This window comes from Pseudomonas sp. TS_SC_3 (assembly GCF_056156225.1).
Genome location: NZ_CM149586.1, coordinates 537,672 through 653,014, shown reverse-complemented (window position 1 = coordinate 653,014; position 115,343 = coordinate 537,672). Strand labels below are relative to the sequence as shown.

At 59.6% G+C, this 115,343-nt stretch carries 104 protein-coding genes and 1 pseudogene (1 of these 105 only partly in view); 52 read left to right on the top strand and 53 right to left on the bottom strand.

From position 1 onward, the window contains the following. Positions 1-22 precede the first annotated feature (22 nt). From eno to rpsB, 21 genes are all read right to left on the bottom strand, one after another. Positions 23-1,312 carry a phosphopyruvate hydratase gene (gene eno, locus AC0J6G_RS03110; protein WP_475251187.1) on the bottom strand — a complete coding sequence of 430 codons (1,290 nt, stop codon included), beginning with the start codon at positions 1,310-1,312 and terminating at the stop codon, positions 23-25. A gap of 144 nt (positions 1,313-1,456) precedes the next feature. After that, positions 1,457-2,302: a 3-deoxy-8-phosphooctulonate synthase gene (gene kdsA / locus AC0J6G_RS03105; protein ID WP_475251185.1), complete on the bottom strand. Its 846-nt coding sequence runs from the start codon at positions 2,300-2,302 to the stop codon at positions 1,457-1,459. A gap of 3 nt (positions 2,303-2,305) precedes the next feature. Then, positions 2,306-3,937, bottom strand: a complete 1,632-nt coding sequence (locus AC0J6G_RS03100; RefSeq protein ID WP_475251183.1) for a CTP synthase — start codon at positions 3,935-3,937, stop codon at positions 2,306-2,308. 167 nt (positions 3,938-4,104) lie between these two features. Then, entirely contained in the window at positions 4,105-5,418 is a 1,314-nt protein-coding gene (gene tilS / locus AC0J6G_RS03095; protein ID WP_475251181.1) for a tRNA lysidine(34) synthetase TilS, read from the bottom strand. Beyond that, the gene (locus tag AC0J6G_RS03090) at positions 5,419-6,369 is read right to left on the bottom strand and encodes an acetyl-CoA carboxylase carboxyltransferase subunit alpha (RefSeq protein ID WP_475251179.1); all 951 of its coding nucleotides are present in this window, start codon (positions 6,367-6,369) and stop codon (positions 5,419-5,421) included. It abuts the gene before it with no gap. A gap of 167 nt (positions 6,370-6,536) precedes the next feature. After that, positions 6,537-10,058 carry a DNA polymerase III subunit alpha gene (gene dnaE / locus AC0J6G_RS03085; RefSeq protein WP_475251177.1) on the bottom strand — a complete coding sequence of 1,174 codons (3,522 nt, stop codon included), beginning with the start codon at positions 10,056-10,058 and terminating at the stop codon, positions 6,537-6,539. A 111-nt stretch (positions 10,059-10,169) separates the two neighbouring features. Then, positions 10,170-10,766 (bottom strand): ribonuclease HII, encoded by a 597-nt coding sequence (gene rnhB / locus AC0J6G_RS03080; RefSeq protein ID WP_475251175.1) that lies wholly within the window; start codon positions 10,764-10,766, stop codon positions 10,170-10,172. Then, positions 10,766-11,899, bottom strand: a complete 1,134-nt coding sequence (gene lpxB / locus AC0J6G_RS03075; protein ID WP_475251173.1) for a lipid-A-disaccharide synthase — start codon at positions 11,897-11,899, stop codon at positions 10,766-10,768. Before lpxB ends, rnhB begins: the two co-directional genes overlap by 1 nt. 3 nt (positions 11,900-11,902) lie before the next feature. Beyond that, a complete protein-coding gene (gene lpxA / locus AC0J6G_RS03070) occupies positions 11,903-12,679 on the bottom strand; it encodes an acyl-ACP--UDP-N-acetylglucosamine O-acyltransferase (protein WP_475251171.1) in 777 nt (258 codons plus the stop codon). Beyond that, positions 12,676-13,116, bottom strand: coding sequence for a 3-hydroxyacyl-ACP dehydratase FabZ (gene fabZ, locus AC0J6G_RS03065; RefSeq protein WP_475251169.1), 441 nt, complete (start codon positions 13,114-13,116; stop codon positions 12,676-12,678). Before fabZ ends, lpxA begins: the two co-directional genes overlap by 4 nt. Positions 13,117-13,164: 48 nt before the next feature. Then, on the bottom strand, positions 13,165-14,226 hold the full coding sequence (gene lpxD / locus AC0J6G_RS03060) for a UDP-3-O-(3-hydroxymyristoyl)glucosamine N-acyltransferase (protein ID WP_475253568.1): 1,062 nt from the start codon (positions 14,224-14,226) through the stop codon (positions 13,165-13,167). Continuing rightward, entirely contained in the window at positions 14,226-14,729 is a 504-nt protein-coding gene (locus AC0J6G_RS03055; protein ID WP_475251167.1) for an OmpH/Skp family outer membrane protein, read from the bottom strand. The genes lpxD and AC0J6G_RS03055 overlap by 1 nt, the downstream gene beginning before the upstream one ends. 42 nt (positions 14,730-14,771) lie before the next feature. Then, the gene (bamA, locus tag AC0J6G_RS03050; protein WP_475251165.1) at positions 14,772-17,120 is read right to left on the bottom strand and encodes an outer membrane protein assembly factor BamA; all 2,349 of its coding nucleotides are present in this window, start codon (positions 17,118-17,120) and stop codon (positions 14,772-14,774) included. Between the two features lie 88 nt (positions 17,121-17,208). Then, positions 17,209-18,561 carry a sigma E protease regulator RseP gene (rseP, locus tag AC0J6G_RS03045; protein WP_475251163.1) on the bottom strand — a complete coding sequence of 451 codons (1,353 nt, stop codon included), beginning with the start codon at positions 18,559-18,561 and terminating at the stop codon, positions 17,209-17,211. A gap of 21 nt (positions 18,562-18,582) precedes the next feature. Beyond that, complete coding sequence (gene ispC, locus AC0J6G_RS03040) at positions 18,583-19,767, bottom strand: 1-deoxy-D-xylulose-5-phosphate reductoisomerase (protein ID WP_475251161.1); 1,185 nt, start codon at positions 19,765-19,767, stop codon at positions 18,583-18,585. Next, complete coding sequence (locus AC0J6G_RS03035; protein WP_475251159.1) at positions 19,764-20,579, bottom strand: phosphatidate cytidylyltransferase; 816 nt, start codon at positions 20,577-20,579, stop codon at positions 19,764-19,766. The genes ispC and AC0J6G_RS03035 overlap by 4 nt, the downstream gene beginning before the upstream one ends. Further along, positions 20,579-21,334: a polyprenyl diphosphate synthase gene (gene uppS, locus AC0J6G_RS03030; protein ID WP_475251157.1), complete on the bottom strand. Its 756-nt coding sequence runs from the start codon at positions 21,332-21,334 to the stop codon at positions 20,579-20,581. The genes AC0J6G_RS03035 and uppS overlap by 1 nt, the downstream gene beginning before the upstream one ends. Positions 21,335-21,350: 16 nt before the next feature. After that, complete coding sequence (gene frr / locus AC0J6G_RS03025; protein ID WP_475251155.1) at positions 21,351-21,908, bottom strand: ribosome recycling factor; 558 nt, start codon at positions 21,906-21,908, stop codon at positions 21,351-21,353. Next, on the bottom strand, positions 21,898-22,647 hold the full coding sequence (gene pyrH / locus AC0J6G_RS03020; protein WP_475251153.1) for a UMP kinase: 750 nt from the start codon (positions 22,645-22,647) through the stop codon (positions 21,898-21,900). Before pyrH ends, frr begins: the two co-directional genes overlap by 11 nt. 192 nt (positions 22,648-22,839) lie before the next feature. Beyond that, on the bottom strand, positions 22,840-23,706 hold the full coding sequence (tsf, locus tag AC0J6G_RS03015; protein WP_475251151.1) for a translation elongation factor Ts: 867 nt from the start codon (positions 23,704-23,706) through the stop codon (positions 22,840-22,842). A 183-nt stretch (positions 23,707-23,889) separates the two neighbouring features. Further along, positions 23,890-24,633, bottom strand: a complete 744-nt coding sequence (rpsB, locus tag AC0J6G_RS03010; RefSeq protein ID WP_136662673.1) for a 30S ribosomal protein S2 — start codon at positions 24,631-24,633, stop codon at positions 23,890-23,892. 281 nt (positions 24,634-24,914) lie between these two features. Between rpsB and map the strand changes: the two genes are divergently transcribed. Then, positions 24,915-25,697 carry a type I methionyl aminopeptidase gene (gene map / locus AC0J6G_RS03005; protein ID WP_475251148.1) on the top strand — a complete coding sequence of 261 codons (783 nt, stop codon included), beginning with the start codon at positions 24,915-24,917 and terminating at the stop codon, positions 25,695-25,697. Between the two features lie 69 nt (positions 25,698-25,766). Beyond that, positions 25,767-28,469, top strand: coding sequence for a [protein-PII] uridylyltransferase (locus AC0J6G_RS03000; protein ID WP_475251146.1), 2,703 nt, complete (start codon positions 25,767-25,769; stop codon positions 28,467-28,469). A gap of 42 nt (positions 28,470-28,511) precedes the next feature. On the opposite strand, the gene AC0J6G_RS02995 is transcribed toward AC0J6G_RS03000, so the two are convergent. Next, complete coding sequence (locus AC0J6G_RS02995) at positions 28,512-29,276, bottom strand: methyl-accepting chemotaxis protein (RefSeq protein WP_475253566.1); 765 nt, start codon at positions 29,274-29,276, stop codon at positions 28,512-28,514. A 90-nt stretch (positions 29,277-29,366) separates the two neighbouring features. Continuing rightward, positions 29,367-30,311, bottom strand: a pseudogene (locus AC0J6G_RS02990) (HAMP domain-containing protein); the annotation flags it as partial. A gap of 371 nt (positions 30,312-30,682) precedes the next feature. Between AC0J6G_RS02990 and dapC the strand changes: the two are divergent. From dapC to AC0J6G_RS02965, 5 genes are all read left to right on the top strand, one after another. Beyond that, on the top strand, positions 30,683-31,879 hold the full coding sequence (gene dapC, locus AC0J6G_RS02985) for a succinyldiaminopimelate transaminase (RefSeq protein ID WP_475251144.1): 1,197 nt from the start codon (positions 30,683-30,685) through the stop codon (positions 31,877-31,879). Further along, positions 31,879-32,226, top strand: coding sequence for an ArsC family reductase (locus AC0J6G_RS02980; RefSeq protein WP_475251142.1), 348 nt, complete (start codon positions 31,879-31,881; stop codon positions 32,224-32,226). Before dapC ends, AC0J6G_RS02980 begins: the two co-directional genes overlap by 1 nt. A gap of 39 nt (positions 32,227-32,265) precedes the next feature. Next, positions 32,266-33,300: a 2,3,4,5-tetrahydropyridine-2,6-dicarboxylate N-succinyltransferase gene (gene dapD, locus AC0J6G_RS02975; RefSeq protein WP_475251140.1), complete on the top strand. Its 1,035-nt coding sequence runs from the start codon at positions 32,266-32,268 to the stop codon at positions 33,298-33,300. Between the two features lie 83 nt (positions 33,301-33,383). Beyond that, the gene (locus AC0J6G_RS02970) at positions 33,384-34,589 is read left to right on the top strand and encodes an aminotransferase class V-fold PLP-dependent enzyme (protein WP_475251138.1); all 1,206 of its coding nucleotides are present in this window, start codon (positions 33,384-33,386) and stop codon (positions 34,587-34,589) included. Next, on the top strand, positions 34,586-35,017 hold the full coding sequence (locus tag AC0J6G_RS02965; RefSeq protein ID WP_475251136.1) for a SufE family protein: 432 nt from the start codon (positions 34,586-34,588) through the stop codon (positions 35,015-35,017). The genes AC0J6G_RS02970 and AC0J6G_RS02965 overlap by 4 nt, the downstream gene beginning before the upstream one ends. Here AC0J6G_RS02965 and AC0J6G_RS02960 read toward each other — a convergent pair. After that, positions 34,996-35,802, bottom strand: coding sequence for a substrate-binding periplasmic protein (locus tag AC0J6G_RS02960; protein ID WP_475251134.1), 807 nt, complete (start codon positions 35,800-35,802; stop codon positions 34,996-34,998). The two genes, AC0J6G_RS02965 and AC0J6G_RS02960, sit on opposite strands and share 22 nt — an antisense overlap. Positions 35,803-35,896: 94 nt before the next feature. Further along, a complete protein-coding gene (gene tcdA / locus AC0J6G_RS02955) occupies positions 35,897-36,700 on the bottom strand; it encodes a tRNA cyclic N6-threonylcarbamoyladenosine(37) synthase TcdA (protein WP_475251132.1) in 804 nt (267 codons plus the stop codon). Between the two features lie 257 nt (positions 36,701-36,957). Here tcdA and AC0J6G_RS02950 point away from each other — a divergent pair, with 257 nt between their 5' ends. The 4 genes from AC0J6G_RS02950 to AC0J6G_RS02935 all read left to right on the top strand — a co-directional run bounded on the left by AC0J6G_RS02950 (position 36,958) and on the right by AC0J6G_RS02935 (position 42,057). Continuing rightward, positions 36,958-39,552, top strand: a complete 2,595-nt coding sequence (locus AC0J6G_RS02950; protein WP_475251130.1) for a glycosyltransferase — start codon at positions 36,958-36,960, stop codon at positions 39,550-39,552. A 173-nt stretch (positions 39,553-39,725) separates the two neighbouring features. Beyond that, positions 39,726-40,880, top strand: a complete 1,155-nt coding sequence (gene dapE, locus AC0J6G_RS02945) for a succinyl-diaminopimelate desuccinylase (RefSeq protein WP_475251128.1) — start codon at positions 39,726-39,728, stop codon at positions 40,878-40,880. Then, complete coding sequence (locus AC0J6G_RS02940; RefSeq protein WP_475251126.1) at positions 40,877-41,683, top strand: putative RNA methyltransferase; 807 nt, start codon at positions 40,877-40,879, stop codon at positions 41,681-41,683. Before dapE ends, AC0J6G_RS02940 begins: the two co-directional genes overlap by 4 nt. Before the next feature lie 2 nt (positions 41,684-41,685). Continuing rightward, positions 41,686-42,057, top strand: a complete 372-nt coding sequence (locus AC0J6G_RS02935) for a hypothetical protein (RefSeq protein ID WP_475253564.1) — start codon at positions 41,686-41,688, stop codon at positions 42,055-42,057. 304 nt (positions 42,058-42,361) lie between these two features. On the opposite strand, the gene fadD1 is transcribed toward AC0J6G_RS02935, so the two are convergent. Both fadD1 and fadD2 read right to left on the bottom strand, forming a co-directional pair. Beyond that, on the bottom strand, positions 42,362-44,050 hold the full coding sequence (gene fadD1 / locus AC0J6G_RS02930) for a long-chain-fatty-acid--CoA ligase FadD1 (RefSeq protein ID WP_475251124.1): 1,689 nt from the start codon (positions 44,048-44,050) through the stop codon (positions 42,362-42,364). A 381-nt stretch (positions 44,051-44,431) separates the two neighbouring features. Continuing rightward, positions 44,432-46,120: a long-chain-fatty-acid--CoA ligase FadD2 gene (fadD2, locus tag AC0J6G_RS02925; protein WP_475251122.1), complete on the bottom strand. Its 1,689-nt coding sequence runs from the start codon at positions 46,118-46,120 to the stop codon at positions 44,432-44,434. 186 nt (positions 46,121-46,306) lie between these two features. On the opposite strand from fadD2, the gene AC0J6G_RS02920 reads away from it, so the two are divergent. The 4 genes from AC0J6G_RS02920 (at position 46,307) to AC0J6G_RS02905 (ending at position 49,142) form a co-directional block, all read left to right on the top strand. Then, positions 46,307-47,035 (top strand): substrate-binding periplasmic protein, encoded by a 729-nt coding sequence (locus AC0J6G_RS02920; protein ID WP_475251120.1) that lies wholly within the window; start codon positions 46,307-46,309, stop codon positions 47,033-47,035. A 72-nt stretch (positions 47,036-47,107) separates the two neighbouring features. Then, positions 47,108-48,070: a lysophospholipase gene (locus AC0J6G_RS02915; protein ID WP_475251118.1), complete on the top strand. Its 963-nt coding sequence runs from the start codon at positions 47,108-47,110 to the stop codon at positions 48,068-48,070. Further along, a complete protein-coding gene (locus AC0J6G_RS02910) occupies positions 48,067-48,537 on the top strand; it encodes a MaoC family dehydratase (RefSeq protein ID WP_475251116.1) in 471 nt (156 codons plus the stop codon). Before AC0J6G_RS02915 ends, AC0J6G_RS02910 begins: the two co-directional genes overlap by 4 nt. Positions 48,538-48,635: 98 nt before the next feature. Further along, positions 48,636-49,142: a DUF1993 domain-containing protein gene (locus AC0J6G_RS02905; protein ID WP_475251114.1), complete on the top strand. Its 507-nt coding sequence runs from the start codon at positions 48,636-48,638 to the stop codon at positions 49,140-49,142. A 13-nt stretch (positions 49,143-49,155) separates the two neighbouring features. On the opposite strand, the gene AC0J6G_RS02900 is transcribed toward AC0J6G_RS02905, so the two are convergent. Both AC0J6G_RS02900 and metE read right to left on the bottom strand, forming a co-directional pair. Beyond that, positions 49,156-50,145 carry an alpha/beta fold hydrolase gene (locus AC0J6G_RS02900; protein WP_475251112.1) on the bottom strand — a complete coding sequence of 330 codons (990 nt, stop codon included), beginning with the start codon at positions 50,143-50,145 and terminating at the stop codon, positions 49,156-49,158. 209 nt (positions 50,146-50,354) lie between these two features. After that, complete coding sequence (gene metE / locus AC0J6G_RS02895) at positions 50,355-52,646, bottom strand: 5-methyltetrahydropteroyltriglutamate--homocysteine S-methyltransferase (protein ID WP_475251110.1); 2,292 nt, start codon at positions 52,644-52,646, stop codon at positions 50,355-50,357. A 149-nt stretch (positions 52,647-52,795) separates the two neighbouring features. Between metE and metR the strand changes: the two genes are divergently transcribed. From metR to AC0J6G_RS02865, 6 genes are all read left to right on the top strand, one after another. Further along, complete coding sequence (metR, locus tag AC0J6G_RS02890) at positions 52,796-53,713, top strand: transcriptional regulator MetR (RefSeq protein ID WP_475251108.1); 918 nt, start codon at positions 52,796-52,798, stop codon at positions 53,711-53,713. A gap of 229 nt (positions 53,714-53,942) precedes the next feature. Next, the gene (locus tag AC0J6G_RS02885; protein WP_475251106.1) at positions 53,943-54,863 is read left to right on the top strand and encodes a bestrophin family protein; all 921 of its coding nucleotides are present in this window, start codon (positions 53,943-53,945) and stop codon (positions 54,861-54,863) included. Positions 54,864-55,047: 184 nt separating this feature from the next. Continuing rightward, positions 55,048-55,704: a TetR/AcrR family transcriptional regulator gene (locus AC0J6G_RS02880; protein ID WP_475251104.1), complete on the top strand. Its 657-nt coding sequence runs from the start codon at positions 55,048-55,050 to the stop codon at positions 55,702-55,704. A 5-nt stretch (positions 55,705-55,709) separates the two neighbouring features. Continuing rightward, a complete protein-coding gene (locus tag AC0J6G_RS02875; RefSeq protein ID WP_475251102.1) occupies positions 55,710-56,792 on the top strand; it encodes an efflux RND transporter periplasmic adaptor subunit in 1,083 nt (360 codons plus the stop codon). Position 56,793: 1 nt separating this feature from the next. After that, positions 56,794-59,940 (top strand): efflux RND transporter permease subunit, encoded by a 3,147-nt coding sequence (locus AC0J6G_RS02870; protein ID WP_475251100.1) that lies wholly within the window; start codon positions 56,794-56,796, stop codon positions 59,938-59,940. 124 nt (positions 59,941-60,064) lie between these two features. Then, positions 60,065-60,394 (top strand): DHCW motif cupin fold protein, encoded by a 330-nt coding sequence (locus AC0J6G_RS02865; RefSeq protein ID WP_475251098.1) that lies wholly within the window; start codon positions 60,065-60,067, stop codon positions 60,392-60,394. Between the two features lie 17 nt (positions 60,395-60,411). Here the strand turns inward: AC0J6G_RS02865 and AC0J6G_RS02860 are convergent, their stop codons facing one another. Beyond that, positions 60,412-61,098: a class I SAM-dependent methyltransferase gene (locus tag AC0J6G_RS02860; RefSeq protein ID WP_475251096.1), complete on the bottom strand. Its 687-nt coding sequence runs from the start codon at positions 61,096-61,098 to the stop codon at positions 60,412-60,414. Positions 61,099-61,398: 300 nt separating this feature from the next. Between AC0J6G_RS02860 and AC0J6G_RS02855 the strand changes: the two genes are divergently transcribed. Then, complete coding sequence (locus tag AC0J6G_RS02855) at positions 61,399-64,482, top strand: transglycosylase domain-containing protein (RefSeq protein ID WP_475251094.1); 3,084 nt, start codon at positions 61,399-61,401, stop codon at positions 64,480-64,482. A gap of 76 nt (positions 64,483-64,558) precedes the next feature. On the opposite strand, the gene cheR is transcribed toward AC0J6G_RS02855, so the two are convergent. Beyond that, a complete protein-coding gene (gene cheR, locus AC0J6G_RS02850; protein WP_475251092.1) occupies positions 64,559-65,386 on the bottom strand; it encodes a protein-glutamate O-methyltransferase CheR in 828 nt (275 codons plus the stop codon). 44 nt (positions 65,387-65,430) lie between these two features. Next, a complete protein-coding gene (locus tag AC0J6G_RS02845; protein WP_475251090.1) occupies positions 65,431-66,363 on the bottom strand; it encodes a chemotaxis protein CheV in 933 nt (310 codons plus the stop codon). Positions 66,364-66,436: 73 nt separating this feature from the next. On the opposite strand from AC0J6G_RS02845, the gene flgA reads away from it, so the two are divergent. The 4 genes from flgA (at position 66,437) to AC0J6G_RS02825 (ending at position 69,078) form a co-directional block, all read left to right on the top strand. Then, positions 66,437-67,195, top strand: a complete 759-nt coding sequence (flgA, locus tag AC0J6G_RS02840) for a flagellar basal body P-ring formation chaperone FlgA (RefSeq protein ID WP_475251088.1) — start codon at positions 66,437-66,439, stop codon at positions 67,193-67,195. Between the two features lie 155 nt (positions 67,196-67,350). Next, positions 67,351-67,695, top strand: a complete 345-nt coding sequence (gene flgM, locus AC0J6G_RS02835; protein WP_475251086.1) for a flagellar biosynthesis anti-sigma factor FlgM — start codon at positions 67,351-67,353, stop codon at positions 67,693-67,695. 84 nt (positions 67,696-67,779) lie between these two features. Next, the gene (locus AC0J6G_RS02830) at positions 67,780-68,247 is read left to right on the top strand and encodes a flagella synthesis protein FlgN (protein WP_475251084.1); all 468 of its coding nucleotides are present in this window, start codon (positions 67,780-67,782) and stop codon (positions 68,245-68,247) included. 81 nt (positions 68,248-68,328) lie between these two features. Then, complete coding sequence (locus AC0J6G_RS02825) at positions 68,329-69,078, top strand: flagellar brake protein (RefSeq protein ID WP_475251082.1); 750 nt, start codon at positions 68,329-68,331, stop codon at positions 69,076-69,078. 4 nt (positions 69,079-69,082) lie between these two features. Here AC0J6G_RS02825 and AC0J6G_RS02820 read toward each other — a convergent pair whose 3' ends face one another. From AC0J6G_RS02820 to AC0J6G_RS02810, 3 genes are read right to left on the bottom strand one after another with little or no spacing between them, the layout of a single operon-like run. Beyond that, complete coding sequence (locus AC0J6G_RS02820) at positions 69,083-69,694, bottom strand: TIGR04282 family arsenosugar biosynthesis glycosyltransferase (RefSeq protein ID WP_475251080.1); 612 nt, start codon at positions 69,692-69,694, stop codon at positions 69,083-69,085. Continuing rightward, positions 69,691-70,383, bottom strand: coding sequence for a TIGR04283 family arsenosugar biosynthesis glycosyltransferase (locus AC0J6G_RS02815; RefSeq protein ID WP_475251078.1), 693 nt, complete (start codon positions 70,381-70,383; stop codon positions 69,691-69,693). Before AC0J6G_RS02815 ends, AC0J6G_RS02820 begins: the two co-directional genes overlap by 4 nt. Continuing rightward, a complete protein-coding gene (locus AC0J6G_RS02810) occupies positions 70,380-71,696 on the bottom strand; it encodes an MFS transporter (RefSeq protein ID WP_475251076.1) in 1,317 nt (438 codons plus the stop codon). Before AC0J6G_RS02810 ends, AC0J6G_RS02815 begins: the two co-directional genes overlap by 4 nt. Before the next feature lie 549 nt (positions 71,697-72,245). Between AC0J6G_RS02810 and AC0J6G_RS02805 the strand changes: the two genes are divergently transcribed. Beyond that, positions 72,246-72,539: a hypothetical protein gene (locus tag AC0J6G_RS02805; protein ID WP_475251074.1), complete on the top strand. Its 294-nt coding sequence runs from the start codon at positions 72,246-72,248 to the stop codon at positions 72,537-72,539. A 64-nt stretch (positions 72,540-72,603) separates the two neighbouring features. Here AC0J6G_RS02805 and AC0J6G_RS02800 read toward each other — a convergent pair whose 3' ends face one another. Further along, entirely contained in the window at positions 72,604-73,266 is a 663-nt protein-coding gene (locus AC0J6G_RS02800) for a YceH family protein (RefSeq protein WP_475251072.1), read from the bottom strand. 273 nt (positions 73,267-73,539) lie between these two features. On the opposite strand from AC0J6G_RS02800, the gene sstT reads away from it, so the two are divergent. The 3 genes from sstT (at position 73,540) to AC0J6G_RS02785 (ending at position 75,659) form a co-directional block, all read left to right on the top strand. Continuing rightward, positions 73,540-74,760: a serine/threonine transporter SstT gene (gene sstT / locus AC0J6G_RS02795; RefSeq protein ID WP_475251070.1), complete on the top strand. Its 1,221-nt coding sequence runs from the start codon at positions 73,540-73,542 to the stop codon at positions 74,758-74,760. A 218-nt stretch (positions 74,761-74,978) separates the two neighbouring features. Beyond that, positions 74,979-75,260: a peptidylprolyl isomerase gene (locus tag AC0J6G_RS02790; protein WP_090248458.1), complete on the top strand. Its 282-nt coding sequence runs from the start codon at positions 74,979-74,981 to the stop codon at positions 75,258-75,260. A gap of 153 nt (positions 75,261-75,413) precedes the next feature. Further along, the gene (locus tag AC0J6G_RS02785; protein WP_475251068.1) at positions 75,414-75,659 is read left to right on the top strand and encodes a hypothetical protein; all 246 of its coding nucleotides are present in this window, start codon (positions 75,414-75,416) and stop codon (positions 75,657-75,659) included. A 2-nt stretch (positions 75,660-75,661) separates the two neighbouring features. Here the strand turns inward: AC0J6G_RS02785 and AC0J6G_RS02780 are convergent, their stop codons facing one another. Next, entirely contained in the window at positions 75,662-76,546 is an 885-nt protein-coding gene (locus tag AC0J6G_RS02780) for an EamA family transporter (protein WP_475251066.1), read from the bottom strand. A 217-nt stretch (positions 76,547-76,763) separates the two neighbouring features. Here AC0J6G_RS02780 and AC0J6G_RS02775 point away from each other — a divergent pair, with 217 nt between their 5' ends. The 10 genes from AC0J6G_RS02775 (at position 76,764) to msrA (ending at position 84,981) form a co-directional block, all read left to right on the top strand. Beyond that, entirely contained in the window at positions 76,764-77,465 is a 702-nt protein-coding gene (locus AC0J6G_RS02775; protein ID WP_475251064.1) for a YebC/PmpR family DNA-binding transcriptional regulator, read from the top strand. Positions 77,466-77,653: 188 nt separating this feature from the next. After that, a complete protein-coding gene (locus AC0J6G_RS02770) occupies positions 77,654-78,274 on the top strand; it encodes a putative periplasmic lipoprotein (protein WP_475251062.1) in 621 nt (206 codons plus the stop codon). A gap of 172 nt (positions 78,275-78,446) precedes the next feature. Then, entirely contained in the window at positions 78,447-78,773 is a 327-nt protein-coding gene (locus AC0J6G_RS02765) for a DUF2025 family protein (RefSeq protein ID WP_475251060.1), read from the top strand. 125 nt (positions 78,774-78,898) lie between these two features. Beyond that, the gene (locus AC0J6G_RS02760) at positions 78,899-80,641 is read left to right on the top strand and encodes an N-acyl-D-amino-acid deacylase family protein (RefSeq protein ID WP_475251058.1); all 1,743 of its coding nucleotides are present in this window, start codon (positions 78,899-78,901) and stop codon (positions 80,639-80,641) included. Between the two features lie 125 nt (positions 80,642-80,766). Further along, a complete protein-coding gene (locus tag AC0J6G_RS02755) occupies positions 80,767-81,645 on the top strand; it encodes a hypothetical protein (RefSeq protein WP_475251056.1) in 879 nt (292 codons plus the stop codon). A 237-nt stretch (positions 81,646-81,882) separates the two neighbouring features. After that, on the top strand, positions 81,883-82,014 hold the full coding sequence (locus AC0J6G_RS02750) for a hypothetical protein (protein ID WP_475251054.1): 132 nt from the start codon (positions 81,883-81,885) through the stop codon (positions 82,012-82,014). A gap of 70 nt (positions 82,015-82,084) precedes the next feature. Further along, positions 82,085-82,510, top strand: a complete 426-nt coding sequence (locus AC0J6G_RS02745) for a GNAT family N-acetyltransferase (RefSeq protein WP_475251052.1) — start codon at positions 82,085-82,087, stop codon at positions 82,508-82,510. Positions 82,511-82,643: 133 nt separating this feature from the next. Beyond that, positions 82,644-83,681, top strand: coding sequence for a GGDEF domain-containing protein (locus AC0J6G_RS02740; RefSeq protein ID WP_475251050.1), 1,038 nt, complete (start codon positions 82,644-82,646; stop codon positions 83,679-83,681). Positions 83,682-83,800: 119 nt separating this feature from the next. Continuing rightward, entirely contained in the window at positions 83,801-84,316 is a 516-nt protein-coding gene (gene msrB, locus AC0J6G_RS02735; RefSeq protein ID WP_475251048.1) for a peptide-methionine (R)-S-oxide reductase MsrB, read from the top strand. 2 nt (positions 84,317-84,318) lie between these two features. Then, positions 84,319-84,981, top strand: coding sequence for a peptide-methionine (S)-S-oxide reductase MsrA (gene msrA, locus AC0J6G_RS02730; protein WP_475251046.1), 663 nt, complete (start codon positions 84,319-84,321; stop codon positions 84,979-84,981). A gap of 102 nt (positions 84,982-85,083) precedes the next feature. On the opposite strand, the gene AC0J6G_RS02725 is transcribed toward msrA, so the two are convergent. Next, on the bottom strand, positions 85,084-85,419 hold the full coding sequence (locus tag AC0J6G_RS02725; RefSeq protein ID WP_475251044.1) for a hypothetical protein: 336 nt from the start codon (positions 85,417-85,419) through the stop codon (positions 85,084-85,086). A 398-nt stretch (positions 85,420-85,817) separates the two neighbouring features. Further along, positions 85,818-86,660 (bottom strand): CvfB family protein, encoded by an 843-nt coding sequence (locus tag AC0J6G_RS02720; protein ID WP_475251042.1) that lies wholly within the window; start codon positions 86,658-86,660, stop codon positions 85,818-85,820. 322 nt (positions 86,661-86,982) lie between these two features. Here AC0J6G_RS02720 and AC0J6G_RS02715 point away from each other — a divergent pair, with 322 nt between their 5' ends. Both AC0J6G_RS02715 and AC0J6G_RS02710 read left to right on the top strand, forming a co-directional pair. Beyond that, entirely contained in the window at positions 86,983-87,171 is a 189-nt protein-coding gene (locus AC0J6G_RS02715; protein ID WP_205895771.1) for a hypothetical protein, read from the top strand. Between the two features lie 218 nt (positions 87,172-87,389). After that, on the top strand, positions 87,390-89,609 hold the full coding sequence (locus AC0J6G_RS02710; RefSeq protein ID WP_475251039.1) for an LTA synthase family protein: 2,220 nt from the start codon (positions 87,390-87,392) through the stop codon (positions 89,607-89,609). Between the two features lie 29 nt (positions 89,610-89,638). Here AC0J6G_RS02710 and AC0J6G_RS02705 read toward each other — a convergent pair whose 3' ends face one another. After that, positions 89,639-90,361 carry a substrate-binding periplasmic protein gene (locus AC0J6G_RS02705; RefSeq protein WP_475251037.1) on the bottom strand — a complete coding sequence of 241 codons (723 nt, stop codon included), beginning with the start codon at positions 90,359-90,361 and terminating at the stop codon, positions 89,639-89,641. A gap of 159 nt (positions 90,362-90,520) precedes the next feature. On the opposite strand from AC0J6G_RS02705, the gene AC0J6G_RS02700 reads away from it, so the two are divergent. After that, positions 90,521-91,501: a zinc-dependent alcohol dehydrogenase family protein gene (locus tag AC0J6G_RS02700; protein ID WP_475251035.1), complete on the top strand. Its 981-nt coding sequence runs from the start codon at positions 90,521-90,523 to the stop codon at positions 91,499-91,501. A gap of 166 nt (positions 91,502-91,667) precedes the next feature. Here AC0J6G_RS02700 and AC0J6G_RS02695 read toward each other — a convergent pair whose 3' ends face one another. Continuing rightward, positions 91,668-93,020: a DEAD/DEAH box helicase gene (locus AC0J6G_RS02695; protein ID WP_475251033.1), complete on the bottom strand. Its 1,353-nt coding sequence runs from the start codon at positions 93,018-93,020 to the stop codon at positions 91,668-91,670. Between the two features lie 175 nt (positions 93,021-93,195). Here AC0J6G_RS02695 and AC0J6G_RS02690 point away from each other — a divergent pair, with 175 nt between their 5' ends. Further along, the gene (locus AC0J6G_RS02690) at positions 93,196-93,606 is read left to right on the top strand and encodes an anti-virulence regulator CigR family protein (RefSeq protein ID WP_475251031.1); all 411 of its coding nucleotides are present in this window, start codon (positions 93,196-93,198) and stop codon (positions 93,604-93,606) included. A gap of 9 nt (positions 93,607-93,615) precedes the next feature. Here the strand turns inward: AC0J6G_RS02690 and rarD are convergent, their stop codons facing one another. The 3 genes from rarD to AC0J6G_RS02675 form a co-directional block, all read right to left on the bottom strand. Further along, the gene (rarD, locus tag AC0J6G_RS02685) at positions 93,616-94,521 is read right to left on the bottom strand and encodes an EamA family transporter RarD (RefSeq protein WP_475251029.1); all 906 of its coding nucleotides are present in this window, start codon (positions 94,519-94,521) and stop codon (positions 93,616-93,618) included. 245 nt (positions 94,522-94,766) lie between these two features. Continuing rightward, positions 94,767-95,366: an FMN-dependent NADH-azoreductase gene (locus AC0J6G_RS02680; RefSeq protein WP_475251027.1), complete on the bottom strand. Its 600-nt coding sequence runs from the start codon at positions 95,364-95,366 to the stop codon at positions 94,767-94,769. Positions 95,367-95,514: 148 nt separating this feature from the next. Next, a complete protein-coding gene (locus AC0J6G_RS02675; RefSeq protein WP_475251025.1) occupies positions 95,515-95,829 on the bottom strand; it encodes a 3-phosphoglycerate kinase in 315 nt (104 codons plus the stop codon). A gap of 88 nt (positions 95,830-95,917) precedes the next feature. Between AC0J6G_RS02675 and AC0J6G_RS02670 the strand changes: the two genes are divergently transcribed. From AC0J6G_RS02670 to AC0J6G_RS02660, 3 genes are read left to right on the top strand one after another with little or no spacing between them, the layout of a single operon-like run. After that, positions 95,918-96,844, top strand: a complete 927-nt coding sequence (locus AC0J6G_RS02670; protein WP_475251023.1) for a PA3225 family LysR-type transcriptional regulator — start codon at positions 95,918-95,920, stop codon at positions 96,842-96,844. A 13-nt stretch (positions 96,845-96,857) separates the two neighbouring features. Further along, positions 96,858-97,682: an alpha/beta fold hydrolase gene (locus AC0J6G_RS02665; protein WP_475251021.1), complete on the top strand. Its 825-nt coding sequence runs from the start codon at positions 96,858-96,860 to the stop codon at positions 97,680-97,682. Beyond that, on the top strand, positions 97,676-98,230 hold the full coding sequence (locus AC0J6G_RS02660) for a peptidylprolyl isomerase (RefSeq protein WP_475251019.1): 555 nt from the start codon (positions 97,676-97,678) through the stop codon (positions 98,228-98,230). The genes AC0J6G_RS02665 and AC0J6G_RS02660 overlap by 7 nt, the downstream gene beginning before the upstream one ends. Positions 98,231-98,253: 23 nt before the next feature. Here AC0J6G_RS02660 and AC0J6G_RS02655 read toward each other — a convergent pair whose 3' ends face one another. Together AC0J6G_RS02655 and AC0J6G_RS02650 are read right to left on the bottom strand one after the other, a co-directional pair. Further along, positions 98,254-99,381, bottom strand: a complete 1,128-nt coding sequence (locus AC0J6G_RS02655; RefSeq protein WP_475251017.1) for a GNAT family N-acetyltransferase — start codon at positions 99,379-99,381, stop codon at positions 98,254-98,256. A 167-nt stretch (positions 99,382-99,548) separates the two neighbouring features. Beyond that, positions 99,549-100,829 carry an OprO/OprP family phosphate-selective porin gene (locus AC0J6G_RS02650; RefSeq protein ID WP_475251015.1) on the bottom strand — a complete coding sequence of 427 codons (1,281 nt, stop codon included), beginning with the start codon at positions 100,827-100,829 and terminating at the stop codon, positions 99,549-99,551. A gap of 293 nt (positions 100,830-101,122) precedes the next feature. Between AC0J6G_RS02650 and plsB the strand changes: the two genes are divergently transcribed. The 3 genes from plsB to AC0J6G_RS02635 all read left to right on the top strand — a co-directional run bounded on the left by plsB (position 101,123) and on the right by AC0J6G_RS02635 (position 104,814). Continuing rightward, the gene (gene plsB / locus AC0J6G_RS02645; protein ID WP_475251013.1) at positions 101,123-103,606 is read left to right on the top strand and encodes a glycerol-3-phosphate 1-O-acyltransferase PlsB; all 2,484 of its coding nucleotides are present in this window, start codon (positions 101,123-101,125) and stop codon (positions 103,604-103,606) included. Between the two features lie 192 nt (positions 103,607-103,798). Continuing rightward, positions 103,799-104,014, top strand: coding sequence for a hypothetical protein (locus AC0J6G_RS02640; protein ID WP_475251011.1), 216 nt, complete (start codon positions 103,799-103,801; stop codon positions 104,012-104,014). A 122-nt stretch (positions 104,015-104,136) separates the two neighbouring features. After that, positions 104,137-104,814 (top strand): DUF4197 domain-containing protein, encoded by a 678-nt coding sequence (locus AC0J6G_RS02635; RefSeq protein ID WP_160085204.1) that lies wholly within the window; start codon positions 104,137-104,139, stop codon positions 104,812-104,814. Between the two features lie 253 nt (positions 104,815-105,067). Here AC0J6G_RS02635 and AC0J6G_RS02630 read toward each other — a convergent pair whose 3' ends face one another. The 3 genes from AC0J6G_RS02630 to AC0J6G_RS02620 form a co-directional block, all read right to left on the bottom strand. Continuing rightward, a complete protein-coding gene (locus AC0J6G_RS02630) occupies positions 105,068-106,507 on the bottom strand; it encodes a high affinity choline transporter 1 (protein WP_475251008.1) in 1,440 nt (479 codons plus the stop codon). Between the two features lie 371 nt (positions 106,508-106,878). Continuing rightward, positions 106,879-109,959 carry an efflux RND transporter permease subunit gene (locus AC0J6G_RS02625; protein WP_475251006.1) on the bottom strand — a complete coding sequence of 1,027 codons (3,081 nt, stop codon included), beginning with the start codon at positions 109,957-109,959 and terminating at the stop codon, positions 106,879-106,881. Between the two features lie 5 nt (positions 109,960-109,964). Further along, a complete protein-coding gene (locus tag AC0J6G_RS02620; RefSeq protein ID WP_475251004.1) occupies positions 109,965-111,086 on the bottom strand; it encodes an efflux RND transporter periplasmic adaptor subunit in 1,122 nt (373 codons plus the stop codon). 89 nt (positions 111,087-111,175) lie between these two features. Here AC0J6G_RS02620 and AC0J6G_RS02615 point away from each other — a divergent pair, with 89 nt between their 5' ends. Continuing rightward, positions 111,176-111,814 (top strand): TetR/AcrR family transcriptional regulator, encoded by a 639-nt coding sequence (locus AC0J6G_RS02615; protein WP_475251002.1) that lies wholly within the window; start codon positions 111,176-111,178, stop codon positions 111,812-111,814. An 18-nt stretch (positions 111,815-111,832) separates the two neighbouring features. Here the strand turns inward: AC0J6G_RS02615 and AC0J6G_RS02610 are convergent, their stop codons facing one another. Then, positions 111,833-112,621 (bottom strand): class I SAM-dependent methyltransferase, encoded by a 789-nt coding sequence (locus AC0J6G_RS02610; RefSeq protein WP_475251000.1) that lies wholly within the window; start codon positions 112,619-112,621, stop codon positions 111,833-111,835. Positions 112,622-112,727: 106 nt separating this feature from the next. On the opposite strand from AC0J6G_RS02610, the gene AC0J6G_RS02605 reads away from it, so the two are divergent. Beyond that, positions 112,728-113,492 (top strand): hypothetical protein, encoded by a 765-nt coding sequence (locus AC0J6G_RS02605; RefSeq protein WP_475250998.1) that lies wholly within the window; start codon positions 112,728-112,730, stop codon positions 113,490-113,492. An 8-nt stretch (positions 113,493-113,500) separates the two neighbouring features. Here AC0J6G_RS02605 and AC0J6G_RS02600 read toward each other — a convergent pair whose 3' ends face one another. The 3 genes in view from AC0J6G_RS02600 to AC0J6G_RS02590 are tightly spaced (at most 36 nt apart) and all read right to left on the bottom strand, a layout consistent with a single transcriptional unit that may run on beyond the window. Then, positions 113,501-114,193, bottom strand: a complete 693-nt coding sequence (locus AC0J6G_RS02600; protein WP_475250996.1) for an extensin-like domain-containing protein — start codon at positions 114,191-114,193, stop codon at positions 113,501-113,503. Between the two features lie 13 nt (positions 114,194-114,206). After that, positions 114,207-115,067, bottom strand: a complete 861-nt coding sequence (locus tag AC0J6G_RS02595) for a DUF72 domain-containing protein (protein ID WP_475250994.1) — start codon at positions 115,065-115,067, stop codon at positions 114,207-114,209. 36 nt (positions 115,068-115,103) lie between these two features. Next, positions 115,104-115,343, bottom strand: partial view of a hypothetical protein gene (locus AC0J6G_RS02590; RefSeq protein WP_475250992.1) — the 3' portion only. 102 nt of this gene lie beyond the right edge of the window; the window shows 240 of its 342 coding nt (coding positions 103-342); its start codon lies off the right edge, out of view — the gene reads right to left on this strand; it ends in the stop codon at positions 115,104-115,106.

The window sequence follows — 115,343 nt, the reverse complement described above, 5'->3', positions numbered from 1 at the left end:
CGTGACTTCAGCGCGGCTATTCTCAGCCACGGAACTCGGCACGGCCGTTGTAAGGTGCCTTGCCAGCCAGCTGCTCTTCGATGCGCAACAGTTGGTTGTACTTGGACACGCGGTCCGAGCGGCACAGCGAGCCGGTCTTGATCTGGCCAGCAGCAGTACCCACAGCCAGGTCGGCGATGGTGCTGTCTTCGGTTTCACCCGAGCGGTGCGAGATCACGGCGGTGTAACCAGCTGCTTTGGCCATCTGAATGGCTTCCAGCGTTTCGGTCAGGGTACCGATCTGGTTGAACTTGATCAGGATCGAGTTGCCGATCGACTCGTCGATACCGCGCTTGAGGATCTTGGTGTTGGTCACAAACAGATCGTCGCCGACCAGTTGCACTTTTTCGCCGATCTTGTCGGTGAGGACTTTCCAGCCAGCCCAGTCGGACTCGTCCATGCCGTCTTCGATGGAGATGATCGGATAACGCTCGGACAGGCCAGCCAGGTAATCGGCGAAACCAGCAGCGTCAAACACCTTACCTTCGCCCGCCAGGTCGTACTTGCCATCCTTGAAGAACTCGCTGGAAGCGCAGTCCAAGGCCAGGGTGACGTCGTCACCCAAGGTATAACCGGCATTGGCCACGGCTTCGGCGATGGCAGCCAGGGCGTCTTCGTTGGACGCCAGGTTCGGCGCGAAACCGCCTTCATCACCCACCGAAGTGCTCAGGCCACGGGCCTTCAGCACAGCTTTGAGGTGGTGGAAAATCTCGGTGCCCATGCGCAGCGCGTCGGCGAAAGTCTTGGCGCCAACCGGCTGAACCATGAATTCCTGAATGTCGACGTTGTTATCGGCATGCTCGCCGCCGTTGATGATGTTCATCATCGGCACCGGCATTGAGTAAACGCCCGGAGTGCCATTCAGATCGGCGATGTGTGCGTACAACGGCACGCCCTTGGCCTGCGCGGCAGCCTTGGCAGCGGCCAGGGACACAGCAAGGATGGCGTTGGCACCCAAGGTGGCTTTGTTTTCAGTGCCGTCGAGGGCAATCATCGCCAGGTCGAGAGCTTTCTGGTCAGTAGCATCTTTGCCCAACAGCAGGTCACGGATCGGACCATTGATATTGGCCACGGCCTTCAGCACACCCTTGCCCAGGTAACGGCTCTTGTCGCCATCACGCAATTCCAGCGCTTCACGCGAACCGGTGGAGGCACCGGACGGCGCACAGGCGCTGCCCATGATGCCGCCGTCGAGAATTACGTCAGCCTCCACAGTTGGGTTACCACGGGAATCGAGAACCTCACGGCCTTTGATGTCGACGATCGTTGCCATTGCGTGTAGCACTCCAAAAAATTGACGAAAGGATAGTACCGAGCTGCACACTCATTGCGCGCTGGCGATTACACCAGCGCGCAAAATGTACTGACTATTTAGCCAGATTGTATACAAATGGCACTTTACCGGAGATTTGCCGTTTCAGGCAGTCTCAATCGGCGCAAAACTCTTGATCAAGTCATCCAGCTGCTTGAGCTGGGTGAGGAACGGCTCCAGCTTGTCCAGACGCAGGGCGCAAGGGCCGTCACATTTGGCATTGTCCGGATCTGGATGCGCTTCGAGGAACAGACCAGCCAGCCCCTGGCTCATGCCGGCTTTAGCCAGATCAGTGACCTGAGCACGACGACCGCCAGCGGAATCGGCGCGACCGCCTGGCATTTGCAGGGCGTGGGTCACGTCGAAGAACACCGGGTAGTTCATCTGCTTCATGATGCCGAAGCCGAGCATGTCCACCACCAGGTTGTTGTAACCGAAGCTGGAACCACGTTCGCAGAGAATGAGTTGGTCATTACCGGCCTCTTCACACTTGGCCAGGATGTGCTTCATCTCCTGGGGTGCGAGGAACTGGGCTTTCTTGATATTGATCACCGCGCCGGTCTTGGCCATGGCCACTACCAGGTCGGTCTGCCGCGAAAGAAACGCCGGCAGCTGGATGATGTCGCAGACATCCGCCACCGGCTGCGCCTGATGCGGCTCATGCACGTCAGTGATCACCGGCACGCCGAAGGTCTTTTTGATTTCCTCAAAGACCTTCATGCCCTCTTCCAGGCCTGGGCCACGGAACGAGGTCACGGACGAGCGGTTGGCTTTATCAAAGCTGGCCTTGAACACATAGGGGATGCCGAGCTTCTCGGTAACGCGCACGTATTCTTCACAAGCACGTATGGCCAAATCGCGGGACTCAATGACATTGATGCCACCGAACAGCACGAACGGCTTGTCGTTGGCGATTTCAATGCCGCCGACCTTGATGATTTTCTGAGTCATGCCTTAAGCCTTCTTCGCGTGCTGTGCCAAGGCCGCCTGGACGAAACCGCTGAACAACGGATGGCCGTCACGCGGGGTCGAGGTGAACTCAGGGTGGAATTGGCAGGCAACAAACCACGGATGGTTGGGCGCCTCTACCACTTCAACCAACGCACCATCGGCCGAACGTCCGGTTACTTTCAGCCCAGCATCAATCAATTGCGGCAGCAGGTTGTTGTTGACCTCGTAACGATGGCGATGACGCTCAACAATCACGTCTTGGCCGTAGCACTGATGTACTTGCGAGCCACTCTGAAGCTGACAATCCTGCGCGCCCAAGCGCATGGTGCCGCCCAGGTCAGAGTTATCACTGCGCTGCTCGGTGGCACCGGTTGCGTCCTGCCATTCAGTGATCAACCCAACCACGGGATGACTGCTGCTGGTATCAAACTCGCTGGAGTTGGCATCAGTCCAGCCCAGCACATTACGTGCGAACTCGATCACGGCCACCTGCATACCCAGACAAATACCCAGATAAGGAATCTTGTTTTCGCGGGCGAACTGCACGGTTTTGATCTTGCCTTCCACGCCACGCAGACCAAAGCCGCCCGGCACTAGAATGGCATCGACACCTTCCAGCAGGTCGGTGCCTTTGTTCTCAATATCTTCGGAGTCGATATAGCGCAGGTTAACCTTGGTACGGTTCTGGATGCCGGCATGGCTCATCGCTTCGATCAGCGATTTATAGGCATCCAGCAGCTCCATGTACTTACCGACCATGGCGATGGTGACTTCGTGCTCCGGGTTGAGCTTGGCATCGACCACGCGATCCCATTCGGACAGATCAGCCGTGTTGCACTCCAGACCGAAGCGCTCGACGACGAAGTCATCCAGACCTTGGGCATGCAGCACGCCTGGGATCTTGTAAATGGTGTCGACGTCTTCCAGGGAAATCACCGCGCGCTCTTCAACGTTAGTGAACAGCGCGATCTTGCGACGCGAGGAAATGTCGATCGGGTGGTCGGAACGGCAGATCAATACGTCTGGCTGCAAGCCGATGGAGCGCAGCTCTTTCACCGAATGCTGAGTCGGCTTGGTCTTGGTTTCGCCAGCGGTTGCGATATACGGCACCAACGTCAAGTGCATCAGCATGGCGCGCTTGGCACCCACTTCTACACGTAACTGACGGATCGCCTCGAGGAATGGTTGCGACTCGATGTCACCGACCGTGCCACCAATTTCAACCATGGCCACGTCAGCATCGCCAGCACCCTTGATGATGCGGCGCTTGATCTCATCGGTGATGTGCGGAATAACCTGAATGGTCGCACCCAGGTAATCACCACGGCGCTCGCGGCGCAGCACGTCTTCGTAGACGCGGCCGGTGGTGAAGTTGTTGCTCTTGGTCATGGTGGTGCGGATAAACCGCTCGTAGTGGCCCAGATCAAGGTCGGTCTCAGCGCCGTCGTGGGTGACAAACACCTCACCGTGCTGGAACGGGCTCATCGTGCCCGGATCGACGTTGATATAGGGATCCAGCTTGAGCATGGTGACCTTCAGGCCCCGCGCCTCCAGGATAGCCGCCAATGAAGCCGAGGCGATGCCTTTCCCCAATGAAGAAACAACACCACCCGTGACGAATATGTAGCGCGTCATGAAGAACCCTAGAAGTCTGCGTTTAAGCGGCCAGTGCCGCCGAGGAAAGCGAAGGAGTACCCAAGCCACTTGCTGCAGCACACTGCAATAAGCTAGCCCTGTCGATTCCCAAGGGAGTCAACAAAAGCACTAGTAAGACGGGAGCGTAGTCTACCGGAAAGGGCTTATCAGCTCAAACCTTGATCGCTCGTCGGCGGCTGCCACTGCAATTGCCAGCTGTCATCGTGTGGACCGCACAGCCCTGGGAGGTTAGCGACTGCCACCACGTGGTTATCCAGACGCAGCAGCGGCAGGCGATCCCGAACAAAAACCGGCACACACCATTCATTAAATAAACGTTTCAGGTCGCGATGCCCGCGCCCCGGCAACAGCATTTTTTCACCCGGACACCGGTAACCTAGCTGCCAGTCGCCCGACGGAAACCGGCCATGAATTCGTACACGGCCATTACCCGGCAATACTAACCATTGGTTACCTTGAACCGCGATATCGGGCAGTGCAGGCGAGCGCAGCCAATCCCCAGCCAACCACCACAGCCGATCATCACTGCGGCGCAACTCACCGGCCGCTAACGCCCATAAAGGCGCAGCATCCTGCGCGGCATCGCGCAGCGCTCGCCAGCCGGCCCAGTGCTCGCTGTCGGGCATCGCTGTTAGTGACCGCAACCAATAACGCAGGGCATTGCGCTGGCGCGGCTCACTCAAATCGCGCAGCACAGGTAATGCCAGATTGGGTAACGACAGCCAGGGGAATTCACTCGCCACGCCGGCCGCAGCAACATCCTGCTGCGCTAACTCATCGAGCAATTGCGCAGCCTCACTCAAGTGCGCGGCGCTACGGGCCATATTGGCGCAGGCCTGCGGCCAGCGACCGAGCAGCGCAGGCATCACCTGACGGCGCAGGTAATTACGCGAGAAGCGCTCATCGGCATTGGACGGATCTTCGATCCAGCTCAGCTTGTGTTCACGGGCATAAGCCAACAGCTCAGCGCGCGAGCATTTGAGCAACGGCCTAACCAACTGCCCGGTTCCCAGCGCACGACTCGCCGGCATGGCCGACAAACCTTGCACCCCAGCACCGCGCAGCAAACGAAACAACAGGGTTTCCGCCTGATCATCACGGTGCTGCCCAGTCAGTAGCACCTCGCCAGCATCCAGACGCGCCGCAAAGGCCGCATAACGGGCATCGCGCGCCGCCTGCTCAAGGCTGGCACCCGGCGCCACCTGCACATATTCGACCTGCAGCGGTACAGGCAACGCCGCGCACAGCTCACGACAATGCGCTGGCCACGCATCGGCCGCAGCCTGTAAGCCGTGATGGATATGAATGGCGGAAAGAGGCGGCAGCGCCTCGCGTTGCGCGAGACTGACCAACAGGTGCAGCAGCACTGTGGAATCCAGCCCACCAGACAAGGCGATATGCCAGGCCGACGCAGCACGCCAGGGCGCTAGAGATTCCAGCAACCTGGCGCTTAAGCTCATTTAGGCGATGCCGTAGCTCATCAAACGCTCATAACGACGCTTGAGCAGCGCGTCGGTATCAAAGGTTTTGAGCATTTCCAGCTGTGAACGCAATGCCTGACGAACCGCTTCGGCGGTCGCAACCGGATCGCTGTGTGCGCCACCGAGCGGCTCGCTGATCACTTGATCAACAATGCCCAAACCCTTAAGGCGCTCTGCCGTGATACCCATCGCCTCGGCGGCATCCGGGGCTTTTTCTGCGGTCTTCCACAAAATGGAGGCGCAGCCTTCCGGTGAGATTACCGAGTAGGTCGAGTACTGCAGCATGTTGAGCTGATCGCACACACCAATCGCCAACGCACCACCGGAACCACCCTCGCCGATTACGGTGGCGATGATCGGGGTTTTCAGGCGCGCCATAACGCGCAGGTTCCAGGCGATAGCCTCGCTCTGGTTGCGCTCTTCGGCGTCGATGCCTGGGTAGGCACCCGGGGTGTCGATAAAGGTCAGGATCGGCATCTTGAAGCGTTCAGCCATCTCCATCAGTCGACAGGCCTTGCGATAGCCCTCCGGACGCGGCATGCCGAAGTTGCGGCGTACTTTTTCGCGAATCTCACGGCCTTTCTGGTGACCAATAACCATCACCGGCTCACCGTCCAGACGCGCAACGCCACCCACCAGGGCCGCATCGTCGGAGAAGTGGCGGTCGCCATGCAGCTCATCGAACTCGGTAAAAATGTGCTGCAGGTAATCGAGGGTGTACGGGCGACGCGGGTGGCGCGCCAACTGAGCAATCTGCCAGCTGCTCAGGTTGCCGAAAATACTTTCGGTCAGCGAGCTGCTCTTGTCTTGCAGGCGGGCGATTTCATCAGAGATGTTCAACGAGTTGTCGTTACCGACCAGGCGAAGCTCTTCGATCTTGGCTTGCAGGTCGGCGATCGGCTGTTCGAAATCGAGAAAATTCGGGTTCATAGTCATCCGTCTTGCGTCGACGGCCAAGTGGCCGGGAGCTGTATCCGTTATCGCGCCCTACCTTATAGCAGTAGGCGCATTCAGGTCGACACCCGGTTCTGCACGAAAATTTTCAATACAGAAGCCACAGGGCATCACATCCAACCGCAAAGCATGTGCATCGCAAATTAGCGGTAGTGCAAAAAGACGTTGTCTCGCCCGAACTGGTCACGCAAAGTCTGAATCAGAGCGTCACCAGGCTCAATGCGCCAGCCTTCACCAAACTGCAATTGCGCCTTGGCATCGCTACCGCTGTAGTCGACGGTGATCGGACAGGCGCCGCGATGACGACCGCATACATCGGCCAACCAACGCAGGCGATCGCCTTGCAAGGCGCTGCTGCTGACCTTCAGCCGCAGGCTGTCGGCCAGCCCGGTGCGTGCCTCTTCCAGGCTCATCACCCGCTTGGCACGCAGGCGCAAACCGCCAGAGAAGTCGTCATTACTCACCTCGCCTTCGACCACGACCAAAGCGTCAGTCTGCAGCAGGGCTTGGGCTGTGTTGAACGCTTCGGCAAACAAGGAGGCCTCGATCCGTCCGGAGCGATCATCGAGGGTAATAAAGCCCATCTTGTCGCCCCTCTTGTTCTTCATCACCCGAAGGTTGACTACCAAGCCGGCAATCGTCTGATCACCGCGCGCGGCTTTCAGGTCGACGATGCGCTGACGGGCAAAGCGCCGCACTTCGCCTTCGTACTCGTCAATCGGGTGACCGGTCAAGTACAAGCCAAGGGTATCCTTCTCACCCTTGAGGCGCTCTTTCAGGGTCAGATCGCGGGCGCGCAGGTGATTGAGGTAAACATCCGCCTCGGCATCGGCAAACACCCCGCCGAACAGGTCCATATGCCCGCTCTCAGCACTGCGCGCGGTCTGTTCGGCGGCCTGTACGGCCTCCTCCATCGCACCCAGCAATACGGCGCGGTTGCGGTCGATATTGGCTTTGTAGGCTTTCAGCTCCTCATGGAAATGCGGCCCGAGACGGTCCAGTGCGCCGCTGCGAATCAACGCTTCGAGGGTGCGCTTATTGATGCGTTTGAGGTCGACCCGCGAGCAGAAATCGAACAGGTCCTTGAACGGCCCTTCTAGACGCGCCTCGACGATGGCCTCCACCGGCCCCTCGCCCACGCCCTTGATCGCACCCAGGCCGTAGACGATCCAACCTTCGTTGTTAACCGTAAACTTGAACTCGGAGATGTTCACATCCGGCGCGTCGAGGCGCAGCTTCATGCTGCGGCACTCTTCGATCAGGGTGACCACCTTGTCGGTGTTGTGCATATCCGCCGACAACACCGCCGCCATGAAGGCCGCCGAGTGGTGGGCCTTAAGCCAGGCGGTCTGATACGAGAGCAAGCCATAAGCAGCAGAGTGGGACTTGTTGAAGCCGTAACCGGCGAACTTTTCTACCAGGTCAAAGATGTTGCCCGCCAAGTTGGCATCAATACCATTGCTGGCGCAGCCTTCAATAAAGCCGCCGCGCTGCTTGGCCATTTCCTCGGGTTTTTTCTTACCCATGGCGCGGCGCAGCATATCTGCCCCGCCAAGGGTGTAGCCGGCCATGACCTGGGCGATCTGCATCACCTGTTCCTGGTACAGGATGATGCCGTAGGTCGGTTTCAGTACGGGCTCCAGGCCCGCGTACTGATAGTCCTGATGCGGGTAGGAAATCGGCTCGCGACCGTGTTTACGGTTGATAAAGTCGTCCACCATGCCCGACTGCAACGGCCCCGGACGGAACAGGGCCACCAGAGCGATCATATCTTCCAGGCAGTCCGGCTTGAGCTTTTTGATCAGCTCCTTCATGCCGCGCGATTCAAGCTGGAACACCGCCGTGGTCTCGGCTTTCTGCAGCATGCTGAACGTCGGCTTATCGTCCAGCGGGATAAAATCGATATTCAGATCCGGCAGGCCCTGCTTGGCCTGCTCGCGGTTGATGGTCTCCATCGCCCACTTGATGATGGTCAGTGTGCGCAGGCCGAGGAAGTCGAACTTAACTAGCCCGGCGGATTCCACGTCGTCCTTGTCGAACTGGGTGACTAGGCCGCCACCTTCGTCATCGCAGGCAATCGGCGAGAAGTCGGTGAGCTTAGTCGGCGCAATTACCACGCCGCCCGCGTGCTTGCCGGTACCGCGACAGATGCCTTCGAGCTTGAGCGACATTTCCCAGATTTCCCGGGCGTCTTCGTCGACCTTGAGGAAGTCGCGCAGCGGCTCCTCCATCTCGTAGGCCTTCTCCAACGTCATGCCGACTTCGAAGGGAATCATCTTCGACAGGCGATCCGCCAAGCCGTAGGACTTGCCCTGCGCCCGCGCCACGTCGCGCACTACCGCCTTGGCCGCCATGGTGCCGAAGGTGATGATCTGGCTCACGGCGTTACGGCCGTATTTCTCGGCCACGTAATCGATCACGCGGTCGCGGCCGTCCATGCAGAAGTCAACGTCGAAGTCGGGCATGGAGACCCGTTCCGGGTTGAGGAAACGTTCGAACAGCAGGTCATAGGCCAGTGGGTCGAGGTCGGTGATCTTCTGCACGTAGGCCACCAGCGAACCGGCACCTGAACCACGGCCCGGACCCACCGGCACGCCGTTGTTTTTCGCCCACTTGATGAAGTCCATTACGATCAGGAAATAACCGGGGAAGCCCATCTGGATGATGATATCCAGCTCGAAATTCAACCGGTCGATGTAGACCTGACGCTTCTCTTCGTAATTGGGCGTGGTCTCCTTCGGCCAGAGCACTGCCAGACGCTCTTCCAAGCCCTCGAACGAGACCTGGCGAAAGTATTCGTCCATGGTCATGCCGGCTGGCACGGGGAAGTCCGGCAGGAAGTATTTGCCCAGCTGCACTTCAATATTGCAGCGCTTGGCAATCTCGATGGTGTTTTCCAGCGCTTCCGGCAGATCACTGAACAGCTCGGCCATTTCCTGAGGCGTTTTCAGGTACTGCTGATCGGAATAGGTGCGCAGGCGGCGTGGGTCATCCAGGCTGCGACCTTCACCGATGCACACGCGGGTTTCGTGGGCGGCGAAATCATCCTGCTTGATAAAGCGCACATCGTTGGTCGCCACCAGTGGCGCGCCAACCTTATCGGCCAGCGCCACAGCGGCATGTAAATGTTCTTCGTCGTTGACCCGATTGGTGCGCTGCACTTCCAGATAAAACCGCTCGGGAAAGACCGCCATCCACTCACGCAGCAATGACTCGGCTTTGGCCTGTTCGCCATCGAGCAAGGCGTGACCGACTTCGCCTTCTTTTGCGCCAGACAGGGCAATCAGCCCTTCGGCCGCTTCCTTAACCCAATCACGCTGGATGATGACTAGATCATTGCTCTGCCCTTCACTCCAGCCGCGCGAGACCAGTTCAGTGAGGTTACGGTAGCCCTTGGCATTCATCGCCAGCAGGGTCATGCGGCTCAGCGGGCCATCTTCATCGGCACTGGCCAACCAGATGTCGGCACCGCAGATCGGCTTGATCCCGCCGCCCATGGCCGCCTTATAGAACTTCACCAACGAGCACATGTTGCTCATATCGGTGACCGCCACCGCAGGCATCCCAGCGGCAGCCACTGACTTGATCAAGGGCTTGATCCGCACCAGCCCGTCTACCAGGGAAAACTCAGTGTGCAATCGCAGGTGGACGAACGAGGCGGTCATAGCAGTCCTATACAAAACGCAAAAACGACAAGGCGGGGATTGTACAACCGCAGCAGCGCGCAACAAGCGCTACTGGGCAGAGGATAACGGGGAAATTTCGCCAGCGTGGAGTCAGTCGTCTAACAACGCACGTACCGGGCCAAAGGAGCGCCGGTGAATAGGGGTTGGCCCGAGGCGCCGTAGCGCTTCCAGGTGTACCGGGGTGGGATAGCCTTTGTGTCCGGCAATGCCGTAGCCGGGGTATTGCTGATCCAGCAGCTGCATCTCGCGGTCGCGGCTGACCTTGGCCAGGATCGACGCCGCAGCGATCGCCGGCACCTGACTATCGCCCTTGATCACGGCGGCGCTGGGCACCTGCAGTTTCGGGCAGCGATTGCCATCGATCAGCGCCAGCTTGGGCGTAATACTTAAGCCCTCGACCGCGCGCTGCATGGCCAGCATGGTGGCCTGGAGAATATTCAGCTGATCGATTTCTTCCACCTCAGCACGGGCAATGCACCAGGCCAGGGCTTTTTCGCGAATTTCGTCAAACAGCTTTTCGCGGCGCGCTTCGGTCAACTTCTTCGAGTCATTTAGACCGAGAATCGGCCGCGCTGGATCAAGAATCACTGCCGCCGTCACCACCGCACCGCACAGCGGGCCACGGCCGACTTCATCAACGCCCGCCACGAGTTCCTGCACCAGGGTGAAATCCAGCCCAGGCTGCATCAGGCGCGCCCCGTGAGTTGCAGCACGGCCTTAGCTGCCTGCACCGAGGCATCACGGCGCAACGCCCGATGAATCACATCAAAACCTTCGGTCTGCACGTCTCCACCATCGAGCAGCGGAGCCAGCAGCTGCGCCAATGCTTCCGGCGTGGCGGCGTCCTGAATCAATTCGGGCACCAGCAAACGCTGGGCCAGCAGATTCGGCAAGGAGAAATAAGCACTGCTGACCAAGCGTTTAAGAATGCGGTAGGTCAAGGGCGCCACTTTGTACGCCACCACCATCGGCCGCTTGTACAGCAAGGCCTCCAGGGTTGCCGTGCCAGAAGCGATCAATACCGCATCACAGGCGGCCAGCGCCTCATGGGAGCGGCCGTTGAGCAGCGTCAGCGGCAGATCACGGCCCATTAACATTTGCTCAAGCTGCGCTCGCCGCTCCGGGCTGGAACACGGCAACACAAACTGGATACCGGGGCGCAAGGTGCGCAAGCGCACGGCGGCATCGAGAAACAGGCTGCCCAGACGCGACACTTCACCGCCACGGCTGCCCGGCATCAATGCCACCACCGGTTGATCATGGGCCAGATTCAACGCATCCCGCGCCGCACCTCGATCTGCTTGATGTGGGATGGTATCGGCCAGCGGATGACCGACAAACCTTACTGGCACCTGATGATCCTGATAGAACTGCGCCTCGAACGGGAACAAGGTCAGCATCAGGTCGCAGGCTTCGCGAATCTTCAGCACACGCTTCTGCCGCCACGCCCATACGGAGGGACTGACGTAATGCACAGTCTTGATCCCGGCCTGACGCAACTTGAGCTCAAGCGTCAAGTTGAAGTCCGGCGCGTCGATGCCGATAAACACATCTGGTTTGGCCTCAATAAGCGTGTTGATCAAGCGCTTACGCCGAGACAGCAACTCAGGAAGACGCCCCAGCACCTCCACCAGCCCCATTACCGACAAGCGCTCCATCGGGAAATAGGAGTTGAGGCCCTGCGCCTGCATCAGCGGGCCACCGATCCCAATAAATTCGATCTGTGGGTATTGGGCTTTGAGGGCCTGCATCAGGCCCGCACCGAGAATATCGCCAGACGCCTCGCCAGCGACCAGCGCGACACGCATCAGGTCAGTCATAAATTATCGGGTAATGCCGCGGCTTGAAGCCTGAATGGAATCGCGGAAGATCGCGACTTCGGGGAATTCTGCAGCCGACTCGGCCAACTCGTTCATCGCCTGTTCAACTGTCAGCCCTTGGCGGTAGACAATCTTGTAGGCGCGGCGCAAGGCGGCGATCGCATCGCTGCTGAAACCACGACGGCGCATGCCTTCAAAGTTCATGCTGCGCGCTTCAGCCGGGTTGCCGAACACCGTGACAAACGCCGGTACGTCTTTACCAATCGCCGTGCCCATGCCGGAAAAGCTGTGCGCACCGATACGGCAAAATTGATGGACCAAGGTGTAGCCGGAGAGAATCGCCCAGTCATCGACCCACACATGCCCGGCCAACGCGGTGTTGTTGACCAGAATGCAATGGTTGCCGATCACGCTGTCATGACCGATGTGGGCATAGGCCATGATCAGGTTGTGGTCGCCAAGGGTGGTTTCACTGCGATCCTGCACGGTGCCGCGATGAATAGTGACACCCTCGCGGATCACGTTGTGGTCGCCAATGACCAGCCGAGTCGCCTCGCCCTGGTACTTGAGATCGGGGGTGTCTTCACCCACCGAGGAGAACTGATAGATGCGGTTGTGTTTACCGATCCGCGTCGGCCCCTTGAGGATCACATGGGGGCCGATCACTGTACCCTCGCCAATTTCTACATCGGCCCCGACTATCGACCAAGGGCCGACGACTACGTCGTCGGCCAACTTGGCGCTGGGATCGATGATGGCGCGAGGGTCAATCAAACTCATAGTTTGCGTTCCGCACAGATGATTTCTGCCGAGCAGACTTCCTTGCCGTCGACGCTGGCCTTGCACTCGAACTTCCAGATGCTGCGCTTGCTGCTCAGGTAGCGCGCTTCAAGGATCAATTGATCACCCGGCACCACTGGCTGGCGAAAGCGTAGCTTGTCGGAGCCTACAAAGTAATACAGGGTGCCATCGGAGGGCTTCAGATCCATCATTTTGAAACCAAGAATGCCGGCCGCTTGGGCCATGGCTTCAATGATCAACACGCCCGGCATGATCGGGTGCTCGGGGAAGTGCCCGTTGAAGAATGGCTCATTGATGCTGACATTTTTGAAGGCACGAATACGCTTGCCTTCGATATCCAGCTCAGCCACGCGGTCCACTAAAAGGAACGGATAGCGGTGCGGCAAGTATTCGCGAATTTGGTTGATGTCCATCATGTGCAGAGGAGCCTGTAAAAGAAAAAAGAGAAGCCGGTAAATACCGGCTCAGGCATCAGATGAGGTGCCGGCTGCGGAGGTCACGGCGGCCAGTTGTTTTTCCAACTGTTGCAGGCGTCGCGCCATGTCATCCAACTGACGAATCCGTGCCGCGCTCTTACGCCATTCAGCCGCTGGCTGCATGGCGGTACCCGAGGAGTAGGAGCCCGGTTCGATGATCGAGCGAGTAACCATGGTCATGCCGGTGACAAACACGTTGTCGCATACCTCGATATGCCCAACCATGCCTACCCCACCGGCAATCATGCAGTTCTTGCCTATTTTGGTGCTGCCGGAAATACCCGCGCAACCGGCCATCGCCGTGTTGTCACCGATCTGCACGTTGTGCGCGATCATGATCTGGTTATCCAGCTTGACCCCATTACCAATCAGCGTGTCCGATAGCGCGCCGCGGTCAACAGTGGTATTGGCGCCGATTTCAACGTCGTCACCGATGGTCACGCCACCGATCTGTGCAATTTTCTGCCAGACGCCCTTCTCGTTGGCGAAGCCGAAGCCTTCGCCACCAATCACCGCGCCGGACTGAATAACCACCCGCTTGCCGATGCGCACATCGTGGTAGAGCGTCACCCGCGGCGCCAACCAGCCACCCTCACCAATCACTGAACGCGCGCCAACGACGCACTGCGCACCGACGGTTACGTTGGCAGCAATCTGCACACCACTCTCGATCACCGCATAGGCACCGATGCTGGCAGTGGCATCAATCTGCGCGTCGGCAGCCACCACAGCAGTCAGATGCACACCAGGCAGCGCGCGAGGTTTGCGGTCAAACACGTGGGAGAGTTCGGCGTAAGCCAGGTAAGGGTTAGCCACAACCAAGGCATTACCGGCATAGCCTTCGGCATCTGCGGCAGTCAGCAATACAGCGCCGGCCTGGCAACTCGACAAAAACTTACGGTATTGCGCATTAGCCAGGAAGCTCAGCTGATCCGCGTTGGCTTCCTGCAATGTGGCCAAACCGCTGATCGCTTTATCCGAAGCACCACGCAACGTGGCGCCCAGTCGCTCGGCCAACTGACCGAGGGTATAAACTGTTGCACTCATGATCAGCGCAGCTGATTCATGCGCTCGATAACCTGGCGGGTGATGTCGAACTGAGGTTTGACATCAATCACCGCACCGCGCTCCAGCACCAGGTCGAAGTTACCTTTCTTGATCACTTCTTCCACAGCCTTGTCCAGATTCGGCTTGAGCTTCTTCAGCATTTCACGATCAGCTACCGCCTTGGACTCATTCAGCTCCTTGGACTGGAACTGGAAGTCACGGGCCTTTTGCTTGAACTCAAGCTCCAGACGCTCGCGCTCGGCGGTTTGCATTTTGTCGCCATCTTTGACCATACGGTCCTGAATACGCTTGGCATCGCTTTCCAGGGTTTTCAGCTTGGTCAGCTGCGGGCCAAACTTCTTCTCGGCATCCACGGCGTAACGCTTAGCGGCATCAGATTCCAGCAAAGCCATTTGATAGTTCAATACCGCGACTTTCATCTCGGCGAATGCTGGAGTAGCCAGCATGGCAAAGCTTAGCAAAACCAGTTGAGTCAACTTACGCACGGTGCAACTCCTGCAAACTGTTGGTATTCAATAATCCGACGCTTAGAACGTCTGACCGAGAGAGAACTGGAAAATCTGTGTATCGGCATCGTCCGGCTTGATGATTGGCATGGCCAAACTAAAGCTCAGCGGACCCAATGCGGTAATCCAGGTCAGGCCCACGCCCACAGAGCTGGCCAGATTACCCGGGTCGATGCTGCTGCATTCGTCCTGGGACTTGCCGCAATTGGTGTCAAAAACATTACCCACGTCCCAGAACAGTGCGGTACGCAGGGAGCGCTGATCTTTAACGAACGGCATGGGGAACAACAGTTCAGCACCACCCTGAATCAACACGTTACCGCCAAATGGCAGCGGATCCTGGTCCTCATCCCTAATAGTCCCAGGCCTTGAACCATCACTGGGTGTACTACGCGGCCCTAGGCTGCTGTCTTTGAAGCCACGTACCGAATTGAAGCCACCCGCGTAGTAATTCTCATAAAACGGCAGTTCGCTCGTGGAACCATAGCTCTCGCCATAACCCAACTGGCTGTGCAGGCGCAGGGTGTAGGTGTCGCTCAGGGGTTTGAAGACCTGACCACGGTAGTCAACTTTGAAAAACGACAGGTCACTGCCCGGCACTGTGGTTTCGAACACTAAGCTCTGCGAATGCCCACGGTTAGCCAGCACGCCACGGTTTAGTGTCGATTCGGACCAGCCGACCGAAGCCTTGAGGTTCAAGTAGCTGTCCCCCTCGGCATCGATAAAATCAAATATCTCGTTAACAGTACGACTACCCGTACCGATACTGTCGTTCTGAACTGTTAGGCCGTAGGTCAAACGCGAAATGTCGCTGATCGGATAACCGATGCTGACGCCGGCACCGTAGCTGTCTACCGAGTAGCTGGACACATCGGTGTTCAGCTCGTCGTAGTCGGTTTCACGGAAGAAGGCGTTGTAGCCCAGGCTAACGCCGTCTGGTGTCCAGTAGGGATCAACAAAGCCGAAGTTGTAATTGCTCTGGTATTCGCTGCGGGTCAAACCGAGGCTAACCTTGTTACCCGTACCGAGGAAGTTGTTCTGGGTAATCGAGCCCCCCAGAATCAGGCCGGCGTTTTGAGCGAAACCAACGCTGGCAGTGATGGAGCCGGACGCCTGCTCTTCCACGCTGTAATTAACGTCAATCTGATCGTCGGTACCCGGTACTTGCGGGGTCTCAACGTTAACTTCCTTGAAGTAACCCAGACGCTCCAGACGGGTTTTGGACTGGTCAATCAGGTAGGTCGACGCCCAGCCACCTTCCAACTGGCGCATTTCACGGCGCAGTACTTCATCTTCAGTTTTGGTGTTGCCACGGAAGTTGACCCGGTTGACGTAAGCGCGCTTACCTGGATCGACCACAAAAGTAATCGACACGGTGCCATCATCATGGGCTTCCGGCACGCCGTTGACGTTGGCAAAGGTATAGCCTTCGTTACCCAGACGACGGGTGATCAGCTCGGACGTGGTGGTCATGACCTTGCGCGAGAACACTTGCCCTTCCTGCACCAGCAGCAAGGCGCGGACTTCTTCTTCCGGTACCTTCAGCTCACCGCTGAGTTTGACTTCGCGTACGCTGTACTTCTCGCCTTCGTCAACGTTGACCGTAACGTAAACGTGCTTTTTGTCCGGGGTAATGGAGACCTGCGTCGAGCTGATATCCATATTGATATAGCCGCGGTCCAGGTAGTAGGAGCGCAGACGTTCCAAGTCGCCGGAGAGTTTCTCACGCGCATACTTGTCATCATTTTTGAAGAAAGACAGCCAGTTGGTGGTCTTCAGCTCAAACAGACCAACCAGGTCTTCATCGGAAAACACCGAGTTACCCACCACGTTGATGTGCTGGATAGCGGCTACTGAACCTTCATTGATATTAATTTTCAGCGCTACGCGGTTACGCGGCTGCGGAATCACTTCGGCTTCAATTTCCGCCGAATAACGGCCCTGAGCAACGTACTGACGCTGCAGCTCGTTACGCACACCTTCAAGCGTGGCGCGCTGGAAAATCTCACCTTCGGCCAAGCCAGACTGGGTCAGGCCCTTGAGCAAGTCTTCGCTGCTGATAGCCTTGTTTCCTTCGATCTCGATACCGGAAATCGATGGACGCTCAACAACCGTGATGACCAGCACATTGCCATCTCGACCGAGCTGGATGTCTTGGAAGAAGCCGGTTTTGAACAGGTCACGGGTGGCCTCAACCAATGCGCGGTCATCCGCTTGGGCACCCACATTGAGAGGCAAAGCACCGAATACACTGCCAGCAGATACCCGCTGCAGACCGGTAACCCGGATGTCGGAGATGGTGAAGGACTCGGCGTGAACTTCGGTGATCATCAGTGCAGCAAGCACCGCAGGTAGCAGCAGACGTTTCATGAAGTCCTTTCTTATTTCAACTGACAATAAAAAATCTGCCGCGTGAGGCGGCACTTTTTGTACGTTCGAGAGCGTAATTCACTAGCAGCTACAGACGGCCCAAATCATTTATCAGGGCCAGCAACATGACCCCGACAACCAGACTGATACCAATCTGCATTCCCCAACCCTGTATCCGTTCCGACAATGGGCGACCACGCACCCACTCGACAAGATAAAAAAGCAGATGCCCCCCATCCAGCACAGGAATGGGCAACAAATTAAGAACCCCCAAACTAATGCTCAAGTAGGCGAGAAATTTAAGGAAATCACTCAAACCCGACTCAGCAGAAGCGCCCGCCACTTTAGCAATGGTTATCGGCCCGCTCAAGTTTTTTACCGAGAGCTCGCCAAACAGCATTTTCTTCAATGAATTAAGGGTCAAAACGCTCATTGTCCAGGTGTTTTTGGCACCTTCAGCGATGGCCTCCAAGGGGCCGTAGCTGACTTCGCGCAGCATCTCTGGCGGCCATTCACCCCCAGCCACACCTGCACCGAGGTAACCCGTGAGGGTCTCACCTTCACCGCGTGCGGCCAGCGTCAATGGCACCTCCAGCTGCTGACCTTGGCGCTCTACCCGCAAACTAACCTGTTTACCCGGTAAGCCACGCACCTGATCCACCAGCTGCTGCCAATCGACCAACGACTGGTTATCGAGCGCCAGCAGGCGATCCCCCACCTGCAACCCTGCAGCAAATGCCGGCCCCTCAGGATCAAGCTGCGCCAACACCGGCTGCAGCGCCGGACGCCAAGGGCGAATACCCAATGAGGAAATGGGGTCTGGCTCATCAGCACCGCGCAGCCAGTTATCCAGCACAATCTGTCGAGGACTATCAACCGAAGAGCCCGGCTCGCGCACCGCGAGATCCAACCGACCACTCTCGCCCAACCGGCTGACCAGTTGCAGATTCACCGCCGCCCAGCCGGTTGTCGGCTGACCATCTACCGCGACAATCTCCTGACCGACCTGCAAGCCGGCGACATCGGCTAGGCTGCCCGCCTCGACCGCACCGATAACCGGGCGCACCTGCTGGCTGCCCAGCATCGCCACCACCCAGAAGAACAGCAGCGCCAGTAGGAAATTCGCCACCGGGCCGGCCGCCACAATGGCAATACGCTGCTGAACCGACTTGCGATTGAACGACTGATCAAGCAATTCAGGCGGCACATCGCCTTCGCGCTCATCGAGCATTTTCACGTAGCCGCCCAGTGGGATGGCGGCCACTACAAATTCGGTGCCTTGGCGGTCATGCCAACGCAGCAGCGGGCTGCCAAAGCCAACGGAAAACCGCAGCACTTTGACGCCGCAACGACGAGCCACCCAGAAGTGTCCGTATTCGTGAATGGTTACCAGCACCCCGAGCGCAACCAGGGTGCCAACCAGCATATAAAGCGCACTCATCAAATACCTCCGCGTCGACGCTTAGCGCCGACTCAGCCATTGCTCAGCCAGATCACGCGCACGGCTATCCGCCGCCAGCACCGTATCCAGGCTTTCAACCGCCAGGGCGGGCTCAGTGTGCAAAACGTCTTCGATCATACTCGCGATCTCAGGAAAGCGGATGCGCCGCTCAAGAAACGCGGCAACCGCCACTTCATTGGCCGCATTTAGCATGGCCGGCGCGGTACCGCCGGCCTGCGCCGCTTCGCGCGCCAAGCGCAGACAAGGAAAGCGCTGCTCATCCGGCGCCTGGAAGTCCAGCCGAGCGATGGCAAACAGATCCAGCGGCGCAACCCCTGAATCGATCCGCTCCGGCCAAGCCAGCGCATGACTGATGGGCGTGCGCATATCTGGATTGCCCAACTGAGCCAGAACCGACCCATCGACATAATCGACCAGTGAATGGATCACGCTCTGCGGGTGCACCACCACCTCAATTTGCGCTGGCGTGGCATCAAACAACCAGCAGGCCTCGATCAACTCCAGCCCCTTGTTCATCATGCTTGCCGAGTCGACCGAGATTTTGCGCCCCATCGACCAATTGGGATGCGCGCACGCCTGCTCGGGCGTGACAGCATGCAACTGCTCCAAAGGCATTTCACGAAATGGCCCGCCCGAGGCGGTCAGCAAAATACGCCGTACGCCAACTTGTGGCAGGCCACGGGCGTAATCGCCCGGCAGGCATTGAAAAATCGCATTGTGCTCGCTGTCGATCGGCAGCAACACCGCACCGCTGCGCCGCACGGCCTGCATAAATAGCGCCCCGGACATGACCAAGGCTTCTTTATTGGCCAGCAAGACCTTCTTACCTGCCTCAACCGCGGCCATTGTCGGCGGCAAACCGGCTGCACCGACAATAGCGGCCATTACCGTGTCCACGTCCGGATGCGCGGCCACTTCACACAACCCTTCAGGGCCGTGCAACACCCGCGTACCCAGCCCGGCTGCGCGCAAGTTATCTTGCAGCTGACGAGCAGCCAGAGCCTGCGGCACCACAGCAAAGCGCGGACGATAGATCATGCACAGCGCTTCCAGCTCAGCCAAACGGCTGAAGCCGGACAACGCGAACACTTGATAGCGCTCAGGGTGGCGAGCAATCACATCGAGGGTGCTCAGACCGATCGAGCCGGTCGCCCCCAGCACAGTGATCTGCTGCGGATGGCTCACAGCGCGCCCCAACCCGCCAGCCACAGCAGCGCGGCGAACACAGGAATCGCCGCTGTCAGGCTGTCGATACGGTCCAGCACGCCGCCGTGACCCGGCAGCAGATTGCTGCTGTCTTTGATGCCGGCCTGGCGCTTGAACATGCTTTCAGTCAGATCACCGACCACCGAAATTAGCACCACCACAGCGGTGCCGAGCAAACCCAACAGCAGGCTGGTAAACGACCAGTCCCGGTAAAGCGCCACGCCCGTACAAATCAGCAGCGTCGCCAGCAGACCGCCGAATACCCCTTCCCAGCTTTTACCGGGGCTGACTTGCGGCGCCAGCTTGCGCTTACCAAAACGCCGGCCACTGAAGTAGGCGCCAATATCTGCCCCCCACACCAGCACCATGACCGCGAGAATCAGCCAATTGGCCTCAGGCCACTGCTTAAGTAGCACCAGCCCCTGCCAGGCCGGCAGCAGAATCAACAAACCAATCAGCACCCTGACCGGAGCTTGCGCCCAGTAACGACTGCTGGCGGGATAGCCCAACACCAAAAATGTCGCGACTGCCCACCAGGCAACGGCCAGCAACAGCACCCACGGCGCCAACACGGGCATCAGGTATAAGCCGAACAACAAAACGGCTATCAGCGCGGCGTAGGCCACGCGCTGCACCTGCGCCGTAAACCCTGCCAGGCGCGCCCATTCCCAGGCGCCCAGACTGACCACGGCGCCGATAAACAAGGCAAACAGGCCACCATTGAGCAGGAAGAAGCCACCCAGGGCGAACGGCAACAGCACCAGCGCCGTGATAATTCGTTGTTTGAGCATTAGCTACGGGCCCCAGCAACCACCTGCTCGCTGGTTTTCCCAAAGCGACGCTGGCGGCTAGCAAAATCGGCCAAGGCGTTGCGCATGGCGTCGTGTTTGAAATCCGGCCAAAACAGGTCGGAGAAATACAGCTCGGTATAGGCCAGCTGCCAGAGCAAAAAATTACTGATGCGGTGCTCACCACCGGTGCGGATGCACAGGTCCGGCAAAGGCAAATCGCCCGTTACCAGGCAGCTTTGCAACAACTCCGGGGTGATGTCTTCAGCCCGCAAATGGCCGCCCTGAACTTCACGGGCCAGGCGCTGCGCGGCCTGCGCAATATCCCACTGACCGCCATAGTTGGCCGCCACCTGCAGAACAAAGCGCTGGTCGCCGGCAGTTTGCGCCTCTGCCTCACGCATGGCGGCCTGCAACTCAGGGTGAAAGCGCGAGCGATCACCGATGATGCGCAGGCTGATGCCATTGGCGTTGAGCTTCTTCGCCTCGCGGCGCAGCGCACTGAGGAACAACTCCATCAGCGCGCTGACTTCATCAGCCGGGCGCTGCCAGTTTTCACTGGAGAAGGCGAACAGCGTCAACACTTCGACGCCCGCCTCGGCGCACACCTCAATCACCGCGCGCACCGCATCGACACCGGCCTTATGGCCAGCAACGCCGGGCAACAGGCGTTTCTTTGCCCAGCGGTTATTACCGTCCATGATGATCGCCACATGGCGTGGCACAGCGGGCGGACTACCGTCTTTGGTCTTTTCCATGACGATATCCTGGCCGTTAAACAGCCATCAAATCCGCTTCTTTCTGCTTCACCGCCACTTCGATTTCGGCTACGAACTTGTCCGTCAGTTTCTGGATCTCGTCGGCCGCACGGCGCTCTTCGTCTTCGCTGATTTCCTTCTCCTTGACCAAGTCTTTCAACTGGCTCAAGGCATCGCGGCGGATGTTACGCACGGCGATACGGCCATCTTCGGCGGCATCACGTGCTTGCTTGGTGAAGCCCTTACGGGTTTCTTCAGTCAACGCCGGCATGGAGATCAGCAGCAGTTCACCCAGGTTGGTTGGGTTAAAGCCTAAGCCAGAGCTCTGAATGGCCTTATCCACGGCCTGCAACATATTGCGCTCGAACGCCACGACCTGCAGGGTGCGCGAATCCTTGACGGTCACGTTGGCGACCTGGTTCAGCGGGGTGTCGGTACCGTAGTAAGGCACCATCACGCCGCCGAGGATGCTCGGGTGCGCCTGACCGGTGCGGATACGGCTAAAAGCATGGAGCAGCGATTCCAGACTCTTCTGCATGCGTTCTTGAGTGTCTTTCTTGATCTCATTGATCATGTTTATTTTCCTCAATCAGAGTGCCTTCAGCGCCGCCAACAACAACGTTCAGCAGAGCGCCGGGCTTGTTCATGTTGAAAACACGCAGCGGCATATTATGGTCGCGGCATAGACAGATGGCCGTAAGATCCATTACGCCCAGCTTGCGGTCGAGCACCTCATCGTAGGTCAGGCGGTCGAACTTCTCGGCATGCGGGTCTTTAAATGGATCGGCAGTGTACACGCCATCGACCTTGGTCGCCTTGAGCACCACGTCAGCATCGATTTCGATGGCGCGCAGGCAAGCCGCCGAGTCGGTGGTGAAGAATGGATTACCCGTGCCAGCGGCGAAGATCACCACCTCACCGGTTTTCAGGTGACGCAACGCTTTGCGGCGGTCGTAATGGTCGGTCACGCCCACCATGGAAATAGCCGACATGACAATGGCCGGAATGTTCGAACGCTCCAGCGCATCGCGCATGGCCAAGGCGTTCATCACGGTAGCCAGCATGCCCATGTGGTCGCCGGTCACGCGGTCCATACCCGCTGCACTCAGCGCTGCACCACGGAACAGGTTACCGCCACCAATCACCAAACCAACCTGCACGCCGATGCCGACCAACTGGCCAACTTCCAGCGCCATGCGGTCAAGCACTTTCGGATCGATACCGAAGTCTTCCGACCCCATCAGGGCCTCGCCGCTAAGTTTGAGCAGAATGCGCTTGTAGCGCGGTTGACGACCACTCATCTGCTGAGCCATTGCGAGTCTCTCCTGCGGCGTTTGAATTCTGTGCGAACCTTGGGCTCGCTTTTATCGAGCGCTTTGACAGCGCCCCGGGTCATTGGTGCCAAAGCCCAACCACCCGACAGCTTAGCTGCCCCCTCAATTTGACAAAGAGGCCGCGCGCGTTAGCGGGCAGCCTCTTCGGGGCGACAGCGGTTAGCTGTCTTATTACTTGCTGGCAGCCAGCTGGGCAGCAACTTCTTCAGCGAAGTTGTCGACCGGCTTCTCGATGCCTTCACCGACCTGGAAGCGGGTGAACGACAGGATTTCAGCACCGGCTTTCTTGGCCAGATCACCGACCTTGACTTCCGGGTTCTTAACGAAGGCTTGCTCAACCAGGCTGGCTTCAGCCAGGAACTTCTGGATGCGGCCGCCAACCATCTTCTCGACGATCTCAGCCGGCTTGCCCTTGATCTTGTCTTCGTTGAGGCTCATGAACACGGCTTTCTCGCGCTCGATGGCTTCAGCGGAAACTTCCGAAGGCAGCAGGAACTCAGGGTTGCTCGCCGCAACGTGCATGGCGATGTCTTTGGCCAGATCAGCGTCACCGCCTTTCAGAACAACTACAACACCGATCTTGTTGCCGTGCAGGTAAGCATTGACCACGTCGCCTTCAACGCGCGCCAGGCGACGAATGTTGACGTTTTCGCCAACTTTAGCCACCAGGGCTTCACGGGCAGGTTCCTGAGCGGCGATCAGCGGAGCGGCGTCGGTCAGTTTCTCAGCGAAGGCTTTTTCGATGCTGGTGTTGACGAAGTTCTTGAAATCGTCCTGCAGAGCCAGGAAGTCAGTTTGCGAGTTGACTTCAAGGATGACAGCCGACTTGCCGTCTTCAGCAACTTTGACAGCGATAGCGCCTTCAGCCGCTACGTTGCCTGCTTTCTTGGCAGCCTTGATCGCGCCGGAAGCACGCATGTCGTCGATGGCTTTTTCGATGTCGCCGCCAGCCTTGGTCAAGGCTTTCTTGCAATCCATCATGCCTTCGCCAGTACGCTCACGCAGTTCTTTTACCAACGCTGCAGTAATTTCTGCCATTTCAAAATCCTCTGGATAGGTTGTTAACCATTCCACCCGCCGAAAGCGGGCGCTCAATTCTTAACGCATTACCGACAATGACTATAAGCAATTACAACTGCACGTCGGTGATGGTTTTAAAGGTGGCAAAAAGGGGGCAAAGCCCCCTTTTTGCGAACTAAGCAAACGCTGTACGCGTTTTACTTAGCCTTCAGCAGCTTCAGCAGCAGGGGCTTGCTCAACGAACTCGTCGGTGCCGCCATTTGCGTTGTTGCGAGCACGGATCACGGCGTCAGCCATGGCGCCCATGTACAGCTGGATGGCGCGAATGGCGTCATCGTTACCTGGGATGATGTAGTCAACGCCTTCCGGGCTGCTGTTGGTATCGACGATGCCGATAACTGGGATACCCAGCTTGTTGGCTTCGGTGATCGCAATGCGCTCGTGGTCAACGTCGATTACGAACAGAGCGTCCGGCAGACCGCCCATGTCCTTGATACCGCCCAAGCTGCGATCCAGTTTCTGCAGATCGCGAGTGCGCATCAGCGCTTCTTTCTTGGTCAGCTTGGTGAAAGTACCGTCCTGGGACTGAACTTCCAGATCACGCAGACGCTTGATCGAGGCACGGATGGTTTTGTAGTTGGTCAGCATGCCGCCCAACCAGCGATGATCGACGTACGGCGAACCGCAACGTGCTGCTTCTTCAGCAACGATCTTGCCAGCGGAACGCTTGGTGCCGACGAACAGAATCTTGTTTTTGCCCGAAGCCAGTTTCTCAACGAACGACAGCGCGTCATTGAACATTGGCAGGGTTTTTTCAAGGTTGATGATGTGAATCTTGTTGCGCGCGCCGAAAATGTACTTACCCATTTTCGGGTTCCAGTAACGGGTCTGGTGGCCGAAGTGCACACCGGCCTTCAGCATATCGCGCATAGTGACTTGGGACATGGTCGTTCCTTAAATAAGTCGGGTTAGGCCTCCACGCATCCCGATTTCCAACCCTTGAACACGTCAAAAGGCACCCAGGAAACCGTGTCGATACGTGTGTGGGGTTAAGCTCCCGGGCACGCAGCCCGTAAAGCGGCGCGTTTTATACCATAAAAGATGACACCAAGCTACTCGGATGCCGCACAAAACCTTCCCCAACACGGCACTTCACGTGCTTCTTATGGCTTGCGCCTTGCAGCTGTTAAGATGGCGCCCTTTCTGTTCGCGTTCGAGAACCACACATGACCGTCACCATTAAAACGCCCGACGAAATCGAGAAAATGCGCGTAGCCGGTCGCCTGGCTGCCGAAGTTCTGGAAATGATAGGCGAGCACGTCAAGCCCGGCGTCACCACCGAAGCGCTCGACCGCATCTGCCATGATTATATTGTCAACGTGCAGCAGGCCATCCCTGCACCGCTCAATTACAAAGGCTTCCCCAAGTCGATCTGCACCTCAGTCAATCACGTGGTCTGCCACGGCATCCCGAATGACAAGCCGCTGAAAGAAGGCGATGTGATCAACATCGACATCACCGTAATCAAAGATGGCTACCACGGCGACACCAGCAAGATGTTTATGGTGGGCAAGGTAGCCGAGTGGGCCGAACGCCTGGCCACGATCACGCAAGAGTGCCTGTATAAAGGTATCGAGCTGGTTAAGCCCGGCACGCGTTTGGGCGACATTGGTGAAGTGATCCAGAAGCATGCCGAGAAGAACGGCTTTTCAGTGGTGCGTGAATACTGCGGCCACGGCATTGGCGCGGTGTTCCACGAGGAGCCGCAAGTGCTGCACTACGGCCGCGCCGGCACCGGTATGGAGCTCAAGGAAGGCATGACCTTCACCATCGAGCCGATGATCAACCAGGGCCGCCCGGAAACCCGCACCCTGGGCGACGGCTGGACCGCGATCACTAAGGACCGCAAGCTCTCGGCTCAGTGGGAGCACACCATTCTGGTGACCGCTACCGGCTACGAGATCTTCACCCTGCGCAACGATGACACCATTGCCCGCACCTCAGCCTAAGACGCCACTCAACGTCTGCTGCGCGACATTGAGCAGGTTCGCAAGCTGATACATAAAAGGAAGGCCGCCATGCCGCAGGTAGACCCCGAGCTGTTCGACCGCGGCCAGTTCCAAGCGGAACTGGCCCTCAAGGCCAGCCCCATTGCGGCATTCAAAAAGGTTATTCGCCACGCCCGCGACGTGCTCGACGGGCGCTTCAAAAGCGGTCGCGATGTGCGCCGCCTGGTCGAAGACCGCGCCTGGTTTGTTGATCAGATTCTGCGCGAAGCCTGGGACCGCCTGTCGTGGAGTGACGACGCCGACATCGCCCTACTTGCTGTCGGCGGCTATGGCCGTGGCGAGCTGCACCCCTTCTCTGATATCGACCTGCTGATCCTGCTGGATAACGCCGACCACGAAACCTTCCGCGAACCCATCGAACGCTTCCTCACCCTGCTGTGGGACATCGGCCTGGAAGTCGGCCAAAGCGTGCGCAGTGTCGATGAATGCGCCAGCGAAGCCCGCGCCGACCTGACAGTCATCACCAACCTGATGGAAAGCCGCACCATCGCCGGCCCCGAGCGCTTGCGCCAGCGCATGCAAGCGGTCACCAGCACCGAACAAATGTGGCCAAGCAAACACTTTTTCCTGGCCAAGCAAAAAGAGCAACGCGCTCGCCACAGCAAATACAATGACACCGAATACAACCTGGAGCCTAACGTCAAAGGCTCCCCCGGCGGCCTGCGGGATATCCAAACCATCCTCTGGGTGGCACGCCGGCATTTCGGCACACTGAATTTGCACGCCATGGTTGGCCAAGGCTTTTTGCTGGAAAGCGAATACGCCCTGCTCGCCTCCAGCCAGGAGTTTCTCTGGAAGGTGCGTTACGCCCTGCATATGCTCGCCGGCCGCGCCGAAGACCGCTTGCTGTTCGACCACCAAAGCAAGGTCGCCGCCTTGCTGGGCTTTCAGGACAGCGACAACAAACGCGCCATTGAACGCTTTATGCAGACGTATTACCGCGTAGTGATGGCGATTGCCGAACTCAGCGATCTGATCGTTCAGCACTTTGAAGAGCAGATCCTGCGCGCCGGTGATGCCGGCCAGGCAATAGCGCTCAACAGTCGCTTCCACGTACGCAACGGCTATATCGAAGCCAGCCATCCGCACATCTTCAAACGCACGCCCTTCGCCATCCTGGAAATATTCGTGGTGATGGCGCAGAACCCGGAGATCGAAGGCGTCTGCGCCGACACCATCCGCTTACTGCGCGACCACCGCCACCTGATCGACGATGATTTCCGCCGCGACATTCGCAACACCAGCCTGTTTATCGAGTTGTTCAAGTGCCAGGAAGGCATCCACCGCAACCTGCGGCGGATGAACCGCTACGGCATTCTCGGCCTGTACCTGCCCGAGTTCGGCCTGATTGTCGGGCAAATGCAGCACGACCTGTTTCACATCTACACGGTCGATGCGCACACCCTGAATGTGATCAAACACCTGCGCAAGCTGAGCAAACCCGGCGTCGCCGAGAAATTCCCACTGGCCAGCGAGTTGGTCGAAAAGCTGCCCAAGCCTGAGCTGATTTACCTCGCCGGCATTTACCACGACATCGGCAAGGGCCGTGGCGGCGACCACTCAGAACTGGGTGCGGTGGATGCAGCCGCCTTTTGCCTGCGCCACCAATTGCCCAGCTGGGACTCCAAACTGATCGTCTGGCTGGTACAAAGCCACTTGGTGATGTCGACGACGGCGCAGCGCAAAGACCTCTCAGACCCTCAAGTCATCTATGACTTTGCGCGCTTGGTCGGCGACCAAACACGCCTGGATTACCTCTACGTGCTGACAGTGGCCGACATTAATGCCACCAACCCCAGCCTGTGGAACTCCTGGCGCGCCAGCCTGTTGCGCCAGCTGTATACCGAGACCAAGCGGGCGTTAAACCGCGGCCTGGAAAACCCCCTCGACCGCGAAGAACAGATTCGCCTGACGCAAAGCGCGGCGCTGGACATCCTCGCGCGCGACGGCACCGATGCCGACATCGCCGAACAACTCTGGGCGCAGCTGGGCGATGACTATTTCTTGCGCCACACGGCGGAGGATGTTGCCTGGCATACGCTGGCGATCATCCGCCACCCGAACGATGGCAACCCGCTTGTGCTGATTAAAGAAACCACCCAGCGCGAATTTGAAGGCGGCACGCAAATCTTCATCTACGCCGAAGATCAGCACGACTTTTTCGCGGTAACCGTGGCCGCCATGGCGCAGCTCAACCTGAACATCCATGACGCGCGGATTCTGACCTCAACCAGCCAGTTCACCCTCGACACCTACATTGTGCTGGAAAGTGACGGCAGCTCGATTGGCGACAACCCGGCACGTATCGAACAGATTCGCCAAGGCCTAATTGATGTTCTGAAACACCCCGACGACTACCCCAACATCATCCAGCGCCGCGTACCGCGCCAGCTCAAGCATTTTGCGTTTGCCCCGCAGGTGACGATCCATAACGATGCCAACCGGCCGGTTACCATTCTGGAAGTTATTGCCCCGGACCGCCCGGGCCTGCTGGCCCGCATCGGGCGGATCTTCCTCGACTTCGACCTGTCGCTGCAAAACGCCAAAATCGCCACCCTGGGTGAGCGGGTAGAGGACGTTTTCTTCGTCACCGACGCGCACAACCAGCCGCTGTCCGACCCCGAGCTGTGCGCCAACCTGCAAGCCACGATTGTGCGCAAGCTGTCGGCACCCAACCCCAATGAAAACGAACCGGCCGAGCACACCATCTGAGCCGTGAGCGAGTGAGGCGCTGCACCTCACCCGCTCAGTGGCTTAAATGCGGAAGCTGTCCACCAACTGCTTGAGTCGACCCGCCTGCTGATCCAGCTCGGCGCAGGCGCGCAGGCTTGCTTCCAAGTTACGCACGCCATCCTGGTTCAGCATGTTGATCTCGGTGATATCCATGTTGAGGTTCTCCACCACCGAGGTTTGCTCCTCGGTGGCAGTGGCGACCGACTGGTTCATGCCGTCAATTTCACCGATGCGGTGCGTCACGCTTTGCAGGTTTTCCCCGGCCTGCTTGCCGATGCGCACGCTGTCGTCACTGAAGCGGCGGCTTTCCACCATGGTGTTAACCGCCTCCTGAGCGCCCGCTTGCAACTGCTCGATCATCCGCTGGATTTCTTGCGCGGAACTCTGGGTGCGCTGCGCCAGGTTTCGCACCTCATCCGCCACCACGGCAAAACCACGCCCTGCCTCACCCGCACGGGCGGCCTCAATGGCGGCGTTGAGCGCCAACAGGTTGGTCTGCTCGGAGATGCTTTTGATCACATCAAGAATCTGGCCGATGTCGTTGCTCTTCTGGCTCAGGGTTTCAATGTGCGTGCCCGCCACCTCGATTTTGCTCGACAGGTCACTCATTGCCCCCAGCGTTTTCTCAACCATTTGCTGGCTGTTCTCGGCCCCTTGCCGTGCACCGCTGGCTTGGGTGGAGGCATCGGCGGCATTACGGGCAATCTCCTGCGCGGCAGCGCCCAGCTCGTTGATCGCGGCGGCCACACTGTCGGTACGCGCTGCCTGCTCGCTGGAATTACTCATAGAGGCATTGGATGCCTCCACCACGGTGCGCACGCGCTCATGCACGGCACGGGTGGTGGAGGCCACTTCGCGGATTGATTCGTGGATACGCTCGACAAACCGGTTGAAGGCGAGCGCCAACTCGCCGAATTCATCGCGTGAGCCGACCTGCAGACGCTGGGTCAAGTCGCCCTCGCCCTGAGCGATACCGGCCATGGTGCGGCTCATCACGTGCAGGGGCTGCAGCAGGAAGCGAATCAGCAAGCTCAGCAGCAGCAAAATCGTCGCCACGCCAATCACCATTACCATCAACGCCGAAACACGGAACTCCTGCAGCGCGGCATAGGCCTTGCTCTTGTCTACCGCCAAACCGACATACCAACGCACGCCTTGCAGGTCTTGCACAGGCACAAAGGTGACAATACGCGTGGTACCGTCGGCCGCCTGCACCTCTTGCAGGGTGTTGCTCAGCGAAGGTGTGCTGCCTGGGAAGAGTTCAGCCAACCCTTTAAGCACCCGCTCGCGATCGGAATGAACCAGCACGGTGCCCTTGTCGTCGGCCAGGAAGGCGTAGCCCAAGCCGCCAAGGTCCAGCGAGTTAAGAATTTCGTCGATGGTTTCCAGTTTCAGGTCGCCCCCTACCACGCCCACCAGCGCGCCGTTACGGCGTACGGCACGGGTGATGGTAATCAGCAAGCCATCACGCGGGTCTGCTGCCAGGTAGGGTTCGGTCAGGCCGACGCCTGAGCCACTTTGCGCCACCTTGTACCAAGGCCGCTGACGCGGGTCATAACCGGCGGGCAAGGCACTGGCCGGAAACTGGGTGTAAGTGCCATCCACTTCACCGAGGTAGGCATACAGAAAGGACGACGCAATGCTGCGATGTTGCAGGCTCTTGCTCAGCGCATCTGAATCGCCGCCGTCTTCAATGGCTTCACCGAGGGAGTCGAGCAGCAAGACACGGCCATTCAGCCAGTGCTGGATATTGCCCGCTGACACGTTACCCATGTCACGCAGGTAGTTTTCGAGGTTTTCGCGGATTGCATTGCGCTGCATGTAGTCGTTGTAAAAAGCGAATGAGGCAAATGCCGCAATCACCACCAACGACGCCGCCAGCATGATTTTGTGACTGAACTTTAGGTTGCGCATGGATATTCTCGTTTAGCAGGTCAGGTCTACACGCCCAACTCGTTGCCCGGCGAGCCGACTATCGGCTCAGAATCCGGGAGCTTTAGCGCAAAAAGGCTGGAAAGACTCATCGCACAAGAGCCGCAGCAAGGCACTGCAGCATTTGGCCATTCAAGCAGGGCTCGTTGCCCCGCCCAAACGCTGGCGGATTAAGCCGCAAATCAACCGCGCAGAATTCTCTAAATGCGCCTTAACGTGCTAGTGTCGCGACCTTTTAAGCACTACGGCAGCGACCCGCCATGAATCACGCCCTCGCCTATTTGCAGCCTTATCCATTTGAGAAGCTGCGCGCCCTGCTCGGCAGTGTCACAGTACCGGCCGACAAAACCCCGATTGCCCTGTCAATTGGCGAGCCCAAGCACAGCTCGCCGGCATTTGTTGCCGCAGCCCTTAGCGCCAATCTTGATCAGCTGGCGGTCTACCCGACTACGCTGGGCATCGCCGCGCTGCGCGAAGCAATTGCCGCCTGGTGCAGCCGCCGCTTTGGCTTGCCCGCTGGGGTACTCGACCCCGCGCGCCATGTGCTGCCGGTCAATGGTACCCGCGAGGCGCTGTTTGCCTTTACCCAGGCAGTGGTGCAGCGCGATGTTGAGGGCTTAGTTGTCAGCCCCAATCCGTTCTATCAAATTTATGAAGGCGCCGCCCTGCTCGCTGGCGCGCAGCCGCACTACCTGCCCTGCCTGGAAGAACACGGCTTCAATCCGGATTTCGACGCCGTCAGCGACGACGTTTGGCAGCGCTGCCAGATTCTCTTTCTCTGCTCACCGGGTAACCCGACTGGCGCATTGATCCCGCTGGCGACGCTGAAAAAGCTGATTGCCCTCGCCGATAAATTCGACTTCGTGATTGCCGCCGACGAGTGCTACAGCGAGCTGTACTTCGACGAGGCCAACCCACCCGCCGGCCTGCTGAGCGCCTGCGCCGAACTGGGCCGGCATGATTTCAAACGCTGCGTGGTGTTCCACAGCCTGTCCAAGCGCTCCAACCTGCCGGGCCTGCGTTCGGGCTTTGTCGCCGGTGATGCCGATATTCTGAAATCTTTCCTGCTGTACCGTACCTACCACGGCTGCGCCATGCCGGTACAAACCCAGCTGGCCAGCGTCGCCGCCTGGAACGACGAAGCCCACGTCAAAGCCAACCGCGACCTGTACCGCGAGAAGTTCGACGCGGTGCTGGCGATTCTCGACGGCGTGTTGGATGTGCAGCGCCCGGATGGTGGCTTCTACCTGTGGGCGAAAACCCCGATAGACGATGAAACATTTACCCGCGAGCTGTTTGCCCGCGAGCATGTCACCGTGGTGCCCGGCTCGTACTTGTCGCGCGCAGTGGACGGTAACAACCCGGGCGCTGGCCGTGTTCGCATGGCCCTGGTCGCGCCGCTGGCCGAATGCGTGGCCGCAGCCGAACGTATCCGTGATTATGTGAAGAGCCTCTGATGAGCACGACCCTGTTTGGCATCAAAGCTTGCGACACCATGAAAAAAGCCCGCACCTGGCTCGACGAGCACGGGGTAAGCTACGCCTTTCATGATTACAAAGCCTGCGGTATAGACCGTGGCAACCTGGAAAAATGGTGCAATGAGTATGGTTGGGAAACCATCCTGAACCGCGCAGGCACCACTTTCCGCAAGCTGGATGAGGCGCAAAAAAGCGACCTCGACCAGCACAAGGCGATCGAGTTGATGCTCGCCCAGCCGTCGATGATCAAACGCCCCGTGCTCGATCTCGGCAACAAGACCCTGGTCGGCTTCAAAGCCGACCGTTATGCCGCCGAATTGACTTAAACCACTCGGCTCACACGAATTTGCGGTAAGGAAAAAAGCATGACCACATCCCTATTTAGCCTGGCTTTCGGCGTCGGCACCCAAAACCGTCAGAACACCTGGCTGGAAGTTTTCTACGCTCAGCCGATGCTCAACCCAGCCAGCGAGCTGGTTGCCAAAGTAGTTGAAAAACTGGGCTACCAGGGCGGCAACCAGGCCATCGCCATTAGCAACAACCAGGCTGGCGACTTGGCTGAAGCCCTGAAGAATGTCGACGCCGCACAGTCAGCCCTGCTCACTCGCCTGGCCGAAAGCCAGAAGCCGCTGGTGGTCACCCTGCTCGCCGAAGACGCCGCGCTGACCAGCACGCCTGAGGCCTACCTCAAGCTGCACCTGCTGTCGCACCGTCTGGTTAAACCACACGGCCTGAACCTGACCGGTATTTTCCCGCTGCTGCCCAATGTGGCCTGGACCAACCAGGGTGCAGTCGACCTCAGCGAGCTGGCCGAACGTCAGCTGGAAGCACGCCTGAAAGGCGAACTGCTGGAAGTGTTCTCGGTGGACAAGTTTCCGAAAATGACCGATTACGTGGTGCCGACTGGCGTGCGTATTGCTGACAGCGCACGCATTCGTCTGGGTGCCTACGTGGGCGAAGGCACCACCGTCATGCACGAAGGCTTCGTCAACTTCAACGCCGGCACTGCAGGCCCGGGCATGATCGAAGGCCGCGTATCCGCCGGCGTATTCGTCGGCAAAGGGTCCGATCTGGGTGGCGGCTGCTCGACCATGGGTACCCTGTCTGGCGGCGGCAATATCGTGATTTCCGTGGGCGAAGGCTGCCTGATCGGCGCCAATGCCGGTATTGGCATTCCGTTGGGCGACCGCAACACGGTGGAATCCGGCCTGTACATCACCGCTGGCACCAAAGTAACGCTGCTCGATGCTGACAACAACCTGGTCAAGGTGCTCAAGGCCCGTGACCTGGCGGGTCAGCCGGACCTGCTGTTCCGCCGCAACTCACAAACCGGCGCCGTGGAGTGCAAAACCCACAAGTCGGCTATCGAGTTGAACGAAGCCCTGCACGCGCACAACTAAGCGCGGTGCAGTTGCCACAGGCCGGGCCCATGCCCGGCCTGTCTATTTATACTCAACAGACAGTTCCTGCGGTGCCCAAGCCCATGTCACTGACTTCCCCCTGGCGCGCTGACTTTCCTGGCATTTTGGCCCTAGCGGCCGAAGGCCAGACCTATCTGGACAGCGCTGCCACCGCGCAAAAACCCCAGACCATGCTTGATGCCCTGCTCGGCTATTACGCCGGTGGCGCAGCCAATGTGCACCGTGCCCAGCATCTACCCGGCGAGCGCGCTACCCGCGCCTTCGAAGCCACCCGCGAGAAGGCTGCACGCTGGCTAAATGCGCCCGACGCGCAGCAGATCATCTTTACCCGCAGTGCCACCGAAGCCTTCAACCTGCTGGCTTATGGCTTGGAAAAGCAATTCCAGCCGGGCGATGAAATTGTCATCAGCGCCCTGGAACACCACGCCAACCTGCTGCCCTGGCAGCAACTGGCGCTGCGTCGCCAGCTCAAGCTGGTGATGCTGCCGCTGGATCAGCAGGGCCTGATCGACCTCACACACGCCGCGCAACTGATTGGCCCGCGCACCCGCCTGTTGGCGGTCAGCCAGCTGTCCAACGTGCTCGGTTGCTGGCAGCCGCTTGAGCCGTTGCTGGCCCTGGCACAGGCGCAGGGCGCCCTGACTGTGGTCGATGGAACGCAAGGCGTGGTGCACGGCCGGCAGAATATGCAGGCCTTGGGCTGCGACTTTTATGTTGGCTCCAGCCATAAGCTCTATGGCCCGGATGGCGTCGGTCTGCTTTATGGCCGCACGCAGGCCCTGGAGCAACTGGCGCATTGGCAGTTTGGCGGCGAGATGCTGCTGCACACTGACTACAGCAATGCCACCTTCCGCCCAGCACCACTGGGCTTTGAGGCCGGCACGCCGCCGATTGCTTCAGTGATCGCCCTCGGCGCCAGCCTGGATTACCTGAGCAGCCTCGACGCCAGCGCGGTCAGCGCCCACGAAGCCGCCCTGCACAGCGAGCTGGTCGCCGGGCTCAAACAGCGCCACGGCGTGCGCCTGCTCGGTATGCCGAAGGTCGCCCTGGCCAGCTTTGTGGTTGATGGCGTGCACCATGCCGACCTTGCCCACCTGCTGAGCGAACAGGGCATCGCCGTGCGCGCCGGCCATCACTGCGCCATGCCGCTGTTGCAGGGTCTCGGTGTGAGTGGGGCGGTTCGCGTCTCTCTGGGGCTGTATAACGACGCCGGCGACCTGCAGCGTTTTTTCAGCGCTCTGGATCAAGCCCTGGCGCTGTTGCAATGAGCCTGCCTGCCCAAGCGCAAACAGCGCTGCAAGCCTTTGGTGCATGCCAAGGCTGGGAGCAGCGCGCACGCCTGCTGATGCAGTGGGGGGAGCAGCTGGTGCCGCTCAACGAGGCGGAACGCTGCGACGCCAATCGGGTGCAGGGCTGTGAAAGTCAGGTGTGGCTGCTGGCCGAGCACAACGGCGAGCACTGGCAGTTTCACGCCAGCAGTGATGCACGACTGTTACGGGGTTTGCTCGCGCTGCTGCTGGCCAGAGTCAACGGCTTGCCGGCATCCGAACTGGCGCAACTGGATCTGCCGGACTGGTTTACCCAACTTGGCCTGGCCCGCCACCTGTCACCCTCACGCAGCAATGGCCTGCAGGCCGTGCTGACGCGGATGCAGCACATGCTTGATGCCAATAATCAGGGCGCTACGCGCCACTGATCGGCAGTGCCGGAATACAGGGCCTGTTGCAAACGCTCCAGCTCTCCACTCTGTGCCAGGCGGCGCAAACCGGCATTGAATGCCTCACGCAACTGATCGGCCTTGGCATCGCCTTTGCGAAACAGCAGGTGCAGCGGTTCAGCATGCAAAATACGTGGATTATGGGTGATCAACGCTCGCTCCCGTTCGGAAAACAAGCGACGCAGCATGGCATAACCCACTGCTCGATCCTGAGGGTGGAAGTCAACCCGCCCCAGGCTCAGTAAACGCAAGCCGGTGTCTTCTTTACCATGTTGCTGCACTTGCAACTGCCCAGCCTCAAGCGCCGCATCAAACTGCGAACCATAGGAATAGCCAAGCGTCGTAGCGATACGAAACGTCTTAAGATCGTCGAAACGGGTCCAAACAAGTTGCTGATCGCGGCGTTGGAATAACACCACGTCACCCGCTACGACTGCATCACTGCATACAGTGAAACGCTGGCGACTCTTACTGCAGATATACGGCATCACCGCATCCAGACTGCCGTGCTCAAGCATCAGCAGGTTGCGGTCCCAGGGGTAGTAAACGAACTCAACCTGATAACCCGCCGCGCTGAAGATGTCGCGCACCAGTCGCGACAAGGCGCCGCCATCTTCGCGCTGTTGCTCGACATAGGGCAGCCAGTCGCCAGTACCCACCCGCACAACCGGGTGAGCATGGGCACTCAGGCAAGTCGCAAGCGCTGCAAGCAGCAGCCCGTAGCGCGGGGCATGACCAAACACATGACGCAGCAGGGACAACACGGCACACCTCAATCAAGCGGAAACAGCACATCCCTGCTGAACAGCGGCCTGGCCAGGCCATGTATACAGACGCGTGAAGGCTTAGCGCTCTGCGTCAGACGCGCGGTGGCCGCTCTGATGGCCGACGCGTGCCAGCGACTAATTTATCGACAATCCGCGCCGCCGCCACCATGCCGAAGGTCGCGGTGACCATCATCACCGCGCCAAAACCGCCGGCGCAGTCGAGCTTGACCCCTTCGCCGACAAAACCTTTGTACTGGCACACCGTGCCATCCGGCTTGGGATAGCGCAGCTGCTCGCTGGAATACACGCATGGCACGCTGTAGTTGCGCCCCGGCGTACGCGAGAAGCCATAATCGCGACGTAAGGTAGAACGCACCTTGGAGGCCAGCGGATCGTTCCAGGTTTTGTTCAGGTCGCCGACCTGAATCTGCGTGGGGTCGATCTGCCCACCCGCTCCGCCGGTGGTGATGATCTGTATCTTGCGCCGCTTGCACCAGGAAATCAGCGCGGCCTTGGCATTCACGCTGTCTATGCAATCGATCACCGCATCCAGCTGCTCGGTGATGTATTCAGCCATGGTCTCGCGGGTGACAAAATCGGCCACCGCATGCACCACACAGCCCGGATTGATGCTGCGGATACGCGCCGCCATCACCTCGACCTTGGGCTGGCCAACGGTGCTGTCGAGCGCATGCAACTGCCGGTTGCTGTTGCTCACGCACACGTCATCCAGATCAAACAGGGAAATCTCGCCCACCCCGGAGCGGGCCAGGGCTTCCGCCGCCCAGGAGCCCACACCGCCAATCCCAACCACCGCGACATGGGCAGCCGCCAGACGTTCGGCCCCTTGGCGGCCATACAGACGGGCAATTCCGGCAAAGCGTTGTTCATCCACAGGCTTTGTTACCTCTCACGCACCACAAGCGGCGCGCATTATAGGTAGCCGGGGAGCTACGCCCAAGCGCTGTGTGGGTGACGGTCATGCCTAACCGATCAACAGCACTGGCGCATAGCCAGTAAAGGAACCTTCAACACCATCCCCCGTCCCATCAATAGTGCCATTGGGCGAGCTATACAGCCCCATGCCGGCGGCGTAGCATGCGCCCCCCAAGCCCGTCACCTTTAATTGCCCCTTCGCTGGACCTGCTCACTATGCCCTCGCGTAAGTTTGGATTGAACCTGGTCATCTTCCTGGCGATTGCCGCCTTGTTTACTGGTATGTGGGCGCTGTACAACCGCCCGGTCACCGCCCCGGACTGGCCTGAGCAGATCTCTGGTTTTTCATTCTCGCCTTTTCGCGCGGGGCAGAATCCGCAGCAGGACACCTACCCCAGCGATGCGCAAATGCGTGCCGACCTCGAACTGCTGAGCCAACACACCGATAACATCCGCACCTACTCGGTGGATGGCCCGCTGGGCAATATCCCTGTATTGGCCGAAGAGTTCGGCCTGCGCGTGACCCTGGGTATCTGGATCAGCCCGGACCTGGAGCGCAACGAGCGAGAAATCGTCAAAGCCATCGACATTGCCAACAATTCCCGCAGCGTGGTGCGCGTGGTGGTCGGTAACGAAGCCCTGTTCCGCAGCGAAGTAACCCCAGAGGACCTGATTGCCTACATCGACCGCGTGCGCGCAGCGGTCAAGGTGCCGGTGACCACCTCCGAGCAGTGGCACATCTGGCAGGACCATCCGGAGCTGGCGCAGCACGTTGACCTGATCGCCGCCCACGTACTGCCCTACTGGGAATTTGTGCCGATGGAGGACTCCACCGAGTTCGTCCTTGAGCGCGCCAAAGACCTAAAAAAACTCTTCCCGAAAAAACCCCTGCTGCTCTCCGAGGTTGGCTGGCCGAGCAACGGCCGCATGCGCGGCGGTGCCGATGCCTCACAGGCGGATCAGGCCATTTACCTGCGCACGCTGGTCAATACGCTGAACGCCAAGGGCTACAACTACTTCGTCATCGAAGCCTTCGACCAGCCCTGGAAGGCCAGCGATGAAGGCTCGGTGGGTGCGTATTGGGGCGTGTACAACCTGGAGCGTCAGGCCAAGTTCGCCTTTGAAGGCCCTGTGGTAGCGATTCCCCAATGGCGGTTGCTGGCCATTGGTTCAGTGGTGCTGGCACTGCTCAGCCTGGCCCTGATGCTGATCGACGGCAGCGCCCTGCGTCAGCGCGGCCGCACCTTCCTGACCATTGTTGCCTTCGCCGGTGGCTCCGCCCTGGTGTGGATCGGTTACGACTACAGCCAGCAATACAGCACCTGGTTCAGCACCCTGGTCGGCCTGCTGCTGGGTATCGGTGCCTTTGGCGTATTTATCGTGCTGCTGACCGAAGCCCATGAGCTGGCCGAAACCGCCTGGACTCGCACCCGCCGCCGGCCATTCCAGCCGGTGTTGGCCGACAGCGCCTACCGGCCCAAGGTGTCGGTCCACGTGCCCTGCTACAACGAGCCGCCGGAGATGGTCAAACAGACCCTCGACGCCCTCGCAGCACTGGATTACCCGGATTTCGAAGTCATCATCATCGACAACAACACCAAAGACCCGGCCGTGTGGGAACCGGTAGAAGCCTATTGCAAGGTCTTGGGCCCGCGTTTCCGCTTCTTCCACGTCGCGCCGATTGCCGGTTTCAAGGGCGGCGCGCTGAATTACATCCTGCCGCACACCGCGCCAGATGCCGACGTGGTGGCGGTGATCGACGCCGACTACTGCGTCGATAAGAACTGGCTCAAGTACATGGTGCCGCACTTCAGTGATCCGAAGATTGCCGTGGTGCAGTCACCGCAGGATTACCGTGACGGCAACGAAAACATCTTCAAGAAGCTCTGCTACGCCGAATACAAAGGCTTCTTCCATATTGGCATGGTCACGCGCAACGACCGCGACGCGATCATCCAGCACGGCACCATGACCATGATCCGCCGTACGGTAATGGATGAATTGAAGTGGGCTGACTGGACCATCTGCGAAGACGCTGAACTGGGCCTGCGCGTGTTCGAGAAAGGCTACAGCGCCGCCTACGCCCACGAAAGCTTCGGCAAAGGGCTGATGCCGGACACCTTTATCGACTACAAGAAGCAGCGCTTTCGTTGGGCCTACGGCGCCATCCAGATTATGAAGGGGCATGCGCGCAGCCTGTTCCTCGGTAAGGGGTCCAAGCTCAAGACGGGCCAGCGCTACCACTTCGTCGCCGGCTGGCTGCCCTGGATTGCCGACGGCCTGAATATCTTTTTCACCGCCGGTGCGCTGCTCTGGTCGGCGGCGATGATCATCGTGCCGCAGCGGGTCGACCCGCCACTGATGATCTTCGCCATCCCGCCGCTGGCGCTGTTCTTCTTCAAACTGGGCAAGATCCTGTTCCTCTACCGCAAGGCCATGGGCGTTGACCTGGTGCGCTCGTTCCAGGCGGCTATCGCTGGCCTGGCGTTGTCACACACCATCGCCAAAGCCGTGCTTTACGGGGCATTTACCAAAACCATCCCGTTCTTCCGCACACCGAAAATGGCCAGCAACCACGGTATTCTGGTGGCGCTGTCAGAGGCGCGTGAGGAAGTGTTCATAATGTTCCTGCTGTGGGGGTCGGCCCTGGGTATCAGCATTGTCCAGGGCTTGCCCAGCGCTGATGTGAAGTTCTGGGTGGCCATGCTGTTGGTGCAGTCGCTGCCTTACCTAGCGGCACTGATCATGGCGCTGCTGTCGTCATTGCCAGCACCGCAGGCCAGTGCGCAGGAAGCGGCCAGCGCTAGTTAAGGACGCTCAGTGCGTAGGGAGGATGTCGCTTTGTACATCCACCCTGACTGCGCTCTCGGTGGATCGATGCAGCGTGATCCACCCTAGGTGTCTGGAATGCTAGACGGCGGCCAATGGCCGCCGTTTTGCTTTAAGATGGCGACCTTTCCGCTTGACGCCGCCTTGGAGCCGCAATGACCGCCAACGCCACGCCCCTCTCCCCGACGCTGGAACTTGCTTGCGAGCTGATTCGTCGCCCGTCCGTGACGCCGCTTGATGAAGGCTGCCAGGAACAGATGACGCGCCGTCTCGCCGCGTGCGGCTTCACCATTGAGCCAATGCGGATCGAGGAAGTGGATAATTTCTGGGCCAGCCACGGCGGTGAAGACGGCCCCGTGCTGTGCTTTGCCGGCCACACCGACGTGGTGCCCACCGGTCCGGTACAGAAATGGCAGCACCAGCCCTTCGATGCCCTGATCGACGAAGACGGCATGCTCTGCGGCCGAGGCGCGGCGGACATGAAAGGCAGCCTGGCGTCGATGATCATCGCAGTTGAGCGCTTTGTGGCCGAGTACCCTAACCACAAAGGCCGCATTGCTTTTCTGATCACCAGCGACGAAGAAGGCCCGGCGCACAATGGCACCAAAGCCGTAGTCGAGCGTTTGCGCGAACGTAACGAGCGCCTGGACTGGTGCATCGTCGGCGAGCCGTCGAGCACCACTTTGGTTGGTGATGTGGTAAAAAACGGTCGCCGTGGCTCGCTCGGCTGCACCCTCAGCGTACGCGGCAAGCAAGGCCACGTAGCCTACCCGCACCTGGCGCGAAACCCGATTCACCTGGCCGCGCCTGCCCTGGCCGAACTGGCCGCCGAGCATTGGGATGACGGCAACGCCTTCTTCCCGCCGACCAGCTTTCAGATCTCCAACCTGAATGCCGGCACCGGCGCGACCAATGTGATTCCGGGCGAGTTGAAAGCCATCTTTAACTTCCGCTTCTCCACTGAATCGACGGTCGAAGACCTGCAGCAGCGCGTTGAGGCCATCCTCACTAAACACGGCCTGGACTATCACCTGGATTGGGCACTCTCCGGCCTGCCCTTCCTCACCGAACCGGGTGCACTGCTCGACGCCGTGGCCGCCAGCATCAAAGCAGTTACCGGTCGCGAGACGAAACCCTCAACCAGCGGCGGCACCTCGGATGGCCGCTTTATCGCCACCCTCGGCACCCAGGTGGTCGAACTCGGCCCGGTCAACGCCACCATCCACCAGGTCGACGAACGCGTACTGGCCAGTGACTTGGATGTATTGACCGAGATCTACTACCAAACCCTGGTTAACCTGCTCGCATGAGTCTGATCTGTCCTATTTGCCAAGGCGCACTGAGCGTCCTAGACAACGGCGTAACCTGCCCGGCCAACCACCGCTTTGACCGTGCGCGCCAGGGTTACCTCAACCTGCTGCCGGTGCAGCACAAGAACAGCCGCGACCCCGGCGACAACGCCGCCATGGTCGAAGCGCGGCGACGTTTTTTGGATGGCGGTCACTACGCAACGTTAGCCAAGCGCCTGGCCGAACTGGCGGCCGGCTATAACCCGGCGCGTTGGCTGGATATCGGCTGTGGCGAGGGTTACTACACCACGCAGATCGCCGATGCCCTGCCGCATGCCGATGGCTATGCCCTGGATATCTCCCGCGAGGCGATCAAACGCGGTTGCAAGCGCGCGTCCCAGCTCAACTGGCTGGTGGCGAGCATGGCCCGCGTGCCGCTGAGTGACGCCAGCTGCCAACTGATCGCCAGCGTCTTCAGCCCGCTGGATTGGCAAGAGGCCAAACGCCTGCTCGCCCCTGGCGGTGGCCTGCTGCGTATGGGCCCGACCAGCGAGCATCTGATGGAACTGCGGCAAAAACTGTATGACGAAGTGCGCGACTACGATGATCAAAAGCACTTGGAGCTGATCCCCGACGGTATGCGCCTGGCCCACAGCGAAACCCTGACCTTCAACCTACAACTGGATAGCAGCGAAGCCCGTGCTGACTTGCTGGCCATGACCCCACATGGCTGGCGCGCCAGCGCCGAACGCCGCGCGGCAGTGATTGCCGAGCCCTGCGCAGTGACCGTTGCCATCCGCTACGACTGGATCGAGAAGCTATGACCATGCGCCAACCCGATATCGAGATTTACCTGAAAGACGCTGACCACAACGCGATTGGCGAATGGCTGAGCAACGCACTGGGCAGCTGCACACCCTGGCAGCAAAAAGGCCAGACCTACAAATGCCTGGCCGGTGATATTCCCGTGACCTGGCTGCCAAAAGCGGTGGGCAAATGGCACAGCCTGCTTCTGGAAAGCAACGCCACCCCCTGGGCCGATGACCTGGCCTGCGCCCAGGCCGCTTTCGCCGCGCTGAATGTCGAAGTCCGCTGCGCACCCGGTGGCTGGCAGGAAGAAGAAAGCGACGAGCAAGCTGATCGCTGGATGCGTATCAGCGCCGATGGGGTAGAAGAAATCACCTGGCGAACCGCTTAACCGACCGCTGAAAACTACTGCACTCGGCTATTCAGCGTTGCAACGACCAACGGGAGTAACAGCCGAAGGCTGATCCGAAGGACGAGCGATGCGAGTAAAGCAACCTCACAGCCGAAGGCTGAACGTGCTTTAGCGCGCCCCCGAAGGAGTGAGCGCAGCGAATCAAATGCTCATGTACAGACGTACACTCCGCTTTTTCGGCTACTTCCGCCTTGCCTAACCAGCGCTCGCAACGTTTTCAACGACCGGTTTATAGACGAGCATAAAAAACCCCGCCTAGGCGGGGTTTTGTTTAGCTGGGTGTTTACTTCTTACCCAGTTTCTTCAGCTCTTCGTCACGCAGTTCACGGCGCAGAATCTTGCCGACGTTGGTGGTCGGCAGTACATCGCGGAACTCCACGGCCTTAGGCACCTTGTAGCCGGTGACGTTGGCGCGCATGTGCTCCATGACCTGTTCTTTGGTCAGGGTTTCACCTGGCTTGACCACCACGAAGATCTTGATCGCTTCGCCCGACTTCTCATCCGGCACACCGATGGCGGCGCACTGCAATACGCCAGGCAGGGTGGCGAGCACGTCTTCCAGTTCGTTCGGGTAGACGTTGAAGCCGGACACCAGAATCATGTCCTTCTTGCGGTCGACGATGCGCATATAACCGTCTTCCTGGATCACCGCGATGTCGCCGGTCTTCAACCAGCCCTCGGCGTCGAGGATCTCGTCGGTGGCTTCCTGGCGCTGCCAGTATCCTTTCATCACCTGCGGGCCTTTGACGCACAGCTCGCCAATCGAACCCAACGGCTGCTCAACGCCTTCGTCGTTGATCACCTTGCAGATTGTCGACGGCACCGGAATACCAATGGTACCGATCTGGATATTGCTGAACGGGTTAACCGAAGCCACGGGGCTGGTTTCAGTCATGCCGAAACCTTCGCAGATCGAGCAACCAGTCACCTGCTTCCAACGCTCGGCGGTCGCCAGCTGCAGCGCCATGCCGCCCGAGAACGTGGCTTTCAGGGTACTGAAGTCCAGCTTGCGGAAGTCTTCGTGGTTGCACAGGGCAACGAACAGGGTGTTGAGGCCGACAAAGCCGGTGAACTTGTACTTGGCCAGGTCCTTGGTCATCGCCGGCAGGTCACGCGGGTTGGTGATCAGCACGTTGTGCCCGCCAATCAGCATCATCGCCATGCAGTGAAAGGTGAACGCGTAGATATGATACAGCGGCAATGGCGCGATCAGCACCTCGTTGCCTTCGCTCATTTCCGAGCCCATCAACGCTTTGACCTGCAGCATATTGGCGATCAAGTTGCGGTGCGTGAGCATCGCGCCCTTGGCCACGCCCGTGGTGCCACCGGTGTATTGCAGCACGGCGATATCAGCGCTGCTTGGCGTGGCTTCCCTGACTGCAGGACCGCGGCCTTTGGCCATGGCGGCGGTGAATTTGATCGCATGCGGCAGGTTGTAGGCCGGCACCATCTTCTTCACATGCTTGACCACGCTGTTGACCAGCAGGCGCTTAAGCGGCGAGAGCATGTCACCGACTTCGGTGATGATGACTGTTTTGATGCCGGTTTTCGGCAGAACCAGCTCAACCAGATGCGCCATGTTGGCGAGGCTGACCAAGGCTTTAGCCCCGGAGTCATTGAATTGGTGCTCAAGCTCGCGCGCGGTGTACAGCGGGTTGGTGTTGACCACCACCAAGCCGGCGCGAAGGGCACCGAAGACTACAACCGGGTACTGCAGCACATTGGGCAGTTGCACGGCGATACGGTCGCCGGGCTGCAGATCCGTGTTTTGCTGCAAGTAGGCGGCAAAAATGCCGGACAACTCATACAACTCGCCATAGGTAATGGTCTTACCCAGATTGCTGAAAGCTGGCTTGTCGGCGAAACGCTGGCAGGACTCTTTCAGTACCGCCTGAATATTTGGGTACTGGTCAGGATTGATTTCGGCAGCAATCCCAACGGGATACTTATCCTTCCAAAAGTTTTCGGTCATGGAAGCCCACTCCTCAGCAACAGCTTGATCTTCACCGTGCGTAGACGGCTGTTTATTGTAGATTCGCGTGTTTTCTGCGATTTAAACGGCAAAAAAATTGCCGAGAGCAATTTTTGACGTTGCACAGCGACGGCTCTAAAAGAGGGGTCACTCTGGATGGCGGATCACAAAAAAGCCGCCCGAGGGTAGCAGCTTTGCCAAACAGCGACTAGCACCATTAAGTGCCGCATCAGTCACAAAAATGACCAAACAAACAAATCTGGTCATCTTGGTAAAATCGCCAGAACAGCCGAGATAGGGGCGTTGCAGCGGGCCGGTTGCCGCATCGAGCAGCACATCCGTTTGATGCGCTCTGTTGAAGCGGCAACCGGGCAACGCCGATCAAGCGATGTCGCGTAGCTCGCGACGGAGGATTTTGCCTACCGGCGTCATCGGCAGTGAATCGCGGAAGACAATCTGCTTGGGCACCTTGTAGCCGGTGAAGTTTTCCTTGCAGTAAGCCTTCAACTCCTCGGCGTTAAGGCTGCTGTCGCGCGCCACAACAAACAGTTTGACGGCTTCGCCAGACTTCTCGTCCGGTACGCCGATGGCCGCGCAACTGACCACTTTAGGATGGGCCATGACCACATCTTCAATCTCGTTGGGGTACACGTTAAAGCCGGAGACGATGATCATGTCCTTTTTGCGGTCGACGATACGCACGAAGCCATCCGGGTCGATCACCGCCACGTCACCACTCTTGAACCAGCCCTCGGCATCCAGCACTTCGGCGGTGGCGTCCTCGCGGTTCCAGTAACCCTTCATCACCTGAGGGCCCTTGATGCACAGCTCACCGCGCTCACCCAGCGGCTGCTCAATGCCATCGTCATTAATCACTTTGAAGGCTGTGCCCGGCACCGGAAAACCAACAGTGCCCAGGCGCGCCTTTTGGCCATAAGGGTTGGTACTGGCCACCGGCGACGTTTCGGTGAGGCCATAGCCCTCAGTCACCGGGCAGCCGGTCATCGCCTGCCAACGCTCAGCCGTGGCTTTGACCAAGGCTGTGCCGCCGGAGTTGGTCAGTTTGAAATGGGAGAAATCCAAGTTCTTGAATTCTGGGTTATCCATCAGGGCGACAAACAGCGTGTTGAGGCCCAGAAAAGCGGAAAACTGCCACTTGCCCAGCTCTTTGACAAAGCCTGGGATGTCACGCGGGTTGGTAATCAGCACGTTGTGGTTGCCGTTAACCATCATGCACATGCAATTCGCGGTGAAGGCGTAGATGTGATAGAGCGGCAGCGGCGCAATCATGATCTCCTGGCCTTGCTTCATCAGCGGAGTGCCGTCATCGCCTAGCTGCGACAAGCAGGCATCAACCTGCAGCATGTTGGCCACCAGGTTGCCGTGAGTGAGCATCGCGCCTTTGGCCACGCCCGTGGTGCCGCCGGTGTACTGCAGAACGGCGACATCGTCCTGGCTGACTTTGACCGGCTTCAGCGCATGGCCATGGCCTTGCTTAAGCGCTGCTTTAAAAGACACCGCCTGCGGCAAATGGTAGTCGGGGACCATCTTCTTGAGCTTTTTCACCACGGTGTTGACCAGCCAGCCTTTGAGGCTTGGCAGCAGGTCACCCATTTTGGCTTCAATCAGGTAATCGATCTCGGTATCCGGCAGCACGTCCTGCACCAGCTTGCCGAACATATTCAGGTAAACCAGCGCGCGCACGCCGGCGTCCTTGAACTGGTGGCGCATCTCGCGAGCGGTGTACAGCGGGTTGGTGTTGACCACAATCAGCCCGGCACGCATGGCGCCGAACACGGCAATCGGGTACTGCAATACGTTGGGCATCTGTACCGCAATGCGATCACCTGGCTGCAAATCCGTGTGCTTTTGCAGGTAGGCCGCAAAGGCTGCCGAAAGCCGATCAAGCTCGGCATAGGTCAGCGTTACACCCAGGTTGCTGAAAGCTGGCCGGTCGGCGAACTTTTTGCAGGAACGCTCAAACACCTCGATAACCGATTTGTAAGCCCCCAGGTCGATATCGTTGGGTACGCCGGCCGGGCGTTTGTCGCTCCAGAATTCAGGCTGCATTATTTTTATCCTCTGGCCCTGAAATGATCCTAATCCGCGTTGCGGAGTTAGCTCGAAAGTAACAGCTAACGCCAAACTGGCAAATAGCCGGGCGGCGTCATTGACGCACTGAATCTTGCCGCTCGCTGTGGAACTATTTAAATGCGCCACGTATAACGGGTTGGCGACCAGCAAATACGGTTCATCATGCCCTTCATTCTGTTCACACTTACCTTGCTGACCCTGTTGGCGCAGCCGGCCCGGGCTGAGACACAACTGCGCATGGTGTCTCTGGAGTACCCACCGTACAGCTCGCAGCACCTGCCCGATGGCGGCAGCATCGTTGCTATTACCCGCCGCGCCTTTGCCATGCAGGGCCACTCGGTGCAGATCGATTTTCTACCCTGGGCGCGGGCGCGCATGGCGTTACGCAATCGCAACTACCAGGGCGCGCTGGCCCTGTGGCCCAACGAGGTTAAAGAAGAAGGGTTGCACCCATCACGCCCGCTGTTTTACGGCAACCTAGGCCTGTTTATCCGCAATGGCCATCCATTACGGTTCACGGACTTACGCGAGCTGCGCGGGCAGACCTTGGGCATCGTGCGCGGTTATGGCTACCCGCAGCATATTTTCGATGCGGGCCTGATTCTTGAGGAAGCCGTGGACGACATCACCAACCTGCGCAAACTGCATGCCGGTCGTTTTGGCATGGTGCTGCTCGAACACACCGTCGGGAATCACCTGATCAACAACGATGCGCGGCTGCGCGGCACGCTGCACTGGCAAGGTAACGTGCTGGAACGCATTCCCCTGCTGGTCGGTTTTTTACCGCCACAACCCGGCGAGCCAGACTGGAGCAAGGTGTTTGAACAGGGCCTGCGCGACCTGCATGCCAGTGGCGAATACATGCAAATCCTGCGCGAGCACAATCGTTAACCCTGCACGGACTTTGCGCCGCGTCGCGCGGGGTGCACAATGCCCAGCTTCTGCAGGCCCAAGGGATTCGCCATGCTCCACCAAGCGTTCTGGCTCAGCAGCACCGATGCCGCGCCCCTCTACGTAAACCGCTGGTACAGCGAGCAGCCGCCCAAAGCGTTGCTGATGATCGCCCATGGCATGGCCGAACACAGCGGGCGCTATGCACGTGTGGCGGAGGTGCTGGTGGCGCAAGGTTTCGAGGTGTATGCACATGACCAACGCGGGCATGGCAAAACCGCCGAGCACGGTCTGCTGGGGCACTATGCTGACCACAATGGCTGGAACCTGGTGGTCAATGACCTGGCCAACCTCAACCACCATATGCGGCAAAACCATCCGCAAGTACCGATTTTCCTGCTCGGCCACAGCATGGGCAGTTACATCAGCCAGGCCTACCTGATGCAACACAGCTGCAGCCTGCAGGGCGCCATTCTTTCTGGCTCCAACTACCAGCCCGTGGCGTTGTACCGCGCGGGCCAGTTGCTGGCCCGCTTCGAGCGCTGGCGCCAGGGCCCACAAGGCCGTAGCGCGCTGCTGGAGTTCGTCTCCTTCGGCTCTTTTAACAAGGCGTTCAAGCCCAACCGTACCGCCTTCGACTGGCTGAGCCGCGACCCGCATGAAGTCGACCGATACATCAATGACCCGCTGTGTGGCTTTCGCTGCACAAACCAGCTGTGGATTGATCTGCTCGGAGGCCTGCAACACATCACACCCTTGCAGAGCCTGGCGCAGATCGACAGCAGCTTGCCGCTACTGATTATTGGCGGCGCCTGTGACCCGGTCAGCGACGGCCATCGTCAGCAAGACCTGGCCAACGCCCTGGGTGGTGCCGGTAACGCGCACGTCCAGCTAAAAATCTATCCCGGTGCCCGTCACGAACTGCTCAACGAGAGCAACCGCGACGAGGTGACCACTTACATCATCGACTGGTTACAGCAGGCCCTCGACCTGCCACGCCAATGCCCCTCACCGACTCAAGAGAGCCGCACATGACCCAGAGCAGCAACACCCCTTATGACCTTCTCGAAGTCGGCCAGACTGCCAACTACAGCAAAACCGTCAGTGAACGCGATATTCAGCTGTTTGCCGAAGTCTCCGGCGACCACAACCCGGTGCACCTGGACGCCGAATACGCGGCGACCACCATGTTCAAAGAGCGCATCGCCCACGGCATGTTCAGTGGTGCGCTGATCAGCGCGGCGGTGGCGTGTGAACTGCCCGGCCCGGGCACCATCTATATCGGCCAAAGCATGCGCTTTACCGCACCGGTAAAACTGGGCGACACCTTGACCGTGCGCCTGGAAATTTTGGAAAAACTGCCGAAGTTCCGCGTACGCGTGGCCACTCGCGTGTTCAACCAGAACGACGAATTGGTCGTTGATGGCGAGGCAGAAATCCTCGCGCCACGCAAAGCACAAACCGTTGAATTGACTAAGCTGCCGCCCATCACTGTCGGCTAAGCCTACGTCTTCAGGTCACCGCCGCTGCCGGCGGCGGTGCACTGCCCTGCTACACAATCGCGCCCGGGCAATCCGTTTCGGCGCTTCTGGAGAGTTCCATGCCCCTGTCCATGTACCAAGCATCCATCCCTGTATTCACCCGTCAGCTGAATAACCTGTCGACCATCCTCGGCATCGCGGCGGCCCACGCGGCAGAGAAGAACATCGAACAAAGCGTGTTTCTCACTGCGCGTCTGGCCCCGGACATGTTCCCGCTGAGCCGCCAAGTGCAGATCGCCTGTGATGGCGCCAAAGCGGGCGCTGCGCTGCTGGCCGAAGTGGAAGCACCGAGCCATGCCGACGACGAAACCAGCTTTGCCGAACTGCAAGCACGCATCGCCAAAACCCTGAGCTTTCTGCAGGGCCTGAACGCCGCGCAGATCGACGGCAGCGAAGCCCGCACCATCACCCTCAAGCGCCGCGACAAAGAAACCCACTTCATGGGCCAAGCCTTCCTGCTTGATCACGTGCTGCCGAACTTCTATTTCCACCTCACCACCGCCTACGCCATCCTGCGCCATAACGGCGTGGCCATTGGTAAGCGCGACTTTCTCGGCACTCGCTGAGTAGCTCTGCGCCTTAAAGCCGCGCCCACTGCCCATCCCCCCGATGGGCCTGCAGGTGCGGCAACACCGCCGCCAGCAAGGGCTCCTTGAATGCCTCTTGAAAGCGATGGGCCAGGCCCGGGATCAGTTTGAGTTCGCTGTCCTTGATATGCGCCGCCACATGCACGCCGTGCATAACCGGCAACAGAGGATCAGCCGTGCCGTGGACTACCAAGGTCGGCACGCGCAAACGGTTAAGCAACGCCACCCGGCTCGACTCGGCCAGAATCGCCAGTAATTGACGCTCGACACCTTCTGGGTTGAAGGCGCGGTCGTAGGCGATTTCAGCTTGCTGCAACAGCAGCTGGCGGTCATCCGTAACCGCTGGGCTGCCCAATGCACCAAGCAGATCCGCTTGCTGCTCCAGCGCTACGGCGCGATTGGGCGCTTCACGCTTGGCCAGCAGCGCCAGCAACGCGCTGCTCGGCGCCGGCAAACCTTGAGCCCCGGAACTGGTCATGACCAAAGTCAGGCTCTGCACACGCTCGGGCGCTAGGTCGGCCATATGCTGGGCAATCATCCCACCCATGCTTGCGCCCAGTACATGCACCTCGCGCACCGCCAATGCATCCAACAAACCCAGGGCATCCTTGGCCATATCGCGCAGCCCATAGGGCGCGGCAACTGACAGACCCAGGCGGTAACGCAGCGCTTCATAGGTCAGATTGATGTCCGGCGCCGTGCCGGCCCAAGTGCTCAGACCGACATCGCGATTATCGAAGCGGATCACGCGAAAACCTTGCTGACACAGGCGTGTCACCACCTCATCCGGCCAGTGGATCAGCTGCCCGCCCAGGCCCATGACCAGCAGCAGTGCCGGGTCACTGTCACGGCCAATGCTCTGGTACGCCAGGCGCACCTCACCCACAGCAACGGTGTGCGTTGGCACCTCTACTGCACAACGCTGCGCCGCAAAAACCGGCAGGCTGCACAACAGTGCAGCGAGAAAAATCAACCCACGCATAACGTCACCCAGACTCGGGACAGCAGAACGCAGCACCCCATTAAGACGCGAGTGTGGTGATGTTTGTGCAAGCGCGCTGCCACACACGCGTGACAGTTTGATGAAGAGGGACGAACGGTCTCTCTTGCAGCCACAGGAAGTGCGAGTTAGAGCCCCTTCTACAGCTAACCAGGACCGTAGGAGGGGCTTTAGCCGCGACAGGACACCGGTCAGGCCAACTCGCTGCGCAGCTGCCGAGCGGCCGACACCATGTTGATCAACGCGGCCTCAGTCTCCGGCCAGGCACGGGTTTTCAGGCCGCAATCGGGGTTAACCCACAACCGCTCGGCGGGAATGCGCTGCGCCGCCTTACGCAGTAACTTGACCATCTCATTGCGGTCGGGCACCCGTGGCGAATGGATGTCGTAAACGCCGGGGCCAATGTCATTGGGGTAGTCGAAGGCCTCAAAGGCTTGCAGTAACTGCATGTCCGAACGCGAGGTCTCGATGGTGATCACGTCTGCATCCATGGCGGCGATGGCCTCGATCACATCATTAAATTCGCTGTAGCACATGTGCGTGTGGATCTGCGTTGCATCCCGCACACCCGAGGCGCACAGGCGGAACGCCTCGGTGGCCCAGCTCAGGTACTCCTGCCATTGCGCCCGACGCAGCGGCAGGCCTTCACGGAACGCCGCTTCATCGATCTGGATGATTTTGATGCCGGCGCACTCCAGATCCACCACCTCGTCACGAATCGCCAGGGCCAGCTGCCGCGCCTGCTGCTCACGGGAAATATCATCGCGCGCGAATGACCACATCAGCATGGTCACCGGGCCAGTGAGCATGCCTTTCATGACCTTGTTGGTCAGGCGCTGCGCATAGCGGATCCACTCCACCGTCATCGCCTGCGGACGGCTCAGGTCGCCGAAGATCACTGCCGGTTTAACGCAGCGCGAGCCATAACTTTGCACCCAGCCGAAACGGGTAAAGGCATAGCCATCAAGCTGCTCGGCGAAGTACTCGACCATGTCGTTGCGCTCGGCTTCACCGTGCACCAGCACGTCTAAACCGAGATTTTCTTGCACCGCAACCGCATGGCGAATCTCGCTGTGCATGGCTTCGGTGTAGTCGGCAGCCGAGAGTTTGCCGGCCTTGAATGCCTGACGCGCCAGGCGGATTGAAGCGGTCTGCGGAAAAGAGCCAATGGTCGTGGTCGGAAATGCCGGCAACTGTAGGCGCGCTCGCTGCTGCTCGATACGTGCAGCGAATGGCGACTGCCGTTGACTGTCGGCGTCGGTAATGGCCGCCAGGCGGGCCTGCACCGCCGGCTTGTGAATACGTGGCGACTGCGCACGGCTGACCTGCACGGCGCGGCTTTCAGTCAGCGCGGCCTGCACCTGAGCATCCTGTGGGTTGTTCAAGGCGGTGCTCAGCAACGCCACTTCCGAGCATTTTTGTACGGCAAAGGCCAGCCAGCTTTTCAGCTCATCATCCAGTTTGTCCTCGCGGTTCAGGTCGACCGGGCTGTGCAACAGCGAGCAGCTCGGCGCCACCCACAAGCGCTCGCCCAGGCGCTCCTGAGCCTGCTGCAAAATGGCCAAGGTACTGTCTAGATCCGTGCGCCAAATATTGCGGCCGTTAACCACGCCCAGCGACAGCACTTTATAGGCGGGCAGACGGTCGAGAATGATCGGGAACTGTTCGGGGGCGCGCACAAGGTCGATATGTAGGCCATCCACCGGCAGGCTGGCGGCCAGACCAAGGTTGTCTTCCAGGCCCGCAAAGTAGGTGGCAATCAGTTTCTTGCCCGGCTCGCGCTGCAGCAGGTTGTAGGCGCGCTCGAAGGCATTCTTCCAATCCTGCGGCAGGTCCAGCGCCAGAATCGGCTCGTCGATCTGCACCCACTCAACGCCCTGAGCGGCCAAGCGCTGGAGAATTTCGCCATAAACCGGCAGCAACTGCTCAAGCAGGTCGAGACGGTCGAACTCGCCGCCTTTAGCTTTACCCAACCACAAATAGGTCAGCGGACCGATCAGCACCGGTTTGATGCGATGCCCTAGGGCGTGCGCCTCATCAACCTCGTCGAACAGCTGCTCCCAACTCAGCTGAAATAGCTGATCGGCGGTGAACTCGGGGACCAGATAGTGGTAGTTGGTGTCGAACCATTTAGTGAGTTCCTGTGCATGAGCATTACCACAGCAGCTGTCACTGCTGACGCCGCGCGCCATCGCGAACAAGGTATCCAGAGTGGGCTTGCCGCTGTGCGGGCGAAAGCGCTCGGGGATGACGCCAAAGGTCAGCGAGTGCGTCAGGACGTGGTCGTACCAGGCGAAATCGCCGACCGGCAGCAGGTCGAGACCGGCCTGTTTCTGCACCTGCCAGTGGGCGGCACGCAGTTCACGACCCACCGCCTTTAGACCGGTCTCGTCCAGCTCGCCTTTCCAGTAAGCCTCCAGGGCTTTTTTCAGCTCGCGGTCGGCGCCAATACGCGGAAAACCAAGGGAATGGGACAGGGCCATGTCAGAACGCTCCAGCAGATCAATAAGATGCCGGCTATTCTCGGCACCCTGCCTAAGTGAGACAAACTCAATCTATTCGTCTTGATCTATAGTTTTACTCATGTTCTGCTTGTCGCCAGAACGCCGCCCTACCAAACACCGAGGCCCTCATGCTCGAATTGCGTCACCTGAAAACCCTGCACGCCCTGCGCGAAAGCGAAAGCCTGGTGGATGCCGCTGAGCGCCTGCACCTGACGCAGTCCGCACTGTCGCATCAGTTCAAGGAGCTGGAAGAACGCCTGGGCATGCAATTATTTGTGCGCAAGACCAAGCCCGTGCGTTTCACCAGTGCGGGGCTGCGCCTGCTGCAACTGTCCGACACGGTATTGCCGCTGCTGCGCGGCGCCGAACGCGATTTAGCGCGCTTGGCCGGTGGTACAGCCGGCCGTTTGCATATGGCGATTGAATGCCACAGCTGCTTCCAATGGCTGATGCCGACCATCGACCAGTTTCGCGATGCCTGGCCGGAGGTCGAACTGGACCTGGCCTCGGGTTTCTCCTTTGCGCCGCTGCCAGCACTCGCGCGTGGCGACTTGGACTTGGTTGTCACCTCCGACCCCCTCGAACTGGCGGGCATCACCTACGTGCCGCTGTTTACCTACGAAGCCATGCTCGCCGTGGCCAACCAACATCCACTGGCCAACAAACCGTGCATCAAGCCGCACGACCTGGCCACGGAAACCCTGATCACCTACCCGGTGGAACGTGATCGTCTGGACATCTTCACCCGCTTTCTCGAACCCGCCGATGTCGAACCAGCCCAGGTACGTACCTCGGAATTAACGGTGATGATGATGCAGCTAGTGGCCAGCGGCCGTGGCGTGTGCGGCCTGCCCAACTGGGCGCTGCATGAGTACAGCTCGCGCGGCTACGTAACCGCCAAGCGCCTGGGCGACAAGGGCTTGTTCGCCACGCTGTATGCCGGCATCCGCACCGATATGCTGGATGCGCCCTTTATGCGCGACTTCCTGCTAACCGCCAAGGACACCTCCTTTGCCAACCTGGAAGGCGTCAGCGTGGCGCGTTAAACCAGCCGCCAACTTAAGCTGTTGAACCCATGGTATGTGACGAGGTATGGCGGGGCTCACCCCCAGCCGACAGGCTCGGCTCAGCCACCCTGGTACAGCACGGTTCAACGCGCACAGGCCGCGCAATAAAAAGCCTAAACGGCAGGCGCTAATGCCTAGTCAGAGGCTGGGCAGCGGCGCATAATTCGCGCCGCTTACGCCCTCCCCGATCCCTGGATGCACCGCCGTCATGATCGTTCGCCCGCGCCCCAACGCGCTGCACCTGTTCTTCGTTCGTCGTGGTTCAATCTTCCCGCACATCGCCACCAAACTGCTGAGCATCACGCTGCTGTCATGCGCGGTGGTGGGACTTTATGGCATGGGTTGGATGCCTTGGCTCAGCCACGTCAGTGCCCCGCCATTTTCACTATTGGGGGTCGCGCTCTCGGTGTTTCTCGGCTTTCGCAACAGCGCGTGTTACGACCGTTGGTGGGAAGCGCGCAAACAGTGGGGCGAGTTGATTATTCAAGCCCGTGGCCTGGCCCGCGAAAGCCAGGCTCTGCTGGCCGGTGAGCACAATGCCGCCCTGCGCCGCCTGACCATAGAACGCTGCATTGCCTTTGCCCATGCGCTGGCGGCCCATCTGCGGGGCCAGGATGCCGCCAGCGCTTGTGCGGCTTGGGTGAGCCCGCTTGAACTGGCAGCACTGCGTACGCGCCGCAACGTGCCAGACACCCTGCTCAACTGGATCAACCAGGATTTAGCCCTGTGCGTGCGTGAAAACCGCCTTAGCGATGTGCTCTATCGCGGCCTGGAGCAACGCCTGGATACCTTGGCGACCAGCCAGGCCATCTGCGAACGGATCAAAAGTACGCCCACGCCCTTCGCCTATACCTTGTTGCTGCACCGCACGGCCTGGTTGTTCTGCATGCTGCTGCCGTTTGGTTTGGTCAGCTCACTGGAAATGCTCACGCCACTACTGGTGGCCATCATCGCGTACACCTTTTTCGGCCTAGATGCGCTAGGGGATGAACTGGAGGAGCCTTTTGGCCTCTCCGACAATGATTTGCCCCTGAACGCCATGGTGCGTGGCATCGAGATTGACTTGCTGGAAGTGCTGGGCGACGCCATGCCCGAGCCGCTGCAACCACAGGGCTACATCTTGCAGTAAATACAACACTGACTGCTCTGCGCGAGCCCTAACGGGGCCTAATAAAATTGGCCCCGCAACGCCCCTATTACTGAAACCCGCTCCATGCAGGCGAAGCGGCAAAGCCTGTTACAACTGCTCGCTTGCTGATTGTGACCCACGGTCATAGCATGACCGCCGGTCACAACTTCTGAATCACGTCGCCATGCGCTATCAAGATCAGCTGTTCGAACAACGCGAGAACGCCATCCTCGATGCAGCCCGCCGCCTTTTTACTGAGCAGCCCTGGGACCGCGTGACGATTGCCGAAGTGGCGATTGCCGCCGGTATCGGTAAGGGCACGGTGTACAAGCACTTCCCCAGCAAGGAATCACTGTATGCGCGCCTGGTGCTAGATCGCCACCGTGCCGACCTTAATGAACTGCGCAGCGTGCAGGCCAGCAGTGCGCCGCAGCAGGCCATGCGCCAGGTGCTGCTGCGCGCCTTCGCGCAGATGCTCGGCAACCCCCTGCAGGCGCAGCTGTGCCGCCACTGCGACCGCCCCGAATTCCAGGAGCGCCTGGAGCCGCTCTACCGTCAGCAGTTTCTCGACATGGAGCGCGACTACCAGTTGTTCTTCGCCGAACTGCTGTGCGATGCCCTGGGCACTTATGCCCTGAGCCAGGCCGACTGCCAGAACCTACTGTGGGGCGTCGAAGCTTGCGTCAACGGCGTCATGGCGCGCATCGCTTCCGGTGGCTTTGCCCACTGGGCCGAGCCGATTGCCCTTGATGAGTACTTCGCCCGCGTCACCGACTTCATCATTGCCGGCCTGCGTACCCAAGCGAGCGCCCTGCTTACTCAACCCCATTGCCACGAGTAGCCACCATGTTCAGTCAGCTGTCCAAACGCCCCTGGTTGATCGCCGTCGCCATCAGTTTGCTACTCGTGCTCTGGCTGCTCAGCGGCTCGCTGTTCAAGGCTCAGGAAACCGCCACGGCCGATGCACCGGCAGAAAAAAAGGGCCTGACCAAGGTTGAAGTGCAGTGGCTGGAAGCCAGCCCCATGCAGCGTCAGCATGTGGTGCAGGGGCAAATCGAACCCTGGCGGCGGGTCGAGCTGCGCTCGCAGATCAGCGGCACGGTGATTCGTCTCGATCAGGACAAAGGCAACCCGGTCAAGCAGGGTCAGTTGCTGCTCAGCCTGTCCACCGACAACCGCCCGGCCCAGGTGGCCAAGGGTGAGGCCGATGTACGCCAGCGTGCCGCCGATGCCAGCGCCGCCGAACGCCTTCGTGAACGTAACTTGGTTTCCACCAACGAGCTGATTCGCCTGCAGAGTGAACTGGCCAAGGCCCGCGCCGAACTCGATCTGGCGCGCATTCAGCTGGGCAACACGCAAATCAGCGCGCCCTTTGCCGGGGTGTATGACCAGCGCATGGTCGAGCTGGGCGATTTCGTCCAGCCTGGGCAGAGCCTTCTGACCCTGGTGGACATCAGCCAGCTCAAGGTCAGCGCGCAAATCGCCCAGCAGGAAGTCACCCAGTTGACCCTGGGCCAGAGCGTGCGCGTCGAGTTGCTCGATGGCCGCGAACTGCAGGGCGAACTGCACTTTATCGCCGCCGCCGCTGACCCCGGCTCACGCAGCTTCCGCGTTGAGGTCAAGGTTGCCAACCCGCAGGCCCTGCGTCTGGCGGGCGCCAGCGCAACCCTGCATGTACAAACAGGCGAAGCTTTAGCCCATCGCCTGTCGCCGGCCCTGCTGAGCCTGGATAAAGCGGGCCGGCATGGCGTCAAGTGGGTCAACGAGCAGCAACAGGTGGAGTTCACCCCGGTACAGCTGATCAGTGTCGATAACCAGGGCGCCTGGGTCAGTGGCCTGCCTAACAAAGTGGCCTTGATCACCCTCGGCCAGGGCTTTGTCGAGCCGGGCCAGCAGGTCATCAGCCAGCTGGCCAAAGGGGGTAGCTGATATGCATGGCCTGATCGCTGCAGCGCTCGATCGCAGCCGCACCAGCCTGTTGTTGCTGCTGTTTCTGATGCTCGGCGGGCTGGCGGCATATTTCGCCATTCCCAAGGAAGCCAACCCGGATGTCAGCATCCCGATTATCTACGTCTCGGTAACCCTCGAAGGCATCAGCCCAGAAGACGCCGAACGCCTGCTGGTACGCCCGCTGGAGCAGGAGCTGCGCAGCCTCGAAGGGGTCAAAGAAATGCGCTCCATGGCCAACGAAGGCCAAGCCTCGGTAACCCTGGAATTCGATGCCGGTTTCGACGCCAAACTGGCCCTGGCCGATGTGCGCGAGAAGGTCGACACCGCCCGCAGCAAGCTGCCGGAAGAAGCCGAGGAACCCACGGTCAATGAAGTCAACGTGGCGCTGTTTCCGGTGTTGTCGATTGGCCTGTCCGGGCCGATTGCCGAAACCGAGTTGGTCTACATCGCCCGGCGCCTGAAAGAGAACGTCGAAGGCATCGCCGAAGTGCTGTCGGTGGAAATCGGCGGCGACCGCGAAGACCTGCTGGAAATCGTCGTCGACCCACAGGTGCTCGACAGCTACGGCATCGATTACAACGAACTGTTCAACCTGGTCAGCCGCAACAACCGCCTGGTCGCCGCCGGCAGCCTGGACACCGGCGCCGGGCGCATGAGCATGAAAGTGCCCGGGGTGATCGAAAACCTCGAAGACGTGCTGTCCATGCCGATCAAGGTGGTGGGCAACAGCGTGGTGACCTTCGGCGACGTCGCCACCATTCACCGCACCTTCAAAGATCCCACCGGCTACGCGCGGATCAACGGCCAGCCGGCGGTAGTGCTGGAAGTCTCCAAGCGCAGCGGCGCCAACATCATCGACACCATCGAGCAGGTCAAAGCGCTGATGGTCAAAGCCCAGCCGCTGCTGCCCGAAGGCCTCAAGGTCAGCTACATCATGGACCAGTCGCAGCAGGTAAAAACCATGCTCAGCGACCTGCTCAACAACGTGATAACCGCCATCGTGCTGGTGCTGATTCTCGTGGTAGCGAGCATGGGCATGCGCTCGGCGCTATTAGTTGGACTGACCATTCCAGGGGCCTTTCTGACCGGCATTCTGCTGATCTGGATGCTCGGTTTCACCCTGAATATCGTCGTGCTATTCAGCCTGATTCTGGTGGCCGGCATGCTGGTGGACGGCGCCATCGTGGTCTCCGAGCTGGCCGACCGCTATCTGCACCAGGGGCAGACGCCGCGCCAGGCTTGGGCCAACGCCGCAACACGGATGGCCTGGCCGGTGATCGCTTCCACCGCCACCACCCTGGTGGTGTTTCTGCCGCTGCTGTTCTGGCCCGGCGTGGTTGGCCAGTTTATGAAATACCTACCGGCCACGGTGATTGTCTGCCTGCTCGCTTCGCTGGCCATGGCCCTGGTGTTTCTGCCGGTGCTCGGCGCCGTCACCGGTGGCCAGCCATTGCCGCAAGCCACCCAGCCTGGCCGTGGCGCCATCGGTTATCGCCGCCTGCTCAGTACATTGCTAAAGCGCCCGGGGCTGACCCTGCTGGGCATGCTTGCGCTGATTGCGCTGATCTACACCGCCTATGGCCGCTTCAACCATGGCGTGGAGTTCTTCCCTGAGACCGAACCGGAGAGTGCGCAGATCTGGCTGCGCGCCCGCGGCGACCTATCGGTGCAGGAAAAAGACGCTCTGCTGCAGCAAGTGGAAAACCGCCTGCTCGGCATGAGCGAGGTCAAAGCCCTATACGCCCGCTCTCTGGCGCAGCCGGATGGCCAGCTTGGTGCGGATGTGATTGGCACCCTGCAGTTCCAGTTTGTCGAATGGCATGAGCGGCGTTCGGCCGGCAAGATCCTTGCCGACATGAGCACGCGAACGGCGGATATCCCGGGCATCGTGCTGGAATTCCGCAAACAGGAAGAAGGCCCGAGCAGCGGCAAACCGGTGAAACTGCAGGTCAGCTCGCTGGACCCGGCCAAGGCCGATCAGTGGGTCGAACAGGTGCGCGCCACTATGCAGCGTCTGGGCGGCTTCAAGGACATCGAGGATGACCGTGCTCTGCCGGGTATCGAATGGCGGGTCAAGGTCGACCGCGAGGCGGCTGCGCGTTTTGGTGCTGACGTGCTGAGCGTGGGTAACGCCGTGCAGATGGTCACCAACGGCCTGAAACTGGCCACCTACCGCCCGGAAGACGCCACCGATGAAGTGGATATCCGTGTGCGCCTGCCAGCCAACTGGCGCTCTCTGGACCAACTCGGCCGGCTGACCTTGAACACCCCGGCCGGGCAGATTCCGCTAAGCAACTTCGTCTCCCTGCAACAGGCGCCCAAGGTCGGCACCCTGCGCCGAGTCGACGGCAACCGCACCATCACCCTGCAAGCCGACATCGCCGAAGGCGCGCGCCTGGACGAACGCCTGCAAGCCCTGCGTGAAGCCATGGGCGAAGTGTCCAGCGATGTACAGGTGAAGTTCGCCGGTGAAGATGCTGACCAGCGTGAAGCGGCAACCTTCCTCGGCACCGCCTTTGCGGTGGCGATCTTCCTGATGTTTATCATCCTGGTGACCCAGTTCAACAGCATCTACCAGTCGCTGCTGGTGCTCTCGGCCATCGTCCTGTCTACCGCCGGGGTGCTGATGGGTTTACTGGTCAACGGCCAGTCATTCGGCATCGTCATGGTCGGCATGGGCTTGATCGCCCTGGCGGGCATCGTGGTGAACAACAACATCATCCTTATCGACACCTACAACCAGCTACGCCGCCAAGGTTTAGAACCGCGTGAGGCGGCGCTGGAAACCGGCAGCCTGCGTCTGCGCCCGGTATTGCTCACCGCCGTGACCACGGTGCTCGGCCTGGTACCGATGGTGATCGGGGTTAACGTTGACCTGCTCACCCCAAGCCTGGGCTTTGGCGCGCCGTCGACCCAGTGGTGGACCCAGCTGTCCAGTGCGATTGCCGGCGGCCTGAGCTTCGCCACCGTACTGACCCTGCTGCTGACGCCATGCCTGCTGGTACTCGGCTCGCGCTTCGAGCGTCGCCCGCCCCCGCTGGAAACCTTCGACGACGACCTGCTCGACTTGCCGGAACACCTGCTAGCCAGTGCGACCGGTAAGACCGAGCTGCAACGCACACCGTAGCGGGAGATGCATCTGCCCAGACCGACAATGACCTGGGCAGATGCTGACGCCAACACCTAGGCGCAGCACGGCTAAACCGCTAATCGGCGCCGTAAAGTGGCTCATTCAGTAAAGGACTCAACGTATGCACATCAGCGACATCACCTTCGGCATCACTGACTGGAGCCAAGTCGAGCGCAGTGAACATACGGGCGAAACCGGCATGGCCTATTGGCGCACTCAGGTGTTTGGCAGCATCCGCGTGCGCATGGTCGAGTACAGCGCCGGCTATTTGGCTGACCACTGGTGCCAGAAGGGTCATATTCTGCTGTGTCTGGAAGGCGAACTGCACACCGAGCTGGAAGATGGCCGGCGCTTTGTCATGACCGCAGGCATGAGCTATCAGGTCGCCGATCAGGCCGAGGCGCACCGCTCATCCACCGCAAGCGGAGCAAAGTTGTTTATCGTCGATTAATAGGCGGCACAACCGGTTCAGTTGCGCTCGGAACTCAGCAGCATCAAAAGCGAAACCGGCTGCTCACTCTCCGGGTGCAACGGCTCTTGCAGCCATTGCAGGCGCCAGCCGGTATCGCGGAACAGCCCAAGCCAGGACTCCAGGGTACGGAAGAACCAGGGCATCGGCTGAGCAAAGCCTTCGCCAAAGCCGGCAAAGGTTTCCACCCGCCAGCCGTCGCGATAACCCTCGTCATTGCAGGCGCGCCAGGGGTGCAAGGTCTGGATCAGCAGCCGACCCTCTTCTGCCAGCAAGCCATGCAGGGCATTCAGGGTCGGCGCCAGCGGCTCTTCCAGCAGGGCAAAGTTACATACCAGCACATCGAAACGCCCCAGCAGCTCAGCCTGGCTTTCCAGCTCGGCATAACCGCATACGCGGTACTGCGACGCGCCTGTCGCAGCCTGCTGCGCCACGGCAATCAGCGGCGCAGAGGCATCTACACCGACCGCCTCAATGCCATGCTCGGCCAGCCCACGGCACAACCAGCCTTCGCCACAGCCCAGATCAAGCACACGCTTGGGCGCCAGGGCCAGAATCGCCCGGACGATGGCCGCGTCAGTGACCAATCGCCGGCTCTCGATGCGCTGCTCGCGCACGGCGGCCGTCCAGGCATCGGCATTAGCCTGCCAACTGAGGTTGAGTTGCTCCCGGTGGTCGCGTTGCATAGCTCACTCGTCGCCTGTTCCGTCACGGCAAAATTCTAGCTATCTGCAGGTGCTCGCAGCGCCAGGGGCAATCCTGCGCCACATGCCCGGCTTATGGGTTGCCGCTGATCACTTAAGCCGCCTCTTACCGCATAAAAAACGCTGAAAAACCGATGCCTGCCAAGTACATCCCGGCCAGTAGGGTGTGCCAGCGGCTAAACTGCAGTCAGTGGCCAGCTGAGAGGAGCTCAGCGTTTAAGCCCGCTGATGTGATTCAGCAACCTGTTAAACCTATGGATGAGTACATCAGGCTAAATGAATATGGGTACACCTTGGCAACTCAACATCACCACCTTGCCAGCCGGCGGGCAACCCAATCGGCGCAAGCGCACCAGTAAGCTGAAAGTCACCTTGTGGCTATTCGTTCTGCTGCTGTGCATCGCTGCCGGCCTGCTGCTTGTTGAGGAAATGCGCACCTCGCGCTTCCAGGCTCAGGAACTCAGCCGCTACGCGCAAACCCTCAGCTATCGCGTCCAGCCGGGGCCCAGCCCGTCGATCATCTACCCCATGGAGGGGCCCTTCGATAAGCGCCAGGGCTACACTTACCTGCCCTTGATGCTGGAGCGCCTCAACCAGCGCAACTTTGTTGTGCAGCAGCAAGCGCAGTTTTCCCCCGCCCTGCTCGACTATGCCCAGCGCGGCTTATTTGTGCCCTACCCCGAGAAGCTCCAGAGCGGCCTGCGCATCAATGACTGCAGCGGCACCCCCTTCTATGAATTCCGCTACCCGCAGCAGCACTACCCAAGTTTCAACGCCATCCCACCGCTGGTGGCCGGCAGCCTGCTGTTTATCGAAAACCGCAAGCTGCTTGACCCCGCTCAGCCGCTGGCCAACCCAGCAGTGGACTGGCCGCGCTTCGTCATGGCGGCCATCTCCCAGGTCGGCAAACTGCTGGATATGCAGGACCAATCGGCGGGCGGTAGCACCCTGGCCACCCAACTGGAGAAATACCGTCACTCCCCGGACGGCCTGACCTCGTCGGCCACAGAGAAGCTGCGGCAGATGCTTTCTGCCAGCGTACGCGCCTACCAAAGCGGCCCGCAAACACTGGCTGCACGGGAAAATATAGTGCGCGACTACCTCAACAGCGTGCCGCTCTCCGCCGCCCCTGGGCATGGTGAAGTGCATGGTTTGGCCGATGGTCTGCGCATCTGGTTCGGCGCGGACTTCGCCCAGGTCAATCGACTGCTCGATCCCGCACGCTCCCCGGATGCCAGCCTGGCCGAGCGCGGCCTGGCACTGCGTCAGGTGCTGGCCCTGATGATTGCCCAGCGCCGCCCGTCCTATTACCTGGCTCAGGGGCGTAATGACCTGGCCGGGCTAACCGATAGCCACATCCGCCTGCTGGCCGGCGGTGGCATGATTGACGCCGCCCTACGTGATGCGGCGCTCAGCCAGCCGCTGGTCTACCGCGACTGGGCGCTGGAGCCCAACCTACAGGCGGTGGACAGTAATAAAGGTATCAGCGTTGCGCGTACGCGCTTATCCGCAATGCTCAATATGCCGCTGTATGACCTCGACCGCCTCGATCTGAGCGCCACCAGCACACTGAATAACGAGCTGCAGCAAGCCGCCAGCCGCTATCTGCAGCAGTTGGCCGACCCGGAATTTGCCGGGCAGATCGGCCTGTTTGGCGAGCGCTTGTTGTCCCCGGAAAAAACCGCCGATGTGCGTTACAGCTTCACCCTGTTTGAACGCACCAGTAACGGCAGCGTGGTGCGCGTGCAGACCGACAGCACCGACCAGCCGTTCGATATCAACGAAGGCAGCAAACTGGAACTGGGTTCCACCGCCAAACTCAGGGTGCTGGCCACCTACCTGGAAATCATTGCCGAACTGCACCAGCGCCATGCAGGCCAAAGCGCCAGCGAATTGCGCGCCTTCAACGCCCAGGACAACCTCACCCGCTGGGCCATCGGCTATCTGCAGAGCACCCCCAACGCCAGCTTACCGGCCATGCTGGATGCAGCGCTGGAGCGCAAATACTCCGCCAGCCCGGCCGAGCGCTTCTTTACTGGCGGCGGCATTCACACCTTCAACAACTTCCGCCGCGAGGACAATCAGCGCATTGCCAGCATGCGTGAAGCCATGCGCGAGTCGCTCAACCTGCCCTTTATTCGCCTGATGCGTGACCTGGTGCGCTACAGCACCTATCAGGGTCCGAACAACAGTGCCGAACTGCTCAAGGACGACAAAGATCCACGGCGCCAGGTCTACCTGCAAAACTTTGCCGACCGTGAAGGCACCACCTTCCTGCTGCGCTTCTGGCGCAAATACCAGGGCCAGCCCGAGCAGCAGCGCCTGGACACCTTTCTCAACGGCCTGCGCCACACCTCGGTACGACTGGCGGCCGTGCACCGTTACTTGATGCCGCAGAGCGATGAAGCCAGCTTCGCCGCCTTCCTGCGCAAGTACCTGCCCCAGGAAAAACTCAGCGATACGCGCATCGCCGAGCTGTATAAAAAATACGGCCCTGGTGCCTACAGCCTGCCGGACCAGGGCTATATCGCCCGCGTCCACCCGCTTGAGCTGTGGCTTTTGGGCTACCTGATCGAACATCCGCAAGCCAGCTTCAGCAATGCCGTGGCCGCCAGCCAGGATGAGCGCCAGGAAGTCTACGGCTGGCTGTTCCGCAGCCGCCACAAGAGCGCGCGCGACAGTCGCATCCGCATCATGCTGGAGGTAGAAGCCTTCCTCGATATTCACCGGCGCTGGCAAAACCTTGGCTACCCCTTCGCCCATTTGGTGCCGTCGCTGGCCACCGCCATCGGCAGCTCTGGTGATCGCCCAGCGGCGCTGGCCGAATTAATGGGGATTATTCAGAACGACGGCATTCGGCAGCCCACCGCACGCATCGACAGCCTGCATTTCGCCGCCGATACGCCCTACGACACCCTAGTGGTGCGCGCCCCTACCGAAGGCAAGCGCGTAATGGCCTCGGAGGTCGCAGCGGCGCTGCGCAGCGCCCTCGCCGATGTGGTGGAAACCGGGACCGCGCGGCGCTTGCTTGGCAGCTTTACCCAGGCTGATGGCCTACCCCTCAAGGTCGGCGGCAAAACCGGTACAGGCGATAACCGCATTGAAACCGTCGGCGCCGGTGGCCGGGTACTCAGCTCAAGGGCGATGAACCGCACCGCGACCTTTGTGTTCTACCTCGGCCCACGCCACTACGGCACCCTCACCGCCTTCGTCCCTGGCCGCGCGGCTGAAAGCTTCCGCTTCACTTCAGCGCTGCCAGTGCAGGTGCTCAAAGGCATGGCCCCGACTCTGCTCCCCTACCTTGAACCGGACACTCACAGCCAGTGCTTGCCACCCATACCCGCAGCCAAGGCCAGCACCTTGTAGGGTCCGCATAAAAACGGCCCGCAATAAAAAACGGGAGGCCAAATGGCCTCCCGTTTTTATTCAACCCTGCCAGCAACTATTTCGCCTTGTAGATAATCCCAGGGCTGCACTGCACCATCTGATAGTGGTTGGGCAGGCCATTGAGCGCTTCAGAAGCCCCCAGAAATAAGTAACCACCCGGTTTCAACATGGCATGAATACGCGTGAGGATGTCCTTCTTCACCTCAGCGGAGAAGTAGATCAGCACGTTACGGCAGAACACCACATCGAATTTGCCCAGGCTGGCGTAACTGTCGAGCAGATTCAGCGGGCGGAACTCAATGCGGCTGCGAATCGCCGGCTTGACCACCCAGCGTCCCGGCCCCTTGGGATCGAAATAGCGCTGCAGGCGTTCCTGGGAAAGGCCACGGCCCATCGCCAGGCTGTCGTATTCACCGGATTTACAGTTGATCAACATGGTCGGCGAAAGGTCGGTGGCAACAATCTGCAACCCAGCCTTAAGTTGGCCAAGATTGCTTTTCTCGAACTCGTCGATGGTCATCGACAATGAATAGGGCTCTTGGCCCGACGAACAAGCCGCCGACCAGATACGCAGGCGCTGGCCCGGGCTGGCCTTGATGATTTCCGGCAGCACGCGGTTCTTCAACACCTCGAACGGGTAGGTGTCGCGAAACCACAGAGTTTCGTTGGTGGTCATGGCATCGACCACCTGCTCACGCAAACCGCTGCGTGGCTGACTCTGCATGCGCTGTACCAGCTCACCCAGGGTCTTGATACTGTTCTGCTCCATCAACTTATTGAGCCGACTGGAAACCAGGTACTGCTTGTTAGTACCAAGCAGAATGCCGCAGGCTTTTTCCAGGAAAATCCTGAACTGCTCGAAATCCAAATTACCTGTAGACACTCGCGAGGCCTCGACAAACATATATTTAGCTGAGGGTTAAACCCTCAGTCCCCTGCCGCAATATTGACGCGCTCAGCTACCCGTGCCGCCAGGTCATCCGGGCGAAACTTGGCGAGAAAATCATCCGCGCCCACCTTCTTCACCATGGCCTGGTTGAACACGCCAGATAACGAAGTATGCAGGATGATGTGCAGCTTTTGCATGCGTGGATCGGCGCGGATCTCAGCGGTCAACGTATAACCATCCATTTCCGGCATTTCGATGTCGGAAATCAGCATCAAAAACTCCTCTGCAGGATTTTTGCCTTCTTCGACCATCGCCTTCAGATAATCCAGTGCCTGACGCCCATCGTTCAGCGCCACCACCTCCACGCCGACAGTCTCCAGGCAACGGGTTACCTGCTTACGCGCCACCGATGAATCGTCGCAGGTCAGCACACGTTTGCTTACCGCACGCGCCTGGGTCTCGGCATTCAGCACGCCTTCAGAAATAACTTCAGATGTTGGCGCCACCTCGGCCAGAATTTTCTCGACATCGATGATCTCGACCATTTTGTCGTCCAGGTGCGTCACCGCCGTCAGGTAATGATCGCGCCCGGTGCCCTTGGGTGGTGGATGAATCGACTCCCAATTCATGTTGACGATGCGCTCGACCGAACGCACTAAGAAGCCCTGAACCTTGGTGTTGTATTCAGTGATGATGACAAAACTATTTTCAATATTGGCAAGCGGTGCACTGCCCGTCGCCATAGACAAATCCAGAATAGGGATCGTACCGCCCCGGATATTGGCGACCCCACGAACGACCGGGCTGGATCTCGGCATAATGGTGAGTTTCGGGCACTGCAGCACCTCTTTCACCTTGAACACGTTTATCCCATACAACTGATTGCTGTTCAGACGGAACAACAACAACTCCAAACGGTTCTGCCCAACCAACTGAGTTCGCTGGTTAACCGAATCCATCACACCGGCCATACCCAAACCCCTTATTCGAGTAACAGAGTGTTGTCAGCGTAGCAGGCGGCACGCGCCTTGCTAACCAACCCATATGAACATTGAAACGACAACTAACCGACGCACGCTAGCAAAATGCCGCCATTGGCTGGCAGTTGTACCTGCTTTGCTGGTGTTCGGCCATAGCGCATTAGCAGCGGCCAACGCGACGCGACCTGAACAGCTTATCGGCGCTGGCAAAGTGTTTCTTGAGCAAGCAGTCAGCGATTATTTACAGCGTAGCAACATCGCGGGTCGCCATGAGATTGAAATCAACCGGCTCGACCCGCGCCTGCGCCTGCCTGCCTGTACAGAGCCATTGACCACCACACTGGAAAGCCCTGCCGAACCCATTGGCCGCGTAACCTTGCGTGTGCGCTGCGATGGTGCCGCGCCCTGGACAGTGTTTGTACCCGGACAAGTGCGTCTATATCGCGAAGTAGTGATCGTCACTCGCCCACTCAAACGCGACAATTTAGTGACAGACATGGACATCATGCTGGCCGAGCGGGATGTCGGCCTACTGAATCAGGGCTACCTCACGACGCAGCAGCAGGCCATTGGCAAAAAATTGACGCGCCCATTGCTGCCCGATCAAGTACTGACACCCAATCATGTGCAACTAGCCGAAGCCATACGCAAAGGGGATAGCGTTGTTATCACCGCACGCAGCGGCGGCATTAGCGTGCGCATGCCCGGCGAAGCCTTGTCAGACGGCACTGTCGGCAAGCAAATCAGCGTGCGTAACCAGCGTTCAAATCGCGTGGTCAGGGCTCGCGTGGTGGGTCCTGGCCAGGTTGAAGTGGCCATGTAGGCACGCTTCTTGTTTAACCTTTGTTCACCCAGTGAGCTGACGATTATCCGCACTGTGTTTAGACTGTTACCTGACGCAGATTTTTCGCCCTAAAGTTTTTTAGGGCACTGCCGACAATTAGGCAAGCGTCCAAACACTGCCCGAGGTTTTGCATCATGGTCATCGACATTAACCGGCTCAACAATGCCGCATCGCCCGCCAATTCGGGGCGTACGAGCGGTGCCCAAGCAGGCACCCAGAACGAAGCCATCGGCAGCAAACAGCCAAGCAGCGCACCCAGCACTGCCGAGCAAGCGCCGCAAGCCGGTAAAAGCGGCGAGTCGGTGCAGCTAAGCAGCCAAGCTCAACAGTTGCAGAAAGTCAGCGAAAAGCTGCGCGACCAGCCGACTGTTAATAGTGACCGCGTCGCCCAACTGAAGCAGGCGATTGAAGACGGTAGCTACCAGGTCGACAGCCAGCGCGTTGCCAGCAAACTGCTTAATTTCGAATCCCAGCGCTAGTCCTCGGGCTACGCTGGGGTAATTGGACGCCCAATAGATTCTTCATGCCCCCAGTGAAGTTTCTGTTACCCCGAAGAGCCCGTAATGCACGACATCAAACTGCTTGAACTGTTCAGCAACGATATCGGCACCGCCGAGCAACTGCTTGAATTGATCGACACCGAATTCCAAGCCCTCAGCGATCGTGATCTCCCCCGCCTGCAGAGCATTCTGAGCGAGAAGCTTCCGCTGCTGACACTACTTGATCAGCACGGCAGGGAGCGAAGCCAAGTGCTCGCCAGCCTCAAACTCAGCACCGACCGCGAAGGCCTGCAGGCACTGGCCACACAATCCAGCCAAGGTGAATTGCTGCTTGAGCGTGGCGACCAGCTCAATACGCTGCTCGAACGCTGCCAAGCAGCCAACCTGCGCAACGGTCGATTGATTCGCTCCAGCCAGGCCTCAGCAAACAGCATGCTCAGTATTCTGCGCGGCAACGAGACGCCCAGCCTCTATGACAGCCGTGGCAGTGCCGCTAGAATCGGCCAGCAGCGCCCGCTCAGCCAGGCCTGAAACCTATAAAGGCACAGGGGAACATGCGGCCGTACGGCCCGTATGCTAGTGCCACAGCATTTGCTCGGAGAGTTATGGACCGTGTCCAGTCCTTTTAACCAGGAAGATGGCCCGCAGCCGCCCAAGGTGCTCAAAGCACCGATGGAAATAATTGCCAACCTGCGCCAGTTACAAGAAGCCCATGACCCGCTGATCGTCACCTTCCATGAGCGTAATCAACGTTTCCAGAGCTATGTCGTTGCGGTTGATCGTGACAAGAACCTGATGATCCTTGACGAGTTGATGCCCAGCGATGGAGAGCGCTACCTCGTCAATGGCGAAGCGTTCAATATAGATACCTTCCACGACGGCGTGCGCATTGCCTGGCAATGCGAGCAGAACGTGCGCATTACCGAGCACCAAGGTGCGCGCTGTTACTTCAGTCCAATCCCGCCTGAGATGACCTACCACCAGCGGCGCAGCGCCTTTCGGGCCCCGCTCAAACAGAGTGAATCGATCAAGATAGAACTGGCCGGCGATAAATTGCGCACGGCCCTGCCGGGACAGCTGCTGGACATCTCGGCAACCGGCTGCAAACTGCGCTTCCCAGGCAGCCTCAGTAGCAACCTGCAAGCCGGCCAGGTGTATGAGCGCTTCACTGCCAGGTTTCCTTTTGGCGCAATGACCACGGCGCTTGAGGTCCGGCATGTGCAGTATGAGGAGAAGCTTGATACCACCTTTGTAGGCGCGCGCTTTCACCGCATTAACGGCCAGGAGCAGCGCTTGGTCGAACGCTTCGTCTACCAATTGCAGCGTGAGGCACGCCGCTTCGAAACCGACGGTCTGTTCTAGGCCGCTAGATCACAATATTCAGCGCCGCCAGGCGTGATAAATCCTCAGGTCGATCCACGTCCCACAACGCAGGCAGTAGCGTCGGATGCCAGTCCAGCTGCTGCAAGCGCTGTAGCGTTAAACTCAAGACCTGCTCCGTTCCCCATGGCATATCGCTGAACAATGCAGCGTTTATGTTGCGCAGCCCCAGCAGCACATAACCACCATCCTCTGCAGGCCCGATCACCACCTGCTGCTCTTGCAACGCACTGCACGCCGCTTGCAGATAGCCCGCATCAAGCGCTGGGCAATCATTGCCAATCAGTATGACTGCATCGCTTTCCGCCAACCCGAGGGTGGCAATGCGGCGCATACGCTCACCTAGATCACCAGCCGGTTGTTCGACCAGTGTCCAGCCAAGCCGATGCGCCATAGCCTGCAGCTCAGCACTGGGCAAATCGTCTAGCCACAAAAAACGCTCGTTAAAGCTCTCGCCGGGTAACTGCAGGGCGCGCTCCAGCAGCAACTGCTGCAGGTCACAAGCGCCCTGAGCGCCTAGCGCCGGAATCAAGCGCGTTTTGACCCGGCCCGGCACAGGTGCGCGGGCAAGCATGTGTAATGAGACGGATAGATTCATAACAGTGACCCTCGACGGTACTGACGAGCCAGCTTTTCCGGGCTGACACCGCAGTAGTAAGCAATACGCAAGCACCACATCAGCACAACGGTACGCCAGACGCCATGCTGCTCCCAGCGCCGACTAGACGTCGACAAGGGCGGCCGCACGCAGCGAGGGCGTGCCTGGGCCTTCAAACGGCCGCACAGCTGAAGATCTTCCATCAGCGGCATCATTGCGTACCCCCCCAGGGCTTCAAACCGCTCTCGTACCACAAAAATTCCTTGGTCCCCGGAAGCGATACCGGTAAGGCGCGAGCGCAGGTTGATCATTGCGCCAATCACCCGCAATACAAACCCCGTACCGGATAGGCGCACATCAAAACGCCCCCATAACGGCCGCTCGCTTAGCGCATTCTGCAGAGCCTTGAGAGTCTCGGTACTGACCCGCGTATCCGCATGCACAAACCACAGGTATTCACCGCGGGCGACTGCCGCGCCCGCATTCATTTGCAGCGCACGGCCTGGAGATGTTCTGAGCAATTGATCAACCCGCCCGAGCAGCAACTCGCAGGTGTCATCTGTGCTACCACCGTCGACCACAATCAGCTCAGCACCGGCGGCGCGCAGAGCGGCTAAATCGTCCAACAAAAGCGGCAGGGCCTGGGCCTCATTACGCACTGGGATCACCACACTGAGCAGCGGTTTCATGTGCGCGGCTCTGATTGAGCAACTGGCTCATGGCTGCCGCCTGGCGTGTCAGTGTTGTCATGCATTTGTTCTTGCACCACCTGCTCATCGACACGCGGGTCGAGCGCTGCGGTCAGGGGTGAACTGGTGGTGCTATCCGGCATGGGGATATGGTGCAGCGGCGCATCGTCAACCTGATGCAAATGGGTCACGCGCTCTGGCCGTATACGCAGCACCAGAATCAAAGCGCAGCCGCAGACGAAGGCATAGAGCATGTTCGCGCCCAAAAACCGCATCAGTACGCCCGCCAGCAAAGGTCCGATGCAAGCCCCTACGCCAAAGGTCACCAGCAGCATGGCTGTCAGCGATACCCGCCGCTCAGCCTCGACATGGTCGTTCGCCAGCGCCACAGCCAGCGGGTAGAGGCTGAACTGCAGAGCTGACACCAGAAAACCGCTGACAAATAACAGCAGTAGGCTGGCCTGGGTGAAAATCGCCAAGGGCAACGCCGCCACGGCTAACAACGCCGCGCACGCACGAATCAGGTAGACGCGGTCGCGGCGGTCGGACAACCACCCCAGCGGCCATTGCACGAGTAGACCAGCAATGATGCAACTGCCCATAAACAGGCCAACCTGCTCGGTGGATAACCCCATGCGTGTGCCATACAACGGGGCCAAGCCGTAAAACGAACCGATCATCAAGCCTGCGACCACAATGGCGGTCAGCGACAGCGGCACACGCTCAATAAAAAAACGCATATCCAGCGGCGCCGGGTGCAGAGGCGCGGGGTGCAGCTTACGGGTCAGGGCCACAGGTACCAGACATAGGGCGAAGCACAGCGCCACCAGCATCAGCAGCTCAAGGCCGAGCGTTGGATGCACGACCAACACCATCTGCCCCAGGATCAAACCAAGGTAAGAAGCGCCCATATAACCCGCGAACACCTGACCGCGCTGGCTGTTTTCAGCCTGCTCATTGAGCCAACTCTCGATCACCATGTACTGGCACATCATGCCCAAGCCGACCAGCACCCGCAGCAGTAACCAGCTCGGCAGCCAGTCACTGAGGCCGTGCCCAAGCACTGCTGCAGTGACCACGCCGGCACACGCGACATAAGCTCGAATATGACCAACCCGGGCAATCAGCCGGTGCCCCAGCTTGCCGCCCAGCACCAACCCTAGGTAGTTGGCTGCCATCAGCGCACCGACCCACAGCCCGTCTGCCGTTTGTGCCAGACGCAACGCCAAGTAGGTACTCAGTAGCCCCGAGCCCATCAGCATCAAGAAAGTGGCGAAATACAGCGAACTGAATGATTTCAGGATCAACGTCATAGGGCAGCTTGTAACTCCAGATGAGGCCGGCTAGGCGGCCAGGTTTTAGGCATAAGCAGCCAATACATGGCGCTCGCAGGGGCTGTTTCGTCAAAGAAAGGGTTGAGAACAAAGGCCTTGCTGGCAATGTGATATTCGATGAACGCTTTACCAAACAGTTCCGACGCAAGCCCCTGCACTGAGACGCTTGATAACACCAAACATGGTACAGGGATCGTGCGAACTGCAGCCGCCCCAGCTTCTTACCAAACAACACACCCTTCAAATCAGGCGGCGCCTATGCGACGCCAGCACCACGTTAATTATTGAATGCTGACCGCTTACCGAGAAAAACATCAAATAAATCGATAATTTAAAACACGCGCGCGGATGTTAAAAACACCTTAAGAAACTCTCTAAGAATAACTAAGCTACTGATCAGTATGGTCTTTTAGACATTATCAATCACATCGATGATTACCATGAATGGTCAGGGCTTCTTCATCAATTTTTTATCCGTACCATTAGCGCCCTACCGACTTACCCCATGCCCTTACGAGGAGCCTAAACATGAAAAAGCAAATTCTCACCGCCGTGATTCTGACCAGCCTGTCCATCAGTGCCTTTGCCCTGCCACAACACAACCCGCAGCCACTGCTGGGTGAAATGCAGGACAGCAGCGTAAAAACGCTTATGAGTTTTGGAGGCAACCTGCATAAAAAAGACCGTGCTGGTCAGAACAACCTAGACGTTGCAGAAAGTAGTGCAGACCGCACCTTTAAGCCCCAAATGGAAAAGATGCGCTTAGCGGAAAGCAGCGCGGACCGCACTTACAAGCCGCAGCGTGCAGTACGGGGCGCATGAACTAACTGTGGTAACTGCTCAAGCCTCGGATATATCTCACGCATAAAGCCCCATATATGGGGCTTTATGCGTTGAACATCGATTCTATAAGTATGAGCCGCTCTTCCAACGCAGCGATGCGCGCCTCCAACGCGTCCAATCGTTCCTCCTGCTGACCGCCCGTCGTCGCGCGCTGCGGCTCACTGGCCCGGGCCGCCAATGCCGCCTGCAAATCCGCCGGGTCACCCAGCACGTGCATGTATCGGTCTTCACGCTGCCCAGGCTGGCGAGGCAACAGGCAAACCAGTTCGCGACTGATCAAGCGTTCAAGGTGATGCTGCACTTGCTCGGCATCCTCAAACTCATGCATACGGCTGCTGCGTGTCAGTAGCTCGTTGATGGTCTGCGGTCCGCGCAGCAGCAGCAACCCCAACAGCACCACCTGCGCCGCCACTAACTCCAGCGCTTTGTCGGCGCGGTGCTCCCAACGATCTGCCCGGCTGCCCATCACCAAGCGCGCCATTTCGCGACCTTCCAGGCTACGCAGGGCCTGCCCGACCTGACCGGCGGTGAGGTTGAGCACCGGCTCGCGGCTGGTTTTCTGATTGCAGGCCAGCACCAGAGCATTCAGCGTCAGGGGATAGGCTTCGGGGGTGGTCAGCTGCTTTTCGATCAAGCAACCCAGCACTCGCGCCTCAACGGTCGTCAGGGTTTCAACCGCCTTAGCGCTCGTATCTTCGTTGGACATAACAACCTCATGGCCTAGCAAAGGTCTTAGCCTAGCCCGGCTGAAGGCCGGTTGATAGGCATAAACGCCGCTCGGCGGGGCTGGCACTGCGCCAGCGCGTAAAGACAGGTCACTGTGGTAGAGTCGCGCGCTATTTTTCAGCGCGGTCGTGCTTTATCCCCTCGCGAAAAGCCTCATAACGCGTACAACAGCCATGCATCCAGGCGCTCGGCCCTCAAGCCCTGTAGCCAAAAAAGAGATCGCAGGCCTAGCCGCTCAGTCGAGACGTATGTCATGAACACTGCTCAACACCCGCTGCTACAACTGCTTAACCGCACCAGCCTGGTGCTGCAAATTGCCATCGGTTTAGTCGCGGGCATTGCCCTTGCGCTGTTCCTACCTGAAGCGGCGGCAAGCGTCAGCTTCCTCGGCACGGTGTTTGTCTCGGCGCTGAAGGCCGTGGCCCCGGTACTGGTATTCGTCCTGGTGGCAGCATCAATTGCCAACCATCAGCAGGGCCAGCAAACCCATATCAAACCGATTCTGCTGCTGTACCTGATCGGCACCTTCAGCGCCGCACTGATCGCGGTAGCGGCCAGCTTTGCCTTCCCGTCCAGCCTGACGCTGGTGAGCAACAGCGCCGAACTGTCGCCCCCCGGCGGCATCAGCGAGGTGCTGAAAACCCTGCTGCTGAATGTGGTGGATAACCCGATCAACGCCCTGCTCAACGGCAACTTTATTGGCATCCTGGCCTGGGCCATCGCGCTGGGCTTTGCCTTCCGCCATGCCAGCCCGAGCAGCAAGCAGATGCTCGCTGACCTGTCTAACGGGGTGACCAGCATCGTCAAACTGGTGATTCGCCTGGCGCCACTGGGGGTTTTCGGCCTAGTGGCAGCTACGCTGGCCGAGTCCGGGATGTCCGCGCTGCTCGATTACCTGCACCTGCTGCTGGTTCTGGTGGGCTGCATGCTGTTTGTGGCCCTGGTGACTAACCCGGCGATTGTCTACTTCAAGACCCGTCGCAACCCCTACCCGCTGGTGCTGACTTGCCTGCGTGAAAGCGGTCTGACGGCGTTTTTCACCCGCAGCTCAGCGGCCAACATCCCGGTCAACCTGCAGCTCTGCCAGCGCCTGGGTCTGCATGAGGAAACCTACTCAGTGTCGATCCCACTGGGTGCGACCATCAACATGGCCGGCGCGGCGATCACCATCAGCGTGCTGACGCTGGCCGCCGTACACACTCTGGGCATTGCCGTCGATTTGCCGACGGCCTTGCTGCTCAGCCTGCTCGCGTCGATCAGCGCCTGCGGTGCATCGGGCGTGGCCGGTGGCTCGCTGCTGCTGATCCCGCTGGCGTGCAGCCTGTTCGGCATCCCCAACGATGTCGCCATGCAGGTCGTTGCTGTCGGTTTTATCATCGGCATCGTGCAGGACTCGGCGGAAACTGCGCTGAACTCCTCCACCGACGTGCTGTTTACCGCAGCCGCCTGCCAAGCTGAACAGCCTCGCACCTAAGCCAGCAGCTCATCGCACAGCAGGGCAAGGTTTACTCAGTGGGTAAGCCTTTGGGAGCGGTGCATCACTGGGCCGCTTACGACAAGCCATCGCGGTGCGACGCTTGAAACACCTCATAACCTTTCCATTAGCCGACCGATAAACGTCGCCCGCGCAGCGTTTGAATAGCGCAGCGATTACGGTAGGCTTTGCCGCTTCATTGATAAGGAGTAATTCCCATGGCCCGCGCCACTGCCCGTCACATCCTGGTTGCCAGCGAAGACAAGTGCAACGAACTGAAAGCCGCAATCGAAGGCGGTGCTGACTTTGCTCAGGTCGCCAAAGACAACTCCAGCTGCCCATCCAGCCGCAGCGGCGGTGACCTTGGCTCGTTTGGCCCAGGCCAGATGGTTAAGGAATTTGACACTGTTGTGTTCAGCGCCCCGATTAACGTGGTGCAAGGCCCGGTGAAGACCCAGTTCGGTTATCACCTGCTGGAAGTGACCAGCCGCCAGGACTGATCAGCTCCCCTCGCTGGGCCGCCCTGGCCCAGCGAACCCCGCTTTATTGCGCAGCGCCAGCCAGGCTCAGCGCCGCTGACTAACAGTCTCAAACCCCGCGCAATAGCCAGGTATACTCGTCAACCTTTTCCCCTCGCACCCGCGGACCTTGCCATGACCCACACTCCAGCCGCTGAACCCTCAGTCGCCGTTCAGACGGCCGACAGCGCAGTACCGCCCAGCGAATCGACGCTTACACCGCCTAAAGCCAAAGGCCTTGCCTCACTGTTCGGCGCGGCCAAAGCGCTGTCCGGCAAACAGGACGATCAGCCTTGGCACCAAAAGGGCAACAAATCCGCGCATGAAAAGAAAATTGGCCCAGCGCCAAACGGCACGCGCCGCTCCATGGGCAAGCGCTAGCCCTAGGCCAGCCGCGCGCGTAAGCGCGCCTGCAGCCACCCGCCGCAAACATTCAGCAGCAAACCGAGCATCACCAGCAGCGCGCCCACCAACTGCAGGCTGCTCAGGTGCTCATCAAGCAGCAATGCCGCTGACGAGATCCCCACCACCGGCACCAGCAGCGAAAACGGCGCCACCTGGCTCGCTGGATAGCGCGACAGCAAACGACTCCACAAGCCGTAGCCCAGAATAGTGGCACCAAAGGCCAGGTAGGCCAGCACTAACAGGCTGTTCAGGTTAAAGCCGCGCAACGCGGACTCAATCACCGCCGGCCCCTCCAGCCACCACGACAGCGCAAAGAACGGCAGCGGCGGCACCAGACTTCCCCACACCACCAGCCCTACCAAGTTCACCTTGCCCAATTTGCGCGTGACGATGTTGCCCATTGCCCACATGGCCGCCGCGCACAGCGTTAACAGAAAACCGGCCAGCGTCATCAGGCCGTTACCCTGCGAGCCAATCAACAGCAAGCCACCGGCGGCCACCAGCAAGCCGAACAAATTGACCAGCCGAAAGCGCTCGCCCAGCAACAACACGGCAAACAGCAGGGTAAAGAAGGCCTGCGACTGCAGCACCAGCGAAGCGAGGCCCGCCGGCATACCCACCGACATCGCCGAAAACAGAAAGGCAAACTGCCCCAGTGAAATGGTCAGGCCATACGCCAGCAGCCAGCGCAGTGGAATCTGCGGGCGCTTAATAAACAGCACCGCCGGAAATGCCGCCAGCAGAAAACGCAGCCCACCGAGCAACATCGGCGGCATGTCATCCAAGCCGATCTTGATCACTACAAAGTTCAGTCCCCACACAATGATGACCACCAGGGCTAACAGCAAATCCTTGGGCTGCATAACAGCTCCTTAAAACGAGCAAGCCTCTATTAAAGCCGCCAGCCGCCGCAGCTCGCCCATACAGTAATTTGGCAAATCAACCGTACAGCCTCCAAGCATCAGGCCGCATACCCGCTGAGTGCGCGGTTGATTTAAGCATCAGAGGTGCCGCCAACGCCCCGAAGGGCTAGAATCGCGCCCCTGACCCACCTATCAACCCGTAACGACGAGATAACCCATGGGCGCACAATGGAAAGCCAAACCTAAAGAAGCCGCGGCCAACGCCAGAGGCAAGATTTTCGGCCGTTTGGTCAAGGAAATCATGATCGCTGCGCGCAATGGCGCCGATCCTGACCTGAACCCCAAGCTGCGCCTGGCCATCCACCAGGCCAAAAAAGCCTCGATGCCCAAGGAAACCCTCGACCGGGCGATCAAAAAAGGTGCCGGCCTGCTGGGCGACACCGTGACCTATCACTCGGCCACCTATGAAGGCTTCGCCCCACATCAGGTGCCCGTGATTATCGAATGCCTGACTGACAACATTAACCGCACCGTGGCCGAAGTCCGCGTGCTGTTTCGCAAGGGTCAGATGGGCGCATCCGGCTCAGTAACCTGGGATTTCGACCACGTGGGCTTGATCGAAGCCAGCACTGACAACGCTGCCGACCCGGAAATGGCCGCCATCGAAGCCGGCGCTCAGGACTTCGAGCCCGCCGAAGACGGCAACACCCTGTTTATCACCGAGCCAACCGACCTCGATGCCGTGTGCCGCGCATTGCCGGAACAGGGTTTCAACGTTAACTCGGCAAAAATCGGCTATATCCCGAAAAACCCAGTGAGCAGCCTGACTGCCGAACAACTGGAAGAAGTTGAAGCCTTCCTTGAAGCGCTCGACGCTCACGATGATGTGCAAAACGTCTACGTCGGGCTTTCTGGCTAAACGCCCCGCTAAAAGGCCCGCCGTGCAGGATGCAGCGCGGGCCAACCAGCGGCGCAGACTGACCGGCGCGGTCAAGCAAACGGGCAGACTCACCGCCCCTGCGCGCAACAAACCGAGTAGAATCACCGGCCGCCGCGCAGCCAGCGCTCGGCGTGTACACAAGGACGTTGCCTCACAGGAGCTTTACCGTGCACAAATTTCTTATTCTGGCAGCCTGTCTGCTGCTTGGTGCCTGCGCCAGTAACCCGCAAACGACCTACCAGCAAGACGTTAAAGCGGGCAAAAGCCCGATGGCCAAAAGCGCCCTTGAGGCCATTCACACCACCCAGGCCATCCCGCTACCGCTCAACCCCGGCCTGCTCGCGCCGCAGTGGCCGATCAGCGCTGACGAACCGCGCCTGGACTTCGGCAGCTCGATCTCCAACTACCGGATATTTTCCCTGCAGTTGAAAAAGGGTGAACGCTACACCCTCAACGTGCATTCGCTGTGCAACAAACCTTGCCTCGGCGTAAGCAAGTTTGCCCTCAAGCCGCGTGCCATGCTGCTCGATGCCTACGGCGCAGTGATTGCCGACAAGCCTTCGCGTGCCGAAGCCGTGGTCGGACAGATCAGCCTGAGCTGGGACGGTGAAGCCACTGAAGATGGCACCTACTACCTGCTCGTAGCCGCCGACAACGACGACCTCGGCCAAACCATCGTGATTGACGACGTGTGGGTCAACAACTCACCGCTGATGGCGATCAAGATGGGCATGCACAGCTCCCCGTTCGGCAAAATCAGCGCATTTTCTACCCCGCGCAAAAACTGAGTGCCCCGCGGCAAGCTACACGGGCTTGCCGCTACCCCGCCACCGCCCCATAGCCGCGTCCCATTTCAGCTGCATCTATTGACCCTGAGCAAGATGCCCAGCCCGCAGCGCCTTAGCCTATGCCGATGATTTTTTGAGGGCTCGCCCTCCCACTGCCATCGACGAGGTTTATATGAGCATCACCTCTGCCAGCATCTGTGCGGCGGCCGACCAACTGCAGGGTTTTGTCGGTTTTAACGCCAAGACCGAGCGCTATATCGTGCGTTTCTCCGAAGACTCTTTCGGCCTCGACGTGCTCGAACAGAGCATCACCCCCACCAGCGAATTCGTCTGGCGCGCCTTTGACGGCGAGCTGATGAACCTCGACCGCGCGCGCCTGCAACTGCTGCTGGAACAGAACATCGATGACCGCCTGGCGATCAGCGAGCCGCTGCGGGTCTACGTGCGCCGTAGCGATATGCCGGAGATCAGCGCCGAGCGCCGGCGTATTAACGCTTAATCGATCAGCTGCGTTTCAGCAGCCGTGGCCGAATAAGCCCCAGGTTGTTCACTTACGCCCTCACAACCTGCGCCCACAGCAGACTAAGCTCGGTTGGCTGATTTCATTCGCCCAGGAGCCTGCTGATGTTCGACGTGCTGATCAAGAACGCATTGTTTTTCGATGGCAGCGGCGCGCCAGGAGTGTTGCGTCACCTCGGCATCGCCGGCGGCAAGCTGGCCTGCATCAGCGCCAGCGCCCTGGATGAAAGCGGCTGTGGTCAGGTGATCGATGCGCAAAACCGCTGGGTGACGCCCGGGTTTATCGACATGCACACCCACTACGACGCCGAACTGGTGGCCGCGCCTGCGCTGAAAGAATCGGTGCGCCATGGCGTGACCACGGTGATGATCGGCAGCTGCTCGATCAGCATGGTGTTGTCCAACCCCGAGGATTGCTCCGACCTGTTCACCCGCGTTGAATCGGTGCCGCGTGAACACGTGCTGCCGCTGCTGCAGGCGCGCAAGACCTGGAACAGCGCCGGCGAATTCGCCGCCTTTCTCGATCAGCATCCGCTGGGGCCGAATATCTGCGCCTTCCTCGGCCACTCCGATTTGCGCGTCGCCGTGCTCGGCCTTGCGCGCGCGGTGGATGCCAAGGTGCGCCCCAGCGAAGACGAACTGCAGCAGATGGAACGCTTGCTGGAAGAGGCGCTGGACGCCGGTCTGCTCGGCCTGTCGAGCATGACCAACCCCTGGGACAAACTCGATGGTGACCGCCAGCGCTCGAAATCCCTGCCGTCGGTGTATGCACCCTGGGCCGAGTACACGCGGCTGAACAAAATCCTGCGCCGACGCGGGCGCATCCATCAGGGCGCGCCGAACCTGGTGACCAAGCTCAATGTGCTGGCCTTTCTCTGGGACAGCATCGGCGGCTGGTGGCGCAAACCGCTGAAGACCACCCTGATCACCCTGATGGACGTCAAAGCCGACCCGTGGCTCGCCCCGGTACTCGGCCCGCTGACCCGCTGGATCAACCGCCTGAGCAACGCCGACTTTCGCTGGCAAACCCTGCCGGTGCCGTTCGAAACCTACGCAGACGGCATGGAGTTCGTGGTCTTCGAGGAATTCCCCGCCGGCCAGGCCGCGCTGCACCTGGCTAACCACGACCTGCGCAGCCAGCTGTTTCAGGACCCGGCCTACCGCCTGCGCTTTCGCCAGGACGTGGAGAAGAAATTCGGCCCACGGGTTTGGCACCGTGATTTTGACGACGCCTGGATTGTCGATTGCCCAGACGCAAGCGTGGTCGGCAAAAGCGTCGGCGAACTGGCCAAGGCCCGTAATGAACACCCGGCCGATCTGTTTCTCGACCTGCTGGTGGCCCACGGCCCGCGCCTACGCTGGCGCACGTTGATCGCCAACCATCGCCCCGAGGTGGTGGAGAAGCTGGTGTGCGAACCCAGCACCCTGATCGGCTTTGCCGACTCCGGCGCGCATATCCGCAATATGGCCTTCTACAACTTCGGCGTGCGCCTGCTCAAACTGGTGCGCGACGCCGGGCTGCGCGGCCAACCGGTGATGCCGATTGAAACCGCGATTTGGCGCCTGACCGGCGAGCTGGGCGAGTGGTTCGACATCGATGCCGGCAGGCTCTACGAAGGTGCGCGTGCCGATCTGGTGATCATCGACCCAAATGCGCTGGATGATTCCCTGGCCAGTTACCAAGAGGCACCGATGGAGGCCTTTGGCGGCCTGCAGCGCATGGTCAACCGTGGCGCAGCGGTGGAGGCCGTGCTGATCAACGGGCGCATTACCTTTCAGCAGGGCGAGTTCGCCAGCGACCTGGGGCAGGCACGCGGCTACGGACAGTTTCTGCGCAGCAACGCCTAACCTGGCTTCAGCGCGTGCGACTTACGGCGTAACAGCGGCGCGCCAGGCTGGCATAATGCGCCCCGCACCGCCCGCCAACGTAACGCCGGGCCGGTATTGAAAGGACTCCAACCGAAATGCTCCACATGCTTTCGCCCGTGGCCTGGCGCTGGCTTCTAGGTTTGCTGCTAGCCAGCCTGCAGCTCCCGCTATACGCCGATACCAGCGGCGTCATTCACTACCCGCGGCGCGCCGATGGCGATGAATTTCGCTCCACCTATGAGTTGGCGCAACTGCAACTGGCCCTGCAAAAAGCCGACAGCACGCTGCGCTTGGAGCCCTCGGATTACAGCATGGAGCAGGAACGCGCCCTGATTAACCTTGAACACAACAGGCGCCTCGACGTGGTCTGGAGCGTTACCAGCATCGAACGCGAAGAACGCTTATTACCGGTGCGTATTCCGCTGGATAAAGGCCTGTACGGCTGGCGCATTGCGCTGCTGCCCAGTAGCCGGGCTGAACTGCTCAGCGATGTGCGCAACCTCAACGACCTGCGCCGCTTCTCAGCCGGACAAGGGCACGACTGGCCGGACAGCGAAACGCTGCGCAGCAATGGCATTTCAGTCAACGTTTCCTCCAACTACGACAGCTTGTTTCGCATGTTGCATGTGCAGCGCTTCGATTACTTTCCACGCTCAGTGGTTGAAATCTGGGATGAGCTGGCGCAACCGCGCAGCCAACAACTGGTCGTCGATAAGCACGTGGCACTGCATTACCCGGCAGCGATGTATTTCTTTTTCTCGCGCCAGCGCCCAGAGCTGGCGGAAACCGTTCGCCAGGGTTTAGAGAAAGCACTGGCCGATGGCTCATTCGAGCGCCTGTTTCAGCAGCATTTAGCCAGCAGCCTGCAACAGGCCCGCCTCGACCAGCGCCGGGTAATCAAACTGCACAACCCGCTGCTGCCCAGCGCCACGCCCTTGCAGCGGCGCGAGCTGTGGTTTACTCCAGTCTCGCCAGCGCGCTAAGCCGCTGATTCAAGGTGGCCTGCACCACGTTGCGGATGTGGGCGCCAGCCACTCGCCAATGATCTCATCAATAATATCGGCACCGGCATAAGCCTCGACCGCCGCCAAGATCAACCCCCGATAACACCCCAGCTATTCGGCCATCATGGGCGTAGACTGAACAACCAGCCGCGCCTCAGGGCGCAGAGCTGGCCCGCTCCAGACTATTCAACCACGACATTGTCAGAGGTGAAGATCATGAGCAAAGGTATGGATTCGAAGAAACAACTGAAGAAAAAGCCGCTGAAAACAGCCAGCGAAAAACGCTTGGATAAAAAAGATAAGCAAGGTGCAAAAAACGTGCTCGGCAGCCACTCCGCCAACGCATAAATCACCGGCCTGGGGCGAGCTGTATGCTTGTGCTCAGGCATTTCTACACACGCCGCGACAGTCAACCGTTATGCACTACCGCCAACTCCCCGCGCGACTCAAACCGCTTGCCGACAAGTTCTATCGCAACCAACGCTCGGGCATGCGCGCTAAGGCGGGCGAACAGCTGTGGGTCGCGGAAGATAAGGACATCATCGCCGCCCTGTGCTTGCATACGCTCCCCCATGGTTACTGGCTGACCAGCCTACTGGTCGCCCCAACGAAACGCGGCCAAGGTGTGGCACGCCAGTTGGTCGAGGCCGCCCTGGCCGAATGTCGCAAACCGGTCTGGCTGTTCTGCGAACCGTCGTTACACAGCTTCTATCTGCACCTGGGTTTCGCCCCCTGCACCGAGCTGCCTCAACCACTGGCAGAGCGTCTGACGCGCTATCAACGCACAAAAAACCTGCTGGCATTTACCCGCAGCCCAAGGCCCTCTCTGCAGCAAAAGAGCTGAAGCCCCGTCGCCGATGCCCGGCGCCTTAAAGCAGAAGCCCGGGCATACTGGCACATTGCTCACGTTGGCTATTGCTATCGTCAGGGCAAGCTCTGCATGCTTAGCCCATAACAATGACATTAGGGTCCCAGCGATGCGAACCCCGCGATTATTCAGGCGCCTGCGTAACGACTTTCAGTTATCCATCATTACGCTGATGGGCCTGTTTGGCGTGATTGGTATTAGCCCCTACGCCGTATACCGGCTTGCTACTGGCAACTACCTGGTGGGCATTGCCGACAGCGTGATTGTGATCTCCACCGTGTTTGCGGTGCTTTACGCTTTGCGCACCGGTGATACGGTCAAACCGGGCATCTACCTGGCCAGTATTTTCTCCATTGCCTCAACCCTGATTGCCATCAACCTGGGCGTTAACGGCCTGTTCTGGATCTACCCACTGATCCTGTTCAATTTCTTTATGGTGTCATCAGGCAAGGCGTTAGCGGCCACTCTTCTGATCGTCATAACGCTGCTCGGCTACAGCCAGCTAAAGCCTGGCGCGGTCTTCGAAAGCGACTACCAAATGGTTTCATTCTTGGTCACCAGCCTGATGGCCAGCATCCTGAGTTTCGTCTTTGCCTACCGCACCAACAGCCAGCGCGACCAGCTGCAGCAACTGGCCATCCATGACCCGCTCACTGGCGCACGCAACCGCCGGGCGATGAATGAAGAGCTCAAAATTGCCGCGTCCCTCTGTCGCCGCCACGGCAACAGCTATGGCGTTCTGATAATGGACTTGGACCATTTCAAGCGGATCAACGACAACTACGGCCATCAGGCTGGCGATCAGGTCTTGAGGGACTTTGTTGAGCTGATCAAATGCGCCTCACGTAAAGAGGATCGCCTGTTTCGCTTCGGTGGCGAGGAATTCCTCCTGCTGCTGCCCAATACCGACAACATTGGCCTGCGCGCAGCAGCCCAGCACCTGCAGCAACACATTACCCAACAGCTACGCAGTCCCGGCGAGGCCGTGACCATGTCCGTCGGCGGCGCCATAATGCGCCAGGATGAACACTGGGAAGACCTGCTGCAGCGTGCCGATCAATGCCTGTATGACGCCAAGAGTGCCGGGCGTAACTGCATTGTGATTGATGACGGCGTCGATACCGCATGTACGCGCGCTATCGCCTAACCCTGCAACTCACCTTTACTTACAATCTGCACCGGGGAAATGCACCTGCACCGCTCGCAGCGCTGTAACAACTCGGTGTTGCCTCTGTCTATTGACCACATTTATTCGAGAGCACTGCCATGAAAAGACGCTCCCTGCTCAAGGCAATCGGCTTGTTGCCGGCCCTGCCTCTGCTCAGTCATGCCCCACTCAGCCTGGCGCAAGCTATTGCCAGCACCGTGGTACCGCTGGACAAACCCCACAGCGCGTGGCGCGAATTGCTAACACCCGAGGCCTATGCCGTGCTCTTCGAAGAAGACACCGAAGCCCCTGGCAGCAGCCCGCTGAATCAGGAAAAACGCGATGGCACCTACCTCTGCGCCGCCTGCTACCTGCCGCTGTTCGCCAGCCAGGATAAATATGAAAGCGGCACCGGCTGGCCCAGCTTTACCCAGCCTATAGCGGGCCACATGGGCACCAAGCGCGACTTCAAACTGTTCTTGCCGCGCACTGAATACCACTGCGCGCGCTGCGGTGGGCATCAGGGCCACGTATTCGACGACGGCCCCAAACCGCGGGGCGAACGCTGGTGCAATAACGGCGTGGCCTTGCGCTTTGTCCCCGAAGGCGAAGCCTTACCTGAACTGCGGAGCTGAACATGACTGCGATTACATCGACCTGGCGCAACCGTCTGCTGGCCAGCATCATCCTTACGTTGGGCGGTCTGCTGGCAGCCTGTGAGCCCACCGCCGCACAGGCGCCACAACCACAGGCCAGTGCGCCAACAGTGGCAAACCCCGGCGTGGCAATCTTTGCCGGCGGCTGTTTCTGGTGCACCGAATCGGACTTCGACAAGGTACCTGGCGTGATTGAAACCACGTCCGGTTACATCGGCGGGCATGTCGAAAACCCCACCTACGAGCAGGTTTCGGCTGGCACCAGCGGGCATATCGAAGCGGTGCGGGTGCGTTTTGACCCAAGCAAAACCAGCTATGCGCAACTGCTGGAGGCCTTCTGGCCCACCATCGACCCGGTGACCGCTAACGCCCAGTTTTGCGACCGTGGCCCGCAGTACCGCAGCGCGATTTTCTACAGCAACGCAGAAGAACAGCAGTTAGCCGAAGCGTCCAAGGCCGCCTTGGAGAAATCCGCCCGCTTGCCGGCCCCAGTGGTCACGGAAATCCTCGCCGCCAGCACCTTCTACCCAGCGGAGGAGTATCACCAGGACTACTACCTGCGTAACCCGCTGCGCTACACCTACTACCGCAACGGCTGCGGCCGCGATCAGCGCCTGGAACAACTCTGGGGCAAGAAACAATAAGCCGCTGACGCAACTAGGCGAGCACCGCCAGCATCACTGTGATCGAGTCGGTGTGCTCGAACACAGCGGTGCCGTGCCATTGAGCGCTTTATTCAGGCGAAACTAGCGGCTGCGCTCAAAGGACTCCGTGCTTTGCCCAGGATATTGCTGCACCCGATAACCGTTGGGGTACTCGATCGTTTGCTTGATCGCCCCGCGGGTTTCTTGCGATTGGCTGCCATAGCGCTGCTCATGACGCTGTAAACCGTCAGGCAGGCGCTGCCCGCCATAGAGGTTGTGGCTTTCGATGGTCTGCGAGCTACCGATGCTGCCGCTGGCACCTGGGCTGATAGAGGTCTTTGGGATGACCCGTAACGTCTGCGGCGCTTGCGGCTCGGCGTACAGCGGAGTCACCAGCAACACCCCGAGCAGACTGATTACACACCTGCCTATCGGCATAACAACCTCTGCGCCAGAGGCGCGAAACGAACCTGAAGGTTTGGCAACACCAGCACGCCTGTGGTTCCAGGCATTAGCGCCGAGCAGACAGATGCCAACATGCCAACATGCCAACATGCCAACGGGAGCATAACGCAATCAAGCCATCAGCCAGCCCCGGCTATGCACCTGGGAGTGGGGGGCTGCAGTGAATAAATTCCAGTGCCGAGCGAGCGGCATAAAAAAATCCGCGGCCCATACAGGGAGCGGATTTTGATTTCCCCCAGCCCCAAATCAAGCTGAAAGGCTTAACCGATTAGCGCTAACTATCACTGCTGGCTATTCCAAACGCAGGGACAGCGAATGAGTCAGCGCTTGTTGCTCGCGGCGGGGCACTGCAGCCCCCATAAAACCGGTGCTTACTTATTCGGCAATTCGATACGGTCTTCGTGGATCACGATACGGCCCTGCTTGTACAAACCGCCGATAGCCTTCTTGAAGTTGCCCTTACTGACCCGAAACAGCGCAGCAATTTCCTCGGGCGAGCTTTTGTCATTCACCTTGAGTACGCCCTCATGCTCACGCAGCTTGGCTAGGATTTGCTCCCCAAGGCTGCTGGCGGCTTCCTGACCAACAGGTTGCAGGCTCAGGCTGATCTTGCCGTCGGCGCGCACTTCCTTGATGAAACCCTTCTCTTGCATGCCACTGCGCATGAATTTAAACAGCTCATTTTTATGGATCAGGCCCCAGTGCTTGCCATTGATGATGGCTTTAAAGCCCATATCCGTGGATTCAACCACCAGCAGATCCACCTCTTCACCGGCCGTATAATTCGCGGGGACGTTATCTAGGTAGCGGTCCAAGCGCGCGGTGGCCGTGATGCGCTTGCTGCGCTTGTCGAGAAAGACGTGTACCACGCAGTAATCACCAACCTGCAGCGGACGTTTTTCTTCGGAATGCGGCAATAACAAATCTTTCGGCAAACCCCAATCAAGGAATAAACCCACTCGATTTATGTCCACAACTTTTAAACTGGCAAAGCCGCCCACCTGAACTTTTGGCTTTTCCGTGGTGGCAATCAATTTGTCTTCACTGTCCAAGTAAATAAAGACGTTCAACCAGTCTTCCACTTCACTTGGGGTATCGCTCGGGATGTAGCGTTTGGGCAATAAAATCTCGCCGTCTGCGCCGCCATCCAGGTACAGGCCGAAGTCGGTGTGCTTCACGACCTGCAAACTATTCATCCGTCCAATTACCGCCATGATGCCCTACCCTCATTACCAGGCCCGCATTCTAGCCGAGTCGCCCCCGAATTTCTCGGCCGGCGCACCTCAGCGGCACGCCCGCTCGGGCGCCTCAAAAGGCAATCCGACCAGCGGGCTGAGCCCCCACCAGCACCCGCCCACGCGCTCGGCGCTAAGCACCTATTTCCAATAAAACAACTACTTACTGGAACATTCGATAATTACGTAGATTATTTAGGCAATTATTCTGCGGCATTAACAACATTCGAGCTTTATTTACCAAGTAATTGTCAAGTATTTCGAGTACAATGCGCGGCCAAATTAATTTTTAAATAGGTTAATGGCCGTCATGCGCGTAAAAGCATCTAACAGTAAACCCAAGCCGGCTCCGGCCGTGGAAACCAGCGCCTCGATCGACGCACAGATCGAAGCCTTCCTGAAGTCCGGTGGTGAAATCCAGAAAATTGCCAAGGGCGTCAGCGGCCAGGTGTACGGCACCACCAAGCAGATCACCATCGGCAAAAAGTAACATTCTCTGGCCACGCAGCGCTTTGCTCGCAATGACAAGGCGCTGGCCAGTGCATAAATCGCTCCATTCCCCACTCCGCGCCCACACCGTTGTTTTGCCTATTTGCGCGCCGTGCTCTGGCGCTTAGCACAACCTTGTTTCAGAATCATGTCAGCCCGCATTTTGCGGCTGATTCGGCATTGCTATTGCTGAACGATGGCAATTCCCCAGGAGTACCCGTGCGCGTTACCTGCAATTGGCTGCGACACCCTGCCAGCACCCTGCTTACCCTCGGTTTGTTATTACTCGCCCTGCCGCTACTCAGCCGCTACGCGCTGGGCTGGTCGCACGCTTATGGCTATCTGTCTGACCTGGCAATCGGCAGCCTATTACTGATTGTCTTGCACCAACGTGCCTGGCTGCTGAGCATTGCCCTGCTATTGGTCTGGTGCATCTTTACCTTGAGTACCGCCGAGCTGGTCAATGCGGTGGGACGCATGCCAGAACCTGCCGATGTGCAATACCTGGGCGACGCACAGTTTGTCAGCCATTCGACTCAGGGTGGCGGCTTGAGCCACCCTCTACTGGGCTTGGCCATGGCGGTGCTGGTAGCGCTCTATGTAGGCCTACGCAGCGTACAAAAAGAGCGTAACGCTGCGCCCCTAGCCAGCGCTTGGCTGCTGTTGCCGCTGTCACTGCTGGCCATTCACACTGTCGGTCAGCAATTCAAACCCAGCGAAGCGGACCAGTGGCTGCAGTTCAACCTGCCGCATAAATTGCTGGCGGAAAGCACCAGCAGCGCTCAGCAACGTGTCACTGATTGGCTCGCTGGCGATGAGCCCAGCAGCCCACCCGATGTCAGCGGCCTGAACCAACTTGACCTAAACGGCACACCCCTGCTGGAGCAGGCTGGCAGCGCCCGCAACGTACTGATCATCACTTTGGAAGGCGTAACCGGCGCTTATCTGCAGGCGAGCCGCCAGGCCATTGGCAGCCGCTACGACCAAGACCCGATGCCACGCCTGAGCCAATGGGCCGAGCGCGGCATGCTCACAAGCGATTATGTGCTGCACGGCCATCAGACCATTCGCGGCCTCTACGCCATGCTCTGCGGTGACTACAACAAACTCGATACCGGCACCCCGAAAGGTCTCGAGCTGCTCAACAATCCGGCTCGCAGCGAGCAATGCCTGCCCGCGCAATTGCGCGAGCGCGGCCTTAGCACCCACTTTCTACAAGGTGCGGGGCTGCGTTTTATGGCAAAAGACCAGATCATGCCGCAGATGGGGTTCGACAAAACCCTGGGCCGCGACTGGTTCAAAAACAAGCCCTACATCGAATTCCCTTGGGGCATGGACGACAAGGCCTTCTTCGAAGGCGCCATGGGTTACGTGCAACAGCTGCGCAAAAAACGTGAACCCTGGATGCTGACCTTGCTTACCGTGGGCACTCACCAGCCCTACTCCGCGCCGCAGGCTTACCTCGACCGTCACCCCAACGCCAAACTGGCGGCAATTGCCTACCTTGATGATGCCGTCGCTGACTTTCTCAATGCGCTGGAAAAACAAGGCGTGCTGAAAGACACCCTGGTGATCGTCACCTCGGATGAATCTCATGGGCTGGAGAACGTGCGCCTGGCTTCGGCCTGGGGCTTCAACCTGCTGCTGGCCCCGGAGCAGGCGCAACTGCCGGCGCGTAAACAAGGTGTCTATGGCCATGTCGATCTAACCGCCTCAGTGCTCGACTATTTTGCCTTCCCGGTGCCGATCAACATTGCTGGGCGCTCTTTGCTGCGTGACTACACCACCGGCCGCGAGATTATCTCTTACACCAACGGCCTGCTGCGCCAGCATGACGGCCAAGGCACGCTGACCGAATGCGACTTCCAGAACGTGTGTCGGCGCTATGCCAGCCCAGGCTTTATCGCTGACAGTGCGCGCTACCTGAACCGCGTTACGGGGAAGCCCGCTCGCCTGATTAGCCAACGCGCCGGCCTGCTGGACCAATCACTGAACAGCGGCACCACCGAGCAGCATCACCAGTTCGCCAACACGCAGCCGATTATGCTTAAACCCGGCGCCAGCGATGACTGGGCGGATAACTTGGTAGGCGCGCAGTACCTGACGTTGGGCAAAGACACGCAGACCACAGTCACCCTGAAAATTCGTGCGCTCAGCACAGACAAACAAGGCGCCAAGCTGTACTTGAAAACCAAGGAATACGACCGGGATGTCGCCTTGCCAATCCCCGATCTACCGCTGCTGACCGGTGATAAACCCGTCGAAGTCAGCTTCAGCTTCGACAACCCGACGGCGCGCAAAGCGTTCTCCTTCCACCTGCTCGGCCAGGGCCAGGGCGTTATCGAAATCGTCGATTTCAGCGTGAGTAGCACGCCGTTGGCCACCGAAGAGAAGTTACTGGCCGTTCAGGAAAGCAGTCTGGACGAAGCCGTACCCTAGGGCCAGGCTACCTGCCGTGAGCCTCGCCGTCAGTGCATCGCGTAACGGCGCTCAATGGCGGTGTATTCACCATTCGCCCGGATGACTGCCAGCCCCTCATTAAAGCGCTGGCAATCGGCTTTTTTACGGCAACCCAGCTTGTAATCAGACGCAGGGAAAATCGAATACACCGCCAGCGGCTGGGCGACATCAACCTGGGTGTACACCTCTCGGTTGAAGTAACGCAGGATGCGCATATCCGTCACCACCACATCCACCCGGCCGCTATACAGCATCCGGTTGCGTGCAATCTGAAACGCCTCCTCGCGGTAGCGCGGGTTATTTTCGGCCATGGCCTGGTACTCGCTGCCGAGTAGGAAGCGTGCCCGCTGAAAGGCATTGACCGAGTAGCCAGCCAGATCACTGACATGCTGGATATTGAGGTTTCTTGACCGCAGAGCGACGGCGACATTCTGGTAGCGGATATACGCATTCGAGTAATAAATGGCCCCGCCGCTGCGCTCATTGGTGGTGGCGATAACGTCGAGCTGCCCCCTGCCCAGCATCAGGTTCAACCGCTCCATGGGCGCAAAGTACACCTCGGGCTGCAGGTCGCCGCGCTGCAGGGCGGCCATCACAATGTCGTATTCCAGACCACGGGCTTCGCTCTGGAAGATGTACGGCGGCTTGTGTGTGCCAAAACCGACCCGTAGGGTTTGCGCCGAGGCCAGCAAGCTGTTGCCCAGCAGAAAAAACAAGCACATCCACTTCATGCCAATACCCACGTTGAACCCGTGACCAGCATAGCTGGCTATGCCCTGACTCTGCATCGGCCTATCACTGAGATCGATTAATCCGAATTAGTCGCCCAGCGCCCACACAAGGCTAGACTGCCTCCACCCAAGCCAGTCGCCAATCACAGGAGAATCGTCATGCTTAAAGCTGAATACCAACAGCGCGGCCCACAACCTCATGAGGTGATCGCCGCCGTCGAGCTGCAGCTGCCTGAACCGGATGCCAACCAGGTACGGATCAAAGTGCTGGCAGCACCGATCAACCCGTCCGACGTGCTCACGCTCACGGGCGAATACGGCATGCTGCCGCCGCTGCCGGCAGTCGGTGGGAATGAGGGCGTCGGCCGCGTAGAAGCGCTGGGCACTGAGGTTAGCACCCTGAAAGTCGGCCAAATGGTGCTCTTGCCAGTAGGTTGCGGCACGTGGGTCAGCCATTTGAATGCGCCGGCGAATAAACTGATCCCCCTGCCGGAAGCGGACCCGCAACAACTGGCGATGCTCACAGTTAACCCGCCAACCGCCTCTTTGTTGCTCAGCCAATTTGTTGAGCTTAAGCCGGGTGATTGGGTAATCCAGAACGCCGCCAACTCAGGCGTCGGCAGCTACCTGATCCAACTGGCCAAGTTGCGCGGTTTCAAAACCATCAACGTGGTGCGCCGCGAATCAGCCGTCGCCGGTGTTGAAGCCGAAGGCGGCGATGTGGTGCTGGTCGATGGCCCGGACCTGGCCAAGCGCGTGCGCGCAGCCACTGGCGGTGCGGCCGTGCGTCTTGGCATTGATGCAGTAGGCGGCGAAGCCACCGATCATCTGGCGGCCAGCCTGTGCGACGGTGGCGTGCTGGTCAATTACGGCATGATGAGCCGCCAACCGTGCCAGGTGTCGCCGTCGTCCTTCGTCTTTCGCGATGTCAGCCTGCGCGGTTTCTGGCTGGCCAAGTGGTTCCAGAACGCCAGCCAGGCCGAGCAGATGAAGGTGTTTGGTGAGTTGGTCCAGCTGATCGCCAGCGGCAAACTGCACACCCGCGTAGCGGCCACCTATGACGTCAGTGAGATCAAGCAAGCCGTGGCTGCCGCCGCCAGTGGCGAGCGTGATGGCAAGATTTTGATTGTGCCGAAGTAAGCCTCAGGCAAGCGACGGCGGCCAGCCCGCTGTCGCCTAGCTTAAAGTCCGCGCATTCATCAGCCACGACGCCAGCCCCGCCAATGGCTGATCGGTGTAAAGCATCACGCTATCAGCCTGCAGGCATGTGTGCAGCGCCGCTGAAAAGATCCAGCGGCCCACCGTGTTACTCGGCGGCAGGGGCACGACGCTTGAGGGGCGCCAAGCCGTCCTGGCTGACCAGTACTGAAGCATCAGGCTTGGGCTTGTTGATGGTGTTGCGCTTGCTCGGCGCTTTGGCGACCGGCTTTTTCGCCACAATCTTCTTACCGGTTTTAGGGTCGATCTTTTTCTTCTTCGGGCCGACAGCTTTGCCGGACGCCTTCAGATTCTTCGGCCCCTGATAGATGCCTTTGATGTCCTTGATATTACGGCGCTCGAAACGCTGCTTAAGGTAGCGCTCGATGCTCGACATCAGCGCCCAGTCGTTATGGCAGATCAGCGAAATCGCCAGACCTTCGGCGCCCGCGCGGCCGGTGCGGCCAATGCGGTGCACGTATTCGTCGCCGGAGCGCGGCATATCGAAGTTGATCACCAAATCCAAACCGTCAACATCCAAACCGCGCGCGGCTACGTCAGTGGCGACAAGAATCTTCACCGCGCCTTGCTTGAGGCGGTCAATGGCCAGCTTGCGATCTTTTTGGTCTTTCTCGCCGTGCAACACGAAGGTTTTGAAGTCGTGAGCGACCAACTTGCCATACAGGCGGTCAGCCTGAACGCGGGTATTGGTAAAGATGATCGCCTTGTCGTAGGTCTCGTTTTTCAGCAACCACTCAACCAAACGCTCTTTATGGTGGTTGTGGTCAGCGGTGATGATCTGCTGACGGGTACCTTCATTGAGCTGGCTGACGCGGTTGAGCTGCAGGTGCTCAGGCTCTTTCAGCACCTTGCCCACCACTTCGCGCAACCCGGCACCGCCGCTGGTGGCGGAGAACAGCAGGGTTTGCCGCTCGGCATTGCACAATTCGGACAACCGCTGCACGTCCTCGGTAAAGCCCATGTCGAGCATGCGGTCGGCTTCATCGAGCACCAGCACTTCAACTTCATCAAGCAGAAGGTTACCGGCGTTGGCGTGCTCGATCAGCCGGCCTGGCGTGCCGATCAGGATATCCACCCGGCGCAGCATGGCTGCTTGCACCTTAAAGTCTTCACCGCCGGTAATCAGGCCGGCCTTGAGGAAGGTGAACTGAGCAAAACGCTCGACTTCCTTGAGGGTCTGCTGGGCCAGCTCGCGGGTTGGCAGCAGGATCATCGCACGCACGCTCATACGCGGCGAAGAGGCGCCATCACCCAACAAACGGTTGAGCATGGGCAGCACAAAGGCTGCCGTTTTGCCGCTACCGGTTTGCGCGGTTACCCGCAGGTCTTTTCCTTGCAGCGCCAGCGGAATGGCCGCCAGCTGCACCGGGGTGGGCTCGACAAAGTTCAGCGCAGCCACGGCTTTAAGCAGGCGTTCATGCAGGGCGAATTGGGAAAACACGGGGGCAACCTCGACGGAATACAAAAAATCAGCCGCATAGCGTAACGCGTTCCGGGCTCGCGGCCGAGTGACTTTGCATATTCAGCGTAATAAAGCGACCGTTGAACGTGAACAAAGCACAGAATAGTCACTCTTATTAGCGAGCAAACCCGCCCTGTTGGCCCCGGAGTTCATCATGTGCAGCCCTCGACACGCTTGGTTAATCAGCACGACCTTGGTCCTCGCCGTTGCTGCGCAAAGCAGCAGCGCGGCACCTAAGCACGACCACCCTGGTAAACAAGGTAGCGGCCAACACAGCGAGATCAGCGTGAACGGCCCGTCGATAGATATCGGCCAGGTACGCATCATCCTGGGGGAGAACCGTAACCTGATTGGCTCAACCCGCGCATTGCCACCCGGTATCGCCAAAAACCTGGCCCGCGGCAAACCATTACCGCCGGGTATTGCGAAAAACTTCGACAGCCGGCTACTGGCCCAACTGCCCCACTATGACGGCTATGAGTGGAAGCAGGCCGGCACAGATGCGGTGCTGGTGGCCATCGCCAGCGGCATCGTTTACGAAGTGCTGCGCAACGTACTGGACTGAAAACGGTTTTTACTCGGTAAAGGACGCGCCTCGCCTTTGTTTAATCAGCAGGCGCGCGCTGTCCCAGCCGACCAGCAGCACGGCCAGCCAGATCGGCAGATAAGTCAGCCACTGCGCACTGTTGAATTGCTCACCGAGAAACAGCAGCGCCACCAGAAACAACAGCACCGGCTCGACATAACTCAGGATGCCGAACAGGCCCATCGGCAACAGCCGGCTGGCGGCCATCATCGCGGCAAATGCCAGAGCGCTGAGCAAGCCCAAGCCAGGCAGCAGCCACCACAGCGGGGGCGCCTGGCTGAACAGCTGGGGCGGGCCCCACTGCACCACCATGTAAATCGCGACTGGGGCCATAAACAGCATCTCCAGGACAAACCCAGACAACGCATCTAGGCGCATCCAGCGGCGCAGCATGAAATACGGTGGATAGCCCAGCACCGTAACCATCACCACCCAAGAAAACGCCTGGGTCAGCCACAGCTCATGGGCGACGCCAAGCAAGGCGCAGCACACCGCCAAGCGTTGCAACGGCCGCAGCCGCTCGCCGTAAAACACCCGGCCCGCCAACACCATGGCCAGCGGCAGGAGGAAATAGCCCAGCGACACCTCCAGCATGCGCCCGGCCAGCGGCGCCCAGACGAATAGCGCCCACTGAATGCCCATCAGCAGCGCCGCCAAAGGCAGACTGGCCAACAACCATGGTTCACGCCGCAAGCGGCCGCAGGCCGCCAGCAGCAACGGCCATTGCCGTGACAACGTCACCAGCAGCAACACCGCCGGTAACGACCAGAGCACACGCTGGGCAAAGACCTGTAAACCGTCGAGCGGCGCCAACAGCTGCACATAGCCAGGCACCAGGGCAAACAGCACCGAGGCGATAATCGACAGCGCCACACCGCGCCCAGACAGTTGCATCACACCCCCTACTCACTCAACCCGAATACCTTGCCCCGCTGTAGTTAAGACCACCGCGGGCAAGCAGCACGGCCGCGACCTTACCCGCTCGCGCCGGAAAAAGCTCGGCAGGCATGTTACGCATCGGTCATCACAGCTCGCGGAGTAGCACGCTGGCCATAAAAAACCCGCACAGCCTGGGCTACGCGGGTAGAGGGACGTCAAGGAGCACAAGACGCCAGGAGAGCAGGATGCAGCGTGATGAATCAGATGGCCTGGGCCAGTTGAGCCTTGGCCTGGCTGACGCCTTTTTCCAGAAAATCACCGCCCAGGTTGAGGCCTTCGGCATGGATAAAGCTGACATCGTGAATGCCGATAAAGGCCAGTGCTTGACGCAAATAGGGTTCCTGGTGATCCAGATTGCTGCCGGCGTAAATCCCGCCACGCGCAGTCAGCACAAAGGCACGCTTACCGCTGAGCAAGCCTTGCGGGCCGGTTTCGGTGTATTTGAAGGTCACGCCAGCGCGTAGCACGTGGTCGAGCCAGGCTTTAAGCGTGCTCGGGATCGCGAAGTTGTACATCGGCGCCGCCAGCACCAGCACATCGGCGGCCAGCACTTCGTCGGTCAGCAACGTAGACAGCGCCAGAGCCGCCTGCTCGGCTTCGCTTTGCTGCGCGGCCGGCGTCATCCAGCCACCCAGCAGGTTGGCATCTAAGTGCGGCACCTGATCAACCGCAAGGTCGCGCACCTTGATCTGGTCCGCTGGGTGAGCGGCTTGCCATGCGGCGATAAATTGCGCCGTCAGCTCACGTGACACCGAGCCTTGTTGACGCGCGCTGCTTTCAATTATCTGAACAGTTGCCATGTTGCGTGCTCCACCGAAGAGTTGATGAACATCGATGGACCAAGCATATGAGCGCTAAAACCGATTAAAAAGCGCAAATTACTGCAGCAACCAATCTAATAATTTGATTTATGACGAGATCGTGCTTAGTCTGAGCCTGCTGCAGCGTCTAAATCAGCTCGCAGGTCACGGCGACCCGCAGCTTGATGATGCTGCGATTGGACTTCAGCGTCAGATTGCTGCTTTCACCCGCGCTAAGGTTGACCCGGCGAGTGCGTGGCGCCTCCGGGCCATTACGAAAAACGGCCGTGCACTTGGCATCGCGGCGGCCATAGTTGTACAGCTGCAAAGCGCCCATGTTGTGATCGATTTCCTGGGGGCTGACCGACACTTCGGCGCCGTTGAGCTGTTTCTCCACCTCAATCGGGTAGGCCATCACAGTCAGCGGCAGGCAGGCTAACAGCGCGCAACAGAGCTTTTTCATCAGGTCAGTCTCCGGCTAAAGACTGCCAGTTTAGGTTGATCGAGTCAGCAATTGCACCCTAGAACATGGCTGCATAAAGGAACTGAATATGAAAGCCCCTCGCGTAACCCTTGAGCAATGGCGCACCCTACAGGCGGTGGTCGACCATGGCGGCTTTGCCCAGGCCGCTGAGGTGTTGCACCGTTCGCAATCCTCAATCAGCTACACCGTGGCGCGTATGCAGGAGCAGCTGGGCGTGCCACTGCTGCGCATCGACGGGCGCAAAGCGGTGCTCACCGAAGCCGGTGATGTGCTGCTGCGCCGCTCGCGCCAACTGGTCAAACAAGCCAGCCAACTGGAAGACCTGGCTCACCACATGGAGCAGGGCTGGGAAGCCGAAGTGCGCCTGGTGGTCGATGGGGCCTACCCCAATGCGCGCCTGGTGCGTGCATTGACCGCGTTTATGCCGCAAAGCCGCGGCTGCCGGGTACGCTTGCGCGAGGAAGTGCTGTCTGGCGTGGAAGAAGTGATCAAGGAAGGCTCGGCCGATCTGGCCATCAGCGCGCTGAATATTCCGGGTTTTCTCGGTGCCGAGATGAGCACCGTGGAGTTTATCGCCGTCGCTCACCCTGATCATCCGCTACACCGCCTGCAGCGAACCGTGACCTTTCAAGACCTGGAAGTGCAAATGCAAGTGGTGATCCGCGACTCGGGCCGCCAGCAACCGCGCGACATCGGCTGGCTGGGTGCGGAGCAACGCTGGACAGTCGGCAGCCTGGCCACGGCGGCCAGTTTTGTCAGCAGCGGCTTGGGCTTTGCCTGGTTGCCACGCCACCTGATTGAACGTGAACTCAAAGACGGCTTGCTCAAACCTTTGCCGCTGGAACAAGGTGGCAGCCGCAATCCGCTGTTCTATCTGTACTCCAATAAAGACACGCCCATGGGCCCCGCCACACAGATTCTGGTTGAGCTGATCCAGCGCTTCGACGCCGCGCCTTTGAACGCAGCCTTTGCTGCGCCCCTGCCCTCCGCTTGAGAGGAACCCGTACATGGCTTATTTCGATAACGACGGCTGCCAGCTGCACTACGAAGAATACGGCCACGGCGCCCCCGTACTGCTGCTTCACGGCCTGGGCTCAAGCACCCGAGACTGGGAATACCAGATCCCTGAGTTGGCGCGTCACTACCGGGTAATCGCCCTCGATGTGCGCGGTCACGGCCGCTCCGACAAACCGCGCGAGCGCTACAGCATTAAGGGCTTCGCCGAAGATGTGGCGGCGCTGATCGAACACCTGCAACTGCCGCCGGTGCATCTGGTGGGCATCTCCATGGGCGGCATGATCGGCTTCCAGCTCGGCGTGGATCATCCCGAGCTGCTGAAAAGCCTGTGCATCGTCAACAGCGGCCCGGAAGTGAAGGCGAAAAGCCCGCGCGACTATCTCGAGATCGCCAAACGCTGGAGCCTGTCGCGCTTGCTCAGCCTCGACAGCATTGCCAAAGCCCTGGGCAAGCTGCTGTTCCCCAAACCGGAGCAGGCCGAGCTGCGGCAAAAAATCCTGGCGCGCTGGCCACAAAACGACAAGCGTGCTTACCTTGCCAGCCTGGATGCGATCATCGGCTGGGGCGTGCGGGAACGCCTGGCGCGGATCAGCTGTCCGACCCTGGTAGTCGCAGCCGACCGCGATTACACCCCAGTGGCGCTGAAGCAGGCCTACGTTGATGAAATGCCAGATGCGCGCCTGCTGGTGATCGAAAATTCGCGCCACGCCACACCGCTGGACCAACCCGAACACTTCAACGGCAGCTTGCTCGCCTTCCTTGCCGAAGTCGAACAGGCCGCCCCCACTGCCACCAAGGACTCAAACGCATGCTGAAAACACTCACCCTCGCCGCTTGTTCTGTGTTGTTTGCCGGCAGCCTATTGGCTGCAGAAAACCCCAAAGTGCTGCTGACCACCAGCCTCGGTGAAATCGAAATTGAACTGAACGCCGAGAAAGCGCCGATCAGCACCGCCAACTTCCTCAGTTACGTCGACAGTGGCTACTACGCCGGCACCCAGTTCCACCGCGTCATCCCTGGCTTTATGGTGCAGGGCGGCGGTTTCGATGCAGATATGCAGCAGAAAGAAACCCAAGCGCAGATCAAGAATGAAGCCGACAACGGCCTGCACAACGTACGCGGCACCCTGGCCATGGCCCGCACTCAGGTCCGCGACTCGGCCACCAGCCAGTTCTTTATCAACCACAAAGACAACGCCTTCCTCGACCACGGCTCGCGTGATTTCGGCTACGCCGTATTCGGCAAGGTGACTCGCGGCATGGACGTGGTCGACAAGATCGCCCAAGTTCCCACCGCCAACCGGGGCGGCCATCAGAACGTACCGCGTGAGCCGGTGCTGATTACCGCCGCCAAACGCCTATAACCCATCACGGCTGGGTAGCGCGCCTACCCAGCCGTGCGATACGGCAGCAACTCCCGGGCCTGCTCGGCATAGCCACGTACGCCCTGCTGCTCATCCTCAAGGAAGTTCGCCACGGCCGCGCGCAGGTCGGGATGACAGAGGTAATGCCAGGACTGCGTGATCACCGGCTCAAAACCGCGAATCAATTTGTGCTCACCCTGCGCACCGGCGTCGAAACGCTGCATACCAGTGGCGATGGCGTAGTCCATGCCCTGGTAGAAGCAGGTTTCAAAATGCAGCCGATCGAACTCCGCTAAACAGCCCCAGTAACGCCCATACAAACTGTCACCGCCGACCAGGCTGAAAGCCATGGCCACCGGCCTGCCGGCCTGATGCGCCAATACCACGCGGATCATCTCGGGCATGCGCTCGGCCAATAGGCTAAAGAAGGCACGCGTCAGGTACGGGGATTGACCACGCACACGGTAGGTATTGGCGTAACACAGGTAGACGAAATCCCACTCCAGCTCAGTCAGCTGATGGCCCTCACGCCACTCAAACTCAATGCCCTGCCCCGCAACCTGCTCGCGTTCTTTGCGCATCTGCTTACGCTTGCGCGAACTGAGCGCGTCGAGAAAGTCTTGAAAATCCCGGTAGCCGCGATTACGCCAGTGAAACTGACACCCCAGGCGCTGCAGCCAACCGTCACGCCTCTGCAGCAGCGCATGCTCAGCCTCCGTGGTGAAGTTGATATGCAGGCTCGACAAGCCGTGCTGTTCCAGACTGCCGGTTAGCTCATCAAGCAGCTGCCCGACGGCCGACGGCGCGCCCAGCAAGCGTTGACCGGTTACCGGAGAAAAGGGAATCGCGCCGAGCAGCTTGGGGTAATAGTCGATACCGGCGCGGTAACAGGCGTCGGCCCAAGCGTGGTCGAACACGTACTCGCCGTAGGAGTGGCTTTTCACGTAGCTCGGCATGGCCGCCAGCAGTTGGCCTTGCTCGCCGAGTAGAGCCGCATGAGCGGGCTGCCAACCACTGCGCCCGCCAACACTGCCACTGTCTTCCAGCGCCGAAAGAAAAGCGTGACGCAAGAAAGGCTGGGCCTCAGTCAGCAGAGCATCCCACTGGCTGGCGGCAATTTCATGGATGGAGTTCAGGCAAGTCGGCAACATCGGCAGCTCGGCGAGTCAGGCAAGGTAGCACTATACCGCCAGACACCCCGCCGGCATCTATGGGAGAGATAAACTCAACCCGCGCCCTGCCCCGACAGACAACACCTGACGAAAAAACCCCGCACTAGGCGGGGCTTAAAATAGGAGCAGCAGTGGAGCGGTGTTACTTAGAAAACGTACTGCAGGCGCAGGCTTAGAGCATCACCATCGTCGTCACCAGCGGCGTTGACCACATTGTCAGTTTTACCCTTGAGGTAGTTGGCAGAAACCTTGACAGCCTCGTTGGCGTACCAGTTCAGGCCGACGGTGTGAACCTTGCCTTCAGTGTCTTCGAAGTTACTTTCTTCGACCTGAATATTGTCGTAGCGGTAGAAGACTTCCCAAGCACCGATCTGCTTGTTCTCAGGCTTGATGCTGTCGAACTTGCCGCCGTCGAGCTTGTAGCCACGTGCTTCACCGGTCAGGGTATAAGCCAGTTGTACGTTGTAGCCGGTGGCTTCGCGGTCGTCACGAGTAGCGGCGGACTTGGCGTCGATATCGCGCTTGAGGTACTCGCTCTGGATGGAGAAAGGACCTGCAGCGAAGGCAGCTTCCAGGCCAACGGCGCTGTCGCCGTCAAACTGGCCGGCCACGCCTGGGGCGAAGGTCGGACGGTTGCCGTTGGTAGTGTCTTCAGTAGTGCCGCGAACGCCCATACGCGAGACAACGGAACCGTTGAAGTCTTCCACATCACGGTTTGCATAATTGACACCAAAATGCAGCACGTTGCCTGCTTCAGCCATCGGCGCGATTACACCGCGCAGGTTGTATGTGCCTTGGTTCTTGCCGTCTTCATCTTCATACTCGGCGCCGTCTTCTTTATGAAAGAAACCGGCCGAGCCGTAGAACAGGTTGCCGGCTACGCCGCTGACCTGCACACCCATACCTTTCTGTTTGTCGTTAACCCAAGGAGCGATGTCATAAATCGCGGAACGCTCGATGGCAGTGATCCACTTAGAGCTGGTGGCTTTTTCCAAGCCAAAGTCGGGGTCAAAACGACCGACCTTGACAATTACCGGAGCGAAACCGGTATAGGCGATGGAAGCTTCGTCCCAATCGTCCTTACCGTTGCCATTGCCGAAGTCATAGTTGAAGGCGTACTTCCAGTCCTTGTAAGCAGTACCAGAGAGTTCCAGGATGGCACGGCGGAAATAGGCTTCGTTGGCGCTATTGCCGTTCTTGGTGTAGACGCCGTCGAACTGGTCAAAATCAGCCTGCAGGCGACCGCCCAGCTTGAAGGAAAAGGCCTTGTCGGTAGTCCCAACTTCCAGGCCACCCTTGGTCTTGACCACGATGTCGGCGCCGTCAGTTGTAACGGTGCCAGCGAAAGCCTGGGCGGAAACGGCCAGAGCCAGAGCGCTGGTTGCGAAGCCGGCCATTACTCCACGAAAGCTGTGCTTACGGATCATCGAAGATTCCTCTAAATGGACTTTTAAGTGTTGAAAACACCCGAGCGCGAGGGGCTCGTTTGTGCTGGAGGGAATCTTGGCGGCGAGATATTTCAGCGCGGTTGCTGATATATAAATATTTGATTACAGCGGAACTTTTTACTTCGTTTACACATAAGCAATCTGCCACCCATACCGCTGCGGATTGGCGGGCATGGATGCCGCTGCGGGCAGAAGACTTTTGCCGCCACGCAATCGATCCGTCACACTACGCGCCCCGAGCAAATGCTCGTTTTCAAGCCTGCAGACTCCGTATGACCCGATCCCCGCTCCGCCGTCTCGTTTTTGGCACCCTGCGCCGCGTGCTGTACCTCTGGGTGCGCTCGGAAACCATCAACCAGTCCGCCTTTACCCTCAAGCTCGACCGCAGCAAGCCGGTGTTCTACGTGCTGCAGCAGCCGTCGCTGAGTGACCTGGCGGTGGTCGACACGGAATGCCGCAAGGCCGGCCTGCCGCGTCCGGTGCTACCGGTGGCCGTGGGTGAACTGCTGGAGCCTGCCGCCTTCTTCTACCTGACCCCGGAGCCCGACTGGCTCGGCCGGCAGGACAAACGCGGCATCTCGCCCACCCTGCAACGCCTGGTCAGCGCGCTGAGCCAGCATGCGGTGGACGATGCGCAGATCATTCCGGTCAGCGTGTTCTGGGGCCAATCGCCAGACCGCGAAACCAGCCCGTGGAAGCTGCTGTTCGCCGATAGCTGGGCGGTCACCGGGCGTCTGCGCCGCTTGGTGAGCATCCTGATTCTCGGCCGCAAGACCCGCGTGCAATTCTCCACACCTATTCATATGCGCGAGCTGGTCGAGCAGGACAAAGGCCACGAGCGCACCTTGCGCATGGTTCAACGCATCCTTCGTGTGCACTTCCGCAATCAGAAGGCCGCCGTGATCGGCCCGGATGTGTCGCACCGGCGTAATCTGGTCAAAGGCTTGGTGCACGGCCCGCAAGTGCGCCAGGCCATCATCGAAGAGGCCGAGCGCGAGAACATAAGCCTAGAGAAGGCCGAAAGCCAGGCCCTGCGCTACGGCAACGAGATCGCCTCGGATTACACCTACACCGCTATTCGCTTTCTTGAGGTGGTGCTGAGCTGGTTCTGGAACAAGATCTACGACGGCATCAAGGTCAACCACATAGAAGGTGTGCAAGACGTCGCTCAAGGCCATGAAGTGATTTATGTGCCCTGCCACCGCAGCCACATCGACTACCTGCTGCTGTCTTATCTGCTGTTCAAAAACGGCCTGACACCGCCGCACATCGCTGCGGGCATCAACCTCAACATGCCGGTAATTGGTGGCCTGCTGCGCCGTGGCGGCGCGTTCTTTATGCGCCGTACCTTCAAGGGCAACCCGCTGTACACCGCAGTGTTTAATGAATACCTGCACACTCTCTTCACCAAAGGCTTCCCGGTGGAGTACTTCGTCGAGGGCGGGCGTTCGCGTACCGGACGCATGCTGCAACCGAAAACCGGCATGCTGGCCATCACCATGCGCAGCTTCCTGCGCAGTAACCGCCTGCCAGTGGTGTTCGTGCCGGTGTACATCGGCTACGAGCGCGTTTTGGAAGGCCGCACCTACCTGGGCGAGCTGCGCGGCGCGAGCAAGAAGAAAGAGTCGATCTTCGACATCTTCAAGGTCATCGGCGCGCTCAAGCAGCGCTTTGGCCACGTCTGGGTCAACTTCGGCGAGCCGATCAAGCTGGCGGAATTTCTCGACAGTGAGCAACCCGACTGGCGCACGCAGGACTATGGCACGCAGTACCGCCCGACCTGGCTGAATGAAGTTACCAACAACCTCGGCGAGCGCGTGGCCCAACACCTTAACGAGGCAGCTGCAATCAACCCGGTCAACCTGGTGGCCCTGGCGTTGCTCTCCACCAGCAAGCTGGCCCTGGATGACCGCGCCCTGGCGCGGGTGCTCGACCTCTACCTGGCCCTGCTGCGCAGTGTGCCCTACTCGCCGCACACCACCTTGCCAGGCGGCAACGGCCAGGCACTGATCGAATACGTACAGAAGATGGACCTGCTCGCCGAACAGAAGGATGCCCTCGGCAAAATCCTCTACCTGAACGAGCACAACGCCGTTCTGATGACCTACTACCGCAACAACGTGCTGCACATTTTCGCCCTACCGGCGTTGCTGGCGAGCTTCTTCCAGAGCAGTTCACGGATGAGCCGCGAGCAGATCCTGCGCTTTACCCGCGCGCTCTACCCCTACCTGCAAGCCGAGCTGTTTATCCGCTGGGATATGGACGAGTTGGACGCCGTGGTCGATCAGTGGCTAGCGGCCTTTGTCGAACAGGGCCTGCTCAAGCTGGATGGCGACATGTACGTCCGCCCGGCACCCAGCTCGCGCGAGTTCGTCTTGCTCACCCTGCTGGCCCGCGCCATCGTGCAGACCCTGCAGCGCTTCTATATGGCCACTGCCCTGCTGCTGAATGCCGGGCAGAACGCCATCAGCGCCGAAGAACTGGAAGACCTCTGCACCGTGATGGCCCAGCGCCTGTCGATCCTGCATGGCCTCAACGCCCCGGAGTTCTTCGACAAGAGCCTGTTCCGCCACTTTATCCAGAGCCTGCTGGAGCATGGCGTGCTGCGTCAGGACGAAGCCGGCAAGCTCAGCCATCACCCGCTGCTCAGCGAACTGGCCGAAGGCGCCGCCAAGCGCGTGCTGCCGGCAGAGCTGCGCCTGTCGATTCGCCAGGTGGCCATGGATCGCAACGAGGATGTCGCCGAGCCGGTGTAAACCGGCTCTCGTAGGGTGGGCATGCCGCAGGCTTGTCCGCCCCCTACACGCTACCGAAAACGACGTAGGGTGGATGACGCCTTTCTCATCCACCTTGCGATTTGGTGGATGGATAAAGCGCCATCCACCCTAAGGTTTCACAGCGTTTTGTAGATAACCCCAGGATCGACCACAACTGTTCGACAGATGACCATGGCCACAAGCGACGACAAAACCGCTACTCCCTCCCGCGCGGAGTTTCACCACGCCAACCAGCCCCGCGCCGCGGTCGACGCCCAGCGCCTGCTGGCGGCGAAAGCTGAACTTGGCGCGCGCTGGCTTAGCTGGGTGGCCGCCGAGCTGTATGCCCTCAAACCCGCCGCCTATGCGCAAATGGTGCGGCGTGAGTTACAGCGCTTAACTAGCTAGTGCTCTCCAGCCACCGTTAGCCCAGCTCCAACTCAAACGGCGGCGCACCTGCAGATTTGCCTGCGCGCGCCACTCCGTTAAGCTCCAGTTACTGCCTTACCAACCGCACAAGGATGCCCATCATGCTTCGTCTTATCTCCCTGGCCGCCGGCCTCGCCCTGTCCAGCAGCGCCTTTGCCCTGTCGCTGGCTGACCTTTCGCAAAGCGATGCAAGCGGCGGCCTTAAAGACGCCCTTACCCAAGGCGCCAAAGTCGCCGTGCAGCAACTGGGCAAACCCGGTGGCTTCAGCAATAACCCGGACGTGCGCATCGAACTGCCGGGCAACCTCGGCAAAGCCGCGAAAACCATGAAGATGATGGGCATGGGCGCGCAGGTTGATCAGCTGGAAGCAAGCATGAACAAAGCCGCTGAAGCCGCCGTGCCGCAAGCCCAGGCGCTGCTGGTGGATTCGGTGAAGAAGATGACCGTGCAGGACGCCAAGAGCATCCTCAGCGGCCCGCAAGACTCCGCCACCCAGTACCTGAACAAAACCAGCCGCGAACAGATTCGCGCCAAGTTCCTGCCCATCGTTAAACAAGCCACCGACCAGGTCGGCCTGGCCAAGCAGTACAACAGCTTCGCCGGCCAAGCCGCGAGCTTCGGTGTGATCGATGCGAAAAGCGCGAATATCGAGAACTATGTAACCGAGCAGGCGCTGGACGGTCTGTTTGCGATGATCGCCGAGCAGGAAGCCAGCATCCGTGAGAACCCGGCCGGTGCGGCGACCAGTCTGGCGAAGAAGGTGTTTGGGGCGCTGTAAGGAAGGCTTGCTGGAGCCCGGGCAACCACCGCAACGGTGGATGAAAAAAGCGTCATCCACCCTACGTCAGGGTCGCCACTGTGCGGGGGCGTAGGGTGGCCACCACATAAGCGGCCTTAACAAAAGGCCATCATCAGCACAATCAGAAGCAGCCAGCTCGCAGCTAAAGCCCCTCCCACGGGCTGAAAGCCTTCATCGGGCGCAAAAACAAAACCCCGCTAATCAGCGGGGTTTTGTCAGTTAGGCGCCAGACTTATTCCGCCTGCGCCACCAGCGTGCCGTTCTGATCACGGCTCCACTGCGGCAGCAGCGTACCAATCAACATACCGGCCATGCTGAACAGCAGCCCCGCCAGCTGTGGCGGCCAGAAGGCGGCTTCGCTCCAGGTGTATTCCAGATAAATCCACGACACCAGACCAAAAGCGATGGCAACCAACGCGCCTTGGGTGGTCGCACGCTTCCAGAACAGCCCGGCAAATAACGGCACCACGGCCGCCACCAGGGTCACCTTGTACGCGTTGCCGACCATCTCGTAGATACTCGCATCCGAATACAGGGCAAAGCTCAGGGTGGCAGCCGCGCAACACACGATGGTGACGCGCATCAGCAGCAGGAACTGCTTGTCGTTAAGCACCGGTAGGAAGCGCTTGAGCACGTTCTCGGTCAGGGTCACCGATGGCGCCAACAGGGTGCCGGAGGCGGTGGACATGATGGCCGAGAGCAGCGCGCCGAAGAACATGATCTGGGCAAACAGCGGCGTCTTGTCGAGAATCAGCAGCGGCAGAATCATCTGCGAATCTTCGGCCAACCACTTCTCGACCAGCGCCGGGTCGATCATCGAGGCGGCGTACACCAGAAACACCGGCAGCATGCAGAAGCCAAGGTAGAACACCGCACCAGTCATCGAGGCGCGCGCAGCGATGTTCTCGCTCTTGGCCGACATCACGCGCTGGTACACGTCCTGCTGCGGGATGGAGCCTAGCATCATGGTCACTGCCGCGCCGATAAAGGCGACGATGTCCTTGGGCTCGAAGGCGTGCATAAAGGTGAACTTGCCATCGCTGGCCGCTTTGCTGATCACCAGATCGGCGCCGCCGGCCATGTCGCTGAACAGCCAGACCAGGTAGATCAAGCCAACCACGATGATGATCATCTGGAAGAAGTCGGTCAGGGCAATCGACCACATACCGCCGAACAGGGTGTACAGCAGCACGATAAAGGTGCCGAGGAACATGCCCTGGGTGGTGCTGATGCTGCCGTCGGAGATGACGTTGAACACCAGGCCCAGCGCGATCAGCTGCGCGGCGATCCAGCCCAGGTAGGACATGACGATGACCAGGCTGATGATCAACTCGACCTGCGGGCCAAAGCGCTTTTTGAAGTAGTCGCCAATCGTCAGCAGATTCATCCGGTACAACGGCCGGGCAATGATCAGGCCGACCAGAAACAGGCAGCCGAAGGAGCCGAATGGGTCTTCGACGATGCCGGCAAAGCCTTCTTCGAGGAAGGTGGCAGGAATGCCCAGTACCGCCTCGGAGCCGAACCAGGTGGCAAACACCATGGCCGCGACGATGGGGAAGCCCATGCTGCGGCCACCGGAGGCGAAATCGCGGGTGTTGTGTACCCGAGTGGAGGCGTAGAAACCGATGGCGACAGTCACCAGTAGATAGAGCGCAACGAACCAGATCAGCATGCTTTCCCGTTCCACAGACGTCAGCCCACCGCGTGCGTGACCCGCGCAAGCTGCGCAGGCAGAAACGGTGGACTACAGGTTTTTGTTATAGGCACTGGTGATGGGTGAAATGCACGCCCCATCATGGGCGCGCAGTCTGGCAAAACCATAAAATATGTCAAATAAAAACGACAAAACGTAGAAAAATAGGTAGCTCGAGTGGCCGACCTACTGAGCAAATCACTGTAATACCTGCAAAAAGCTGTGCAGGCGCACAGCGTGCAGTTGCATATTTTTGACAGAAACAAAGCAAAGCGCACGGCAGAACTCATCCTCGCCGCCCATAAAAAAGCCAGACCCTGGGGTCTGGCTTTTTCAGTATCAACCGCCTGTTACCCCGGCTGACGCTCCACTTCCTTAACCCGGAACCAGGCGGCGTAAAGTGCCGGCAGGAACAGCAATGTCAGCGCCGTAGCGACGATCAGACCGCCCATAATGGCCACGGCCATCGGTCCGAAGAACACGCTGCGCGACAGCGGAATCATCGCCAGCACCGCCGCCAGAGCCGTCAACACGATGGGGCGGAAGCGGCGCACGGTGGCTTCAATAATCGCGTGCCAGCGGTCCATGCCGGCTTCGATGTCCTGCTCGATCTGATCGACCAGAATCACCGAGTTACGCATGATCATCCCCGACAGGGCGATGGTGCCGAGCATGGCGACGAAGCCGAACGGCTGGCGGAAAATCAGCAGAAACAGCGTTACGCCAATCAGCCCCAGCGGCGCGGTGAGGAACACCATGGCCGAGCGCGAGAAGCTTTTCAGCTGCAACATCAGCAGGGTTACCACCACCACGATAAACAGCGGAATACCGGCGTTAACCGACTTCTGCCCGCGACTGGAGTCCTCCACGGTGCCGCCGACATCCAGCTGGTAGCCGTCTGGCAGTTGCGCACGGATCGGGTCCAGGGTCGGCAGAATCTGTTTGACCAGACTGGCCGGCTGCTCCTGGCCATACACATCGGCGCGTACGGTGACGGTCGGCAAGCGATTGCGGTGCCAGATGATGCCTTCTTCGAAGCCGTACTCCAAGGTGGCGATCTGCGACAGCGGCACACTTTTGCCGCTGTCGGTTGGCACAGCCAGGCTTGGCAGCAGGCCAAGTTCCTGACGCTCACTGACGGTGCCGCGCAGGAGAATTTCGATCAGCTCGTTGCCTTCACGGTACTGGCTGACCGGAGAGCCAGTCAGCGAGCTTTGCAAAAAGCGCGACAAATCGGTGGTGCTGACGCCCAAGGCACGGGCGCGCTCTTGATCGATATTCAGGCGCACCACTTTGCTTGGCTCTTCCCAATCGAGGTGCACGTTGGCCACGTGCGGGTTTTCGCGCACCTTGCTGGCGACCTGACGGGCCAGTTGACGCACCTCATCAATGTGCTCGCCGGAGACGCGGAACTGCACCGGATAACCCACGGGCGGGCCGTTCTCTAGGCGTGCAATACGCGTGCGCAAGGTTGGGAACTCATCGTTGAGCAGCTCGATCAGCCAGGTGCGGATTTTCTCGCGATCTTCAATGCTTTTCGCCAGCACCACGAACTGAGCAAAACTGGCTGCCGGCAGTTGCTGGTCCAGCGGCAAGTAAAAACGCGGCGAACCGGTACCGACATAGGCAACAAAGTTATCGATGCCCTCATGCCCGCTGAGCAGCTGCTCCAGACGCTTAGCTTGCTCTTCGGTGGCTGCCAGAGAGGCGCCTTCGCTGAGTTTGAGGTCGACCATCAGTTCCAGTCGGCCAGAAGCAGGGAAGAACTGCTGCGGCACAAAGCGGAACAGCAAAATAGAGCCGACAAACAGCGCGACGGTCAGTACGATCACGGTTTTGCGGCGGCGCACGCACCACTCCACCGCCGTGCGCACGCGCCGGTAGAACGGCGTGCCGTAAGGATCGTGACCACCCGCGCTGCCGCCATGCTTGGCCGCATGTTGCTTGGCCAAATCGGGCAGCAACTTAGCCCCCAGGTACGGCACAAACACCACGGCCGCAATCCACGACACCAACAGGGCAATGGCCACCACCTGGAAGATCGAGCGGGTGTATTCACCGGTGCCGGACTGCGCAGTGGCAATCGGCAAAAAGCCTGCGGCGGTAATCAGGGTGCCGGTCAGCATGGGGAAGGCGGTGCTGGTCCAGGCATAACTGGCCGCTTTGATGCGGTCGTAGCCCTGCTCCATTTTGATCGCCATCATCTCCACGGCAATGATGGCGTCATCCACCATCAAGCCCAGCGCCAGCACCAACGCGCCAAGGGAGATTTTGTGCAGGCCAATGCCGAGGAAGTACATGGCGGCAAACGTCATCGCCAGCACCAGCGGAATCGACAGCGCGACCACCAAACCGGTGCGTAAACCGAGGGAGAAGAAGCTCACCAGCAAGACGATGATCACCGCTTCGGTAAGCACGCGGACGAATTCGCCCACCCCGGTTTTCACTGCTGCCGGCTGGTCGGAAACTTTGCTCAGCTGCATGCCGACCGGCAGGGTGTCCTGCAGGCGGGCGAATTCACCTTCCAGAGCGCGGCCTAGCACCAGAATGTCACCGCCGGCTTTCATCGATACGGCAAGGCCAATGGCGTCTTCCCCCATGTAACGCATGCGCGGTGCGGGAGGGTCATTGAAGCCGCGCTTAACCTCGGCTACATCAGAGATGCGAAACGTGCGATCGGCCACGCGAATCGGGAAATTACGGATGTCATCGACCGACTTAAAGCGCCCCGTCACCCGCAGTTGGATACGGTCCGAGCTGGTTTCAAAAAAGCCAGCAGAGGCCACGGCGTTTTGTTCTTCCAGCGCCTGTTGTACGGCCGCCAGCGGTAAACCGAGGGTGGCCAGCTTGGTGTTGGACAACTCGATCCACACCTTCTCATCCTGCAGGCCGAGCAGATCAACCTTGCCCACATCTTTAACCCGCTGCAGCTGCAGCTGGATACGGTCGGCGTAATCCTTGAGCACGGCGTAGTCGAAACCTTCGCCCGTCAGTGCATAGATGTTGCCAAAGGTGGTGCCGAATTCGTCGTTATAGAACGGGCCCTGAATGCCTTGCGGCAAGGTATGGCGTATGTCGCTGACCTTCTTGCGCACCTGATAGAACAGGTCGGGAATGTCTGCGGAGTGCATGGAGTCACGGGCGACGAAGGTCACCTGGGACTCACCGGGGCGCGAGAACGAGATGATCTTGTCGTAGTCGCCGGTCTCCATCAGCTTCTTTTCGATGCGCTCGGTCACCTGCTGCGCGACTTCTTCAGCCGTCGCGCCCGGCCAGTTGGTGCGCACCACCATGGCCTTGAAGGTAAAGGGCGGGTCTTCACTCTGGCCCAGTTTGGTGTAGGAAAGCGCGCCAACTACAGCCAGCAGCAGCATGAGATACAGCACGATCTGGCGGTTACGCAGCGCCCAGGCGGACAGGTTGAAATCCATCGGGCTTACTCCTTAACCGTCAGGTTGGCCTTGGCCGTCAACTGGACAACGCGGTTATCACGGTCAACCGGGCGCACCTGCTGATCTTCACGCAACACCTGACCACCAGCCGCCACTACCCAGTCACTGGCTTGCAAGCCTTCCAGCACCGGCACGGTTTTCTCGCCATAAGCCCCCACTCGGACATGGGTACGTTTAAGCGTTGAGGTGGCGGGGTCGACCACCCAAACATAAGGCTGGCCCTTCTCCGCCGTCAGCGCCGACAGCGGTACGGCCAGGGGCACATTACCGTTGTGGGCGATAAAAACCCGCGCACTCTGGCCCAGCTCGGCAGGGACCTTGCCCTCACTAAAAGCAACCCGGGTGGCGAACGTGCGTGATTGCGGATCGGCCGCCGGCGACATTTCACGAATACGCCCAGGGAAGCGTTGGCCCGGCTGCGACCACAGCTCAACCGCGACATCCTGGCCGACCTTAAAACGCTCGAAGGCTTGTTCCGGCAGGTTGATCAGTACTTCGCGCTCACCATCGGCCGCCAGAACAAACACCGTTTGCCCAGCGGCAACAACCTGACCCACTTCGACCATACGCTGCGCGACAACACCATTTTGCGACGCGCGCAGCACGGCATAGCCGGCCTGGTTATTGGCCACGTCGTACTCGGCACGCGCTTGTTTGACCCCTGCAGCCGCAGAACGGTAGGTGTTTTCCGCATTGTCATACTGCGAACGGCTGACCAAGTTACGCGCCAACAGCGTTTTGTAGCGATCACGCTCCGCACGGGCCAGCTGCAGGTTAGCCTCGGCGGCTGCCAACTGCGCACGACTGGCTTCCAGCTGCAGGCGCATATCCTGCGGGTCGAGCTCGGCCAGTGGCTGATCTTTTTTGACCTGCGCGCCCACTTCTACAAAGCGCTTGGTCACCTTGCCACCGATGCGAAACGCCAGTTCAGGCTCCAGACGCGCACGCACTTCGCCAGGGTAGGCATCCACCAACTCCCCCGCCAACTGCGGCTGCACCACCATCGCAGGACGGATGACAACCGCTGCGGGTTCACCATTGCCGCAGGCAGTGAGCAAAAGGACAAGACTGGCGGGTAACGCAACAGACAGGACGTGGCGGAGCATAGTGACCAACCTTTATGAGGCTTTTAATATTTATACTGGCGAGTATAGTAAAAATAGCAAACTCACTAGTCCAGTATTAAAAGCGACCCATGCCTAACACCATGTTGCCCCCCAGCGGCCCCGGCCGCCCCAAAGATCTGGCCAAGCGCAAAGCCATTCTGGAAGCGGCGAAAACCCTCTTCCTCAGTAACGGCTATGACGGCAGCAGCATGGACGCCATTGCCGCCGAAGCCGGCGTGTCCAAGCTCACGGTGTACAGCCACTTCACTGACAAGGAGAAGTTGTTTGCCGCGGCGGTGCAGTCCAAGTGCGAGGAGCAACTGCCAGAGCTGCTGTTCGAGCTAAACGACGAAGTACCGGTGGCACACCTGCTGCTGAATATTGGCCGTGGCTTCAATGAACTGATCAACAGCCGTGAGTCGGTGGAATTGCACCGGGTGATGGTGAGCCTGGCCGCGCAGGACTCCAAACTCTCACGGATGTTCTATGAAGCCGGGCCGCAGCGCGTACTGCACGGCATGGAAGAGCTGCTGCGCCGCGCCGATCAGAGCGGCAAATTGCGCATTCCCGACCCGCTGAGCGCGGCGGATCAATTCTTCTGCCTGATCAAGGGAGGGGCCAACTTCCGCCTGCTGATCGGCTGCGGTGAAGCCCTGCAGGGCACCGAGGCCGAAGCGCATGTGCGTGATGCGGTCGACGTCTTTTTGCGCGCCTTCCGCGCGGAGTAACGCCAGGCGTGGCCAGCGTTACTCGCTGGCGGCCTGCAGCTTCTTCTTCGGGTAGATGTCGTAACGGCTGGATTTACCTTCCAGGGCGTAACCCGGCTTGGCACCGTCAATCAGCGGCGCCTTGCGTGGGCGCTTGACCACCACCCGATGACTGGCCAGGTTGAGCGCCGCTTCCAGCAACGCGGGCGCATCCAGGTCATCACCGACAAAAGGCCGGAACAGGCGCATCTCTTTTTTCACCAGCGCACTCTTGTCGCGGTGCGGAAACATCGGGTCGAGGTAGATCACCTGCGGCGGCTCGCCCGGCCAGGCGCGCATCAGCTCGATAGCGTTACCCGTCAGCAACTGCATTTGCGCAGTAATCGGCGCCACCTCGCGGTCCAGCGCCGCCCGCGCCAGGCCATCTTCCAGCAGCGCAGCGATCAGCGGCTGGCGCTCAATCAGGGTCATACGGCAACCCAGGCTGGCCAGCACAAAGGCATCACGACCCAAGCCTGCTGTGGCATCCAGCACTGCCGGGCGCACTCCCGCCTGCACGCCAACCGCCTTGGCAATCATCTGCCCGCTGCCGCCGCCGAATAACCGGCGATGCGCCACAGCGCCTTCGACAAAGTCCACCTTCACCGGCCCCGGCGCCTGCGGCCCTAGCTCAACCAGCTGCAAACCACCCTCGGCCAACTGCAGGACGAACTCACTGTCGCCTTCCAGCGGCAGCCCCAAGCGCTGCGCCCAGGTTTCAGCCGCGGCCTGCAGATGGGGAGCCAAGGCCTGCATACGAATTCTGGCTATTAGCCGCTCATCACTCATCAGAAAATGTGCTCAAAAATCATTCAATTGACCGCCTGAACGGCCGATATGCCATTTAAGCGGCATTTTGCCAGACCCGGCAGCATCCAGCCGCACCGAGTTCGCCATGTTCGATGTAATTTCCGCCCAGCGCAGCGTCGCGCCGTCGGCCACCAACACCGGCTCAATCAGCGAGACGCTGGATGAAAGCAAACGCACCTCGCTGAATTATCAAATTTTGCGGCGCACCCTGCTACCCGATGAAGTAGAGGCGCAAGCACCTACCAGCCCGCCCGAGGTGCCGAGCGAGCCACCCGCAGTCACAGTTCAAGCCAGCGACTTTCAGCAGATGGCCGCTCAGCGCGAGCTGGAGCTGAACGTCACGGTCAACGCCGAACCGCAGAAGACTGACCCACTGGTACTCGATATCGCCGGCAACGGTTTCAGCACCAGCGGCCTGAACCGTTCGGTACGCTTCGACTTGGATGCCGACGGCAAGCTCGACCAGATCAGTGTGCCCACTGGTGACGACGCCCTGCTCGCCTATGACCGCAACGGTAACGGCCGCATCGACGATGGCCGCGAACTGTTCGGCGACCAGAACGGCGCCGCCAACGGCTTTGCTGAATTGCGCAAATACGATGACAACGGCGATGGCCGTATCGACAGCCAGGATGCGATCTTCGAGCGTCTGAGCCTGCTGCGTTTTGACGCTCAAGGCCGGCAATCCAGCCAATCACTGAGCGAGGCTGGCGTCAGCGCCATCGACCTGCAGGCGCGGGATGTGAAGATTGCCTTGGGCGCTTACGACGAAATCGCCCAACTCGGCCGCTTCGAATTCGCCGACGGTCGCAGCGGCCAGGCTGCCGATCTATTGTTGGCGCAGCGTTAAGCCGGTACTTAGCGGCACATCCGCCACAACCCCATGTCAACATGAAAGTGGTCGCGATGAGCGGCGTTGTACTCCGGTCCCAGGGTGGTGTTGAAGCGCGTGCAGGCGGCTTTCTGCACCTGGCGTAGAAACTCGGCGTTCTTGCCCGGCTTGGGCCAATCCTGCAGCACACTGATGCGCCGGCCATCGGCCAGGCGAAAGCCGGTGATATCCAGCGCATTGGCCGAGGCATGCTGGCTAGGCCGCTGGCTGCCGGCAATGGTGCGGCACGCAAAGCTGCCGACATGCTCAACCCGCGCCACCCGCTGGCCAAACACTGCCTGGGCAGTTGGCTGCAGATCATGCTGCTCAAAAAGGGCAAAGGCCGCCGCCAGCGGGCAGCTGGCGATAAAGCTGCTGCTGAAGGCAACGCCGGAGCTGTGTACACGCAGGGTGTTATTCAGCGGGCACGCCACCTGTGGGCTGCTGTCGGCCTGCGGCGTAACGCGCAGTGACGAGGTGCTTAACGCCTGCCGGCATAACGCAGGATCATCCTGCAGTCGCCAGAGCTTGAAACTGGTCAGCAGGTTCGGCGTTTCGCGAATATCCAGCACCGCCCAGGGGTTCCAGCGCGGCGGGACATCCAGCCAGCCACGCCAGATCACCAGCAACAGACCGGCGAGCACGACACAGAGAATAAGAAAGGCACGAAAGTAGGTCATGCGGCGCAGCCTATCAGAGCAGCCCCAACTGCTCGACCTGATCCTCGACCTGCACCTGCGGCAAAGCCGGCAATCCCGGCAGACGCAGCATCAGTTGCTGATGGAAGCGCTGCGCCAGCTGCGGCGCCAAGCGGTTATCCGAGGTGTGCAGGAAGACATAAGGCGTGCGACCTTCCTCGATCCAGCCCGCCACCTTGTCCAGCCAAGGCGCCATAAACGGATCATTGGCCAACAATTCGGGATGGCCAATAAAGCGCAGCTGTGGGGCCTGGCTAAAGGCGGTGGGGCGCAGCGGCAGGCGCGGTTTCTTGGCCTGTGCATGCAACACCGCAGGCGTGTTGGAAACACAGCTGAACAGCGCCCGCGAATCCAGGCAGATACGTTCGATGCCACGGCCATGCAGCAGGCGATTGAGGCTGCGCTCCTCCTCGCCCTTGGCAAAGAACGCCGGATGACGCACCTCAACGGCCAGCTCACTGCCCTGCCAGTGCTCAATAAAACCAGCCAACTCCGCCAAACGCGGCGGACCGAAGCTGGCCGGCAATTGCAGCCAGTAAGGTGTCACTCGCGCCCCCAACGGCGCCAGCAAGCGGCGAAAATCTTCGGTGGCGCTCAGCTGCTCACGTAAGTCACCGCCGTGGCTGATCTCGCGCGTCAACTTGGCGCAAAAGCGCAGGTGCGCCGGCATCCGCTCAGCCCAACGCGCCACGGTTTCAGCAGAAGGCGCCGCATAAAAAGTGGTATTGCCTTCAACCGCATTGAACACCTGCGCATACAGCGGCAGAAAGTCGGCGCTGCGGCTGCCCGGTGGGTACAGCGAACCGCGCCAGGCAGGCTCGCTCCATGACGGGCAACCGAGGTAATAAGGCAGCATGGGTTTAAAGGCCGTGGCGGAAACTAGCGAGGGTGGTTAAGCGTAGAGATCAAGCCCCATAACCTGCTGGGCGTCCAGCTCATTGGCGAAGCTGGCGGTCGAGTTATAACTGGCCAACGCCTGAGCGGCGCGGTTGTTCAATTGGGGCTGGTAGAGCTGGTCTTGCAGACGCGATGGCAAGCTGTCGCTGCTGGCATTACCGGTTTCGACCTTACGCGCTTGGGCCACCGGTTCAAGGCCTTGGGTACTGCCAGGGGTTGCCGGCTGCTCACGACG

Coding starts and splice junctions, on each gene's coding strand:
- eno (WP_475251187.1), bottom strand. CDS start 1,312: ATGGCAACGATCGTCGACATCAAAGGCCGTGAGGTTCTCGATTCCCGT.
- kdsA (WP_475251185.1), bottom strand. CDS start 2,302: ATGACTCAGAAAATCATCAAGGTCGGCGGCATTGAAATCGCCAACGAC.
- AC0J6G_RS03100 (WP_475251183.1), bottom strand. CDS start 3,937: ATGACGCGCTACATATTCGTCACGGGTGGTGTTGTTTCTTCATTGGGG.
- tilS (WP_475251181.1), bottom strand. CDS start 5,418: ATGAGCTTAAGCGCCAGGTTGCTGGAATCTCTAGCGCCCTGGCGTGCT.
- AC0J6G_RS03090 (WP_475251179.1), bottom strand. CDS start 6,369: ATGAACCCGAATTTTCTCGATTTCGAACAGCCGATCGCCGACCTGCAA.
- dnaE (WP_475251177.1), bottom strand. CDS start 10,058: ATGACCGCCTCGTTCGTCCACCTGCGATTGCACACTGAGTTTTCCCTG.
- rnhB (WP_475251175.1), bottom strand. CDS start 10,766: ATGCAGCCTGGGCTGGATTTCACCCTGGTGCAGGAACTCGTGGCGGGC.
- lpxB (WP_475251173.1), bottom strand. CDS start 11,899: ATGACTGACCTGATGCGTGTCGCGCTGGTCGCTGGCGAGGCGTCTGGC.
- lpxA (WP_475251171.1), bottom strand. CDS start 12,679: ATGAGTTTGATTGACCCTCGCGCCATCATCGATCCCAGCGCCAAGTTG.
- fabZ (WP_475251169.1), bottom strand. CDS start 13,116: ATGATGGACATCAACCAAATTCGCGAATACTTGCCGCACCGCTATCCG.
- bamA (WP_475251165.1), bottom strand. CDS start 17,120: ATGAAACGTCTGCTGCTACCTGCGGTGCTTGCTGCACTGATGATCACC.
- rseP (WP_475251163.1), bottom strand. CDS start 18,561: ATGAGTGCGCTTTATATGCTGGTTGGCACCCTGGTTGCGCTCGGGGTG.
- AC0J6G_RS03035 (WP_475251159.1), bottom strand. CDS start 20,579: ATGCTCAAACAACGAATTATCACGGCGCTGGTGCTGTTGCCGTTCGCC.
- uppS (WP_475251157.1), bottom strand. CDS start 21,334: ATGGAAAAGACCAAAGACGGTAGTCCGCCCGCTGTGCCACGCCATGTG.
- frr (WP_475251155.1), bottom strand. CDS start 21,908: ATGATCAATGAGATCAAGAAAGACACTCAAGAACGCATGCAGAAGAGT.
- pyrH (WP_475251153.1), bottom strand. CDS start 22,647: ATGGCTCAGCAGATGAGTGGTCGTCAACCGCGCTACAAGCGCATTCTG.
- tsf (WP_475251151.1), bottom strand. CDS start 23,706: ATGGCAGAAATTACTGCAGCGTTGGTAAAAGAACTGCGTGAGCGTACT.
- rpsB (WP_136662673.1), bottom strand. CDS start 24,633: ATGTCCCAAGTCACTATGCGCGATATGCTGAAGGCCGGTGTGCACTTC.
- map (WP_475251148.1), top strand. CDS start 24,915: ATGACCGTCACCATTAAAACGCCCGACGAAATCGAGAAAATGCGCGTA.
- AC0J6G_RS03000 (WP_475251146.1), top strand. CDS start 25,767: ATGCCGCAGGTAGACCCCGAGCTGTTCGACCGCGGCCAGTTCCAAGCG.
- AC0J6G_RS02995 (WP_475253566.1), bottom strand. CDS start 29,276: ATGAGTAATTCCAGCGAGCAGGCAGCGCGTACCGACAGTGTGGCCGCC.
- dapC (WP_475251144.1), top strand. CDS start 30,683: ATGAATCACGCCCTCGCCTATTTGCAGCCTTATCCATTTGAGAAGCTG.
- AC0J6G_RS02980 (WP_475251142.1), top strand. CDS start 31,879: ATGAGCACGACCCTGTTTGGCATCAAAGCTTGCGACACCATGAAAAAA.
- dapD (WP_475251140.1), top strand. CDS start 32,266: ATGACCACATCCCTATTTAGCCTGGCTTTCGGCGTCGGCACCCAAAAC.
- AC0J6G_RS02970 (WP_475251138.1), top strand. CDS start 33,384: ATGTCACTGACTTCCCCCTGGCGCGCTGACTTTCCTGGCATTTTGGCC.
- AC0J6G_RS02965 (WP_475251136.1), top strand. CDS start 34,586: ATGAGCCTGCCTGCCCAAGCGCAAACAGCGCTGCAAGCCTTTGGTGCA.
- AC0J6G_RS02950 (WP_475251130.1), top strand. CDS start 36,958: ATGCCCTCGCGTAAGTTTGGATTGAACCTGGTCATCTTCCTGGCGATT.
- dapE (WP_475251128.1), top strand. CDS start 39,726: ATGACCGCCAACGCCACGCCCCTCTCCCCGACGCTGGAACTTGCTTGC.
- AC0J6G_RS02940 (WP_475251126.1), top strand. CDS start 40,877: ATGAGTCTGATCTGTCCTATTTGCCAAGGCGCACTGAGCGTCCTAGAC.
- AC0J6G_RS02935 (WP_475253564.1), top strand. CDS start 41,686: ATGCGCCAACCCGATATCGAGATTTACCTGAAAGACGCTGACCACAAC.
- fadD1 (WP_475251124.1), bottom strand. CDS start 44,050: ATGACCGAAAACTTTTGGAAGGATAAGTATCCCGTTGGGATTGCTGCC.
- fadD2 (WP_475251122.1), bottom strand. CDS start 46,120: ATGCAGCCTGAATTCTGGAGCGACAAACGCCCGGCCGGCGTACCCAAC.
- AC0J6G_RS02920 (WP_475251120.1), top strand. CDS start 46,307: ATGCCCTTCATTCTGTTCACACTTACCTTGCTGACCCTGTTGGCGCAG.
- AC0J6G_RS02915 (WP_475251118.1), top strand. CDS start 47,108: ATGCTCCACCAAGCGTTCTGGCTCAGCAGCACCGATGCCGCGCCCCTC.
- AC0J6G_RS02910 (WP_475251116.1), top strand. CDS start 48,067: ATGACCCAGAGCAGCAACACCCCTTATGACCTTCTCGAAGTCGGCCAG.
- AC0J6G_RS02905 (WP_475251114.1), top strand. CDS start 48,636: ATGCCCCTGTCCATGTACCAAGCATCCATCCCTGTATTCACCCGTCAG.
- AC0J6G_RS02900 (WP_475251112.1), bottom strand. CDS start 50,145: ATGCGTGGGTTGATTTTTCTCGCTGCACTGTTGTGCAGCCTGCCGGTT.
- metE (WP_475251110.1), bottom strand. CDS start 52,646: ATGGCCCTGTCCCATTCCCTTGGTTTTCCGCGTATTGGCGCCGACCGC.
- metR (WP_475251108.1), top strand. CDS start 52,796: ATGCTCGAATTGCGTCACCTGAAAACCCTGCACGCCCTGCGCGAAAGC.
- AC0J6G_RS02885 (WP_475251106.1), top strand. CDS start 53,943: ATGATCGTTCGCCCGCGCCCCAACGCGCTGCACCTGTTCTTCGTTCGT.
- AC0J6G_RS02880 (WP_475251104.1), top strand. CDS start 55,048: ATGCGCTATCAAGATCAGCTGTTCGAACAACGCGAGAACGCCATCCTC.
- AC0J6G_RS02875 (WP_475251102.1), top strand. CDS start 55,710: ATGTTCAGTCAGCTGTCCAAACGCCCCTGGTTGATCGCCGTCGCCATC.
- AC0J6G_RS02870 (WP_475251100.1), top strand. CDS start 56,794: ATGCATGGCCTGATCGCTGCAGCGCTCGATCGCAGCCGCACCAGCCTG.
- AC0J6G_RS02865 (WP_475251098.1), top strand. CDS start 60,065: ATGCACATCAGCGACATCACCTTCGGCATCACTGACTGGAGCCAAGTC.
- AC0J6G_RS02860 (WP_475251096.1), bottom strand. CDS start 61,098: ATGCAACGCGACCACCGGGAGCAACTCAACCTCAGTTGGCAGGCTAAT.
- AC0J6G_RS02855 (WP_475251094.1), top strand. CDS start 61,399: ATGGGTACACCTTGGCAACTCAACATCACCACCTTGCCAGCCGGCGGG.
- AC0J6G_RS02845 (WP_475251090.1), bottom strand. CDS start 66,363: ATGGCCGGTGTGATGGATTCGGTTAACCAGCGAACTCAGTTGGTTGGG.
- flgA (WP_475251088.1), top strand. CDS start 66,437: ATGAACATTGAAACGACAACTAACCGACGCACGCTAGCAAAATGCCGC.
- flgM (WP_475251086.1), top strand. CDS start 67,351: ATGGTCATCGACATTAACCGGCTCAACAATGCCGCATCGCCCGCCAAT.
- AC0J6G_RS02830 (WP_475251084.1), top strand. CDS start 67,780: ATGCACGACATCAAACTGCTTGAACTGTTCAGCAACGATATCGGCACC.
- AC0J6G_RS02820 (WP_475251080.1), bottom strand. CDS start 69,694: ATGAATCTATCCGTCTCATTACACATGCTTGCCCGCGCACCTGTGCCG.
- AC0J6G_RS02815 (WP_475251078.1), bottom strand. CDS start 70,383: ATGAAACCGCTGCTCAGTGTGGTGATCCCAGTGCGTAATGAGGCCCAG.
- AC0J6G_RS02810 (WP_475251076.1), bottom strand. CDS start 71,696: ATGACGTTGATCCTGAAATCATTCAGTTCGCTGTATTTCGCCACTTTC.
- AC0J6G_RS02805 (WP_475251074.1), top strand. CDS start 72,246: ATGAAAAAGCAAATTCTCACCGCCGTGATTCTGACCAGCCTGTCCATC.
- AC0J6G_RS02800 (WP_475251072.1), bottom strand. CDS start 73,266: ATGTCCAACGAAGATACGAGCGCTAAGGCGGTTGAAACCCTGACGACC.
- sstT (WP_475251070.1), top strand. CDS start 73,540: ATGAACACTGCTCAACACCCGCTGCTACAACTGCTTAACCGCACCAGC.
- AC0J6G_RS02790 (WP_090248458.1), top strand. CDS start 74,979: ATGGCCCGCGCCACTGCCCGTCACATCCTGGTTGCCAGCGAAGACAAG.
- AC0J6G_RS02785 (WP_475251068.1), top strand. CDS start 75,414: ATGACCCACACTCCAGCCGCTGAACCCTCAGTCGCCGTTCAGACGGCC.
- AC0J6G_RS02780 (WP_475251066.1), bottom strand. CDS start 76,546: ATGCAGCCCAAGGATTTGCTGTTAGCCCTGGTGGTCATCATTGTGTGG.
- AC0J6G_RS02775 (WP_475251064.1), top strand. CDS start 76,764: ATGGGCGCACAATGGAAAGCCAAACCTAAAGAAGCCGCGGCCAACGCC.
- AC0J6G_RS02765 (WP_475251060.1), top strand. CDS start 78,447: ATGAGCATCACCTCTGCCAGCATCTGTGCGGCGGCCGACCAACTGCAG.
- AC0J6G_RS02760 (WP_475251058.1), top strand. CDS start 78,899: ATGTTCGACGTGCTGATCAAGAACGCATTGTTTTTCGATGGCAGCGGC.
- AC0J6G_RS02755 (WP_475251056.1), top strand. CDS start 80,767: ATGCTTTCGCCCGTGGCCTGGCGCTGGCTTCTAGGTTTGCTGCTAGCC.
- AC0J6G_RS02750 (WP_475251054.1), top strand. CDS start 81,883: ATGAGCAAAGGTATGGATTCGAAGAAACAACTGAAGAAAAAGCCGCTG.
- AC0J6G_RS02745 (WP_475251052.1), top strand. CDS start 82,085: ATGCACTACCGCCAACTCCCCGCGCGACTCAAACCGCTTGCCGACAAG.
- AC0J6G_RS02740 (WP_475251050.1), top strand. CDS start 82,644: ATGCGAACCCCGCGATTATTCAGGCGCCTGCGTAACGACTTTCAGTTA.
- msrB (WP_475251048.1), top strand. CDS start 83,801: ATGAAAAGACGCTCCCTGCTCAAGGCAATCGGCTTGTTGCCGGCCCTG.
- msrA (WP_475251046.1), top strand. CDS start 84,319: ATGACTGCGATTACATCGACCTGGCGCAACCGTCTGCTGGCCAGCATC.
- AC0J6G_RS02725 (WP_475251044.1), bottom strand. CDS start 85,419: ATGCCGATAGGCAGGTGTGTAATCAGTCTGCTCGGGGTGTTGCTGGTG.
- AC0J6G_RS02720 (WP_475251042.1), bottom strand. CDS start 86,660: ATGGCGGTAATTGGACGGATGAATAGTTTGCAGGTCGTGAAGCACACC.
- AC0J6G_RS02715 (WP_205895771.1), top strand. CDS start 86,983: ATGGCCGTCATGCGCGTAAAAGCATCTAACAGTAAACCCAAGCCGGCT.
- AC0J6G_RS02705 (WP_475251037.1), bottom strand. CDS start 90,361: ATGAAGTGGATGTGCTTGTTTTTTCTGCTGGGCAACAGCTTGCTGGCC.
- AC0J6G_RS02700 (WP_475251035.1), top strand. CDS start 90,521: ATGCTTAAAGCTGAATACCAACAGCGCGGCCCACAACCTCATGAGGTG.
- AC0J6G_RS02690 (WP_475251031.1), top strand. CDS start 93,196: ATGTGCAGCCCTCGACACGCTTGGTTAATCAGCACGACCTTGGTCCTC.
- rarD (WP_475251029.1), bottom strand. CDS start 94,521: ATGCAACTGTCTGGGCGCGGTGTGGCGCTGTCGATTATCGCCTCGGTG.
- AC0J6G_RS02680 (WP_475251027.1), bottom strand. CDS start 95,366: ATGGCAACTGTTCAGATAATTGAAAGCAGCGCGCGTCAACAAGGCTCG.
- AC0J6G_RS02675 (WP_475251025.1), bottom strand. CDS start 95,829: ATGAAAAAGCTCTGTTGCGCGCTGTTAGCCTGCCTGCCGCTGACTGTG.
- AC0J6G_RS02670 (WP_475251023.1), top strand. CDS start 95,918: ATGAAAGCCCCTCGCGTAACCCTTGAGCAATGGCGCACCCTACAGGCG.
- AC0J6G_RS02665 (WP_475251021.1), top strand. CDS start 96,858: ATGGCTTATTTCGATAACGACGGCTGCCAGCTGCACTACGAAGAATAC.
- AC0J6G_RS02660 (WP_475251019.1), top strand. CDS start 97,676: ATGCTGAAAACACTCACCCTCGCCGCTTGTTCTGTGTTGTTTGCCGGC.
- AC0J6G_RS02655 (WP_475251017.1), bottom strand. CDS start 99,381: ATGTTGCCGACTTGCCTGAACTCCATCCATGAAATTGCCGCCAGCCAG.
- AC0J6G_RS02650 (WP_475251015.1), bottom strand. CDS start 100,829: ATGATCCGTAAGCACAGCTTTCGTGGAGTAATGGCCGGCTTCGCAACC.
- plsB (WP_475251013.1), top strand. CDS start 101,123: ATGACCCGATCCCCGCTCCGCCGTCTCGTTTTTGGCACCCTGCGCCGC.
- AC0J6G_RS02640 (WP_475251011.1), top strand. CDS start 103,799: ATGGCCACAAGCGACGACAAAACCGCTACTCCCTCCCGCGCGGAGTTT.
- AC0J6G_RS02635 (WP_160085204.1), top strand. CDS start 104,137: ATGCTTCGTCTTATCTCCCTGGCCGCCGGCCTCGCCCTGTCCAGCAGC.
- AC0J6G_RS02630 (WP_475251008.1), bottom strand. CDS start 106,507: ATGCTGATCTGGTTCGTTGCGCTCTATCTACTGGTGACTGTCGCCATC.
- AC0J6G_RS02625 (WP_475251006.1), bottom strand. CDS start 109,959: ATGGATTTCAACCTGTCCGCCTGGGCGCTGCGTAACCGCCAGATCGTG.
- AC0J6G_RS02620 (WP_475251004.1), bottom strand. CDS start 111,086: ATGCTCCGCCACGTCCTGTCTGTTGCGTTACCCGCCAGTCTTGTCCTT.
- AC0J6G_RS02615 (WP_475251002.1), top strand. CDS start 111,176: ATGCCTAACACCATGTTGCCCCCCAGCGGCCCCGGCCGCCCCAAAGAT.
- AC0J6G_RS02610 (WP_475251000.1), bottom strand. CDS start 112,621: ATGAGTGATGAGCGGCTAATAGCCAGAATTCGTATGCAGGCCTTGGCT.
- AC0J6G_RS02605 (WP_475250998.1), top strand. CDS start 112,728: ATGTTCGATGTAATTTCCGCCCAGCGCAGCGTCGCGCCGTCGGCCACC.
- AC0J6G_RS02600 (WP_475250996.1), bottom strand. CDS start 114,193: ATGACCTACTTTCGTGCCTTTCTTATTCTCTGTGTCGTGCTCGCCGGT.
- AC0J6G_RS02595 (WP_475250994.1), bottom strand. CDS start 115,067: ATGCTGCCTTATTACCTCGGTTGCCCGTCATGGAGCGAGCCTGCCTGG.